This is a genomic window from Lutibaculum baratangense AMV1 (genome assembly GCF_000496075.1).
Taxonomy (GTDB): Bacteria; Pseudomonadota; Alphaproteobacteria; order Rhizobiales; family Tepidamorphaceae; genus Lutibaculum; species Lutibaculum baratangense.
In genome coordinates this window covers 1-115343 of sequence record NZ_AWXZ01000018.1, presented here as the reverse complement: position 1 = coordinate 115343, position 115343 = coordinate 1, and the positions used below count along the sequence as shown (strand labels likewise).

102 protein-coding genes and 2 pseudogenes (1 of these 104 running past the window's edge) are annotated in these 115343 nt (G+C 69.0%); 42 read left to right on the top strand and 62 right to left on the bottom strand.

Features of this window, described 5'->3' with window-relative positions; genetic code table 11:
- The 4 genes from N177_RS07605 to N177_RS07590 form a co-directional block, all read right to left on the bottom strand.
- Positions 1–936: the 5' portion of an SAM-dependent methyltransferase gene (locus N177_RS07605; protein WP_051402283.1), read on the bottom strand. It extends 294 nt beyond the left edge of the window; only the first 936 of its 1230 coding nucleotides appear in the window; it begins with the start codon at positions 934–936; its stop codon lies off the left edge, out of view.
- Between the two features lie 2 nt (positions 937–938).
- A complete protein-coding gene (locus tag N177_RS07600) occupies positions 939–1727 on the bottom strand; it encodes a DUF1365 domain-containing protein (RefSeq protein WP_023431706.1) in 789 nt (262 codons plus the stop codon).
- Entirely contained in the window at positions 1724–3040 is a 1317-nt protein-coding gene (locus N177_RS07595) for an NAD(P)/FAD-dependent oxidoreductase (protein ID WP_023431705.1), read from the bottom strand. Before N177_RS07595 ends, N177_RS07600 begins: the two co-directional genes overlap by 4 nt.
- A 98-nt stretch (positions 3041–3138) precedes the next feature.
- Positions 3139–4296 carry a glycosyltransferase family protein gene (locus tag N177_RS07590; RefSeq protein ID WP_023431704.1) on the bottom strand — a complete coding sequence of 386 codons (1158 nt, stop codon included), beginning with the start codon at positions 4294–4296 and terminating at the stop codon, positions 3139–3141.
- Positions 4297–4543: 247 nt separating this feature from the next.
- Between N177_RS07590 and N177_RS07585 the strand changes: the two genes are divergently transcribed.
- Positions 4544–4888: a c-type cytochrome gene (locus tag N177_RS07585; protein WP_023431703.1), complete on the top strand. Its 345-nt coding sequence runs from the start codon at positions 4544–4546 to the stop codon at positions 4886–4888.
- On the top strand, positions 4888–5361 hold the full coding sequence (locus tag N177_RS07580) for an MmcB family DNA repair protein (RefSeq protein ID WP_023431702.1): 474 nt from the start codon (positions 4888–4890) through the stop codon (positions 5359–5361). Before N177_RS07585 ends, N177_RS07580 begins: the two co-directional genes overlap by 1 nt.
- Positions 5362–5363: 2 nt before the next feature.
- Here the strand turns inward: N177_RS07580 and N177_RS07575 are convergent, their stop codons facing one another.
- The gene (locus tag N177_RS07575) at positions 5364–5924 is read right to left on the bottom strand and encodes an ActR/PrrA/RegA family redox response regulator transcription factor (protein WP_051402290.1); all 561 of its coding nucleotides are present in this window, start codon (positions 5922–5924) and stop codon (positions 5364–5366) included.
- 22 nt (positions 5925–5946) lie between these two features.
- A complete protein-coding gene (locus N177_RS07570; protein ID WP_023431700.1) occupies positions 5947–7305 on the bottom strand; it encodes an ActS/PrrB/RegB family redox-sensitive histidine kinase in 1359 nt (452 codons plus the stop codon).
- Positions 7306–7476: 171 nt separating this feature from the next.
- Between N177_RS07570 and N177_RS21630 the strand changes: the two genes are divergently transcribed.
- Positions 7477–7638 (top strand): hypothetical protein, encoded by a 162-nt coding sequence (locus tag N177_RS21630; protein WP_023431699.1) that lies wholly within the window; start codon positions 7477–7479, stop codon positions 7636–7638.
- Positions 7639–7752: 114 nt separating this feature from the next.
- Complete coding sequence (gene phaZ / locus N177_RS07565; RefSeq protein ID WP_023431698.1) at positions 7753–9333, top strand: polyhydroxyalkanoate depolymerase; 1581 nt, start codon at positions 7753–7755, stop codon at positions 9331–9333.
- Positions 9334–9363: 30 nt separating this feature from the next.
- Here the strand turns inward: phaZ and N177_RS07560 are convergent, their stop codons facing one another.
- Positions 9364–10197 carry a hypothetical protein gene (locus tag N177_RS07560; protein ID WP_023431697.1) on the bottom strand — a complete coding sequence of 278 codons (834 nt, stop codon included), beginning with the start codon at positions 10195–10197 and terminating at the stop codon, positions 9364–9366.
- A gap of 265 nt (positions 10198–10462) precedes the next feature.
- On the opposite strand from N177_RS07560, the gene N177_RS07555 reads away from it, so the two are divergent.
- From N177_RS07555 to N177_RS07530, 6 genes are all read left to right on the top strand, one after another.
- Entirely contained in the window at positions 10463–10846 is a 384-nt protein-coding gene (locus N177_RS07555) for a DUF2852 domain-containing protein (protein WP_051402288.1), read from the top strand.
- A 90-nt stretch (positions 10847–10936) separates the two neighbouring features.
- Positions 10937–11722 carry a M48 family metallopeptidase gene (locus N177_RS07550; protein WP_023431695.1) on the top strand — a complete coding sequence of 262 codons (786 nt, stop codon included), beginning with the start codon at positions 10937–10939 and terminating at the stop codon, positions 11720–11722.
- Positions 11715–11936, top strand: coding sequence for a SlyX family protein (locus N177_RS07545; protein ID WP_023431694.1), 222 nt, complete (start codon positions 11715–11717; stop codon positions 11934–11936). Before N177_RS07550 ends, N177_RS07545 begins: the two co-directional genes overlap by 8 nt.
- 154 nt (positions 11937–12090) lie before the next feature.
- Positions 12091–14730, top strand: a complete 2640-nt coding sequence (locus N177_RS20975; RefSeq protein ID WP_244444247.1) for a DNA translocase FtsK — start codon at positions 12091–12093, stop codon at positions 14728–14730.
- 127 nt (positions 14731–14857) lie between these two features.
- Entirely contained in the window at positions 14858–15955 is a 1098-nt protein-coding gene (nspC, locus tag N177_RS07535; RefSeq protein WP_023431691.1) for a carboxynorspermidine decarboxylase, read from the top strand.
- Positions 15956–15999: 44 nt separating this feature from the next.
- Complete coding sequence (locus tag N177_RS07530; protein ID WP_023431690.1) at positions 16000–17253, top strand: saccharopine dehydrogenase family protein; 1254 nt, start codon at positions 16000–16002, stop codon at positions 17251–17253.
- A 126-nt stretch (positions 17254–17379) separates the two neighbouring features.
- Here N177_RS07530 and N177_RS20540 read toward each other — a convergent pair whose 3' ends face one another.
- The 3 genes from N177_RS20540 to N177_RS07505 form a co-directional block, all read right to left on the bottom strand.
- The gene (locus tag N177_RS20540; protein ID WP_023431689.1) at positions 17380–19074 is read right to left on the bottom strand and encodes a DUF6600 domain-containing protein; all 1695 of its coding nucleotides are present in this window, start codon (positions 19072–19074) and stop codon (positions 17380–17382) included.
- 409 nt (positions 19075–19483) lie between these two features.
- Positions 19484–20311 (bottom strand): polysaccharide deacetylase family protein, encoded by an 828-nt coding sequence (locus N177_RS07510; RefSeq protein ID WP_023431688.1) that lies wholly within the window; start codon positions 20309–20311, stop codon positions 19484–19486.
- Between the two features lie 104 nt (positions 20312–20415).
- On the bottom strand, positions 20416–22512 hold the full coding sequence (locus N177_RS07505) for a transglycosylase domain-containing protein (RefSeq protein WP_023431687.1): 2097 nt from the start codon (positions 22510–22512) through the stop codon (positions 20416–20418).
- 436 nt (positions 22513–22948) lie between these two features.
- Between N177_RS07505 and N177_RS07500 the strand changes: the two genes are divergently transcribed.
- Together N177_RS07500 and N177_RS07495 are read left to right on the top strand one after the other, a co-directional pair.
- Complete coding sequence (locus tag N177_RS07500; RefSeq protein WP_023431685.1) at positions 22949–23770, top strand: MBL fold metallo-hydrolase; 822 nt, start codon at positions 22949–22951, stop codon at positions 23768–23770.
- A 34-nt stretch (positions 23771–23804) separates the two neighbouring features.
- Positions 23805–24689, top strand: coding sequence for an NAD(P)/FAD-dependent oxidoreductase (locus tag N177_RS07495; protein ID WP_023431684.1), 885 nt, complete (start codon positions 23805–23807; stop codon positions 24687–24689).
- Here N177_RS07495 and N177_RS21625 read toward each other — a convergent pair.
- Complete coding sequence (locus N177_RS21625) at positions 24686–25063, bottom strand: GtrA family protein (RefSeq protein WP_023431683.1); 378 nt, start codon at positions 25061–25063, stop codon at positions 24686–24688. The genes N177_RS07495 and N177_RS21625 overlap by 4 nt on opposite strands.
- A 190-nt stretch (positions 25064–25253) precedes the next feature.
- Here N177_RS21625 and N177_RS07485 point away from each other — a divergent pair, with 190 nt between their 5' ends.
- A complete protein-coding gene (locus tag N177_RS07485; RefSeq protein WP_040485349.1) occupies positions 25254–26159 on the top strand; it encodes a DMT family transporter in 906 nt (301 codons plus the stop codon).
- Positions 26160–26259: 100 nt separating this feature from the next.
- Positions 26260–26616 carry a septal ring lytic transglycosylase RlpA family protein gene (locus tag N177_RS07480; RefSeq protein ID WP_023431681.1) on the top strand — a complete coding sequence of 119 codons (357 nt, stop codon included), beginning with the start codon at positions 26260–26262 and terminating at the stop codon, positions 26614–26616.
- Here the strand turns inward: N177_RS07480 and N177_RS07475 are convergent.
- The 12 genes from N177_RS07475 to N177_RS07420 form a co-directional block, all read right to left on the bottom strand.
- Positions 26613–27086 (bottom strand): SRPBCC family protein, encoded by a 474-nt coding sequence (locus N177_RS07475; RefSeq protein ID WP_023431680.1) that lies wholly within the window; start codon positions 27084–27086, stop codon positions 26613–26615. The two genes, N177_RS07480 and N177_RS07475, sit on opposite strands and share 4 nt — an antisense overlap.
- A 134-nt stretch (positions 27087–27220) precedes the next feature.
- Positions 27221–28078 carry an XdhC family protein gene (locus tag N177_RS07470; protein WP_023431679.1) on the bottom strand — a complete coding sequence of 286 codons (858 nt, stop codon included), beginning with the start codon at positions 28076–28078 and terminating at the stop codon, positions 27221–27223.
- Positions 28079–28086: 8 nt separating this feature from the next.
- Complete coding sequence (locus N177_RS07465) at positions 28087–29274, bottom strand: vWA domain-containing protein (protein ID WP_023431678.1); 1188 nt, start codon at positions 29272–29274, stop codon at positions 28087–28089.
- Positions 29271–30149 carry an AAA family ATPase gene (locus tag N177_RS07460; RefSeq protein WP_040485371.1) on the bottom strand — a complete coding sequence of 293 codons (879 nt, stop codon included), beginning with the start codon at positions 30147–30149 and terminating at the stop codon, positions 29271–29273. Before N177_RS07460 ends, N177_RS07465 begins: the two co-directional genes overlap by 4 nt.
- A 52-nt stretch (positions 30150–30201) precedes the next feature.
- Positions 30202–32625 carry an aerobic carbon-monoxide dehydrogenase large subunit gene (locus N177_RS07455; protein WP_023431676.1) on the bottom strand — a complete coding sequence of 808 codons (2424 nt, stop codon included), beginning with the start codon at positions 32623–32625 and terminating at the stop codon, positions 30202–30204.
- Positions 32622–33113 (bottom strand): (2Fe-2S)-binding protein, encoded by a 492-nt coding sequence (locus tag N177_RS07450; RefSeq protein WP_023431675.1) that lies wholly within the window; start codon positions 33111–33113, stop codon positions 32622–32624. Before N177_RS07450 ends, N177_RS07455 begins: the two co-directional genes overlap by 4 nt.
- Positions 33114–33189: 76 nt before the next feature.
- The gene (locus N177_RS07445) at positions 33190–34044 is read right to left on the bottom strand and encodes an FAD binding domain-containing protein (protein ID WP_023431674.1); all 855 of its coding nucleotides are present in this window, start codon (positions 34042–34044) and stop codon (positions 33190–33192) included.
- A 207-nt stretch (positions 34045–34251) separates the two neighbouring features.
- On the bottom strand, positions 34252–35508 hold the full coding sequence (locus N177_RS07440) for an MHYT domain-containing protein (RefSeq protein WP_023431673.1): 1257 nt from the start codon (positions 35506–35508) through the stop codon (positions 34252–34254).
- A gap of 178 nt (positions 35509–35686) precedes the next feature.
- Complete coding sequence (locus tag N177_RS07435) at positions 35687–37243, bottom strand: cytochrome P450 (RefSeq protein ID WP_023431672.1); 1557 nt, start codon at positions 37241–37243, stop codon at positions 35687–35689.
- On the bottom strand, positions 37240–38553 hold the full coding sequence (locus N177_RS07430; RefSeq protein WP_023431671.1) for a hypothetical protein: 1314 nt from the start codon (positions 38551–38553) through the stop codon (positions 37240–37242). Before N177_RS07430 ends, N177_RS07435 begins: the two co-directional genes overlap by 4 nt.
- Before the next feature lie 101 nt (positions 38554–38654).
- A complete protein-coding gene (locus N177_RS07425; protein ID WP_023431669.1) occupies positions 38655–39974 on the bottom strand; it encodes a TrkH family potassium uptake protein in 1320 nt (439 codons plus the stop codon).
- Positions 39975–39999: 25 nt separating this feature from the next.
- Positions 40000–40674: a potassium channel family protein gene (locus tag N177_RS07420; protein WP_023431668.1), complete on the bottom strand. Its 675-nt coding sequence runs from the start codon at positions 40672–40674 to the stop codon at positions 40000–40002.
- A gap of 152 nt (positions 40675–40826) precedes the next feature.
- On the opposite strand from N177_RS07420, the gene N177_RS07415 reads away from it, so the two are divergent.
- Positions 40827–43133, top strand: coding sequence for a xanthine dehydrogenase family protein molybdopterin-binding subunit (locus N177_RS07415; protein WP_023431666.1), 2307 nt, complete (start codon positions 40827–40829; stop codon positions 43131–43133).
- 15 nt (positions 43134–43148) lie between these two features.
- Here N177_RS07415 and N177_RS07410 read toward each other — a convergent pair whose 3' ends face one another.
- The 4 genes from N177_RS07410 to N177_RS21340 form a co-directional block, all read right to left on the bottom strand.
- A complete protein-coding gene (locus N177_RS07410) occupies positions 43149–43439 on the bottom strand; it encodes a CcdB family protein (protein WP_040485347.1) in 291 nt (96 codons plus the stop codon).
- Positions 43427–43681: a type II toxin-antitoxin system CcdA family antitoxin gene (locus N177_RS07405; protein WP_023431664.1), complete on the bottom strand. Its 255-nt coding sequence runs from the start codon at positions 43679–43681 to the stop codon at positions 43427–43429. The genes N177_RS07410 and N177_RS07405 overlap by 13 nt, the downstream gene beginning before the upstream one ends.
- Before the next feature lie 228 nt (positions 43682–43909).
- Positions 43910–44791 (bottom strand): DUF6414 family protein, encoded by an 882-nt coding sequence (locus N177_RS21345; protein WP_152527865.1) that lies wholly within the window; start codon positions 44789–44791, stop codon positions 43910–43912.
- A 139-nt stretch (positions 44792–44930) separates the two neighbouring features.
- The gene (locus N177_RS21340; protein ID WP_152527864.1) at positions 44931–45341 is read right to left on the bottom strand and encodes a hypothetical protein; all 411 of its coding nucleotides are present in this window, start codon (positions 45339–45341) and stop codon (positions 44931–44933) included.
- Between the two features lie 164 nt (positions 45342–45505).
- Between N177_RS21340 and N177_RS07395 the strand changes: the two genes are divergently transcribed.
- On the top strand, positions 45506–46816 hold the full coding sequence (locus tag N177_RS07395; protein ID WP_023431663.1) for an ABC transporter substrate-binding protein: 1311 nt from the start codon (positions 45506–45508) through the stop codon (positions 46814–46816).
- Here the strand turns inward: N177_RS07395 and N177_RS07390 are convergent.
- Together N177_RS07390 and N177_RS07385 are read right to left on the bottom strand one after the other, a co-directional pair.
- Positions 46792–47544 carry a FadR/GntR family transcriptional regulator gene (locus N177_RS07390; RefSeq protein WP_040485344.1) on the bottom strand — a complete coding sequence of 251 codons (753 nt, stop codon included), beginning with the start codon at positions 47542–47544 and terminating at the stop codon, positions 46792–46794. The two genes, N177_RS07395 and N177_RS07390, sit on opposite strands and share 25 nt — an antisense overlap.
- A gap of 136 nt (positions 47545–47680) precedes the next feature.
- Positions 47681–49045 carry an NAD(P)-binding domain-containing protein gene (locus tag N177_RS07385; RefSeq protein ID WP_040485367.1) on the bottom strand — a complete coding sequence of 455 codons (1365 nt, stop codon included), beginning with the start codon at positions 49043–49045 and terminating at the stop codon, positions 47681–47683.
- A gap of 299 nt (positions 49046–49344) precedes the next feature.
- Here N177_RS07385 and N177_RS07380 point away from each other — a divergent pair, with 299 nt between their 5' ends.
- From N177_RS07380 to N177_RS07355, 6 genes are all read left to right on the top strand, one after another.
- On the top strand, positions 49345–50649 hold the full coding sequence (locus N177_RS07380; protein ID WP_023431660.1) for an ABC transporter substrate-binding protein: 1305 nt from the start codon (positions 49345–49347) through the stop codon (positions 50647–50649).
- A 95-nt stretch (positions 50650–50744) separates the two neighbouring features.
- On the top strand, positions 50745–51614 hold the full coding sequence (locus N177_RS07375) for a branched-chain amino acid ABC transporter permease (protein WP_023431659.1): 870 nt from the start codon (positions 50745–50747) through the stop codon (positions 51612–51614).
- Positions 51607–52611 (top strand): branched-chain amino acid ABC transporter permease, encoded by a 1005-nt coding sequence (locus N177_RS07370; RefSeq protein ID WP_023431658.1) that lies wholly within the window; start codon positions 51607–51609, stop codon positions 52609–52611. The genes N177_RS07375 and N177_RS07370 overlap by 8 nt, the downstream gene beginning before the upstream one ends.
- Positions 52608–53378, top strand: a complete 771-nt coding sequence (locus N177_RS07365) for an ABC transporter ATP-binding protein (protein WP_023431657.1) — start codon at positions 52608–52610, stop codon at positions 53376–53378. Before N177_RS07370 ends, N177_RS07365 begins: the two co-directional genes overlap by 4 nt.
- Positions 53371–54075 carry an ABC transporter ATP-binding protein gene (locus N177_RS07360; protein WP_341872330.1) on the top strand — a complete coding sequence of 235 codons (705 nt, stop codon included), beginning with the start codon at positions 53371–53373 and terminating at the stop codon, positions 54073–54075. Before N177_RS07365 ends, N177_RS07360 begins: the two co-directional genes overlap by 8 nt.
- On the top strand, positions 54047–54661 hold the full coding sequence (locus tag N177_RS07355; RefSeq protein ID WP_023431655.1) for a hypothetical protein: 615 nt from the start codon (positions 54047–54049) through the stop codon (positions 54659–54661). The genes N177_RS07360 and N177_RS07355 overlap by 29 nt, the downstream gene beginning before the upstream one ends.
- On the opposite strand, the gene N177_RS07350 is transcribed toward N177_RS07355, so the two are convergent.
- Complete coding sequence (locus N177_RS07350) at positions 54646–57024, bottom strand: trimethylamine N-oxide demethylase (RefSeq protein ID WP_040485343.1); 2379 nt, start codon at positions 57022–57024, stop codon at positions 54646–54648. The two genes, N177_RS07355 and N177_RS07350, sit on opposite strands and share 16 nt — an antisense overlap.
- Before the next feature lie 110 nt (positions 57025–57134).
- Here N177_RS07350 and N177_RS07345 point away from each other — a divergent pair, with 110 nt between their 5' ends.
- The 5 genes from N177_RS07345 (at position 57135) to N177_RS07325 (ending at position 61821) form a co-directional block, all read left to right on the top strand.
- Positions 57135–58034, top strand: a complete 900-nt coding sequence (locus tag N177_RS07345; RefSeq protein WP_023431653.1) for a LysR substrate-binding domain-containing protein — start codon at positions 57135–57137, stop codon at positions 58032–58034.
- Positions 58035–58221: 187 nt separating this feature from the next.
- Entirely contained in the window at positions 58222–58824 is a 603-nt protein-coding gene (locus N177_RS07340; RefSeq protein WP_023431652.1) for a dimethylamine monooxygenase subunit DmmA family protein, read from the top strand.
- 56 nt (positions 58825–58880) lie between these two features.
- The gene (locus N177_RS07335; RefSeq protein WP_081718432.1) at positions 58881–59786 is read left to right on the top strand and encodes a PDR/VanB family oxidoreductase; all 906 of its coding nucleotides are present in this window, start codon (positions 58881–58883) and stop codon (positions 59784–59786) included.
- Between the two features lie 15 nt (positions 59787–59801).
- Positions 59802–60863, top strand: coding sequence for a heme-dependent oxidative N-demethylase family protein (locus N177_RS07330; protein ID WP_023431650.1), 1062 nt, complete (start codon positions 59802–59804; stop codon positions 60861–60863).
- Between the two features lie 82 nt (positions 60864–60945).
- Positions 60946–61821, top strand: coding sequence for a DMT family transporter (locus N177_RS07325; RefSeq protein WP_023431649.1), 876 nt, complete (start codon positions 60946–60948; stop codon positions 61819–61821).
- Here N177_RS07325 and N177_RS07320 read toward each other — a convergent pair.
- The 11 genes from N177_RS07320 to N177_RS07270 form a co-directional block, all read right to left on the bottom strand.
- Positions 61815–62300 carry a hypothetical protein gene (locus N177_RS07320; protein ID WP_023431648.1) on the bottom strand — a complete coding sequence of 162 codons (486 nt, stop codon included), beginning with the start codon at positions 62298–62300 and terminating at the stop codon, positions 61815–61817. The genes N177_RS07325 and N177_RS07320 overlap by 7 nt on opposite strands.
- A 78-nt stretch (positions 62301–62378) precedes the next feature.
- Positions 62379–62597: a hypothetical protein gene (locus tag N177_RS07315; protein WP_023431647.1), complete on the bottom strand. Its 219-nt coding sequence runs from the start codon at positions 62595–62597 to the stop codon at positions 62379–62381.
- A gap of 34 nt (positions 62598–62631) precedes the next feature.
- A complete protein-coding gene (locus tag N177_RS07310; RefSeq protein WP_023431646.1) occupies positions 62632–63987 on the bottom strand; it encodes an ammonium transporter in 1356 nt (451 codons plus the stop codon).
- Between the two features lie 423 nt (positions 63988–64410).
- Positions 64411–64596, bottom strand: a complete 186-nt coding sequence (locus N177_RS07305; RefSeq protein WP_023431645.1) for a hypothetical protein — start codon at positions 64594–64596, stop codon at positions 64411–64413.
- 30 nt (positions 64597–64626) lie between these two features.
- Positions 64627–65997: an ammonium transporter gene (locus tag N177_RS07300; RefSeq protein WP_023431644.1), complete on the bottom strand. Its 1371-nt coding sequence runs from the start codon at positions 65995–65997 to the stop codon at positions 64627–64629.
- Positions 65998–66540: 543 nt separating this feature from the next.
- A complete protein-coding gene (locus N177_RS07295) occupies positions 66541–67674 on the bottom strand; it encodes an aminomethyl transferase family protein (protein ID WP_040485341.1) in 1134 nt (377 codons plus the stop codon).
- 56 nt (positions 67675–67730) lie between these two features.
- A complete protein-coding gene (gene glnT, locus N177_RS07290) occupies positions 67731–69026 on the bottom strand; it encodes a type III glutamate--ammonia ligase (protein ID WP_023431641.1) in 1296 nt (431 codons plus the stop codon).
- 190 nt (positions 69027–69216) lie between these two features.
- Complete coding sequence (locus tag N177_RS07285) at positions 69217–70557, bottom strand: FMN-binding glutamate synthase family protein (protein ID WP_023431640.1); 1341 nt, start codon at positions 70555–70557, stop codon at positions 69217–69219.
- A gap of 12 nt (positions 70558–70569) precedes the next feature.
- The gene (locus N177_RS07280; RefSeq protein WP_040485340.1) at positions 70570–71259 is read right to left on the bottom strand and encodes a GltB/FmdC/FwdC-like GXGXG domain-containing protein; all 690 of its coding nucleotides are present in this window, start codon (positions 71257–71259) and stop codon (positions 70570–70572) included.
- Positions 71259–72152, bottom strand: coding sequence for a class II glutamine amidotransferase (locus N177_RS07275; RefSeq protein ID WP_023431638.1), 894 nt, complete (start codon positions 72150–72152; stop codon positions 71259–71261). The genes N177_RS07280 and N177_RS07275 overlap by 1 nt, the downstream gene beginning before the upstream one ends.
- 107 nt (positions 72153–72259) lie before the next feature.
- On the bottom strand, positions 72260–72913 hold the full coding sequence (locus N177_RS07270; RefSeq protein WP_040485339.1) for a helix-turn-helix domain-containing protein: 654 nt from the start codon (positions 72911–72913) through the stop codon (positions 72260–72262).
- A 348-nt stretch (positions 72914–73261) separates the two neighbouring features.
- On the opposite strand from N177_RS07270, the pseudogene N177_RS22365 reads away from it, so the two are divergent.
- A pseudogene (locus tag N177_RS22365) lies at positions 73262–73384 on the top strand (pilus assembly protein TadG-related protein); the annotation flags it as partial.
- A 544-nt stretch (positions 73385–73928) separates the two neighbouring features.
- Positions 73929–74552: a VWA domain-containing protein gene (locus tag N177_RS21620; protein WP_023431636.1), complete on the top strand. Its 624-nt coding sequence runs from the start codon at positions 73929–73931 to the stop codon at positions 74550–74552.
- Between the two features lie 160 nt (positions 74553–74712).
- On the opposite strand, the gene N177_RS22240 is transcribed toward N177_RS21620, so the two are convergent.
- The gene (locus N177_RS22240) at positions 74713–78210 is read right to left on the bottom strand and encodes an EAL domain-containing protein (protein ID WP_051402282.1); all 3498 of its coding nucleotides are present in this window, start codon (positions 78208–78210) and stop codon (positions 74713–74715) included.
- Positions 78211–78314: 104 nt separating this feature from the next.
- Between N177_RS22240 and N177_RS07255 the strand changes: the two genes are divergently transcribed.
- Positions 78315–78944, top strand: a complete 630-nt coding sequence (locus tag N177_RS07255) for a response regulator (protein ID WP_023431634.1) — start codon at positions 78315–78317, stop codon at positions 78942–78944.
- A gap of 12 nt (positions 78945–78956) precedes the next feature.
- On the opposite strand, the gene N177_RS07250 is transcribed toward N177_RS07255, so the two are convergent.
- Positions 78957–79367, bottom strand: a complete 411-nt coding sequence (locus tag N177_RS07250) for a hypothetical protein (RefSeq protein WP_023431633.1) — start codon at positions 79365–79367, stop codon at positions 78957–78959.
- A gap of 226 nt (positions 79368–79593) precedes the next feature.
- Between N177_RS07250 and N177_RS20535 the strand changes: the two are divergent.
- Positions 79594–82173: pseudogene (locus tag N177_RS20535) on the top strand (M10 family metallopeptidase C-terminal domain-containing protein); the annotation flags it as partial.
- A 182-nt stretch (positions 82174–82355) separates the two neighbouring features.
- Positions 82356–83318, top strand: coding sequence for a calcium-binding protein (locus N177_RS07240; RefSeq protein ID WP_051402281.1), 963 nt, complete (start codon positions 82356–82358; stop codon positions 83316–83318).
- A gap of 302 nt (positions 83319–83620) precedes the next feature.
- Here the strand turns inward: N177_RS07240 and N177_RS20960 are convergent, their stop codons facing one another.
- Positions 83621–84505, bottom strand: coding sequence for a sulfotransferase (locus N177_RS20960; RefSeq protein ID WP_081718424.1), 885 nt, complete (start codon positions 84503–84505; stop codon positions 83621–83623).
- A gap of 185 nt (positions 84506–84690) precedes the next feature.
- Here N177_RS20960 and N177_RS20530 point away from each other — a divergent pair, with 185 nt between their 5' ends.
- A complete protein-coding gene (locus N177_RS20530; protein WP_051402280.1) occupies positions 84691–87831 on the top strand; it encodes a rhamnosyltransferase WsaF family glycosyltransferase in 3141 nt (1046 codons plus the stop codon).
- 3 nt (positions 87832–87834) lie between these two features.
- Here the strand turns inward: N177_RS20530 and N177_RS07230 are convergent, their stop codons facing one another.
- The 4 genes from N177_RS07230 to N177_RS07215 form a co-directional block, all read right to left on the bottom strand.
- Positions 87835–88590, bottom strand: a complete 756-nt coding sequence (locus N177_RS07230) for a 3-oxoacyl-ACP reductase family protein (RefSeq protein ID WP_023431628.1) — start codon at positions 88588–88590, stop codon at positions 87835–87837.
- A 103-nt stretch (positions 88591–88693) separates the two neighbouring features.
- Positions 88694–90223 (bottom strand): tripartite tricarboxylate transporter permease, encoded by a 1530-nt coding sequence (locus tag N177_RS07225; RefSeq protein WP_023431627.1) that lies wholly within the window; start codon positions 90221–90223, stop codon positions 88694–88696.
- An 11-nt stretch (positions 90224–90234) separates the two neighbouring features.
- A complete protein-coding gene (locus N177_RS07220; RefSeq protein WP_023431626.1) occupies positions 90235–90774 on the bottom strand; it encodes a tripartite tricarboxylate transporter TctB family protein in 540 nt (179 codons plus the stop codon).
- Positions 90775–90811: 37 nt separating this feature from the next.
- A complete protein-coding gene (locus N177_RS07215; protein ID WP_023431625.1) occupies positions 90812–91807 on the bottom strand; it encodes a Bug family tripartite tricarboxylate transporter substrate binding protein in 996 nt (331 codons plus the stop codon).
- Positions 91808–92047: 240 nt separating this feature from the next.
- Here N177_RS07215 and N177_RS07210 point away from each other — a divergent pair, with 240 nt between their 5' ends.
- The 4 genes from N177_RS07210 (at position 92048) to N177_RS07195 (ending at position 97924) form a co-directional block, all read left to right on the top strand.
- Positions 92048–92896, top strand: a complete 849-nt coding sequence (locus N177_RS07210) for a nitroreductase family protein (RefSeq protein ID WP_023431624.1) — start codon at positions 92048–92050, stop codon at positions 92894–92896.
- Between the two features lie 187 nt (positions 92897–93083).
- Positions 93084–94193 (top strand): mandelate racemase/muconate lactonizing enzyme family protein, encoded by a 1110-nt coding sequence (locus N177_RS07205; RefSeq protein ID WP_023431623.1) that lies wholly within the window; start codon positions 93084–93086, stop codon positions 94191–94193.
- Positions 94183–95715 (top strand): acyl-CoA carboxylase subunit beta, encoded by a 1533-nt coding sequence (locus N177_RS07200; RefSeq protein ID WP_023431622.1) that lies wholly within the window; start codon positions 94183–94185, stop codon positions 95713–95715. The genes N177_RS07205 and N177_RS07200 overlap by 11 nt, the downstream gene beginning before the upstream one ends.
- A gap of 22 nt (positions 95716–95737) precedes the next feature.
- Positions 95738–97924 (top strand): acetate--CoA ligase family protein, encoded by a 2187-nt coding sequence (locus N177_RS07195; protein WP_023431621.1) that lies wholly within the window; start codon positions 95738–95740, stop codon positions 97922–97924.
- A gap of 10 nt (positions 97925–97934) precedes the next feature.
- On the opposite strand, the gene N177_RS07190 is transcribed toward N177_RS07195, so the two are convergent.
- The 4 genes from N177_RS07190 to N177_RS07175 form a co-directional block, all read right to left on the bottom strand.
- A complete protein-coding gene (locus N177_RS07190; protein ID WP_023431620.1) occupies positions 97935–98804 on the bottom strand; it encodes a TrmB family transcriptional regulator in 870 nt (289 codons plus the stop codon).
- 83 nt (positions 98805–98887) lie between these two features.
- Positions 98888–99448: a biotin transporter BioY gene (locus tag N177_RS07185; RefSeq protein WP_040485336.1), complete on the bottom strand. Its 561-nt coding sequence runs from the start codon at positions 99446–99448 to the stop codon at positions 98888–98890.
- 25 nt (positions 99449–99473) lie between these two features.
- Entirely contained in the window at positions 99474–100835 is a 1362-nt protein-coding gene (locus N177_RS07180; protein ID WP_023431618.1) for an acetyl-CoA carboxylase biotin carboxylase subunit, read from the bottom strand.
- An 11-nt stretch (positions 100836–100846) separates the two neighbouring features.
- Entirely contained in the window at positions 100847–101068 is a 222-nt protein-coding gene (locus N177_RS07175) for a biotin/lipoyl-binding carrier protein (protein WP_023431617.1), read from the bottom strand.
- A gap of 82 nt (positions 101069–101150) precedes the next feature.
- Between N177_RS07175 and N177_RS07170 the strand changes: the two genes are divergently transcribed.
- A complete protein-coding gene (locus N177_RS07170; protein ID WP_152527862.1) occupies positions 101151–102026 on the top strand; it encodes an alpha/beta fold hydrolase in 876 nt (291 codons plus the stop codon).
- Between the two features lie 26 nt (positions 102027–102052).
- On the opposite strand, the gene N177_RS07165 is transcribed toward N177_RS07170, so the two are convergent.
- The 3 genes from N177_RS07165 to N177_RS07155 all read right to left on the bottom strand — a co-directional run bounded on the left by N177_RS07165 (position 102053) and on the right by N177_RS07155 (position 105251).
- Positions 102053–102304, bottom strand: a complete 252-nt coding sequence (locus N177_RS07165; protein WP_152527861.1) for a hypothetical protein — start codon at positions 102302–102304, stop codon at positions 102053–102055.
- A gap of 113 nt (positions 102305–102417) precedes the next feature.
- On the bottom strand, positions 102418–103533 hold the full coding sequence (locus N177_RS07160; RefSeq protein ID WP_023431614.1) for a site-2 protease family protein: 1116 nt from the start codon (positions 103531–103533) through the stop codon (positions 102418–102420).
- A gap of 131 nt (positions 103534–103664) precedes the next feature.
- On the bottom strand, positions 103665–105251 hold the full coding sequence (locus tag N177_RS07155; RefSeq protein ID WP_023431613.1) for an alkaline phosphatase D family protein: 1587 nt from the start codon (positions 105249–105251) through the stop codon (positions 103665–103667).
- A 187-nt stretch (positions 105252–105438) separates the two neighbouring features.
- On the opposite strand from N177_RS07155, the gene N177_RS07150 reads away from it, so the two are divergent.
- From N177_RS07150 to N177_RS07140, 3 genes are all read left to right on the top strand, one after another.
- Positions 105439–105897 carry a MarR family winged helix-turn-helix transcriptional regulator gene (locus N177_RS07150; protein ID WP_023431612.1) on the top strand — a complete coding sequence of 153 codons (459 nt, stop codon included), beginning with the start codon at positions 105439–105441 and terminating at the stop codon, positions 105895–105897.
- Positions 105894–107210: a multidrug effflux MFS transporter gene (locus N177_RS07145; protein ID WP_023431611.1), complete on the top strand. Its 1317-nt coding sequence runs from the start codon at positions 105894–105896 to the stop codon at positions 107208–107210. The genes N177_RS07150 and N177_RS07145 overlap by 4 nt, the downstream gene beginning before the upstream one ends.
- Positions 107211–107311: 101 nt before the next feature.
- Positions 107312–108091, top strand: a complete 780-nt coding sequence (locus N177_RS07140; RefSeq protein WP_023431610.1) for a glucose 1-dehydrogenase — start codon at positions 107312–107314, stop codon at positions 108089–108091.
- A gap of 69 nt (positions 108092–108160) precedes the next feature.
- Here N177_RS07140 and N177_RS07135 read toward each other — a convergent pair whose 3' ends face one another.
- The 7 genes from N177_RS07135 to N177_RS07105 all read right to left on the bottom strand — a co-directional run bounded on the left by N177_RS07135 (position 108161) and on the right by N177_RS07105 (position 114672).
- A complete protein-coding gene (locus N177_RS07135) occupies positions 108161–108790 on the bottom strand; it encodes a hypothetical protein (protein WP_210163427.1) in 630 nt (209 codons plus the stop codon).
- Positions 108791–108910: 120 nt separating this feature from the next.
- Complete coding sequence (locus N177_RS07130; RefSeq protein WP_023431608.1) at positions 108911–110128, bottom strand: argininosuccinate synthase; 1218 nt, start codon at positions 110126–110128, stop codon at positions 108911–108913.
- A gap of 80 nt (positions 110129–110208) precedes the next feature.
- The gene (locus N177_RS07125) at positions 110209–110766 is read right to left on the bottom strand and encodes a DUF2585 domain-containing protein (protein WP_023431607.1); all 558 of its coding nucleotides are present in this window, start codon (positions 110764–110766) and stop codon (positions 110209–110211) included.
- 245 nt (positions 110767–111011) lie between these two features.
- Positions 111012–111311 carry a lipid-A-disaccharide synthase N-terminal domain-containing protein gene (locus N177_RS07120; protein WP_023431606.1) on the bottom strand — a complete coding sequence of 100 codons (300 nt, stop codon included), beginning with the start codon at positions 111309–111311 and terminating at the stop codon, positions 111012–111014.
- A 12-nt stretch (positions 111312–111323) separates the two neighbouring features.
- Positions 111324–112034, bottom strand: coding sequence for a glycosyltransferase family 2 protein (locus tag N177_RS07115; protein WP_023431605.1), 711 nt, complete (start codon positions 112032–112034; stop codon positions 111324–111326).
- Complete coding sequence (locus N177_RS20525; RefSeq protein WP_051402278.1) at positions 112034–112909, bottom strand: phosphatase PAP2 family protein; 876 nt, start codon at positions 112907–112909, stop codon at positions 112034–112036. Before N177_RS20525 ends, N177_RS07115 begins: the two co-directional genes overlap by 1 nt.
- Positions 112873–114672 (bottom strand): ArnT family glycosyltransferase, encoded by a 1800-nt coding sequence (locus N177_RS07105; protein ID WP_023431602.1) that lies wholly within the window; start codon positions 114670–114672, stop codon positions 112873–112875. The genes N177_RS20525 and N177_RS07105 overlap by 37 nt, the downstream gene beginning before the upstream one ends.
- A 254-nt stretch (positions 114673–114926) precedes the next feature.
- On the opposite strand from N177_RS07105, the gene N177_RS07100 reads away from it, so the two are divergent.
- Positions 114927–115289, top strand: a complete 363-nt coding sequence (locus N177_RS07100) for an EF-hand domain-containing protein (protein WP_023431601.1) — start codon at positions 114927–114929, stop codon at positions 115287–115289.
- Positions 115290–115343 lie beyond the last annotated feature (54 nt).

Here is a 115343-nt window from a genome sequence, read left to right as displayed (position 1 = left end):
GACGCCCTGGCGATAGCCCTCGAAGAACGGCTCGCCGATGGTGATCGCCTGGATGGCCACCGTCCCGCGGGTCTTCAGGCGATCGGACAGGGTGCGGAAATAGGTCGGCCAGTGCGCCTCGCCGACCGCCTCGATCATCTCGATCGACACGATCCTGTCGAACGTGCCGGCGGTGTCGCGGTAGTCGCGGAGCTCGAGCCGGGCTCGCCCGTCGAGGCCCGCTTTCGACAGCCGCGCCTGCGCGTAGGAGAGCTGCGCCGGCGACAGGGTGATTCCCCGGACATGCGTGTCGTGCTCGCCCGCCGCGGTCTCGGCGAACCCGCCCCAGCCGCAGCCGATCTCGAGCACCCGATCCCCTGCGCGAAGATCCGCCGCCTCGGCGATGCGGCGATACTTCTCCCGCTGCGCCGTCTCCAGATCGTTCGCGCCGTCCTCGAAATAGGCGCTCGAATAGGTCATGCCGGGGTCGAGCCACCGCGCGTAGAACTCGTTCGACAGGTCGTAGTGCGCCTCGATGTTGCGCCGTGCCTGGCGCTTCGAGTTGTCCCGCATCAGGTGGTAGAGGCGGTCGGGCAGGCGCACCCGGAAGATGCCGCGCCCCAGCGCCTCGAACCGCGCCTCGTTGCGCAGGAAGAAGCGCAGAAGGGTAGTGAGATCGTCGGCCTCGATGTCGCGGTCGATATAGGACTGGGCGAAGCCGATCTGTCCGCGCCGAACTCCGTTGAAGAGCGGCTTCAGCGACCGGAAGGCGACCGCGGCCTCGAGGTCCGGCTCGCCCTCGAAACGGAAGCGACGCCCGTCCGGCACCTCGATGTCGAGCCGGCCGCGCGGCGTGAAGTCGCCGAGGTAGCGGCCGGCCGCCGCGACGACCGCCGCCGTGGCGAGGCGCGACAGCGACCCCAGCGCCCGCGGCTCGCCGTTCCCGATCGCCCGCATCGTCACGCCTGCGGCTCCCCGATGGCGGCGGTTGCCTCCGGCGGTTCGCCGGCCCGCGGGCGCGGCGTCAGCCGAAGCCCCTTCCGCCACAGCTTCAGCGCCTCCCAATGGATCGCCGCCGTCGCCCTGTAGGTCGCGAGCGGGTCGCCGGCGAACGCCCTCACGATCTCGCGGTCGTTCAGGGGCCGCCGGTCGCCGGCGAGATAGGCCGACAGCACGCGGCTCCCGCCCTTCGAGAGCGAGACGGTCAGGCGCAGCTTGTCGCCGGGCGGCATCAGCGTGAAGTCGTAGCGTCCTTCGGCGTCGTTGAACGGCGAGACGTAGAGCGACTTCCCGCACGCCTGCTCGCGGCGAAAGCCGGCGCCCTGCCCGACCGGCAGCACGTAGTGGCGGCGCTCGCCGAACGTGTTCGAGACCTCGTAGATCATCAGCCGCAGGACGCCATCGTCGCCATAGCCGTAATAGGTCGTGAGCGGGTTGAAGACATAGCCGAAGGTTCGCGGCATCGAGAGCATCATCAGCCGCCTCACCGGAGCCTCGACCCGGACGCCCTCGACCAGCCGCCAGACGCGTGCCGCGAGGCTCCCCTCGCCCGCCGGCCCGTGGTCCCGGTCGCGCAGCACGAAGAGGCCGCGGCGCCGCCCGAAAAAGGCGAGTTCCCGCGCCGCCTCGTCCAGCCGGTCGATGTCGAGGTACATGTAGGTCGCCCGGTACCGCAGCTCGTGCCCGACCGGCACGAAGCGCCGATGCGTCACGGTCGACCGGTAGATGGCGGCGGCGCCATCGATCATTCGGCTGCCTCCGCAAGCCCCACCCCGTGGCGTGGTCCAGTGTGGATGCGGCCGGACTCGTTGTCGACCCGCCACGGCCGCCGGGCACCGCCGAGTTCCTCGGCGACGGCGAGGCCGCTCTGGATCCCGTCCTCGTGAAACCCGTCCCCGAAATAGCTGCCGCAGAACCAGGTGTGGTTGACCCCCTGCAAGTCCCAGAGCCCTCGGCGGGCCGCAACCGCCGCCGCGTCGAAGACCGGGTGGTGATAGTCGACGACGGCGTGTACCCGCTCCGGCTCGCGCACCGGGTTGAGCGTCACGAACAGGTTCTCGCGCGTCGGCAGGCGCTGCAGCCTGTTCATCCAGTACGTGACGCACGTCTCGGCGTGGTGGTGCTCCTGGTCCGTGACGTAGTTCCAGCTCGCCCAGACCCGGCGCCGCCGCGGCATGAAGCTCGCGTCGCCGTGCAGGTGGGCGCGGTTCAGCGAGTAGCCGAAGGAGCCCAGGAGTTCGCTCTCGAGCGGGCTCGGATCAGCCAGAAGACGAAGCGCCTGGTCGGCATGGCAGGCGAGCACGACCTGGTCGAAGGCGGAGACATGTCCGCTGGCGTCCGCGACATGCGCGAGGCCGCCGGCACGCCACACACGCACGACCGGCGTTCCCGCCCGGCGCTCGATCCGCACATCCTCGAGGACGCGCCGCACATATTCGCGCGAGCCCCCCGACACGGTCCGCCAGACCGGGCGGCCGACGAGCTTGAGGAGGCCGTGATTGTCGAAGAAGCGCAGGAAGGCCGCGGCCGGGTAGTCGAGCATGCGCGCGACCGGCGTCGACCAGATCGCCGCGCCCATCGGCAGCAGATGGCGGTCGACGAAGCGCTCCGAGAAGCCCCGGGCCGTCAGGTACTCGCCGAGCGTCTGCGCCTCGTCGGCCGGCTCGCGCTCCCGCCCCTCGCGGAAGAAGCGGAGGATGTCGAACAGGAGCGTCCAGTGCTCGGGACGCGTGAGGTTCCCCCACTGTCCGAAGAAGGCCCCGAGGCTTCCTGCATATTCGTAGGCGCCGCCGCCGAAGGAGACCGCGAAGCTCATCTCGCTCGGCTCCGTCTCGACGTCGAGGTGCCGGAACAGCGCCGAGAGGTTCGGATAGCTCGGCTCGTTGTAGACGATGAACCCGGTATCCACCGCCACGCCGCCATCGCGCGTCGCGACCTCGAGCGTGTTCGAATGGCCGCCGAAGCGCCCCTCCTGCTCGAAGAGCGTCACGCGGACGCTGCGGGACAGCAGCCAAGCGGCGGAGAGGCCCGAGATTCCGGAGCCGATCACGGCGACGCGCATGTGGGAGTTGGCCCTCCGGCCTCGGTTGGGGACATCCGTAGGTGGGTGTCTACGGCGGGCCGGACAGGCCGGATCACCTGAGGCGTCTGCCGCCTTGCTCAGGCGGCGCTCCAGCCCTCTCCCGGCGCGCGCGCCAGCAACTGCCTCACGCTTTCGCGCAGGCCGTCGAGCTTCACGCCCAGATCGTGCCTCTCGAGCGTGAGTGCCGTGTCGACGGCGGCGGCGAGCCGCGACGGCGACAGGTTGAACTCCTCCACCGCGATCGCCGCGCCGGCCCGCGCGAGCGCCGCGGCGCGCAGCGTCTGCTCCGTCTCGCCGCCCCGCGCGAAGGGCACGAGGACGCCGGGGCAACCGCTGGCAAGGAGGTCCGCGACGGTGTTGTAGCCGGCCTGGCTGACCGACAGCCGCGCCCGCTTCAGGAGGTTCGGAAAGTCCCGCCGCGCCCGCTCGACAACGACGCCCGGAGGTGCCTCGCTCGCCAGCCGGCTCAGCATGAGGTCGTCCATGTCGTTCCCGATCAGGAGCCGCCAGCGCAGGTCGCGCGCGCCGCTGAGCGGCCTCGCCTTGAGAGCCGTCGTCAACAGGAGGTCGCCCACGGCCCCGCTGCCGCACGAAACGAGGATCTCTCCCGCGCCGTCGGGTCCCGCCGTGCTCGGCGCATCCTCGCCGAGATGGACGTAGCCGGTGTAGAGGAGCCCGTCCTCGATCTCGCCGGCGGCGTCGAAGCTCGCCTTGAACGGCAGGAAGCGCGGGTCGCCGTTGACGAGGACGAGGTCGATCCCGTTGCGGATCCGCTCGATGATACCCGCTTCGACCGAGCCGTCACCTGCGAACGGCACGGCATCGGCGAGCGCGCAGACGACGAGCGGCGGCGCCTCGCGCTGCCGCGCCGCCGCAACCAGGTCGTTGAGCTCGAAGTCGAAGTGGCGCTGCCCGAACGGCCATCCCTCGATCACGAGCAGATCGGGCCGGATGTCTTCGAAGAGGTGCAGAAGGCGCGCCCTGCGGCGCGATCGCCAGCGGTCGTCGATCACCGTGCCGCGATCGTCGACGACCGCAGATGCGAGGGCGTTGCGTGCCCGCGCGAACGGAAGCTCGACCACCTCGTAGGTCCCGTCGCGGGCGAAGGGCGGAAGCCGGCTCCCCGTCGCCAGCACCGTCTCGACGCCGGCTTCGGACAGCGCCGCCGCAAGGCCCGCCATGCGCACCGCCTGGCCGCTGCCCAGGAGATGCTGAACGTAGATGAGAGCCTTCATCGGGCCGCCGCACTCCTCCAAGCATAGGCTGGGCGGCCGCGGCCCCTCGCACCCGGCGTGCCGTCCCCGAGAGGCCGGTTTGCCCGTCTGCGCCGCACCCAACCCCCTGACAGAACGAAAGGCGAACTGAAGCAGTTCCGCTCCGGCCGCCACCGTCCGGCCACCTCTCTTCCGAATAGTGGCTCGCGGTCGAAAAGCCGACTCTGTTAAGGTACTCAACCCATGATCAACGCAGGGAAAACACACGATGTGGCGGTTACGCACCATTCTCACCTGCACGTCGCTCGTGCTCCTTCTGCCGGGCACCGCCCCCGCGCAGGAGGCGCCGCGGCCGGGTGACATCGCGCGCGGCGAGGCGCTCGCCGAGGAGATGTGCTCGCGCTGCCACGCGATCGGGTTGGAGGGAGAGAGCCCGCTCGCCGACGCGCCCCCGTTCCGCGAGGTGGTCACGCGCTACCCCGTCGAGCACCTTCAGGAAGCGCTGGCCGAGGGCATCGTCGTGGCGCATGACGCCCCGATGCCCGAGTTCGAGCTTCCCCCGGAGGAGATCGACGATCTCCTCGCCTATCTGGGCCAGCTCGAGCGCCGGTGATGGGAGCGCTCGCGATACCGATCGATGGCCGGCAGTCGGAGACGGCCCTCCTGGTCCAGCGCGGCGTGGGCAGGCTCATGCGAAGCCTCGGACATGCGGTGTTGACGGAGATGCCGCTCGCCTCCGGGCGCCGCGCCGATCTCGTCGCGCTGGCCGCGGACGGCTCGATCTGGATCGTGGAGATCAAGTCCTGCGTCGCCGACTACCGCAGCGACCGCAAATGGCCCGCCTACCGCCGGCACTGCGACCGGCTGTTCTTCGCCTGCACGCACGAGGTGCCGCGGGAGATCTTCGCGGAAGACGCCGGGCTCATCGTGGCCGACGCCTTCGGGGCGGGCATCGTGCGCGAGGCGCCCGAGCACCGGATGGCGCCCGCGACGAGACGGGCGATGACGCTGCGCTTCGGAAGGCTCGCGGCCGCCCGGCTGCACGGGCTGCACGACCCCGGCTCGGGCTTCGGCGAGATCGAATGACCCTATTTCGGCGCGCGCTTCGCCAGGATCCGCTGCAGCGTCCGTCGGTGCATGTTGAGCCGCCGGGCCGTCTCCGAGACGTTGCGGTCGCAAAGCTCGTAGACCCGCTGGATGTGCTCCCAGCGCACCCGGTCGGCCGACATCGGGTTCTCCGGCGCCTCGGGCCGCCCGTCGGGACCGGCGAAGAGCGCGGCGCAGATCTCGTCGGCGTCGGCGGGCTTGGCGAGGTAATCGACCGCCCCGAGCTTCACCGCGCTGACGGCGGTGGTGATGTTGCCGTAGCCGGTGAGGATGATCGCCTTCGCCTCCGGGCGCTTCTCCTTCAGCTCGCGCAGCACGTCGAGCCCGCTGCCGTCCTCGAGCCGCATGTCGACCACGGCGAAGGCCGGCGGCGCCCGATCGACCGCGGCCGCGCCCTCGGCCACCGTCTCCGCTTCCGTCACATCGAAGCCGCGTTTCTCCAGGGCCCGGGCGAGGCGACTGCGGAACGGCCGGTCGTCGTCCAGGATCAGGATCGAGCGATCGTCGAGAGACCTGATCTTGTCCTCGAAAGTGTCGGTCATCACGTCCATGTCCGCTGTTACGTCACCCCTCCGACGTCGGATCTCGGTAGGGCCCGACGCGCATCGGCGCCCGCGCGTAGCCTTCCGTCTCATCTCCTTCGAACACGGGGCGCCGCCAAGTCAAGGAAATGCGTGCGCCCCCCTCCGGATCGTTCGCCACCGCCACCTGGGCACCGTTGCGTTGGAGCAGCGTCTTCGCGATGAACAGGCCGAGGCCGAGACCGCTTTCGAGCGCATCGCCGCGTCGCCGCCGCGTCGTCACGTAGGGCTCGCCCGCCTTGTCCAGCACCTCCGGCGCGAAGCCCGGACCGTCGTCGACGATCTCGATCGCCACCTCGACGCGCGTCCACCGGGCGACGAGCCTCACCTTCTGCCGCGCGAAGTCGGCGGCATTCTCGACGAGGTTGCCGAGGCCGTGCAGCATCGCGGGATTGCGCGGGCAGGTCGGCTCCGGCGCCTCGCCGTCGAGCTCGATCTCGATCGCGCGCATCGCGCGGTGGGGCGTGGCCACCTCGTCGAGAAGCTCGTGCAGGGTCAGCCGGGCGAGCGGTCCGGCGGGCGTCGAGCCGAGCGAGCCGAGTTCGCGCAGGATGCCCCGGCAGCGCTCGACCTGCTGCCGGAGGAGGCGGATGTCCTCGGCCTGCGGCCCGTCTTGCGGCAGATCCCGCTCGAGCTCGCGGGCGACGAGCGCGATCGTCGCCAGCGGCGTGCCGAGCTCGTGGGCCGCGGCGGCCGCAAGGCCGTCGAGCGCGGAGAGATGCTGCTCGCGCGCCAGGACGAGCTCGACCGCCGCCAGCGCGTCGACCGTCTGCCGGCTCTCGGCGGCGACACGGAAGACATAGGTGACCATGAAGGCGAGCCCGCAGGCGAGCGCCAGCCAGATGCCCGCGATGTAGAGCGGCGGCAGCGGCGGCGCGTCGCCCTGCGCCCATGGCAGGGGCAGATGGAAGATCGCGACGATCGACGCGATGGTCAGAGCGAGGACGCCGAGCAGCACGGTGTTCAGGAGCGGCAGCGCGCCGGCCGAGACGACGACGGGGACGAGGAAGAGGATCGCGAAGGGATTGACCAGCCCTCCGGTCAGCGACAGCAGGAAGCCGAGCTGGAGGAGGTCGTAGGCGAGCTGCGCCGTCGCCGAGTTGTCGGAGAGCTCGTGCCCCGAGGGATAGCGGATCCTGAGGAAGAGGTTGAGCCACGCCGAAAGCGCGATCGGCGCGAAACAGAGGCCGATCGGCAGGTTGTAGCCGAGCACCGAATAGACGAAGAGGACGGCGGCCGACTGGCCGAGCACGGCGATCCAGCGCAGCCGGACGAGCGTGCGCATGCGCAGCCGGGCGGCACCGAGCGCGAAATCCTCAGGAAGGCTTGTTTCCCACGACATGGCCGCCGGTTTGCGCCGACGCGAGACGCCCGTCAATCATGGTGAGGACTTGCCGCCCCGCCCGTTGCACCGAAACCTATCTTCGCTCAGCGCCGTTCTCTTTCATATCGAGAACGAAGCCGCTTGACGCGCCAGAGCCGCGCTCGAGCCGAAGACAGAAGGTGATGTGACATGATGGAAGGCCAGATTCTGTGGGCGGTTGTCGGGATTGGCGTCATTATTATGGGAATCGTGATCGCTTACGGCATGATGCGCAATCGCCGGCGCTCGCCGGAGCTTCACCAGAAGAGCGAAGAGGCCACCCGGCGCCTTTACCGGGAAGAAAGCCGCTGACGCTATTGTGAAGGCTGCCTTGTATTCTCGCAGGCGCATGCATAGCCTGTTGCATTGCGTCAATGGGCGCGAGACGGCGTCCCGCCGTCCGCGGCAACCGGAGGGCGGCCCTTGGTGGATATCACCTCACCCTATCACTGGTACGAGTTCACCCATGCGGCGCTGAGTCCGGCGCGTATATTCGCGGACGCGACGCGCCTGTTCTACAGGAACCCGCTCAACCCGCTGTCGCAGACGCCTCTGGGCAAGAACCTGACGGCCTCGCTCGAGGTCTTCGAGCGCGTGACTCGCCGCTACGGCAAGCCCGAGTTCGGACTCGATTCGACTTTCACGGGCGCCGCGCGGGTCAAGGTGCGCGAGGAGGTCGTCTGGGAGCGGCCGTTCTGCCGGCTCGTTCACTTCGAGAAGGCGCTCGGCGCCCGCGCCAAGCCGGGGCCGAAGGTGGTCGTGGTCGCCCCGATGTCCGGCCACTACGCGACGCTGCTGCGTGGCACCGTGGAAGCCTTCCTGCCGGATCACGACGTCTACATCACGGACTGGGCCGACGCCCGGATGGTGCCGCTCGCCGACGGCCGCTTCGACCTCGACGACTATATCGACTACCTCATCAACATATTCCACTTCCTGGGCGGCGACTGCCATGTCGTGGCGGTCTGCCAGCCGTCGGTGCCGGTGCTGGCGGCGGTCGCGGCGATGGAATCGCGTGAGGATCCGTACGTCCCGCGCACGATGACGCTGATGGGCGGACCGATCGACACGCGCGAGAACCCGACCGCCGTCAACGAGCTCGCCGCGAGCCACGACATCGACTGGTTCCGCCGCAACGTCATCATGCGGGTGCCGTTTCCGCACCCCGGCATGATGCGCGAGGTCTACCCGGGCTTCCTGCAGCTGTCGGGGTTCATGAGCATGAATCTCGACCGTCACGTCACCGCCCACCGGGATCTCTTCCGGCACCTCGTCGACGGCGACGGCGATTCCGCCGACAAGCACCGGGAGTTCTACGACGAGTACCTCGCCGTGATGGACCTGACGGCGGAGTTCTACCTCCAGACGGTCGAGACCGTGTTCATCGAGCACGCGCTTCCGAAGGGAGAGATGTACCACCGCGGCGACCGCATCGACTGCTCCAGGGTCAGGAACGTCGCCCTTCTCACCGTCGAAGGCGAGCGCGACGACATCTCCGGGCTCGGCCAGACGAAGGCCGCGCACAAGCTGTGCACGAACCTGCCGGACGAGATGAAGATGCACTACGTGCAGCCGCGCGTCGGTCATTACGGCGTCTTCAACGGCTCCCGGTTCAGGTCGGAGATCGTGCCGCGGATCGCAGACTTCATGCGCTCCCATCAGGCGATGGCGGAAGCGGCGCGACAGAAGCGGGCGGAGCCGCAGGCTCCGGCCCTCGCGGAAGACGTGACCGCCGCACCGCAAGGGACGCTCGGCTTCCACGTCAGTCGCGGCCTTCTGCTCGACGAGCCGCAGGGTGCAGCCGACGACCTGACCCGGATCAGGGGCATCGGCGAGCGCATATCCACCCGCCTCAACGACCACGGGATCTTTCACTTCTGGCAGATCGCCGAGCTCGACGACGCGACGACCCGAAGCATCGAGGCGGCTCTCGGCATGCCGGGCAAGATAGACCGCGACAAGTGGGTCGAGCAGGCGCAGGCATTGGCAGCCGAGAACGCGGGCTGACGCCCGCCTTCTTGGCTGCTCCCGGTTCGCTCAGGCGGCGAGGGCCGTTCCCTCCGGCGGCTCCGGCGACCTCCTCGCGAAGGCGAGCGCCTCCACGACCTCGGTCGCGCCCGCGAAGCTCGCCTCACCGAACAGGCGCTCGCTCATGGCGAGCGTCTCCTCGTCGAAGATCCGCCAGAAGTCTGGCGCGTCCGCATACCGGCGCCAACGCCCGGCCAACGCCATGTGCTCGGGCCGCCCGTCGAACGCCGTGCCGTCGAACGAGCTGCCGCCGGCGCAGTCCGGCACCTCGTTCGCGCCTTGGTCCGTGAACGCGATCCCGAGCGCGTGGGCCAGGTCGCGGCGATACGTGCGATCGACGGCCCAGCGATTGTAGAGCACGACGCGCAGGCCGGCCGGCCGCGCGCTCCCGCCCCCCAGCGCGGCGCGGGCGTGCTGCTTCCACATGCGCTGCGCGACGTGGCTCGACAGGTCGCAGCCCATGCGGATCCGGCTCGCGAACAGGTTGAACGGATCGCGCAACACCAGAAGGCGGACGCGACGGCGCGAGGGGCCGACCCAACGGTCGTGCTCCTGGTTCAGCTGCGTGCTGAAGGCGTGGCCGAACCAGCTGTCTTCGTAGGTGTGGATCAGCGCCGCCTTTCGCGTCAGGCGGCCCTGTCCCTCCGCCTCGAGGTCGATGCCGGGCTCCGCGCGCCAGGGCCTGCCGGACCCGAGCGGGCGGCAGGTGAGGAAGGGGTTCGTCTTCCCCTCAGCGCAGTTCAGGACGACTTTCGGGTTCTCGGACTGCTGATAGATCCAGTTCGAGATGGCGTGGTTTCCGCTTCGCGACATGCCCAGGATCTGAACCTCGAGCTCGTTCACCGCCTTTCTCCCATCGATTCGCGCATGAAATGCCTGTTCCGGCCGCGGTTGCGGGCGAAACCGTCAGCCCGGGACCATGGACCGGCCACCCTCCAGAAGACAACCGATCCCACACCAGCAGCGGCGAGTCCGGCGCCGCAGCGGCCGATCTTGAACGGCCTCGGGCGACCCCCCATCTCGGTTGGGGGACGCTGACCTTGGGAGACCTGCCTTGAAGCACAACTATCCGATCAAGCCGGCCTGGACGCCGCTCAGCATCGCGCTGATGGTGCTCGGCTTCGTCACCTTCTGGCCGCTCGGCATCGCCATGCTCGCCTGGATCTGCTGGGGCGAGCAGATGGTCGAGTGGTGGGAGAGAAACCGTTCCGGTTTCACGACCGCCCGCATGACCAGGCCCTTCACCGCCTCGGCCTCGACCGGCAACGAGGCCTTCGAGGACTATCGCCGCGGCGAACTGGAGCGGCTCGAGCGGGAGCGCCGTCGCCTCGAGGACGAGGCACACGAGTTCGAGGTCTACATGCGCGAGCTGCGCAAGGCGCGCGACCGCGAAGAGTTCGACCGGTTCATGCGCGAGCGCCGCGAGCGCTCCCGCGGGGCGCAGGGCGAGGTCTCGACGGCGGTCGAGAGCCGCGGAGCCCACGCCTACTGAGGCGGACGCGGAACGCTATCTGAGAATGGGCGCGGAAGGCCTCTTCCGCGCCCATTTCGTTGTGTCCGGGCCGGTCCCATAATGCGCCTCATGCTCGATTCGCTCCGCCGACCACGCTCGTCCCTTCGCTCCGCCTCCGAGGAGGAGACGGTCGAGCTCCAGATCGATGGGCGCATCGTGCGGCTGACGCTCCGCCGGTCTCGGCGCGCAAGGCGGATCAGCCTCTCCGTGCCCGCCGCGACGGGCGTGCCACTCCTGACGGTGCCGGCCGCGGCCAGCATCCGGCACGCGCTCGAGTTCGCGTCGCGCCAGGGCACCTTCCTCGACCGCGCCCTGGCCCGGGTCGGCGACCGCATCCCGATCGACGACGGCGCGACGATCCCGCTGCGCGGTGTGCCGCACAGGCTGCGGCACGCAGGCATCCGTGGGCATGTCAGGATCGTCGGCGGCGATGGCGAGCCGCAGGAAATCCTCGTTCCGGGCGACCCGCGGGCGCTGCCCAGGCGTGCGGCGGGCTGGCTCAAGTCCGAGGCGCGGGTAGACCTCGAGCGCGAGGTCTGCCGGCATTGCGAGACGCTAGGCGTTGCTGCCGGCCGCATCATCCTGCGCGACCCGCGCACGCGCTGGGGATCCTGCAGCTCTCGCGGCGAGCTCTCCTTCTCCTGGCGGCTCATCTTCGCGCCGCCGAGCGTGCTGCGCTACCTCGCGGCCCACGAGGTGGCCCATCTCCGCGAGATGAACCACGGTCCGGCATTCTGGCGGCTCGTGAAGCGGCTCGATCCCGAAACCGACGCTGCCGAAGCCTGGCTGAAGGTGAACGGGCACACGCTTCATCGCTACGTGGTCGCGGGATCGGGGGAGAGAAGTCATGGCTGAGCGGGACGAGCTCGAAGCGCGCTGCGACGCTCTCGAGGAGACCGTCGCGCATCATCAGCAGACGATCGAGGAGCTGAACGAGACGATCACTGCCCAATGGCGGGAGATCGACGCTCTCAAGCGGCATTTCGCCCGGCTGGGCGAGCGCCTGCAGGAGGTGGAGGAAGCGTCTGGCGCGGGCGCTGTCCCGAGCGAGAAGCCGCCCCACTACTGACTGCCTGCCACACCGCCCGATGCGGCCCGAAAGCCACGCCTGTGGACAAGCGTCCCGCACGCGCCGCCGCCAAACCGTTCATTAACGCTGATTTGGCTAACAAAGGGCGACCGAAATGCGCGCGGTTTTATCCGCCACAGCCCGCGGTGTGTGTATGCGTTATTCCAAATCCTCCTCCGGTTCTCGCAACTCCGGCAACGGCACCAGGAACGACGGCTCCGACCTCTCGTCCAGGCCGGCGCCCGGCGCCCACAAGGGCGCGAAGGGCAAGCCCGCCCAGGAACGGGCGACGGGAGGCAACGTCAAATTCGGCCGCACCCCCGATCGCGTCTTCGCCGAACGCCGTCACCTCATGGAGAGCGCGTGGCAGATGGGAGGCGCCGGGGTGGGAACCGGAGCGACACCCCCCGACCTCGCCGTTGAACTGACGGCTGCATCCCCCTCGGACGAGCCGCAATGGTTCTCTGCCTTCTCGCTGCCGACGAAGGCCCGCTTCACCCGCACGCCGGACGTGCTGCGCAACGGGCGCGGCGAGCGGGCCGACACGGCGCCCTCGAACGAGACGGAAGCCGTCGCGGAGCCTTTGCCTGCCAGCGAGTCCGCCACCTCCGGTGAGGCGGCGCCCGTCGCGGCCGCCGCCGTAGAGGCGGAGGCGCAGACGACGGAGGCCCCTGCGCCCGCTCCGTTCGCACATCTCGCCCGGCTCATCCGGATCGGCCTCGACGAGCCCCCCGCGCCGGTCCCCGAGCAGGACAACAGCTACGTCCTCGATCCCCGCCTCGCGCGGTTCCACGCGCCGGAGGAGCCGCAGGAGGCGGCGGCGCCCGCGCCGGTTGCGCAGCCCTCGCCGGAGCGGGCCGGGACACACGAGGAACGTCGCGAGCCGGGCCTCCTCGGGGCGTTGCCGTGGGGAGACATCCAGACCTCCTACAGCTGGTCGGGCATGATGATGGCCGCGGTGCCGCAGCCCCTCCCGGCGCCCGCCTCCGAAGCGGCAACTCCCGTGGGCGGAAGCGACGGCACGCCGGCGCCGGCCGAGCCCTCTCAGGGCGTGACCTCGTCGCAGTCCGAGGCAGAGGCCTCCCCGGCGGCGAACGAAGCGCCCGTGCGCTCGGAGCCCGAGGCGACGCCGGAGCCGCACGAGGTTGCGGCGCGCGAAGCCGCCCCGCCCGTCCCTGCCGAGCCGCCTGCGCAGGCCGCCACCGTCGCGCCCGAGCAGAGCCTCGTCGCCCGTTACGAGCCGGTCTGGGAGTACGAGTTCCCCTCCCTCGATCTCCTCTCGCTGCCGCCCGAGGCCGAGCCGCGCTTCGAGCACTCCGAGGACTATCTCGTGCAGATGTCCGACAAGCTGCAGCAGACGCTGAAGGATTTCGGCGTGCGCGGCGAGATCATCGACGCCAATCCCGGGCCTGTCGTCACGCTCTACGAGATGGAGCCGGCGCCGGGCCTCAAGCTCACCAAGGTCATCAACGTATCGAGCGACATCGCCCGCTCCATGTCCGCGGTGTCGGCGCGCGTCTCGGTGATCGAGGGCCGCAACATCATCGGCATCGAGCTGCCGAACCGCGAGCGCGAGACGGTGTGGCTGCGCGAGCTCTTGGCCGACGAGGGCTTCGCCACCTCGAAGACGAAGCTCGGCCTGTGCCTCGGCAAGACGATCGGCGGCCAGCCGCTGATCGCCGACCTCGCCCGCATGCCGCATCTCCTGATCGCCGGCACGACGGGGTCGGGCAAGTCGGTCGCCGTCAACGCGATGATCCTGTCGCTCCTCTACCGGCGCACGCCGGAGGAGTGCCGCCTCATCATGATCGACCCCAAGATGCTCGAGCTCTCCGTCTACGAGGGCATCCCGCATCTCCTCACCCCCGTCGTCACCGACCCGCACAAGGCTGTGACGGCTCTGAAATGGGCGGTGCGCGAGATGGAGGACCGCTACCGGAAGATGGCGCATCTGGGCGTGCGCAACCTCGACGGCTTCAACGCCCGCGTCGCGGAAGCGCGCGAGAAGGGCGAGGTCATCCGCCGCCAGGTCCAGACGGGCTTCAACAAGGAGACGGGCCAGCCCGAGCACGCCGAGATCGAGATGGATCTCGCCGCCCTGCCGCACATCGTCGTCATCGTCGACGAGATGGCCGACCTGATGATGGTCGCGGGCAAGGAGATCGAGGGGGCGATCCAGCGCCTCGCCCAGATGGCCCGCGCCGCCGGCATCCACCTCATCATGGCGACGCAGCGGCCCTCCGTCGACGTCATCACCGGCACGATCAAGGCAAACTTCCCGACCCGCATCTCCTTCCAGGTCACCTCGAAGATCGACAGCCGCACGATCCTCGGCGAGCAGGGCGCGGAGGAGCTGCTCGGCGCGGGCGACATGCTCTACATGGTCGGCGGCGGCCGCATCACCCGCGTCCATGGACCGTTCGTGTCGGACCAGGAGGTCGAGAAGGTCGTCGAGCACCTGAAGCGCCAGGGCCGGCCGACCTATCTCGAGGAGGTGACGGACGAGACGGCCGACGACGGTGACGACGACAGCGCGCCTGCCGGCCCGGGCGAGGACGCGGCCGTCTTCGACAGCGGCTCCTTCGGCGAGGAATCGGCCGATCTCTACGAGCAGGCGATCAGGGTCGTGCTGCGCGACCAGAAGGCGTCCACCTCCTACATCCAGCGCCGCCTGCAGATCGGCTACAACCGCGCCGCCTCACTGATGGAGCGCATGGAGGAGGAAGGCGTCGTCGGCCCCGCGAACCATGCCGGCAAGCGCCAGATCCTGATGGACGAGGGGAGCCGGAGCTAGCTCGCGGCCTCGAGGAAGCCCCGCGCGCGGGCGCGGCTCGGCCGCGTCCGCGGACGTCCCCCGGTTGCGCCGCCGGACCTGCGGGCCTATCAAGCAGTCTCCCGAGTTTTCCCGAGGCTGCCCGGCGATGCTGCGCACTCCCTACTACCTGATCGACAAGGCCGCCCTCGCCCGCAACATGGCGGTCATGGACCGCGTGCGCGAACTGTCCGGCGCGAAGACCCTGCTCGCGCTCAAGTGCTTCGCGACCTGGTGCGTCTTCGACCTCATGCACGAGCACATGGACGGCACGACCTCCTCCTCGCTCTTCGAGGTGCGGCTCGGCCGCGAGAGGTTCGGCGGCGAGACGCATGCCTACAGCGTCGCCTACTCCGACGCCGAGATCGACGAGGTGGTCTCCCACGCCGACAAGATCATCTTCAACTCGATCGGCCAGCTCGAGCGCTTCGAGCGGCAGGCCGCGGGCATCGTGCGCGGCCTGCGGCTCAATCCCGGCATCAGCTCGTCGGCCTTCGACCTCGCCGACCCCGCCCGCCCCTTCAGCCGGCTTGGCGAATGGGACGCAGGCCGGGTCGAGGCGGTGCTCGACCGCATCTCGGGCTTCATGATCCACAACAACTGCGAGAACGCCGACTTCCCGCTCTTCGACCGGATGCTCTCCGAGATCGAGCGGAAGTTCGGGGGTCTTCTCGAGCGGGTCGAGTGGGTGAGCCTCGGCGGCGGCATTCATTTCACCGGCGAAGGCTATCCCGTCGAGGCGTTCTGCGCCCGCCTGAAGGCGTTCTCGGAGCGCTACGGCGTGCAGGTCTACCTCGAGCCGGGCGAGGCCGCGATCACGAAGACGACGACGCTCGAGGTCACGGTCCTCGACACGCTGAACAACGGCAAGGAGCTCGCGATCGTCGACAGCTCGATCGAAGCCCACATGCTCGACCTGCTGATCTACCGCGAGAGCGCCAAGATTGCCCCCGACGAGGGCGAGCACGCCTACACGGTGTGCGGAAAGTCGTGCCTCGCAGGCGACATCTTCGGCGAGTTCCGGTTTCCGGAGAAGCTGAGGGTCGGCGACCGCATCTCGATCCAGGACGCCGGCGGTTACACCATGGTCAAGAAGAACTGGTTCAACGGCGTCCAGATGCCGGCGATCGCCGTGCGCGAGCCCGACGGCACGATCCGCGCCGTTCGCGAGTTCGGCTACGGGGACTTCGAGCACAACCTGTCCTGAACCACGAGTTCCATCAGTCAGATCGATCGAGGAGGGGAGCCCGGATGAAGAAGAACGTTCTCATCGTTGGCGCCGGCGGCGTCGCGCAGGTCGTGGCGCATAAATGCGCCCAGAACAACGACGTCCTGGGCGACATCCATATCGCCTCGCGCACGGTGGAGAAGTGCGAGGCGATCATCCGCTCCGTGCACGAGAAGGGCGCGATGAAGGTCGACGGCGTCATCGAGGCGCACGCGCTCGACGCAACGGACGTCGCCGCGACCACCGCGCTGATCGAGAGGACGAAGAGCCAGATCGTCATCAATGTCGGCTCGGCCTTCATCAACATGCCGGTGATGAGCGCCTGCATCGCCACGGGCGCGGCCTATATCGACACCGCGATCCACGAGGAGCCGGACAAGGTCTGCGAGACCCCGCCGTGGTACGGCAACTACGAGTGGAAGCGCCGCGAGGAGTGCGAGAAGGCGGGCGTCACCGCCGTCCTCGGCGCAGGCTTCGACCCCGGCGTCGTCAACGCCTACGCCGCGCTCGCGCGCGAGGAGTATCTCGACCGCATCGACGAGATCGACATCATCGACGTGAACGCGGGCAGCCACGGCTGCTACTTCGCGACGAATTTCGACCCCGAGATCAACTTCCGCGAGTTCACCGGCCAGGTCTGGTCGTGGCAGAACGGCGAATGGACCTCGAACACGATGTTCGAGCGGGGCAAGGAATGGGACCTGCCGGTCGTCGGGCGGCAGCAGACCTACCTCACCGGCCACGACGAGATCCACTCGCTGTCGCAGACGATGAACGTGCCGAACGTCGGGTTCTGGATGGGTTTCGGCGAGCGCTACATCACCGTCTTCACCGTCCTGAAGAATCTGGGGCTGCTGTCCGAGAAGCCCGTGACCACGGCCGAGGGGCAGGAGGTCGTGCCGCTGAAGGTGGTGAAGGCCGTCCTGCCCGATCCCGCCTCGCTCGCCCCCGATTATACCGGTAAGACCTGCATCGGCGATCTCGTGAAGGGCGAGAAGGACGGGCAGGCGCGCGAGGTCTTCATCTACAACATCGCCGATCACGCCGACGCCTACCGCGAGGTCGGCAGCCAAGGCATCTCCTACACGGCCGGCGTGCCGCCGGTCGCCGCCGCGATGCTGATCGCGAACGGCACGTGGGACGTCGGGCGCATGGTGAATGTCGAGGAGCTTCCCCCACGGCCCTTCCTGTCGCTCCTCGCCGATATCGGCCTGACGACCTGGGTTCGCGAGGGCGAAGAGGACCGGGAGATCTACGGCCGCACCGCGGGGGCCTGAGCCCGCCACGGCCGTTCTTGCCGCCCCGGCCGTCGCGACCGCCCGAGGGTGAACGACAAAGGCGGCGAGCCCCGAGGGGACCCGCCGCCCGCATCCGGTCGGGAATTCCGGCAGTGCGGCCCGGCGTTACTGCGCCGGCCTCTCCTCCTCGGGCGGACGCACCTCGCCGGCGCCTTCCGCCGGCGCCTCCGCCTCGGGTGCCCCTGCGGCAGGAGCCTCAGCCGCCGGAGCCTCGGGTGCCGGAGTGTCGGGTGCCTCGGCGGCGGGAGCCTCGGGTGCCTCCTCCGCCGGCTGGGCCTCGGGGGCAGCCGGCGTCTCGGCCGCCGGTTCCTCGGCGGGAGGCGCGCTCTCCGCGGCGGGAGCCGGCTCGGCCGGTGCCTCGGTCGCAGGCTCTGCCGCCTGTTCGGTCGCGGGCGCAGCCTCTCCGCCCGAAGCGGCAGGCTCTTCGGCCTCGTCGGCCTGTTCGGCCTCCGGCGCTTCGGCAGGGGTCTCCTCGGCCGCCGCCTCCTCCGGCTCAGCGGCCTCCTCGGCTTCCTGTCCCTCCGCCGGAGCCGCGTCGGCCTCAGAAGCTGCCGCCTCCTCTGCCTGCTCCCCGTCACTCGCCTCACCGGCCTGCTCGGCCGCCTCGTCCTGCGGCGCCGCCGCGTCTTCGGCGGCCGGAGCCTCGTCCGTCGCGCCCGCGTCCTCCTGCTCGGCCTCGTCGCCGTCAGCCGGCTCGGCCGGAGCAGCCTCGCCCTGCGCGGTGGGAGCCTCGGCGGGCTGGCCCTCGCCTGTCTCCGCGGCGGGCTCGCCGGCAGCTTCTTCCTGCGAGGGCACCGCTTCGGCGGCTGGGGCCTCGCCGGCCGCTTCGGCCTCCTCCGAGGGCCGGCCTTCGGCGTCGGCCGTGGCCTCGTCGTCGATCTCCGCAGCGCTCGGGGCATCCGCTTCGGCGGGCACCTCGCTCAGCGTCTCCTCGAGCCTCGGCGCGTCCGGCAGATCTTCGGCCGTCTCGACCGCGTCGGCGGGCGCCTGCTCGACCTCGACCTCCTCGATCTGGGTCTGGAAGACGGTGATCTGGTCGCCCTCGACGGTCACCTGGTCCGGGCTCTCGACGACCGTCAGCTCGACCGTCTCCATCGGCTCGGCCACGATCTCCGTGATCTGCGTGATTTCGATCGGCTGGTTGATCACGATGTCCTGCTCGACACGGATCTCGATCCGCTCGCTCGCGCGCGGCAGGATGACCGGGATCTCGCGGATCGGCACGACGTATCGCGGCAGCTCCCGCGCGGTGACGTAGCGCGTCTCGACGAACACCCAGCTCTCCGCCACCGGCGGCCTGTACTCGCGCGGGGTGCCCCAGGCGTATCCGCGGCCGGCGGGCGCGATCGGCGCCCACCCGATATGGTCGCCGCCGACCCGCCAGGTCACCCATGCCGGCGCCCAGACGTTGCCCGGAACCCAATACCAGCCGTAGTCGCGGGAGTAGCCCCAGCGGCCGTAGTGGTACGTCGCCCATGCGAAGGGCTCGTCGCTCACCCAGTACCAGCCATGGCGCTCGGTGTTCACCCAGTGACCGACCGTATAGGGGCGCCAGCCGCGACCCACGCCACTCGGCACGAAGACGTAGCCGTGGGCGTTGTGCCGGATCCAGCGGCCGTGAGGCGCCAGCCTGTCGTAGAAGATCTCGACACTGACGCCGCTCTGGGCTTGAGCCGTGGCGACAGGTCCGGCGTCCGTGCCACTGAGATTCGGAATGATGGGCGTGGCCGCCAGAAGCGCCGCGCCGGCCACCGTGGCCAGCAGACGCGGGCGCCGTTGCCGTTTCGCTTGCGTGTTCATCGCTTCGTCCTTTTCATCCGGGCCCCCGGCGCTCGTCTAACGCGCTCGGGAGGATCTGGTTGCGGCACCGGCCGTACGAATGCCGGGAGATGCCGTCGGCGGCGGTCGACAGGCTTCTCAAGGGAGCGCGAAGGACGGCGGAGCGCATCGCACCAGGAAGATCGCGCCTGCCGCCTTAACCGTTCGCCAACCCTTGGCCGTGCCCACCGGCACCGGTCGGATATCGGGGAAATACTTCGTAAATGCCGCGGAGCCGAGTCTCGCTCCGCCGGTCCGACATCGGGACGGCAAGCGGGTCGCGGCGGCCAGGCGCCCCCGGCACGTGCCGCGGCCCGCCCCTCCCGAGACGCCGCAGGCTCGTCCCGCGCGGGGGCGGTTGCGACTGCGTCCGCCGCCAGGGTTGGCGGGACTACCCGCCGTGGAAGCTCAACAGCAGCTCCGGTGCCCGCAGGCGCGGCACGAGGCGGACCACCTTGTAGTCCCGCTCCTTCAGCCCCTCGAGAAACTCGGGCAGCATCGCCGCCGTGCGGGCGTGGATGTCGTGGAACAGGATGATCCCGGAGCCGTGCTGCTCGACGCGCGCCAGCGCCCGGTCCCTCACCTGCTCCGGGGTCGAGACGAAGTAGTCCTTGGAATCGATGTCGGCGTCGATGACGACGATGCCCCGGTCCGCCAGCGCCCGGCGGAGCGCGGTCGTGTCCGCGAGATAGGGGAAACGAAAGAAGGGCGCGGCGGAACGCGGCGCCACCGCCGCCGCGACATGGCGTCGGCCTTCCTCGATCTCGGCCAGCGCGTCGTCGAAATCGAGCTGCGTCAGGTTGGCGTGCCGCTCGGTGTGCGTTCCCACCGTGTGGCCGCGCGCGGCCACCTCGCCGGCGGTCTGCGGATAGGCCCTCGCCATCTGGCCCACCATGAGGAAGGTCGCCTTCACGCCGTATTCGTCGAGCGTATCGAGGATGCGGTTCGTCTTGCCGGGCATCGGGCCGTCGTCGAAGGTGATCACCACCTCCTTCTCGCCGAGCACGATGTCCTCGATCCGCTCGACCTCGATCGTGCGGCCCGCCAGCGGGCCGCGCGGCACCACGTAACCCTCCTCGAAGGGGCCCGGGCGCCAGAGGTCGATCCCCGCAAACGCCGTCGGCGCGATGGGCCCTGCCACCAGCTGGGGCTGCTTGGCGCAGCCGGTTGCCAGCGCCGCCGCGAGGCAGGCGCAGAGGAAGGACGTGCGGAAACGCATGGGCTGGCCCCCGTGGAAGACCCGCCGAGGATAGAGCCGTTAAGGTTAATATTTTGCCGGCAGCCGCTCTCGCGGGTGCTCGTCCACCAGCGGCCGGTGGCGCCTCAGCCGCCGAAGATCCGGCCGAGGAAGCCGCGGTCGATGTTGAAGAAGCCCCCGTCCGACGGTGCCGGCTGGACGGGGGCGGCCGGGTCCTGCATCTGCGCGGTGGCCGGCTGCGGCTGCTCGTTCCCCTGCAGCCAGGGCAGCGAGTTGTCGACCATCACGTCCGGGCTGTCGCCGTGCGGCACGTACTCTTCCGGGAGGTCGGTGACGGGCACGCCCTCGTGCGCCTTGGCCATCACCTTCTGCCATACCTTGGCGGGCAGGGAGCCTCCGGTAACGCCCTTCGTGGGCTTGGAATCGTCGTTGCCCATCCAGACGCCGGCGACCATGTGGGCAGTGTAGCCGACGAACCAGGCATCGCGGGATTCCTGGCTGGTGCCCGTCTTGCCCGCGGCCGGCCAGTCGCCGAAGGCGGCGTTCCTGCCGGTGCCGGAGGACACGGTCTGGTTCATCATGTAGTTCATCTCGCCCACGACCTCCTTCGAGATCACCCGGCCGGGCCCGGAGCCCTGGCGCTCGTAGAGCACGTCGCCCTCGGTGGTGCGGATACGCGTGATCACGTGCGGGACGACGCCGATGCCGCCGTTCGAGAAGGGCGCATAGGCCGCGACGAGGTCGAGCGGCGAGACCTCGGAGGTGCCGAGCGCGATCGACAGGTTGGGGGCGAGCTTCTCGCGAATGCCCATGCGGCGGGCCGCGTCGATCACCCGCTCGGGGCCCACTTCGGAGGCGAGCTGGACGGCCACGGTGTTGATGGAATCCCGCAGGGCCTCCGTCAGCGTGACCGCGCCGCGATACTTGCCGGCATAGTTCGCCGGCGTCCAGTTGCCGTAGGAGATCGGCGCGTCGCGCCGCAGCGTCTCGGGCGTGAGGCCGAGCTCCATCGCCGCGACGTAGACGAAGGGCTTGAACGCCGAGCCCGGCTGGCGCTTCGCCTCGACGGCGCGGTTGAACTGGCTCTTCACGTAGTCGCGCCCGCCGACGAGCGCCTTGACGGAGCCCTCGGGCGTCATGACGACGACGGCGCCCTGGCTCACGCCCTTGGCGGCTCCTTCCTCGTCGAGCGTCGCCTTGAGCGCGCTCTCCGCCGACACCTGCATGTCGAGGTCGAGCGTCGTCTCGACGACGATGTCGCGGCCGATCTTGCCGACATAGGCGGGCACGAGGTTCATCACCCAGTCGGCGGCATAGCCCCGGCTGTCGCCCTTGCCGGTCGCCTTCACCTCGGCCGGGTGCGCGAGCGCGTCCACCGCCTCCGACTGGCTGATGAAGCCCTCTTCGACCATGGCGTTGAGGACGAGCTTGGAGCGCTCCGCGGCGGCCTCCGGATTGTTCGTGGGCGCGAGGCGCGACGGCGCCTTCAGGAGGCCGGCGATGGTCGCGGCCTCGGCGAGGCTCAGGTCGCGCGCGGACTTGTCGTAGTAGCGCTGCGCGGCCGCCTCGACACCCGTCGCCCCCGCGCCGAGATAGACGCGGTTGAGGTACATCTCGAGGATCTCGTCCTTCGAGTACTCCCGCTCGAGCCAGAGCGCGAGGAGCACCTCCTGGATCTTGCGCTCGATCGTCCGGTCGGGCTCGAGGAAGAGGTTCTTCGCGAGCTGCTGGGTGAGCGTCGAGCCGCCCTCGACGACGCCGCGCGCCTGCAGGTTCGCGAGCATCGCGCGGCCGAGGCCGATCACGTCGATGCCGAAATGCTCGTAGAAGCGGCGGTCCTCGATCGCCATCACCGCCTCGGGCACGTAGGAGGGCAGCTCGAAGAGCCGCACCGCCTCGCCACCCGTCTCGCCGCGATTGCCCACGAGCCGACCGTCGGCGGCGACCACCATCACGTTCGCGGGCCGCTCGGGAACCGCGAGCTCGTCCATCGACGGCATCTGGAGGGCGAAATAGCCGATGAGGCCGATCGCCGCGATGCCGCCCCAGAAGCAGAGGGTGACGCCCAGCCGGAAGAGATGGCCGACGAAGCTGCGGCGACGGCGCGGACGCTTCTGGCCGCGCTCGGGGCGCGGCGGCCGGCCGCGGCCGCTCTTGCCACGCTTCGGGGCCTGTCCCGCGATACGATCCTCGGGAGACAGGCGCAGATCGTTGTTGTTCATCCGGGTTCCGGCGGCTCGCGCTCGTCTCGCGCGCTTTCGTTGTTCGACCATAGACCGACTGCGCCTCCGGGACGACGCGATACCTCAAATCCCATCGACGGCGTTGGCGGTCCACGTCTCCCCATCCCGAGGGTGCCGTTCGGGATGGGCCGAAAATCAGGGCGCGAACCGCCGGTCCCCGTGAAAACGCAAGTTAAATGGGGCCCCTTAAGGGCAGGTTAAGGTTGAGAAAATGGCAGCTCGAGCTTGTCGATTGCGCCGTTGCTGCACGGCAACATCGCCGTGCCACCTGCGGGTGCCCCAATCCTCGCCCACGTCTTCGTGATGGGGGCCAAGCTGGAATACGGCCTCTCGGGCGTGGCACGCTTCCTTCCCGATGCTGGCTTCCTGACGCGCGGATCCGGATCGGCCGCGGCGACGAGAGGGGACGGAGCGCATGCGAAAGGCTGCCCTGCTGCTTGCCGGAATCCTGTCACTCGGGTTGGCCGTCGTCCCGCCCGCCGCCGCGCAGGAGGGCGCCCGGGAGCCGGAGAAGTGCCCGCGCCTGATCGCCGGGCCGCCGATCCCTTACCTCCAGACGGCGTCGATGCGCGTGGCACAGGCCGAGGACATGGTCGACATCACCTTCCTCGGTCACGCGAGCTTCTGGATCGAGAGCCCGGCCGGCGTCTCGATCGTCACCGACTACAGCGACTGGCAGCGCCCGCCCCGCACGCCCCGCATCGCGACGATGAACATCGCCCACTCCTCGCACCACACGACGAACCCCGACCCGGCGATCGAGTTTCTGCTGCCGGGCTGGGGCGACGGAGCGGAGCCGGCCCATTACGACCTGACCGTCGACGATGTCTGGCTGCGCAACGTCACGACGAACATCCGCGGCTGGAACACGACGGAGTACGACCGCAACTCGATGTTCGTCTTCGAGGTGGCCCGCCTCTGCATCGCGCATCTCGGCCACCTGCACCACGTTCCCACGAAAGAGCATCTGGACGCGCTCGGCCGCATTGACATCGTCCTCGCCCCCGTCGACGGCTCCTATACGCTCGACCAGGAGGGCATGTTCGAGACGCTGGCCCTCATCAACGCGCCCGTCGTCATCCCCATGCACTTCTTCGGCCCCTCCACGCTCCAGCGCTTCGTCTCGCGGGCCCGCGAGGAGGGCTACGAGGTCGACATGCGCTCTTCCGCGTCGATCGAGGTCTCCTTCGGCACGCTGCCGCGAAGCCGCACGCTGATCGTCCTGCCGGGGTCTTGACGTATCTGCGTCGTCAGGCGACGCAGGAGACCTCATGACATCGGACCAGGACGCAGACCCTTTCGATTGCGCGGTCGTGGGAGCGGGGCCGGCCGGCGCCTCCTGCGCCGTCTGGCTCGCCAGGCTCGGCCTCCGCCCCGTGCTGCTCGAGGCGGACGCGCGTCCGGGTGGCGCCACCGCGAAGAGCCCCTATCGCAACGACTGGCTCGCGACCTCGCCCGGCGCGACCGGCGAGGATCTCGCGCGGCAGATCGCGCGGAGCCTCGAGCTCTCCGGCGTCGACCTGCGCTGCGGCGCCCGCGTCGCCTCGGTCGGCCGGGAACGGGACGTCTTCCTTCTGAGCGTCGACGGTCAGGCTGTTCCCATCGCCGCCCGCACCGTCGTCCTGGCCGGCGGCTGCAGCCCCGTGGCGGACGGATTTCCGGACGACCCCCGCATCCTCGTCGGCCCGGGCGCCCAGATCTTCCACCACGAATTCGCCGGCCTCGACGTGGCGGTCCTCGGCGGCGGAGACAACGGCTTCGAGAACGCGGCCTTCGTCCTGGAGAAGGGAGCAAGGCGCGTCGACCTATACGCGCGCTCGGTGCGCGCACGGCCCGATTTCGTGGCGGCCGTTCCCGCCGGCAGCGTCACGGCCGGCCCGTACGAGGTGGGCGCGGACGGCCTCGCCGTGAACGGCCGCCGCTACGACCGCGTGCTCGTGATGTATGGCTTCAGGCCCGACCTCGGGATCCTCGCGACGCCGCCGGACACTGACGCGCGGGGCCATCCCGTGACCGCCCGCGACACCGCCGAGACGAGCGCTTCGGGCGTCTACGCCATAGGAGAGATCGCCGGCCGCGCGCACCCTTGCGTCGCCACGGCCCTCGGCGAGGGGGTCGTCGCGGCGAAGGCGATCGAGCGGAGGCTGCGGCCCTAGCGGAACGCGAAACGGCGATTGCCCAGGAAATTGACGGCGAGCGCGACGAGCGACCCTGCCATGAAGGCCCCGATCGTGCCGACGTCCGGCCACAGTGCGAGGGCCGCGGTGAAGACGAGGAGGTTCGTCACCGCGCCGATGCCGTTCGCGGTCATCGTGCGCAGATATTCGTGGAAGCGGCGGGGATCGTCCGACTTGAAGGTCATGCGACGGTTGAGGAACCAGGCGACCGACATCGCCGCCCAGATCGAGACGGTGCGGGCCGCGACGAGCGGCCAGCCGAGCTCGCGGAGCGCGAGGAGGACGACGACGTCGACGACGAAAGCGACGCCGCCGACGAGGCAAAAACGCATGAACTGCGGCCCGATCGACATTGTAGGTATGATTTCTTTCGCAATTGCGGGCGTGAAACTCATAGATGGCCACCTCCTGCCGGAGTTCAACGCCCTGCGGCATATGGGCCGCTCCTCCTCGCCGATTTGAAAGCGCTCTCCGCCGTGGTAACCACCGCCGACCCGTGGCAGCGGGTCGGAGCGTCCCTGGAGCGTCCTCGAAGTGGCAGTGATGAAATCGGCCGGCATGGCCGGCGACGCGCGAACCGAGCTCGGCATGACCGCCATGGTCGCGGCCATGCTCGTCGTGCCCGTCATCGACGCCATCGCGAAGCATCTCGGCACGAGCCTGTCGCCGACCCAGATCGCATGCCTGCGGTTCGTCTTCCAGACCGCGATCCTGCTGCCGCTCGCGCTGGGGACCGGCCGCCCGATCCGTTCCACTCACTGGCGGCTGCACGCGGCGCGCGGCGCCTTCCTCGCCGGCGCGATGATCTTCCTCATCTGGGCGTTCCAGCATCTCCCTCTGGCGAACGCCATCGCGATCTTCTTCGTCGAGCCGCTGATCCTGACGCTCCTGTCCTTCGTCGTGCTCGGGGAACGCTTCGGCCCCCGCCGGCTCGCCGCCGTCGTGGTCGGCCTCGTCGGCGCGCTGGTCGTCATCCGGCCGAACTGGGCGGAGTTCGGGGCGGCGTCGATCCTGCCGCTGGGGGCCGCCACCTGCTTCGCGTGCTATCTCGCCCTGACGAGGCGTTCGGCCGCCCACGAGGATCCGATCTGCCTGCAGCTCTGGGCCGGCATCTTCGCCACCGGCTTCCTCGCCGCGGCGCTCGTGGTCGGTGGAACCTTCGGGATCGGCGTCCTCGCCCCCGCCTGGCCCGGCGCGGCCGCCTGGGGGTGGCTCGCGGCCATGGGCCTCGTCTCGGCGGTGACCCACGTGCTGATCGGCTTCGCCTTCCAGCAGGCCCCCGCGAGCACGCTCGCGCCGTTCCAGTATCTCGAGATCATCAGCGCGACGGCGCTCGGATTCCTCGTCTTCGGCGACTTTCCGGACGCGCTGACCTGGTTCGGCACGGCGATCATCGTGGCTGCGGGCATCTACGTCTTCATGCGCGAGCGGCGCCTCGCGCGCGGCTGAGGCTCGAGCCCTTCACCCTTTCTTTACCAAGCCCGGCGCCTTCTCGAAGGGCGCCGGGGCGTCACGCGCGTCCGGCCGCTGCCCCGGGATCCCCTGTGCCATGCGAAGCCCTGCGCCACCTCTCGCCCTCCTCCTCGTCGGCCTCGCCCTCGCCGGCTGCGCGTCCTCGCGCAGCGGGCACGAATGCGGGCGCGCCTCCTGGTACGGCCTCGACGGCAACCGCACCGCGAACGGCGAGATCGCGAATTCGCGCGGCATGACGGCCGCCCACCCCTCTCTGCCCTTCGGCACGAAGATGCGCGTGAAGAACATGGACAACGGGCGCACCGTCACCGTGCGCATCAACGACCGCGGCCCCTTCGCGAAGGGGCGCGTCGTCGACGTCACCGAGGCCGCCGCGATGCGCCTCGGCTTCCGGGACGCCGGCGTCGCCCGCGTGTGCCTCGCCAGAAGCTAGGCCTGCTCCTGCGCCGCGTGCTCCGGCTGCGGCGCACCGACCTTCTCGGCGAAGTTCGAGAAGAACTGCGCGGCGAGCTTGTTCGCCGTGCCCTGGACGAGCCGGTTGCCGAGCTGAGCGAGCTTCCCGCCGATATCGGCCTTCGCCTCGTATCTCAGGATCGTTTCCTCGCCGTCCTCCTCGAGAACGACGTCGGCGCCGCCCTTGGCGAAGCCCGCCGCGCCGCCCGAGCCCTGCCCCTGGAGCGAGAAGTGCTCCGGCGGGTTCTCGGGGTTCAGCGTGACGTTGCCGGCGAACCTCGCCTTCACCGGACCGACCTTGAGGACGACCTTCGCCTCGAGCTCCGTGTCGGAGACCTTCGTCAGTTCCTCGCAGCCCGGAATGCACTCCTTCAGGACCTCGGGGTCGTTCAGTGCCGCGTAGACCCGCTCGCGAGGCGCCGCGATGCGGACTTCATCCTTCATTTCCATGGGACACTCTCTCCTCGTGGCTCAACAGCAGGGAAGCTTGACCCGAGCCACCATATCGGCCGCATCGGCCGACAGGAACGGCTCGCGCGAATTCCGTCGTAGGATCACAGATCGCAGCACTGCCCACCACCTCCTCACGGCAGCCTCCCAGCGGAGGCTTCACCGTCCGGCATGGCCGCGCTGCGCTGCCTCATGCGCCTGTGCGCGACGATCTCCGCCAGGATCGACAGCGCGATCTCGTCCGGCGTGATCGCCGCGATGTCGAGGCCGGCGGGGCATTTCACCGCGTCGAGCGCATCCGGCGGCAGCCCGTCGGAGACGAGCCTGTCCCGCAATGCGGCAAACTTCCGCCGGCTGCCGACGAAGCCGATATAGGAGGCGCCGGCCGAAACCGCCGCGCGCAGCGCCGCCTCGTCGCCCTTGCCCTGCGTCGCGACGACGGCGAAGCGATCCTTGCGACCGGTGGTGTCGAGCGTGAAGCCGTCGAGCAGGCGGTCGACGGGCGGCGCTTTCGCGGCCGGCAAGCCAGGCGCACACAGCGTCCGGCTGACGTCGAGCCGCCCCGACAGGTCGGCGAGCGCCAGGGCGACCGGGCTCTCGCCGCAGATCATGAGCTCCGGCCGCGGCGTCACCGGCTCGACGAAGACGTCCATCGAGCCCTTCGACGGGCAGCGGTTGCGCGCGAAACGCACGCCTTCGCGCTCCTCGCCGGCGCTGAGGCCTCCGGCCTCCAGAAGCTCCTCCGGCATCAGGCTGACGAAGCGTGGCCGCCCGTCGCCGATCGCCTCCAGTGCCGCCTTCGCGACGGCGCCGCGGGCGCAGCCGCCGCCGATCCAGCCTTCCGCGATCGTGCCGTCGTCGAGCACCACGGCCTTCGCGCCGGGTTTCGCGGCCGTGGCGGCGACGGTGCGGACGACGGTGGCGATCGCGAAGGCGCGGCCCTGCTCGCGGAGCTCGTCCACCACCTTGTCGAAGCGCGACTGTTGCGTCATGGCGGTCCTCACAGGCGGGCAAACTCGGCCTCGAGGCCGGCGAGCGCCGCGAGCGTGTTGGCGGGCGCGAAGAGGTCGAGGCTCGGCAGCGCCGCAGCCATTCCCCGCGCCACGGGCTCGTAGCCCTGCCAGCCGAGGAGCGGGTTCAGCCAGACGATGCGGCAGCCGCGCCGCTTGAGTCGCCTCAGCGCCTCCGAGATCACCTCGGGCGGGTCGGTGTCGTAGCCGTCCGACATGATCACCACCACGCTGCGGCCCGTCACGAAGCGGCGGCCATAGGTGCGGGCGAAGCGGTCGATGTCGGTGCCGATGCGCGAGCCGCCGCCGAACCCGTCCGCCAGAAGCGTCAGCCGGTTGAGCGCCCGAAGCGGGTCGTCGTCGCGCAGCGCGTCGGTGATGCGCACGAGCTTCGTGTGGAAGAGATAGGCGTCGGCCGTCTCGTCGCCGCGCACGAGCCCCGCGAGGAAGGCGAGGAAGACCGGCGCGTAGATCGTCATCGAGCCGGAGACGTCGCACAGCACCGTCAGCCGAACGGGCCTGTCCGGCCGCCGCCGGCGCGGCAGGTGGAGCGGCTCGCCGCCGCTCGAGAGGCTCTTGCGCACGACCCGGCGGAAGTCGATTGCCTCGCCCTGTCGCGCCGCCCGCCTGCGCCGGGAGCGGTGATCGCGGATCGCGTCGGCGAGCCGGCGCGCCACGATCTCGGCCCGCCGCACCTCCTGCGGATCGACGATCTCGCGCAGGTCCTTCTTCATGAGGTTCGTGACGCGCGTGGCGAGGAGCCTTCCAGTCCCTTCCGCCGCGCTCTCGCCGCTGTCGGGCGCATCGTCCGGCCTATCCGCCGTGCCCTCGCCCGAAGCCGCCTCCGTCTCGGCGCCCCAGGAGGCGCGCGCGCGCCGGTGTTCGTTCGGCGCCTTCTCCGGCATCACCTTCCGGCGCACCCGGCCCTCGTTGCGCCAGTAGCTGTCGAAGAGGTCGTCGAAGCGGGCGACGTCCTCGGCCGTGCCGGAGCAGACCGCCTTCAGCGCGAGCCGCGCCTCGTAGGCGTCGATCGCCCTGACCTGGCCGAGCGCCCTGAGCGCCGTTTCCGTCTCGTGGACGCCGACCCTCAAGCCATGTTCGCGCAGATGCGCCATGAAGCCCGCGACGCGCGCGGCGGGCCCGGGATCGCGTGCGGCGAAGCGGGTGATCCGGCTCATGCCGCGCGCCCCGCCAGCCGCTGGGCGACCTCGGTCGGCACCGCCCCCCGGTCGCGCTGCGTCTTCAGGAGCGTCGCGAGCGTCGCCTGCAGAACCTGCGGATCGGCCGTCAGGTCGTTCACGCCGAGTCCGGCGAGCGCCGCGGCGAAGTCGAGCATCTCCGCGATGCCGGGCGTCTTTTCCAGTTCCTCCTTCCGCAGGGCCTGCACGAAGGCGACGATCTGGCGCGCGAGCGCCGGCTCGACCTCCGGGCAGCGCACCTTGAGGATCTGAAGCTCGGTCTCGCGCCCGGGAAAGTCGACATGGGCGTAGATGCAGCGCCGGCGAAGCGCGTCCGACAGGTCGCGCGTGCCGTTCGCGGTCAGGATGACGTGCGGACGGCTCGTCGCGCGGATCGTGCCGAGCTCGGGGATCGTGATCTGGAAGTCCGACAGGACCTCGAGCAGGTAGGCCTCGAACTCCTCGTCGGCCCGGTCGATCTCGTCGATCAGCAGGACGGGCGGCGTCTGCTGCCGGATCGCCTGCAGCAGCGGCCGCTCGAGCAGGAACTCCTCGGAGAAGATGCGCTCCTCGACGCTGCGGCCGGTCTCGCCGCCCTCGGCGGCCGCACGGATCGCCAGCAGCTGGCGCTGGTAGTTCCACTCGTAGATCGCGTGGCTCGCATCGAGCCCCTCGTAGCACTGCAGCCGGATGAGCGGGGCGCCCTTCACGAGCGACAGCGTGCGCGCGACCTCGGTCTTGCCGACGCCGGCCGCCCCCTCGACGAGCAGCGGCCGCCCGAGCGTCAGCGCGATGTGCAGCGCCATGGCGAGCTCGTCGGAGGCGATGTAGCCCTCGCCCGCCAGAGCCTCGCGGAGATCCTGCCAGTCTTCCATCATGTGGGCCTCGCGGGGACGGTCGGGCCGCCCCCGGCTCTTGTTCTGCGCCTCAGCCGTGCAGGCCGAGATCGTGGGCGGTCTTCCAGATCCGCCACTGGTCGTGCGGCATGTGGACCTGCCTGAGACCGAAGGCGCGGAAGGCGTCGTGGACCGCGTTCGAGAAGGCCGGCACGCCGCCGACATTCGGGCTCTCGCCGACGCCCTTCGCACCGATCGGGTGGTGCGGGCTCGGCGTCTCCGTGAAGTCGGTCGTGTAGTTGGGCGTCTCCCACGCCGTCGGCAGGAAGAAGTCCATCAGCGTACCGGTCTTCACGTTGCCGATCTCGTCATAGGCGATCTCCTGGCCCATCGCGATCGCCAGCGCCTCGGTGAGGCCGCCATGCACCTGCCCCTCGATGATCATCGGGTTGATGCGGGTGCCGCAGTCGTCGAGCGCGTAGAACTGGCGGATCTCGTGGGTGCCGGTGTCGACGTCGATCTCCATGACGCAGACATAGGCGCCGAACGGGTAGGTCATGTTCGGCGGGTCGTAGTAGCTCACCGCCTCGAGCCCCGGCTCGACGCCCGGGATCGCCTGGTTGTAGGCGGCGTAGGCGATCTCCTTCATCGTCTTGAAGCGCTCCGGCGCCCCCTTCACGACGAACCGGTCGACGTCCCATTCGAGGTCGCCGTCATGCACCTCGAGGAGATAGGCCGCGATCATCTGCGCCTTGGCGCGGATCTTCCTCCCGGCCATCGCCGTCGCCGCACCCGCGACCGGCGTCGAGCGCGAGCCGTAGGTGCCGAGGCCGTAGGGCGCCGTGTCGGTGTCGCCTTCCTCGATGGTGATGGAGTCGGCCGATAGGCCGATCTCGCTCGCCAGGATCTGCGCGAAGGTCGTCGCGTGCCCCTGGCCCTGGCTGATCGTGCCGAGCCGCGCGATCGCCGATCCCGTCGGGTGGATGCGGATCTCGCAACTGTCGAACATGCCCATGCCGAGAATGTCGCAGTTCTTCACCGGGCCGGCGCCGACGATCTCGGTGAAATGCGTCAGGCCGATGCCGAGGAGCTTCCGCGTCTCGCCGCGCCTGAAGGCTTCCACGCGCTCGGCCTGCTCGCGCCGCAGGCCCTCGTAATCCACGGCCTTCAGCGCCTTCTCCCAGGCGGTGTGGTAGTCGCCGGAATCGTACTCCCAGCCGAGCGCGGAGTGGTAGGGGAACTGCTCCTTCCGGATGAAGTTCTTCGCCCGCAATTCGGCCGCGTCCATGCCGAGCTCGATCGCCAGCACCTCGATCATGCGCTCGATGAAATAGGCGGCCTCCGTGACCCGGAACGAGCAGCGATAGGCGACGCCGCCCGGCGCCTTGTTCGTGTAGACGCCGTCGACGCCGACATGGGCGACGGGGATGTCGTAGGAGCCCGTCATGATGTGGAAGAAGCCGGCGGGGAACTTCGTGGGGTCGGCGCAGGCGTCGAACGCGCCGTGGTCGGCGGTCACGTGGCAGGAGAGCCCGGTGATCCTCCCGTCTTTCGTGGCGGAGATCCGGCCCTTCATCCAGTAGTCGCGGGCGAAGGCCGTCGCCATCAGGTTCTCCATCCGGTCCTCGACCCACTTCACCGGGCGGCCGGTGACGATCGAGGCGACGATCGAGCAGACATAGCCGGGATAGACGCCGACCTTGTTGCCGAAGCCGCCGCCGATGTCGGGCGAGACGACGCGGATATTGTGCTCCTCGATGCCCGACAGGAGCGAGGCGACGGTGCGCACGACATGCGGCGCCTGGAACGTGCCGTAGACGGTCAGCTTGCCGTTGACCTTGTCCATCGAGGCGACGGAGCCGCAGGTCTCGAGCGGGCAGGGATGCGTGCGGTGGTAGTAGACCATCTCCTCGGCCACGACCTCCGCCGACGAGATCGCCTGCTCGGTCGCTTCTTTGTGGCCGGCCTCCCACAGGAAAATGTGGTTGTGGTGACGGCGCTTTCCGTGCACGCCCGAATCCTGCCCGTGCAGGTCCTCGCGCAGCTCGACCGCGTCGGGCTCCAGCGCCTTGAACGGGTCGGTGACGACGGGCAGCTCCTCGTACTCGACCTCGACGAGCTCGGCCGCGTCGGCCGCGATGTAGCGATCCTCGGCGAGGACGAACGCGACCTCCTGGCCCTGGAACAGCACCTTGCCGTCGGCGAGCACCATCTGCTTGTCGCCCGCGAGCGTCGGCATCCAGTGCAGGTTCAGGGGCTCGAGGTCCTTTGCCGTCAGCACCGCCACGACGCCCTTCAGCGCCAGCGCCGCGCTCGCGTCGATCGACTTGACGCGGGCATGGGCGTAGGGGCTGCGCACGAAGTCGCCGTGCAGCATGCCGGGCAGCTTGATGTCGTCGACATAGTTGCCCTTGCCGTGCGTGAAGCGCACGTCCTCGACGCGCTTCCGCGAGCAGCCGAGGCCTTTCAGCTTCTCGACCCGTTCCTCGCGGGTCGGAGGGGTCATGTCGTTCATTCCGCGGCCTCCTTCACCGTGTTCATCTCCTCGGCGGCCGCCAGGATCGCCTTCACGATGTTCTGGTAGCCGGTGCAGCGGCAGAGGTTTCCGGCCATGCCGAAGCGGACCTCCTCCTCCGTCGGGTCCGGGTTCTCCTGCAGGAGCCGGTGCGCCCGCGTGATCATGCCGGGCGTGCAGAAGCCGCATTGCAGGCCGTGATGCTCTCGGAAGGCCTGTTGCAGCACGTGCAGCCCGTCGGGCGAGCCGAGGCCCTCGATCGTCGTGATCTCGGCGCCGTCGGCCTGGGCGGCGAAGACCGTGCAGGCCTTCACGGAGCGGCCGTTCATCTCGACCGTGCACGCCCCGCAATGCGAGGTGTCGCAGCCGATATGGGGGCCGGTGAGGCCGAGCTTCTCGCGCAGGACGTGGATCAGGAGCTCGCGCGGCTCGGCGAGGAGCTCCCTCTCCTCGCCGTTCACCGTCAGCGTGATGTGCATCCTGGACATGGGGGCGGATTCCTCGATGGTGATGTCTTGGGGGATCTGCGGGCCGCGCCCCGGCTCGCGCCGGGACGGTCGGATCTCAGGCGCGCGACCAGGCGCGCTCGATCGCCCGGCGCAGGATCACGCCGGCGACGTGCCGCTTGAACTCGACCGGGCCGCGATTGTCCTCGGTCGGCTCGATCCGCGCGAGCATCGCCTCCACGGCGCGGCCCACCGCGTCCGGCTCGCAGGCCGTGCCGACGAGCGCCTCGCCCGCTTCCGCGGCCCAGACAGGCGTGTCGGCGAGGTTCGTCATGGCGATCGACGCGCCGCTGCAGACGCCGCCGTCCTTCTGCAGGATCACGGCGGCGGCGGCCGTCGCGTAGTCGCCGATCTTGCGCTTCTGCTTCTCGTAGGCCCAGCCGCCGCCCGTCGCCTCGAAGCCGATCGCGGTCAGGATCTCGTCGTCCTCGCGGGCGGTCATGTAGGCCGCCTCGTAGAACGCGCGCGCCTTCACCTCGCGGGTGCCGTCGGGGCCGGCGAGCGTGTAGGTCGCGTCGAGGCACTGCATGAGGCCCGGCATGTCGTTGCCGGGGTCGCCGTTCGCGACGTTGCCGCCCACCGTGCCCATGTAGCGCACCTGCGGGTCGGCGATCTGCAGCGCCGCCTCGCGGATGATCGGGGCCGCCTGGGCGAGGCCCTGATGCGCGATCAGCTCGTGCTGCGTCGTCATCGCGCCGATGCGGACGGTGCCGCCGTCGATGGCGATGCCCTTCAGGTCGGCGATCGCCTGCAGGTCGACCAGGTGCTCGACCGCCGCCATCCTGAGCTTCATCATCGGGATCAGGCTGTGGCCGCCGGCGAGGACGCGGGCGTCGTCGCCGAATTCCTTCAGGGTCGCCAGCGCGGCCTCGAGGTTCGTCGGCCGGTGGTATTCGAATGAAGCTGGGATCATCGGGAGCTCCTCCTCCTGGGGCGCCCGCGTCGGGCGCCTTGGTCACGGGACGTCTTGTCGCGTCCTTCGCTTCAGGGAGTGTGGCGATGTGTGCGCCGCGGCAATGAGCGGGGACAAACGAGCGGCGCGGAGCGTTTCACGAACTGCGAATGGGCTGCACGAACTGCGAAAGGGCAGGTCTGCCGGGCCTCTCGCCGGCGCGCGGCGTCAGAGGCCGAGCGCGTCGCGGACGGCGGTCAGCCTGGTGCGGCTGACGGGCACCATGCCGAGTGCCGCCGTTCTTTCGAAGAAGCAGATGCCGTTGTCCTTGCGCCGCTCGAAGCTCGTCACGTGCTGGACGTTGATCAGGTAGCTGCGGTGGGCCCGTACGAACTGGGGCTCGGGCAGGCGCTGCTCGGCATCCGAGATCGACCACGGGCAGAACAGCTTCTGGCCGCCGACATAGAGGATCGTGTAGTGCCCCTCCGCCCGCACCGCGGCCACCTGGGCGCGATCGACGAACATCGTCCGGCCGTCCTTCTCGTAAGGCACCTGCGCCGTCCCGTGCGCGCCTTGCGGCACGGCCGGGGGCGATGCCGCCGCGCCGGCCGTGGGGGCCTCCGCGTCCAGGGCGAGGCCCGCCGGCGCGAAAACGGTCGGCGCCGGCATCCCGGCCATGGTCGCGGCGGCCGGGAAGCCGAGCGCCGCTCCCGGCGACATGGCCGGCGCCCCGCCCTCGGGCTGGCGCCGCTCGAGCGGCACGCGCTGCCCCTCCTCGTCGGTCGGGAAGAAGGTGATGCCGGTCAGCAGGAAGGCGCCGCAGATCACGAAGGCCGCCACCGTGACGATCATCGCGAGCGTCGCGTTGCCGAGCAGCGGCCCCTCGGCACTTGCCGCCGCCGCCGCGACGAAGCCCGTGCCGCCCATGGCGACGAAATGGACGACGAAGACGGAGACGCCGAAGCAGGCGGTGCCGAGGAGGATGTTGCGGCGGCTCCGGTCGCCGTAGACGACCCAGAAGGAGAGGATGCCGAGGGCGACCGAGGCCGCCCACGCGACCGTCAGGCCGGGAGGCGAGTAGACGGCGCGGCAGAGCTGGATGCCCGACATGCCGATATAGTGCATCGCCGCGATGCCGAGCCCCACGAGCGCACCCGAGGCGGTGATCGTTACGGGCGTGCGGGGCCTGAAATGCATGACGAGCAGCGCCATGCCGACCATTAGGATCGCCACGAGCGCGGAGATGAGCGTGATCAGCGCGTCGTAGTAGAAGAGGACCGGGAGGGTCAGGCCCAGCATCGCGACGAAGTGCATCGACCAGATGCCGCCGCCTAGCGCCACGGCGGCCATCGCCACCATCAGCTTGCGCTGGGCGTGCGGCAGCGCCGAGAGGCCCCGCGTCAGCGACAGGCCGGTGAAGCTTGCCATGATGGAGACGGCGAGCGAGGCCATCACCAGCATCATGTCGTGGGACTGCTCGAGCACCCCGAAAACTCTCGATCTCAGGCAGACGGCTCTGGCCAGTCTCGCTGGCGTTAAGGTTGATGGCGTTGAACGCGAGGTGTCAACTCGACGCGGCCCCCGGCCGGGGGGGACCGGGCCGCAGCATCGCGCGGCGGACGGGCGAAATTGCGGCCCGACGCAACCGTCGGGCAGCCTCAGATCACGTGGCGCCGGACGCGAGAGGCTCCGAGTTCGCCTCGATCGGCGTGAGGTGGAGGCGGATCCCGTTCTCCGAGCGCACCGTCAGGCGGGACACCGGCTGTGGCACGTGCCCCACCACGGGACGGATCTCGAAGGCCCGCACGAGCTCCGCCAGGACGAGCGTCGCCTCCTGCATGGCGAAGGCCGCGCCGACGCAGACGCGGGCGCCCATCGAGAACGGCATGTAGGTGAGGCGCTGCGCCTCGCGCGTCTCCTCCGAGGCGAAGCGGTGGGGATCGAAGCCATTGGGGTCGCGCCAGAACTCCGTGTGGCGGTGCATCAGCCAGACCGGCACCGTGAGGGGCGAGCCGGCCGCGATCTCGACGCCGGCGAGCTGCTCGTCCCGCGTCGTGTCGCGCGAGAAATAGGCGACCGGCGGATAGAGCCTCAGCGCCTCTCGGAAGACGTTGCGGGTCAGCTCGAGCCGCTTCATGTCGCCGAAGCGCGGCTCCCCGTCTCCGAGCACCGTCCGCACCTCCTCGCGCATCGCCTGCTGGATGTCCGGCCGGTTCGCGATGCAGTAGAGCGCCCAGCCGAGCGCCGCCGCCGAGGTCTCGTGCCCCGCGAGGAACAGGACGGCGATCTCGTCGAGAAGCTCGTCCCCCTCGAAGCACGTCCCCGTCACGGGGTCGACGGCCGTCATGAGCGTCGAGAGAATGTCGCGCGACGACACCGGCTCGCCCGCCCGCACCGCGGTGAGGCGGCGCTCGAGCGGCCCGTTCAGGACGTCGCGTATCTCCCGCGCCATGCGCCACGAGCGCGGGTTCGTCCACATCAGCCAGAAGGGAATGCCGCCGAGCGCGAGCACGCCCTGCGCGAAGGCGAGCCGCTGGAACACCTCGAAGGCCGAGAAGATGCGGCCGGCCGCCTCGCCTCCCATCGGTTCGGAGTAGATCGTGCGGAAGATGACGTCGCCCGCGTAGTGCGTCATCTCGGCGTCGATCGAGACCGGCCCGCCGCCCGCGGCCTGGGCCTTGAGCCGCGCCAGGCAGGCGTCGGAGGCGTCGCGCATGAGCGGGAAGACGTCGCGCACGCCGGCATGGGTGAAGGCCTGGTCGACGATCCGGCGCTGCCGCTCCCATGCCGCCCCGTTCGAGACGAAGATGCTGTAGCCGGTCAGCTTGCCGAGCATCTTGTGCATGAGCTCGCCCTTCGGAAAGTCCTTGGGGCGGCGCACCAGGATCTCGCGGATGACGGCGGGGTCCCGCACCGTGAACATGAAGCGCTTCTTCAGCGACCGCACGGAGGGAATGCGGTGGCGGGAGACCCCGACGAAGCCGTAGCTCCCGTGCAGGAAGAGATCGAGACTCGAGCGCAGGCGCATGCGAAGGCGCTGGATCGTCGAGGGGTGCCGGTCGAGCGCCAGCGGAAGCGGTGGCCGGAACGCGGCGTGCTCGTGCCTCTCGCTTCCGCCGTCGCGGCCCGCGAAGGGGCAGGTTCCTGGCGACGCCGCGAATTCGGCGAGCTCCGCCCGCCCGTTCTCGTGGACGTCCGTCTGGGCCGGCGGGCGCATCATGCGGCCTCCCTCACGACCGCCCTAAGCGGCGCGGGCCGCGTGACGATCTCGAAATAGTCGAAGCGCGTGCCGCGTTCGGAGGGCTTCAGGTACTGGAAGTGAAACTCGAGCGGCCGGGCGCGGACATGCCTGAAGGTCTCGGGCCCGAGTATGTCGTGGAAGTCCGGCTCGCGCTGCACGACGCGCGCGTCCTCCGGCCGGACGTCCATGCCCTCGAGCATCGGGAGCCTGCACGCCGAGCCCGGGTCCGAGCCCGACGTCACGTCGAAGAAGGTGATCCGGTCGGTCGTCCCGAGGAGCACGAGATCCTCGCGGAACGCCCTGTCCTCCCCCAGCATGTTGTAGAAGGGGATCGTCTGGCCGAGCGTCAGGAGCGCGACCCGCGCTCCCCGGCGGCCGATCCCTTCCTCTTGCCGCAGGGCGCCCGCCACCATGCGCACGGCGTGGAGCGCCCCGAGGCTGTGGCCGACGACCAGGATCTCGTCGTCCTCGCCCGACCGCCAGGCCTCGACGAGGCGTCCCGCGAAGTGCTCCGCCCGGGCGACCGAGCGGTCGGTGCGGCCACTTGCGGTGCCGAGGAGGTAGTCGAGGCAGCGCGTGAGCCACCAGAGGTTCGTGCGGGTTTCCGCCACGCGCCAGAGAAGGAACACCCCGACGAGCACCGCGCCCGCTGCGGCCGCGCCCGCCAGGGCGGCCGTCGTGGCGCCGGCCCCGAGCGCGCCTGCGAGCGCCGATATGGCGGCGTAGGCGGCGAGCGTCAGCAGCACGGCGGCGAGGGCCGCGGCGGCGATGATCGCGGGCGGCGTGAGGATCGCGAGGAAGCCGGCGCGGGCGGGCCGGTAGTGGGTTCGCAGGATCCCCGCACGCCAGGTGAAGAGCAACACGCGGAACGCCTCGAGGATGAGGCGCAAGGGCGATCGCGCGGTCCACAGGTCCCGCACGATGTCGTCCCAGCGGAGCACCTCGTAGTCCGTCACGGTGCGCTGCCCGGTCGCCTCGTCGGTCGCCTCGACCGTCCAGGCGGATGCGTGCGGGCCGGCCTTGCGGCGCGGCGAGACGGACAGCGTGCGGCCGAAGCGACCGGCGGCAATCCCGGCCCCCTCGCGGAAGAAGCCGTGATAGACGCGGGGGCCTCGCGGGTCGAAGCCGTGCACGTACAGAACGCGGCGGCGATAGACGCCATGTCCACCGCCATCGGCCGTGCCCGCGTCCTCGACCTGCCCTTGCCTGCCGCGCGCGCGGCTCGGCACGGCGCCCCCCTCGGCTTCGCGCAACGGCGAGGTCGGGCCAGCCGCAAGACCCCAAGCCACCCGATCCACCTCCCCCGCTAAGTCGTTCTTCTTGTGGATGTTATTGTAGAAGCGTGTCGACCGACTCCACAAGGCCACCTGCGGCGGCAGAACTTGCCGATCTAGCCGATGAAGACTTTGCCGGGCGGGTAGCGCAACAGCGGCTGCGTGCGCCGCGCCAGCGCGAAGCCGAAGGCGAGTGGCCCGACGCGGCCGGCGAACATCAGGAACATGATCAGGAGCTGCCCGAAATCGTCCATGTTCGGCACCATGTCCCTGGACAGGCCGACCGTCGCCACGGCGGAGGCCGTGTCGAAGAGGATGTCGATGAGCTCACCCTCCTGCGTGAGGATGAGGAGGAAGGCCGCCAGCGAGAAGAGCGAGACGGTGACGACGCCGAGCGCGAGAACGTTCAGGATGTCGCGCTCGCCGAGTTCCCGGTTGAAGGCGTGCACCCGGTCCTGCCCGCGCACGAAGGCGATCGTCGCGAGGAGGAGCACGACGAAGGTCGTGACCTTCATGCCGCCGGCCGTCGACGTGCTGCCGCCGCCGATGATCATCAGGATGACGAACATGAAGGAGGTGGAATCCCGCAGGTTCTCGGTCGGCACCGTGTTGAAGCCGGCCGAGCGGGTCGTCAGCGCCTGGAACCAGCCGGCCATCAGCTTCTCGTCCGCGGGCAGCCCGCCCAGCGTGCCCGAGTTCGTCCATTCGAGCGCCAGCGTCGCCGGGACGGACACCGCGATCAGCCCCGCGGTCCCCGCGAGCATGAGCTTCGTGTGCAGGTTGAGACCCCGCCAGCGCCGCACGCGGTTGAGGTCGTAGAGCACGGTGTAGCCGAGCCCGCCGAAGACGAAGAGCGCCGGCACCACGAGGTTCACGAGCGGGTCCGCCGCATAGGCCGACAGGCTGCCGGGGAAGATCGCGAAGCCGGCATTGTTGACGGTGGAGACCGAGAAGAACACCGCCGCCCAGATGCCGTCGGCCCAGCCGAAGTCGGGCACGAAGCGGAAGGCCAGGAGGATGGCACCCGCGATCTCGGCCATCAGGACGAAGACGAAGATCGTCTTCACCAGCGCGAAGAGGTCGCCGACCGAGGTCTGGTTCAGGTCCTCACCGAGCGCGATGCGCTGGCGCAGCCCGACATGCATGCCGAACGCCGACAGGACGCGCACGGTGAAGGTCATGATGCCGAGGCCGCCGAGCTGGATCAGGACGAGGATCACGATCTGGCCGAACCTCGTGAACGTCTCGCCGGTATTGACCGTGGTGAGGCCGGTGATCGTGATCGCGGAGGTGGCCGTGAAGGCCGCGTCGAGCCACGAGATCGGCTCGCGCGTGGCGATCGGCAGCTTGAGGAGCAGCATGCCCATCACCGCCAGCGATGCGTAGAGCATCAACAGGACCGCGGGCGGTGTGAAGGGGGCGCGGAGGCGGGTCATGGCCAGTCTTGCGTGCCTGAGGTCCCTATCCCGCGTCCATCAGGTCCGTCGCGAAGCGCTGCAGCCCGTCCCGCCGCCCGAGCAGCAGCATGCGGTCGCCCGGCCGGAATGCGAGGTCCGCCTCACCGTTGCAGGGGACGAAGTCGCTGCCCCTGACCATGCCGAGGCAGCGTATGTCGTAGCCCTCGAGGTCGAGGTCTGTGACGCCCTGTCCCTGCAGCGCCTCGGGCACCGAGACGATCGCCACGAGCGAGCGGTTCCCGAGGCTCACATAGTCGACCATGTAGGGCGTGTGCAGCATGTGGGCGACATGCGTGCCGATCTCGCTCTCGGGGTGGATCACCCGCGTCGCGCCGATGCGGTGCAGGATGCGGTGGTGCATCTTGTTCATCGCCTTCACCCACACCTCGGGCACGCCGAGGATCTGCGCCGTCATCGTGCAGAGTATGTTCGCCTCGAGGTCCTCGCCGATCGCCACCAGCGCGACGTCGCAGTCGCCGAGGCCCGCTTCCTTCAGCGCCTGCTCGTCGCGCGCGTCGGCGATCACGGCCTGGTCGAGCCGGTCGGCGATCGGGTTCACCTTCCGCTCGTCGATGTCGATGCCCAGGACCTCGTTGCCGAGATCGGCGAGCTGCGTTGCGACCTGCCGGCCGAACGTGCCGAGCCCGATGACCGCGAAGGCCCGCTTCTTCCTGGACATGTCGTTGAACTTCAGCCCCTCGCCACTTCCCTTGCTGCATGAGTAGCACCTGTGGCCGGCGCTGACGACAGGGGTGCTCTGCCCTTGCTGCATTGCGGCAGGCCGCGGGCCCCGCTAGCCTGCCCGCCGTGCGAGGGACGAGGAGCAGCGGCATGAAGTTCGGCATCGGGCAATCGGTCACGCGTCTCGAGGACCCCGCCCTGATCACCGGGCGCGGCCGGTTCACCTCCGACCTCAGGCCCGACGGCACGGCGTGGATGGCCGTGGTGCGCAGCCCCTTCGGCCATGCCGACTTCGCCTTCGGCGATCTCGAGGCGGTGCGGGCGATGCCGGGCGTGATCGGCGTCCTCACGGCCGCCGACATTCCGGGTCTCGGGCCGATCCCCTGCATGGCCCGCATCACGGATTCCTCGGGCGAGCCGATCCACGTGCCGGAGCACCCCGTCCTGCCCGCCTCGCGCGTGCGCCATGTCGGCGAGGCGGTGGCGATCGTGGTCGCGCGCACGGCGGAGGCGGCGCGCGACGCAGCCGAAGCCGTCGAGATCGACTGGCGCGACCTGCCCGCCGTGGCGAGCATGTCCGAAGCCCTCGCGGACGGCGCTCCCGTCATCTGGCCGGCGCACGGCACGAACGAGGCCTATGACTGGCGCCACGGCGATCCGGACGCTGTCGCGCGCGCCTTCGCGGACGCGGCGCATGTCGTCTCGCTCGACCTCGTCAACAACCGCATCGTCACGAACTATCTCGAGACCCGCAGCGCGACCGGAAGCTACGACGCCGACAGCGGCCGCTACACGCTCGTCACCGGCACGCAAGGGGTGCACATCATCCTGCCGGTGATCGCCGACCAGATCTTCAACCTGCCGCGCGAGCGCTTCCACTTCATCACGCCCGACGTCGGCGGCGGCTTCGGCACGCGCTTCTTCCCCTACCGGGAGTACGTGCTCGTCATGGCGGCGGCGGAGCGCTTCGGCTGCCCCGTCACCTGGGTGGGCGACCGCACGGAGCATTTCCTCGCCGACTATCATGGCCGCGGCCACGAGAGCCGGGCGGAGCTCGCGCTCGACGCCGACGGCCGCTTCCTCGCGCTGAAGGTCGACACGAAGGCCGAGATGGGCGCCTATATCTCGCACTACGCGGCCTTCGTGCCGGTGAACGGCACGCACATGGTGCCGGGCGCCTACGCCATCCCGGCGGTCGATCTGCGCGTGCGCGGCGTCTTCACGAACACGGTCTGCATCGACGCCTATCGCGGCGCCGGACGGCCGGAGGCGGCCTATCTGATCGAGCGCCTGGTCGACAAGGCGGCGCGCGAGCTCGGCCTGTCGCAGGCGGAGATCAGGCGGCTGAACTTCGTGCCGCCGAACGCCATGCCCCACACGACGCAGACCGCCCGCACATACGACAGCGGCGAGTTCGACGGCCACATGACCCGCGCCATGGAGGCCGCCGACTGGGCGGGCTTCCCGGCGCGACGTGCCGAGAGCGAGGCTCGGGGGCGGCTGCGCGGCATCGGCATGGCGACCTATATCGAGGCCTGCGCCGGCGGCGGGCCGGAGACCGCGACGCTCTCGGTCGAGCCCGACGGAAGCGTGAAGCTCCTCATCGGCAGCCAGGCCTCGGGCCAGGGCCACAAGACGGCCTATGCGCAGATCGTCGCCGAGCGCCTCGGCATCGCGCCCGACCTGGTCGAGGTGATCCAGGGCGACAGCGACCTCGTGAAGACGGGCGCCGGCACCGGCGGCTCGCGCTCGATTCCCGTCGGCGGCGTCTCGGTGTCGACGGCGGGCTCGAGGCTCGCCGAGCGCGTCCGGCAGCTCGCCTCGGACATGCTCGAAGCCGCGCCCGACGACATCGCGCTTCAGGACGGCGAGATCCGCATCGCCGGCACCGATCGCGCGACCACCTTCCGCGCCGTCGCCGCGCGCGCGGCCGAGATGGGCCAGCCTCTCGCAGAGGCCGAATCCTGGGGCCCCGAGGCGCCGACCTACCCGAACGGCACGCATGTCGTGGAGGTCGAGATCGACCCCGACACCGGCGAGACGAAGATCGTCGGCTACACCGTTGTCGACGATTTCGGCGCCACGCTGAACCCGCTCCTCCTCGAGGGCCAGGTCCATGGCGGCATCGCGCAAGGGGTCGGCCAGGCGCTGATGGAACAGGTCGTCTACGAGGCCGGCACGGGCCAGCTCGTCACCGCGAGCTTCCAGGACTACCAGCTGCCGCGCGCGGAGGATTTCCCCGATATCGGCTTCGAGACGCGCAACGTGCCGTGCAAAACGAACCCGCTCGGCTTCAAGGGCGCCGGCGAAGCCGGCGCCATCGGCGCCTGCCCCGCGGTGGTGAACGCGGTGGTCGACGCGCTGCACGCTTATGCCGGCATCGCCGAGATCGACATGCCGATCACCCCGATGAAGCTATGGCGCGCGCTGCGGGAGGGGAAGCAGGCGGCGGAGTGAGGGCCGGAGGGCGCTTCAGACGCCGCCCATGAGAACGTCAACCGCTCGCACGATCTCGTCGCCATGTGCCGCTGCGCTGCCGATGCGCCGCAGTCGGGCGCGCCGCACGGCGGCGATCAACCGGGTCGCGAGCACGAGGTCGCGGTCGCCCAGCCGGATGACCGGGTTCAAATGCGGGACGGCGGGATAATCTGCCAGCAGCGGGATCACGACGACGGCGGGATCGGGCGGCAGCAGGTCGCTTTCCACGACGACCATCAGCACATCGCCATGCGCCGCGACGTCGAAGCGACTCAGTCCTTCCACGTCGCGCCGCCGGGCCCCGCCATGATGTCCGCCAGCGGATGCCCGTGGCGCTCGTGCCATTCGGCCTGCGCGGCGAAGGCCTCGGCATTCTCCTCGCGCCATCGGACCCGGCGGGCGTCGCGCACGGCCCGCCGAAGCGCGGCATCGGCCACCGCCGAGACGTTCACCCCGAGCGCCCGAGCGGCATCGAGCGCCTCGGCGTCGAGCGTGAGGGACGTCTTGCGTTTGGCGGCGGAGGGCATGCGCGGCATCCTCTGATGAGCATGGCCGAAATATACCGCTATGCGACAGGTATGGCCAATGCCGCCGGCACGGCGCTAATCGCCAATCGGCTAGCCCCGCCTTCCGCTCATCCCGGCGAAAGCCGAGATCTAGGGCCGGGCGGGCACCCTCTCGCCCGGTTTTGTCCATGGCCTTCAAGCATCCTTAGTGATTCTGACAGACGGCAAAGAGGATTGAAGTCCCGTCGGTCATAGCGCATCAGCTCCAACCGTAGTATAAATTGCAATAGGATCGAGAACGAGTTCGGACGAGAGGGGTCCCAAGTAGGTCTGCTCAACGGCCCTCATGTGCAGCGACAGCGTCCGCATTGCCATCTTCACGCTGTCCGTATCCTTTACGTCGGGGAGCTGATGGTCGGGTTCGGCAATGCCGCCGCGCTGCGTCACCGTTCCAACCAACGAAAATTCCTGCTGCGTGACGCGCGAGAACTTGTAAAGAATCATTTCAGCAGTCTCTCTAAGGAACTCTCGCTTCAGAGGACTAGTAAAAAGATTTTTTCCGATGACCACACTTGCCTCAACAACGTCATTTAGGCCGAATGAGATGAGCGTGCGTATAGCATTAAGCCATTTATCGTCCATGTGTAGACCCATCTCGGCTGCTATCTTCTTTATCTCCGTGTTATTTTTATTTTTTCCGCCGGCGACCGTCCCCGCGGAAATCTGACTTCGCACGAGAGCTTCCCCTATCTCGTTGAACTTCTCAAGAAGCCGCGTGGTCGCACCAACGTCATTAATTTGCAGGTTACCCGTAACCTTAAAGAACGCCTTTTGCGATGTCGCCGAGAAGCCTGGCAGCCGAGAATCCTCGATCAATTCTAAATCTGCGACTCTAGCCTCAAATATCGAGTAGGCATGATCCTCAAGAAACCGCATTTCTGACGAGGACTTCTCTTTTGCAAATATGTCGCCAAGCAAGCGACCGCTTGCGAGGGGCCCCTTTTGCTGCTCAAAAGTCTCGGAACTTTCCTTCTCACCGTGCAACACATAGTCGGGAACGCCCTCAAAAATTTGAGAAGAGAGAGATCGCAACTTTGGCGAGTCAAGATAAAGAAAGCTACGGATGCTCAACGCTTTCGCCTCATGTATTCTTCATAATATCGACGTCGAGTAACTACAGAAATCCACACTCCTGCAAGTGTACCTAATATCGCAACAATGGATGAGATGATCGGCAACCATTCGGCCAAAAACATTACTATAGAATCCGTCATGCTGCGAACTCAGATTGCTTTTTCGGAACCGCGCACGCAACGACAAAAAATCCAAGGATGAAAGATCCCGCGCTCAACAGAATTGTGGTCCGAAGCAGTGCTGCATGATTTATGTCCGCATTTGACGCGATCGTCGTGAAAAGCAGCAACGCATACAGAACGATGAATAGGACAGAGATCCCTATTAGAAGCGTCCGGTGTGCATCCGACATCCCAGAGCGACTAAGCTCGGCTATATTAGCGCTGTGAATGACAAGCCCAAACGCGACAAGATCAGATATTGCAATCGGCTCAACACCGGAGTTGAAGAGCGTCCAGACAAACGCCCGTGCTATCACCGGCAGCAACCCGAACAGGCAGGTGGTCACGAGCCAGCGGGCTAAGCGCTCTTTCACATCGCCATCCATCTGTCTACGTGTTCAATCATGGTCTGAGGATGATGTGCACGCAAGAACTGGAGGCACAACAGCATTTAACCCAATGAGTGGCCTTGCCACACCCCCACCCCTCCGCCACAACCTATCCCCCAAGCCGTCTCCCCCCGCCGCCCCGACCAGGACCCGCGCCCACCATGGTGAAATACCGCTTCGGCGCCGATCTCGCGCTGTCCGCGACGATGCCGCGGCTCGGGCTCCGTAGCCGCGAGACGCTGAAGGTCGGCGTGCTCGCGCCCTTCACGGGCGACGCGGCCTCGTGGGGCCTGCCGGGCTTGCATGCCTGCCTGATCTGGGCGGAATGGTGCAACAAGGCCGGCGGCGTCCGCATCGGCGGCCGCAGCCACGAGGTCGAGATCAAGGCCTTCGACGACCGCTACGACCCCTCGCGCGCGTTGCGCGGCATAAAGCATCTCGTGCAGGAGGAGGGCGTGCGCTTCGTCCTGATGCTCGGCGGCGACACGGTGCCGGCGATCGCGCGGTTCCTCACGGAGACGAAGACGCTCGCCGCCACGCTCCTGCCGTCCGACCTCTCGCCCGACATCCCCTATCTCATCGCGCCGTGCGAGGTGCACCCGATCTATCTCGTCACCGGCGTCGACTGGATCGCCCGCAACCGGCCGGAGATGAAGCGCGCGGCGATCTGCGCGCAGAAGGATGCGCTGGGCCTGCCCTCGGTCGCGACCTACCGCGCGGCCTTCGAGGTCGCGGGCATCGACGTCGTGAAGGAGATCCTGTTCCCCGGCAGCCTGCAGGACGTCGACTCCATGATCGACGTGCTCCTGGAGAACGAGCCCGACATTCTCTGCTGGGACACGGCCTACGAGCCCTTCGTCCACGCGCTGACGGAGGCTGCCCACCGTCGCGGCTTCAGGGGCCAGCTCCTGTCGTGCACCTGCGACGACTACCCCGCCCTCGTCGCCCGCACGGGCGCCGACTTCATGGAGGGCTTCCTCTTCCACTTCCCGGATTTCGACGACCCGGCCCTGCAGGATCCGGGCGTCGGCTTCGCGCGGCCGCGGGCCTTCTTCGACGAGTTCAACCTGCGCTATCCCGGCGAGTGGAGCGCGGTGCCGTGGGAGTATTTCTCGATCCTCGACATGTGGCGAAAGGCCGTCGAGCGGGCGCAGACGGTGGAGACGGCGACCGTGCTCGGCGCGCTGAAGACCGGCGGCATCGGTCGCAACGTGTTCGGCGAGGCGCGCTGGTGGGGCGACGAGCTCTTCGGCATCGACCACGCGCTCGTCGGCAACTGGCCGGTCGTGCGGATAGAGTGCGGCAAGGCGCGCATCGTCGAGTTCGGCTCGATCCTCGACTGGTGGGACCGGCACGGCGAGGCGCTGGTGCGGCACATGCGCATCTACGGCCAGATGTGGGACCAGCGCTACGACCGGCTGATGGCCGGCCAGGCGGCGCCAGTGCCTCAGAACCCGCCGACGAGCTCCTGATGGAAGTCGCCGAGCGAGAGCTTCACGTGCTCGACCGCAGCCTCCACGTCGCGGTTCTCGATCGCCTGGCAGATCGAGCGGGCGTGCAGCTGGTAGTCGCGGATGCGGCCCGGTGAGAGCTTCGCGCGGCGCCTGATCGACCATTCGGCCGTCCGGTTCACGTGCTGGATGAGCCGGCAGAAGGCGAGCAGCAGCGGATTGCGCGAGCCCTTCGCGAGATGCAGATAGAGCTCGTCGTCGAGCCGCGAGAACGCCTCCCCGTCCACCGACACGGTCTGCAGCCGCGCCTCGATCGCCTTCATCGCCTCGATGTCGCGGCCGGTCATGTTGAGGACGGCGAGCCGCGCGATCTCGGGCTCCACGATCGAGCGCACGACGGCGAGCTCGAGCGGGCTCGTGATCTGCGACAGTTCGGGCAGGTCGGCGAGCTCCGGCCCGGCGGCGGCGACGGCCTGCGGCGCGGGCTTGTAGCGCACGACGGAACCCGATCCCGCGCGCCGCGCGATCACGCCGTGGCGCTCGAGAAGCTGCAGCGCCTGGCGCACGGTGGCGCGGGAGACGTCGTGCTCGGCGGCGAGCGCGCGCTCGGCCGGCAGCTTCGTGCCCGGCACGTAGCTGCCGGCGATGATCTCCGCGAAGAGGAGGTCGGCGAGCCGCCGCGCGGCCGCCGTCATCGGCGCGCCCGCGTCCCCCTCGGACGTCCAGGGCGGAGCAACCTGCAAGTTCATCGCCTGACTACCTCGCGGGCCCGGCGGCCCGCCTCCATGAAGTGCCCGCTCTATCTAGTCGGATGACCCGGAATCGCAAGCGGCCGCGCCCCGAGGAGCGCGGCCGCCGCGACGGAACGGGATTGTCGTCCCGGGGTCAGGCGACCGCCGACCGCGCCGGCTCGGTCTGCAGATAGGCCTCGAGCGAATCGTCCATCGCCTCGACCCACGGCGTGTGATGGGCCGGCGACATCGTGCCGGTCATCAGCGAGGCGTAGGAATTGTTGCGGAAGCCCATGATGTCCTCGTGCTTGTGGTGCTCCCACTCCATGAAGGTGCGGTTCACCCCTTCCACGTCGAACTCCGGGTAGTCCGTCAGCCCGATCAGCTCCTTCACGTTGTCGCCCTGGAACCAGATCGCGTCCTCGTCGGTCTCGAGGCTCTCCTCGCGGGCCCGCCAGGCGGCGCTGTCGGCCTCCATCTCCTCGCGCGAGGGCAGCTCGATCCGGCCGAGCATCACGTCGCGGGCGAACCACGCCTGCGCGTCGAACATGTTGAACGTGTAGAACTGGTCCTGCATGCCGAGATAGAAGAGCTTCGGGTTCCTCTCCCACACCACGCCCTTGTAGAGGCCGAGCGGCCAGAGACGGTTCGCCGTGACGAGCCTGAGGTCGTCCGGCAGGAACGGGAAGTGGTGCTTGTAGCCCGTGCACAGGATGATCGCGTCGATCTCCTTCGTCGAGCCGTCGGCGAAGAAGGCGGTCTTGTTCTGCACCTTCTGGAGGAGCGGGCGCTCCTCGAAGTTCTCGGGCCAGTGGAAGCCCATCGGCCGCGAGCGATAGGTCGTCGTGACCGAGCGCGCGCCGTATTTCCAGCACTGCGAGCCGATGTCCTCGGCCGAGTAGGAGCGGCCGACGATCAGGATGTCCTTGTCCTTGAACTCCAGCGCGTCGCGGAAGTCGTGGGCGTGCAGGATGCGGCCGTTGAAATGCGAGAAGCCGGGGAAGGACGGCACGTTCGGCGTCGAGAAATGGCCCGAGGCGACGACGACGTAATCGAACTCCTCGTCCTGCATGTGGTCCTTCACGAGGTCGTGCGACCGCACCGTGAAGCGGCCCGTCTCCTCGGAGTAGCTGACGTCGCGCACCGGCGTGCGGAAGCGGATCCAGTCGCGCACGCCGGCCTTCTCGACGCGGCCCTTGATGTAGTCCCACAGCACCGCGCGCGGCGGGTAGGAGGCGATCGCCTTCCCGAAATGCTCCTCGAACGTGTAGTCGGCGAACTCCAGGCACTCCTTCGGTCCGTTCGACCAGAGATAGCGGTACATCGAGCCGTGCACCGGCTCGCCGTACTCGTCGAGGCCGGTGCGCCAGGTGTAGTTCCACAGGCCGCCCCAGTCGTCCTGCCTCTCGAAGCAGACGACTTCGGGAATGTCCGCACCCTTCGCCGCGGCCGACTGGAAGGCCCTCAGCTGCGCCAGGCCCGACGGTCCGGCCCCGATGACGGCCACTCGCTTCTTCATCATGAAATTCCCCATGCAGTTGGTCGCTGCTCCGACGGGAGAGGGCCGCTTTAGACCAATTCTCTCCACCTCGCACCAGAAGAAAGCGTAGCAACAGCCCGCCCTCTTCCCAAGAAGAAAATTTCGTTCTCTTGGCGATTTTGTGTCGAACATGCCGCAGGGGCTTGCTATCGTCCCTCGTCGGCACCACCCGCGGACCGGGCTCGCGGATTGGTTCTTCACCGGCTGGAATTGGTCCAGAAGACATAACAGGGGACGCCAATTCCGGCCGCCAGAGCGCTCTAGATGGAGGAGTCGTCGTGTTCAGGAACTTGCTCAACGGCAGAATCGACCGCCGCCGCTTTCTGCAGTCTTCGGCCACGCTGGCGGCAGGCGCGGCGGTGGGCTCGCACTTCTCGACGAAGGCCTCCGCACAGGGCGGGAAGGTCGTGAAGATCGGCTTCCTCGCGCCGCTCACCGGACCGGTCGCGGCATGGGGAAAGCCCGGCCTCGACGGCTGCTCGATCTGGGCGGAATGGGTCAATTCCGAGGGCGTCGAGATCGGCGGCGAGCGCTACACGATCGAGTTCGTGTCCTATGACGACGAGTACGACCCCACGAAGGCGCGCACCGGGGCGACGCAACTGATCCTCGAGGACGAGGTCAAGTTCATCATGATGCTCGGCGGCGACCCGTGGCCCGCCGTCCAGCCCGTGGCGGAGCGGACGGGCATGCTCGTATCGACCCTCCTGCCTTCCGACCTGTCGCCCGAGACGACGACCCTCATCGCGCCGGCAGAGGTCCACCCGATCTACAACGTGACCGGCGTCGAGTGGCTCGCGCAGAACAAGCCCGACCTCAAGACGGCCGTCATCTGCGCCCAGGACGACGCGCTCGGCCTCCCGTCGGTCGCAACCTATCTCGCGGCGTTCGAGGCGGCCGGGATCGAGGTGCTCGAGGCGCCGCAGCTCTTCGACCCCGCGACGACCGATTTCGCGCCCGTCGTCACGAAGCTCATCGCGAAGAACCCCCAGATCGTCTGCCTCGACACCTGCTACGCCGACTACGTGCACCCGATCTGCGAGCAGCTCTTCCAGCAGGGCTACAAGGGCCAGATCATCTCCTGCACGGCCGATTTCTACGACAAGATCATCGAGAAGACCTCCAAGGAGTTCATGGAGGGCTTCGTCTTCCAGTTCCCCGACTTCGACGACCCCGCCCTCAACGGCGAGAACATCAATTTCCGCCGGCCGAACGAGTTCTACGAAGAGTATTCGCGCCGCTTCCCCGGCGAGTGGGGTGCGGTGAGCTGGGAGTACGCATCCGTCATGGATCTCTGGCTCGACGCGGCGAAGAAGGCCGGCTCCGTCGAGCCGGAGGACGTGCTCGCCGCGATGAAGGAGGGCGGCGTCGGCAAGCACGCCTTCGGCGAGGCCGAATGGTGGGGCGAGGACCTCTTCGGCATCGACAACGCCCTCGTGGGCGAGTGGCCGGTCGTCGTCATCGAGGACGGCAAGGCCGTCATCAAGGGCTTCGGCAACATCCCCGCCTGGTACAACCAGCACCGCGACCTGCTGATCAAGAGCATGGAGGCCCTCGGGCAGATGTACTACCAGCGCGGCTGAGCCTCCTCTCCCGCGACCGCCAAACGAGCCGCCCGGCCGCCGTCGACGAATGGCGGGCCGGGCCACCAGGGCGAATGAAGAGGGCTCCTCTCCCGATGCTGGAACTTCTCGCGCAGACAGCGCTGAATGCGACATACGCCGCAAGCTACATCGCCCTCGTCGCGGTCGGGCTCGTCCTGATCTTCGGCGTCATGGGCGTCATCAACTTCGCCCATGGCGAGCTCTTCATGCTCGGCGCCTACGCGGTGGTGGCGCTGTATGCGGACCTGCAACTGAACTTCATGATGGCGGTGATGGTCGGTCTCGCCTTCGTGGGCTGCGTCGGCCTTCTCATGGAGCGCGCGCTGTTCCGGCCGTTGCGCGACAATCCGCTCGGCGGCCTCGTCGCCTCCATCGGCTTCCTCCTGATCCTGCAGGCGCTCGTCGTGATGGGGTTCGGCGTGCGCATGGAGCACATACCCCCGGTCACGCAGGAGGTGATCGCCTTCTCCGACCGGGTGCGCTTCCCCCTATCGCGGCTTTACGTGGTGGTCGCGGCGGTCGTCCTGCTGACGGCGCTCTGGCTGTTCCTGAAGCGAACGCGCTTCGGCTGGGCGCTGCGGGCGAGCGCCCAGGATCCGGAGGCGGCGGCCCTCCAGGGCATCTCGATCAACCAGACCGCGAGGATCGCGATGTTCATCGGCGCGGGGCTCGCGGGCGTCGCCGGCGCGCTGACGGCGCCGCTCGTCTCGGTGAACCCGCTGATGGGCCACTCGGTGATCGTCACCGCCTTCATCGTCATCATCGTCGGCGGCATCGGCTCGCTCGAGGGCGCGGTCGTCGCGGCGGTCGCCTACGCCTTCGTCCACACGATCGTGACGACCTTCTACGACGGCGTCATCGCCGACATCGTCGGCCTGTCGCTCATGCTGCTCGTGCTCATCGTGAAGCCGCACGGCCTGTTCGGGACCGCCGAACGTGCCTAGGGCAAGCGCATGGACCCTGGGCTGGCTTGCGCTGGCGGTCGCCCTCGTCCTTCTCCCGCAGGCGCTGAGCTTCTCGCAGCAGGAGATCCTCGTCTTCCTGACGATCAACGTCCTGCTCGTGTCGTCCTATAGGCTCCTGACGCTGACCGGCGAGTGGTCGCTCGGCCACGCGGTGATCATGGGGGTCGGCGCCTATGCCTCGGCCCTCGTCACGAAATGGACGGGCCTTTTCGTGCCCCTGTCGATGCTGGTCGGGGCGCTGACGGCGGCGGCCGTCGCCTGGGTCCTGAGCTTCCCCCTCTTCCGGATGAAGGGCTTCTACTTCCTCATCGGCTCCTTCGCGGCCGGCGAGATCATCCGGCTCCTGTGGAAGCGCTTCCAGGATCCGTTCGGCGGCGCGAAGGGCCTGAAGCGGATCGAGCCGATGCCGAACCTCGATCTCGGCTTTCACCACTTCGACTTCTTCCTGCCGACGAACTATTACTACTTCGCGCTCGTCGCCGTCGGGATCTGCCTCTGGCTGATGTGGCGGGTCGAGCGCTCGCCGATGGGCCTCGCCTTCCACGCCGTGCACTGGCAGGACAAGCTGGCGCAGGCCTCCGGGATCAACGTGCGCGGCTACCGCATGCTCGCCTTCGTCCTCGCCTCGGGCTTCGCCGGCCTCTCCGGCGCGCTGCTCGCCCACTATATCGGCACCATCAACCCGGGCAGTTTCGGGGTCGAGCAGATGGTCTTCATCCTCACCTGGGCGATCGTCGGCGGCACCTCGACCTTCTACGGCCCGATCCTCGGCGTCGTCGTGCTGACGATCCTCAACGAGATCGTGCTGCGGGGCATGGGCTTCGAGCAGGCCCGGCCGCTGATCTACGGCTTCATCCTCATCCTGTCGGTGCTGTTCCTTCCCAAGGGCCTCGAGAGCCTCGTGCAGGGGGCGATGGCGCGCTGGCGCGTCGCCGCTCCCCGCCCGGCGCCGGTCGAGCGGGAGAAGCAGGCATGAGCGCCCCCCTCATCTCGGTCGACGAGCTGACGATGCGCTTCGGCGGCCTGACGGCCGTCGACCATCTGAGCTTCGACGTCTCGGAAGGCACGATCCACGGCCTGATCGGCCCGAACGGCGCCGGCAAGACGACCACCTTCAACATGATCTCCGGCTTCTACCGCCCGACCGGCGGCCGGATCACCTTCGCGGGCGAGCCCATCTCCGGCCTGCCGATGCACGAGGTCGCACGGCGCGGCCTGGTGCGCACGTTCCAGCACTCGACGCTCTTCAACGAGCTCAGCGTCATCGACAACGTGCTCGTGGGGACGCACATGCTCTTTCCCCCGCGCCTCGTGGCGGCGATCCTCGGCCGCGACGGGGCGAGCCGGCGGGCCGCCCGGGAGCGGGCGGAGGAGGCGCTCTCCTTCTTCGGCCTCCACCACCTCGCCGACGAGCTTGCCGGCGAGCTGCCGCACGGCCACCAGCGGGCGCTCGGCATGGCGATCGCGACCGCGGCGCGGCCACGGGCCGTGCTCCTCGACGAGCCCTTCACCGGCATGAACGGCGAGGAGACCCGCCGCATGATGGAGCTGATGCGCAAGCTCAAGGCGTCGGGCGTCACGATCCTCATCGTCGAGCACGACATGCAGGCGATCATGGGCCTGTGCGACAGCATCACGGTGATGAGCTTCGGCCGCCTTCTGGCGGAGGGGACGCCGGCCGAGATCCGGCGGAACCCGAAGGTGATCGAGGCCTATCTCGGAGGCACGCCGCATGCTGCTTGAGGTGAAGGGCGCCTCCGTCGCCTACAACAAGGTCGTGGCGATGCGGCAGGTCTCGATGCAGGTGCCGGAGGGCGGCATCGTCACGATCATCGGCGCGAACGGCGCCGGCAAGACGAGCACGCTCCGCGCGATCTCCGGCCTCGTGCGCCTCTTCGCGGGCGAGATCCACTTCGGCGGGCGGCGCATCGACGGCCTGCCGCCCGAGAAGATCGTGGCGGCGGGCATCGCGCACGTGCCGGAGGGCCGCCGCGTCTTCCCGCAGATGACGGTCGAGGAGAACCTGCGCACCGGGGCCTTCCTGCGGCGCGACCGCCAGGAGATCGAGACGGACCTGGAGAAGGTCTTCGCACGGTTTCCCCGCCTGAAGGAGCGGCGCAGGCAGCTCGCCAGCACCATGTCGGGCGGCGAGCAGCAGATGCTGGCGATCGGCCGGGCGCTGATGGCGAAGCCGCGGCTCCTCCTGCTCGACGAGCCCTCGATGGGGCTCGCGCCGGTCATCGTCGAAGAGATCGCCCGCATCATCAAGGAGATCGCGGCCGGCGGCGTGCCGGTCATCCTGGTCGAGCAGAACGCCGAGCTCGCCTTGTCGCTCGCCGATTACGCCTATGTGCTGGAAACCGGAAACCTCGCCCTCGAGGGCCGGGCCAGCGAGTTGCACGAGAACGAACATGTCCGCCGCGCCTATCTCGGCATCTGACGCGGGAAGCGATCCCGAGCTGCGCGCGGCGCGGGCCGCCGGCTGGCGCGGCTGCGACCTCGCCTGGGAGCGGCTTCAGGAAGAGGCGGGCGCGGCCTGGCGGGAGGGGCGGCAGGACGCCGCCGTCCGGGCGTGGCGGCGCGCCTGGCGCATCGCCTTCTGGCGCCTCGCGCGCGACGACCCGCGCTTCGCCACGAGCCTCGCCAACGCCGCGCTGGCAGACCGGCTCGCCGGCCGGGAGGCGCGCGCCGCGCGCCGCTACGAGCGCGCCATGGCCCTATGGGAGAAGGTGCCGATATGGCTCGAGGGCGCGGAGATACGCCCCCGCGCCCGCAGCTCCATGTTCCACCTGCGGATGGAGGCGCGACACCGCGACACCTACAGGGCGAACGCGCTCGCCCGTCTCTCCCGCTTCGTCGAGGAGGCGCAGGAGGCGTCGCGCTGCGCCTGGGCGGGGGAGCCGTGCCCCCACCGGCTCATCACGCGCTGGCGGGGCGAGAAGCCCTCGGTGTTCGACGACACCCGCAAGCTCCTCGCCGCGGCGCTCCTCATCTGCGTGCCGGAAGGGCCTCACGCCGATGCGTAATTGCCCTTCACGCGCTCCTTCGTAGGATCGAAATGCGGGAACCGGACGACCTTCGCGGGGATGCGCTTCTGCTGGCCGTCGAGCTGACCGACCTCGAGCTCCGTGCCGATCGCGGCATGGGTGACGTCGAGCCTGGCGAGCGCGATGGCCTTGCCGAGGATGGGCGAGCGCACGGCCGAGGTGATCTCGCCGACCTGGGCGCGGCCGACCCGCACGCAGTCACCGTGCGACGGCACGAGGCCACCCTCGAGGTCGAGCCCGACGAGGGCGCGGACGGGGTGGGCCTTGCGCTCCTCGATCGCCGCGCGGCCGATGAAGTCGTCCTCCTTCGACTTGAGCGGCACGGTGAAGCCGATGCCCGCCTCGAACGGGTTCGTCTGGTCACAGAACTCGAGCCCCGCGAAGACGAGCCCCGCCTCGATGCGCAGGATGTTCAGCGCGTCGAGACCGAGCGGCTTCATGCCGTGCGGCTCCCCGGCCTTCCACACAGCGTCGAAGACGGCCTTCGCGTCGCGCGGGTGGCAGAAGATCTCGTAGCCGAGCTCGCCCGTGAAGCCGGTGCGGGACACGACGACGGAGATGCCGTCGAAGGCGCCGATGCGGGCGACCGTGAAGCGGAACCAGCCGAGCTCCTCGATCGAGGGTTGGGTCGGCGGCGTCCAGATGACCTCCTTCAGGATGTCGCGGCTCTTCGGCCCCTGGACGGCGATGTTGTGGAGCTGGTCGGTGGAGGACCGCACCCACGCCTCGAGCCCGAGCTTCTCCGCCTGTTCGCGCATCCAGATGCCGGAAAGGTCGCTGCCGCCGATCCAGCGGAAGTTGTTCTCGCCGAGCCGGAAGACGGTGCCGTCGTCGATCATGCCGCCATGCTCGTAGGTGACGGCGGTGTAGACGACCTGGCCGACGGAGAGCTTCTTCATGTCGCGCGTGACGCAGAGCTGCAGGAGCTTCTCGGCGTCCGGCCCCGTCACCTCGTACTTGCGCAAGGGGGAGAGGTCCATGACGGCCGCGGCGCGGCGGCAGGCCCAGTATTCCTCGATCGCGCCGAGCCCGGTGATCTGCCGGGGCAGCCAGTAGCCGTTATACTCGACGAAGTCGCGCGTGTGCCGGGCAAAGCTCCCCTGGAAGCCCGTCTCCTTCGTCATCTTGAGGTCGGCGTCGGCGGTCATGCGGAATCCCTTGGCTCTCTTGAAGCTCTCCTTCTCGTCGTAGACGCGGACCTGGATGTCGGTCGGGTTCCAGCCGTTCGCGGCGTCGATGTCGGAGGGGCAGGCGGTGGAGATGCAGACGAGATCGGTCAGCGCCCTGAGGAGCACGTAGTCGCCGGGCCGCGACCAGGGCTCGTCGGCGATCAGCGCGTTCTCGTGGTCGATGGCCGTGTTGTAGAAGAAGTTCGCCGCCGGCCAGCCGGCGCGCGGCGCGAGGCCGTAGGCCTCCATCTCCCTGTTGATGTTGTCCGTGCAGTTGACGTGGCCGGGATAGCCCATGTCCTCGTAGTAGCGGGCGTAGCAGGCGAGGCCGAACGTGTCGTGCCGGCCGACCGTGTCCTGCACCACCTCGACGAGGGGCTTCTGCTCCAGGGAGAAGTACTTCGAGTGCGTGCCGGGGCCGGGATAGGCGGCGCCCATCAGGCTGCGCGTCGTCGTCGGATCGATGTCGGAGATCCGGCCCTTCTCGAGCGCCCTCATGTCGAGCGCCTGGAAATCCGAGCACTCGCGGCCCTGCACGTCGAGGATCTGGATGAACTGCCCGGCCCTAACCTCGTAGGCCTTCGCGAAGCCCGGCAGGATGTTGAGGTCGGCGAGCGGATCGGCGAGCGGCGCGGTCGGCATCACCTTGCGCTTGCCGGCCGCGGGGTTCGCGCGACGCACGTAGAGGACAATCTCCGTCGGCGTCGCCTGCTCGTCGACGGCCATCGGGCCGCCAGGCGCCGCGACGATCAGGAGGCCGGCCGCGGAGGCGACGAAGCTCTCGCTGTCGCCCGGGCGCGAGGCGTCGCCGAAGACGCGGGCGCAGCGGGCGGTGCCCAAGTTCAGCCCCTCGCGCTCGAGCGTGCGCCTGAGGCTCGCGGCCGTTTCCTCGTCCGAGGAGAAGATCGCCTGCAGCCCGGTCGGCACACCGGCATCCGGCGCGCCGAACATGGCCGGCTCCGCCCGCCCGTCGGCCGTGAAGAGCACGATCTCGCAGACCTGCAGTCCCTCTCGGTCGACGACGGTGATCTCGTCGCCGGCCTCGATCCGCACCGTGCGCGAGCCGCCGCCCGGAACGGGATGGCGCTCCATGCCCGGCGGCAGGATCGGAATGCCCGGCGTCAGGATCGCGCCGAGGGCGGAGGGCCTTTCGAATTCGGGGCGCACATTCATCTCGCTCGTCCCTGTCGCATGCGCGGCGACCGCCGCTTTCCGAGGAGTGTGCGGCGCCCGAATCGGCGTTGTGAAGAAGAATTGTTTCGGCGTCAGGGCCAGGAAAGCTGATGGCAGACGACCGGCGCCACCTTCCCCCGCTCGACTACCTCGTGGCCTTCGAGGCGGCGGCGACCCGCGGCGGCTTCACGGCGGCGGCCGAGCACCTCAATCTCAGCCAGGCGGCAATCAGCCGAAAGGTCCGGCTTCTCGAGGATCATCTCGGGCGTCCGCTCTTCCTGCGCGGGCACCGCTTCGTCACGCTCACCCGCGAGGGTCGGACCCTGCTCGAGAGCGTCGCGCCCGCCCTCGACGCGATCGCCCAGGCGACCGGGCGGATCCGAGCCGCCGAGGACGGGCGAAGCGTGGCGATCGCCGCGACGAACTCGGTCGCCGCGTTGTGGCTCATGCCGCGCATCCAGGATTTCCGGCGGCTCCACCCCGAGATCGAGATCCGCCTCGTCTCCTCGGACGACGACGAGGAATGCCTGTCGCCCGACATCGACCTCTGCATACTCCGCGGCGAGGGCGCCTGGCCCGGCCACGAGGGCGCGATGCTGCTCGACGAGGAGATTTTCCCCGTCGCCTCCCCGGCCTATCTCGCCGGCGCCCCGGCCCTGGCGGCACCGTCGGATCTCCCGGCGCACACGCTGATCGAGGTCGCGAGCCACCACGACGAGTGGCTCCGGTGGCGCGGCTGGCTGGAGCGCAGCGGCGTCCCGGCGACACCGCCCGCGCGCACCCTCACCGTGAACACCTATCCGCTCGCCGTCCAGGCGGCGGCGGACGGGCTCGGCGTCGCGCTCGGCTGGCGTCACCTCGTCGACCGGGAGCTCGAGCGGGGCGTCCTCGTACGCCCGCTCCGGCACAGCGTCGCCACGACCTCCGGCTATTATCTGCTGGCGCGCGCCGGACGGCCACTCCCGGAGGCCGCCGCCACCTTGCGAAGCTGGCTCAGTGAATCGCGATGAGCACGCGGTTGCGACTGCGAGGAACATATTTATACTCGCAAGAAACAAGGGCGCCCGTCGACGGCGCGGCCCCCAGGGGGATCAACGGCGCCGGCCGACCGGCCCGCGCCACGGACGAATGGGGAAAATCGGCCCGGCGGCAGAGTTCGCGAGGGCCTTCGCATCGGATGAAGGAGGAGTTCTCCGAATGCTTGTAGAGGGGATCAAGTCCCGGCCTGTCTATGGGGTCCTGGCGCCGCAGCCGGGCCTTTCTCACATCATCGTCGCCGAAGGCGAAGGCGCCGAGGCGGTGCTGCGCATGGCCGAGGCCGCGCCGGCCGGTTTCTTCGCCAAGTCGCACCTGATCTTCGTGCCGAGGGGAGGCGACCGACCCGACCGCGCGGACGGCCTTCGCGCGCTCGGTGCCGCCGATTTCCAGTCGGTCGGCTCGCCGGCCGACGCGGCCGCGGCCGTGGCGACGCTCCTGCGCGACGCGAAGATGGGGACGCAGGTTTACGTCACCGGCACGGAGGGGCTGATCGGCCTCGTCGTGCAGGCGGCAGAGACGGCCGGCATCGACCATGCCTCGATCCACACCGAGCACCGCGGCTCGATGGCGCGGCGCGTGCAGTGCGTGCACTGCAAGGGCATCACGGAAAACGTCACCACCCAGCCCGTGAAGTGCTCGCATTGCGGGCTGACGCTCCTCGTGCGCGACCACTACTCGCGCCGGATCGGGGCGTTTCAGGGTGTCTGCATCGACGCTGAGGAACCGGGCACGGCGCCTCGGCCGGAGGAGCTGTTCAAGTGAATCGTGGCGAAGGCAAGCTGAGCGTGGTCGTCGACCGGGTCGACACGATCACGCCCATGATCAAGCGTTTCTCCTTCCGGGCGCGGGACGGCGGCGAACTGCCGCGCTTCTCCGGCGGCGCCCACGTGATCGTCGAGATGCCCGACGGCGAGATCCTGCGCCGCAACCCCTACTCGCTGATGAGCGATCCCGCCGATCCGAGCCGCTACGCGATCAGCGTCAGGCGGGACGAGGCCGGGCGCGGCGGCTCGCGCTTCATGCACGAGAAGGTGCGGGAGGGCATGGAGCTGACGATCTCGATGCCGGTGAACATGTTCCCCTCCGACCGGCGGGCGCGCAAGCACCTCCTGCTGGCGGGCGGCATCGGGATCACGCCCTTCGTTCCCCACATACTGGAGCTCGCCGCGGCCGGAGCCGCGTTCGAGCTGCACTACAACGTCCGGACGCGCGAGCAGGGCGCCTATGCAGAGGATCTCGCCCGGCGCTTCGGCGACCGCGTGCACGTCTACGAGACGGATCTCGGCGAAGGCTTCGACCTCGACGCGATCCTGTCCGACCAGCCGCTCGGCACGCATCTCTATGTCTGCGGCCCGAAGGGCATGATCACCGACGTCATCGGGCGCGCCTCCGAGTTCGGCTGGCCCGGACAGAACGTCCACTACGAGGAGTTTCTCGCGCCGCAGCCCGGCAAGCCCTACCAGGTCGAGCTGGCGCGCTCCGGCATCACGGTCGAGGTCGCCTCGCATCAGAGCCTGCTCGAAGCCATCGAGGCGGCCGGCGTCGACGCACCCTATCTCTGCCGCGGCGGCGCCTGCGGCCAGTGCGAGACGGCCGTCGTCTCCTGCGACGGCCAGATCCTGCACAACGACCACTACCTCACCGACGAGGAGAAGGCGTCGGGAGAGAAGATCATGGTGTGCGTCTCGCGCTTCGAGGGTCGCCGCCTCGTGATCGACCGCTAAGGAAGGACCCTGGCCATGACGATCGTCTTCAACGAAGAGACCTTCCGGGACGACTTCACGTTCCGCAACAGCCCCGTCGCGATCAAGCGCTTCCCGTTCCCGTTCCACGAGGACCGGTACATGTACTCGGTGAATATCGAGCCGCATGTGAAGACGGCGCCGGGATCGGTCTACGAGCACGCCTTCGACGTCGACGAGCACTACGTCGCGGAAATGCGCGACCGCGAGCTCGTGCTCGCGGAGGATCCGCTGCGCTGCCAGTCGCTGCCGCACATGGAGCTCGCCGGCTGGGACCTCCTCGAGCTCATCATGACCTCGAAGGCCGAGGACTATCCCGACCTCTTCGAGCTCTATCGCGACGGTGACAGCTGGCGGTGGATCAACCGTCCTCTCGGCATCGACGACAGCTTCACCTTCGGAGACGCCTCCACCCTGCCCTACGGGCCGATGGAGTACATCACGCGGCAGACGCAGGGCGACTTCGCGCTCCTCGACCAGCGCGACGGCAATCTCTGGATGGACGCCGGCATCGTGACGACCCAGGCCGACTGGTCGCTCGACTTCGACATCGGCATGAACTTCTTCGAGTGGCACGGGCCCGTGCCGCTCGCGCACGACATGCGGGTGTTCGAGCGGGCGCTGAAGTTCCTCCTGAACCTGCAGCACGGCAAGCCGGCGCGGCGCCTCAACTGGACGATGACGATCAACCCGCGGCTCGACACGAGCCCGGAGAACTACCACAAATGGGGGACGGACCGTGCGACGGTGACGCCCGAGAACGTGGGCAACCTCGTGCATCTTCGCGTCGAGCTCCAGACGTTCTGGCGCCTGCCGCGCTCGAACGCGATCGTCTTCCCGATCCGCTGCTACCTCATCAAGATGGACGAGCTCGTCACGGTGCCGAAATGGGCCAAGCGCCTGCACCGGGTGCTGAAGACACTGCCGCCCGAGCTCATCGACTACAAGGGGCTGAGCCGCTACCACGGCATGACCGTCGAGTGGCTCTCCCGATATGACGACGGCTCGCCAACCTCGCCGGGGTTCTTCCCCGACGACTGGCAGGACTTCCAGCGATAGGAACGGGCCGACTGATCGACATCACCCGGAGGGGGCCGGACGCCGCCCCCTTCCTTCACGCGGGGGCGGCAGCGCGCCGGGCATGAACTCGATCCTCTTCGGAACGGCCGCCGCCCTCTCCTGGGGCCTGCACGACCTCCTGATCCGCTTCATCGGCCGCGGCCTCGGCAGCGTCACGGCCCTCATGAGCGTGCTCGCCATCGGCGCGGTCGGCCTCGGCGCCGCCGTGCTCCTGCTCGGCATCCCGCTCAGCATCGAGCCCGGCCGGCTCTGGCTGCCGGCGCTCAGCGGCCTCGCCTATGCCGTCGCCTGCCTCGGCCTCTACCGGGCGATCGCCATAGGTCCCTTCGCGCTCGTCGCGCCGATCATCGCCTCCTATCCCGTGCTGTCCGTCGCATGGGCCATCGCCGCCGGCACGAAGCCGGCGATCCTCGACCTCGTCGCCACGGCGGCGATCGTGGGCGGCGTCGCCATCGTCGCCCGCTACGGCCGGAGCGAGGACACCGCCGCGGACGGGCCGCGCCCCGGCACCACCGGCCAGGCGATCGTCGCCGCGCTCTGCTCGAGCGCGGGCTTCGCCGTCGCCTTCGCCGCCGGCCAGGCCGCGACCGACAGCCAGCACGAGATCGCGGTGACCGCCATCGCGCGTGTCGTCGCGGTGCTCGCCGTGCTGCCGCTCTTCGCGGCCCAGCCGCGACACGAGCGCTATCCCACGGGCGGCCGGCGATACCTGCCCCTCATCGCGCTGATCGCGACGCTCGATGTCGCGGCCATCGCCTTCGTCGTGACGGCTGGCAGCCTGCCCTCTCCGGAGATGGCGGCTGTCGTCGCCTCGGGATTCGGCGTCGTCACGATCCTGCTCGCCAGGCTGTTCCTGAAGGAGCCGATCAATCTGGTGCAGGGCGTCGGGATCGCGATGGTCTTCGGCAGCGTCATGATGCTCGCGGCGCGCTACTGAGCCACCGGTCTCAGGGTCTGCCCGTCCGCCGCCTCGAACACGGCCGCCTCGCGGGCGAGCGCACCCTCCACGCCTTCGAAGCTCGCCCAGTCGCGGCGGAAGTCGCCGAGCGCCACCAGGCGGCCGCCCGCGAAGAAGCCGAAGAGCGTCAGCCCCCCCGCCCGAGCGAGCGAGGCGCGCTCGTCCTTCCCCCAGTGCCCGCCGAAGGGGCATGCCAAGGGCGCGATCTCGGTTTCCGCCACGCCTTCGGCGATCCGCACCTCGTCCCAGACGAACGGCGCGGCCGCCTCGAGCGGGCGCGTGTGGCCGTCGAGAGTCGAGCGGGCCCAGTCCCGCAGGGCCGCCGAGAGCTCTCCCCGCTCGCGGCAGACCTCGTACCGGCTCCAGCCGTACCAGATCGCCACCAGCGCCGTCACGACGAGACACGCCGCGATGACCGGCTTCTGCGGCACCGAGGCGAGGGCACTTCTGTAACTCATGGAAACGGCCTTCTCACGCGACGCGGCCGGCGGGCAGGGCCCGCCGGCCAGGTCGATTCTCGCACGCCCGTACCCGGGTCAGTAGGCGTTGATGGCCGCGCGCGTGGCCTCGCCCGAGGCGTCCGCGTCCATCTCGTGCTGCAGCTCCACCTTCTCGTTGCGCAGCTGCGCCCAGTGAAACCAGATCCAGAACGCGAGGCCCGCGATGTAGAGCGGCACCTCGGTTCCCTGGAAGGGGTAGATCGCGCCGATCTCGGCGAGGTCCACGGCCCAGCTCGTCAGTCCGTTGGTCGACATCGAAGTCCTCTCCTGTGAGACGTGAACAGACGGTTCAGCGCACCATCAAACCTTCGGCCTGCCGGACCTCCTCGACCGCGGCGAGGTAGGCCTGGTTGGCCTCGAAATCGAGCCCCTCGAGCTCGACCTTCCGCGGGATGCGCAGAATGCCGAACGAGTTGAGGACCGTGGAGATGATCCAGGCCGGCAGGAAGCCGAGAACGCCGAACATGATGACCGCGCCCAGGAAGTTGCCGACGGGGTTGATCACGGCGTAGCCGGCATAGGGCGAGGAGGGCTGGCCCCAGAGCATGAAGCCCGCGATGACGACGCCGAGGAACCCGGCATAGCCGTGCACCGCGACGGCACCGACCGCGTCGTCGATCTTGAAGGTGCGCTCGACGAAGTAGTGCAGCTTGTAGGCGGCGAACGCGCCGATCGCGCCGATGAACATCGCCTGGATCGGATGGTAGAGGTCGTTGCCCGCCGACGCCGCGATGATGCCGGCGAGCCCCGCCGAGTATGTCCAGAAGGCGTCGCCCTTCGAGACGACGTAGCCCATCAGCAGGCCGCCCGAGAGCGACATCAGGAAGTTGAAGGTGATCGCCGAGAGCGTCGTCGGCGCGAGATAGATGTTCGTCGCCGTCCAGGTCTCGCCGGTGATCACGCCGTCGATGCCCTCGGGCGAGATGATCGGGATGTTGCAGGCGGCATAGAAGCCCCAGAAGCCCGTGTAGATCAGGAACAGGCCGAGCGTCGCGAGCCAGGGGTTGTGCGGCGGGATGTCTCGCGCCGTCCCGTCCGGCCGGAACTTGCCGATCCGTGGCCCCAGCACCACGAGCACGCCGAGGGCGAAGCCGCCGGCGATCGCGTGGATGACGCCCGAGGCGTAGGCGTCGTGATAGCCGAGCACCTTCACCATCCAGCCGCCGTAGTGCCAGCCCCAGGCCGCGTCGATGATCCAGGTGCAGGAGCCGATCACCACCGCGAGGATCCAGAACGCGCCCGACCGTATCCGCTCGATCACGGAGCCCGATACGATCGAGGCCGCGGTCCAGGAGAACAGGAGGAAGGCGGCCCAGAACACGCCGTTGATGTGGTCCTGAAGGTTCGTGCCCATTGCCGGATCGAAGGCACGGGCGCCGCTCGCCGCCTCGAACTCGATCCCGCCCGTGATGAAGGGGCCGTTCGGGAAGGCGAAATAGATCCACCAGCCGAAGAAGAAGAAGGTGATGGTCACCAGCGGGATGCACATCGTGTTCTTCATCAGCGTGTGCAGGTGGTTGCGCCGGCGACTCGCTGCGACCTCGTAGAGGCAGAACCCGACGTGAATCAGGAACATGAAGACCACGGTCACCCAGTAGTAGAACTCGGTGAACAACGTGGTCAGGGCGTCGAGATTGTTTCCCAATGGATCCCCCTGGTGCATCGGCCCGGCCGCGGGAGGCTGCCTCCTCCATCATGGCCGGTGGTCTGATCTCGTCTTCGGGGGAGATGGGACGTCGACGGAACAACGGGCGGCCTCGAGCCTGTCCAGCTGCCGTCCCGCGGTCGGGTGATGCGGCCTTCAACCGCATGACCGAGGCGCCGTTCCCCCCTCGAACTTTTTTTCTTGTTAGGCATCATCCGACAGGCCCTTTTGATATTGCAAGCGCAACTTGATCAAGCGCTTAAGCTTTCGGCTGCCTAGTTCTTGGGCGGACAGCCTCGTGCGCCGCCGCGGGTCCTCCGGCCGCCGTAGCGTCACGCGCAACTCTGACGCGAGAGGCCGCCGCGCCTCGGCAGTCGCGGCGGCCCCGTCATGATCGGCGGCGGGCGACCCGCCGCTGGTGTCTCACCCGTGCGGGTGGGTCTTGTGCCACTTCGCGAAGTCACGGGCTTCGTGGCGCGTGCCGTACCAGATCGAGCCGGCCACGAGGACGACGGCGACGAGCAGCCAGAAACCCGTGCCGAGGCCGCTGCCGGCAAAGGTGAAATAGGCTTCGGCGCCGTCCCAGGAGGTGAGCGGGGAAGAGTTCATGATGGTCTCCTGCTTGCGTTGATGCTCGGCTCACTGGGCCGGGACGGGTTTCGCGGCCGCCATCCCGCCGTCCTCATCCGAAGCGGACGGAGCCATCCGGACGAGCCCCTCGGGATAGGCCTCGACCGGCACCTCGACCGCGTCGAGCCCCATGATCTCCACGTCCCTCGGCACGCGCAGGACGCCTGCGGCCTTCATCACCGCCGAGATCGCATAGCCGGGGATGAAGCCCAGCGCGCCGAGGACGACCAGGCCGACCACCTGCCCCGTCAGCGAGACAGCCGGCATCCCGTCCACATTGGGGTAGCCCGAGGCGAAGAGGCCCATGGCGAGCACGCCCCACGCGCCGCCGAAGCCGTGCACCGCCACCGCGCCGACCGCGTCGTCGATGCCCCGCTTCTCGAGGAAGAGCGCCACCATCGGCGCCATCACCCCGCCGGCCATGCCGATCGCGAAGGCCAGCGGCGGGTACCAGACGTCGAGGCCGGAGGCGGCCGAGATGATGCCCACGAGGCCGCAGGACATCATCCAGAACGGATCGCGCGTCTTCACCCAGCCGCCGATGATGCCGCCGGTGAAGCCCATCAGCGTGTTGAAGGCGAAGGCGGAGAGCGTCGCCGGCTGGCCGTAGATGTTCGTCCACTGCGCGCCGCCATTGTAGATGATGCAGCCGCCGAGGAACCCGAAGAAGCCGACGATGATCAGCATCAGCCCGACCACCGTCAGCGGCACGGAGTGGGCCTTCAGGGCGTTGATCGACCCGTCGGCGTTGTACTTGCCGTGGCGGGGGCCGAGATTGAGGAGGATGCCGAGCGTGAAGGCGCCGGCGATCAGGTGCACGCAGCCGGCCGCGCCGACATCGTGGAAGCCGAACTGGACGGTCAGCCAGCCGTCGGGATGCCAGCCCCAGGCGGCGCCGAGGATCCAGACGGCGGAGCCCAGCACGATCGCGAGAACGAGGAAGGCCGTGAGCCTGATCCGCTCGATCACCGCGCCCGACGCGATCGAGGCGGTCGTGGCGGCGAAGAGCGCGAAGGCCGCCCAGAAGATGCCCGTGGCGTTGTCGGTCAGGTTCGGCCCCATCGCCGCGGACCACGGCAGCGCGACCTCCGAGCCCTCCGCGATCGTGAAGCCCGACGGGAAGGCATTGTAGATCCACCAGCCGAAGAAGAAGAAGGTCGGCACCACGAAGGCGAAGGCGAGCAGGTTCTTCGTGCCGGCCGCCAGCACGTTCTTCGCGCGCGAGGCCCCCATCTCATAGGCGAGGAAGCCGGCGTGGATGGTGATCATCAGCGCCGTGCACCACCAGTAGAAGATCTCCATGTTGATGGTGTTCGACATTCCGGCACCCGCTTCGAGCGCGGCCACCTTCTCCCCCAGTTCCAAAAGCTGCTGTTCCATGCAGGTCTCCTTCGTTCCCCGTTCGGCCGCTGTCGCAGACGGGCAGCCGTTTCCTCTCAAGCTTCGTTGATGCCTGAGAAGAAACCACGAGGACTATGCGAGATGCATGCCAGCGCCGGCACCGGGCGAGACGCCGGGTGTGCCGGGTGGGGAAAGCTCAGGCAATTCAAGGGAGGAGGCCCGCTTTACCCCGTCACGGAGTCCGGCCGGCGGGGCCTTCGCGGCCGGTCCGGACGCGGACATCGTGCCGGTGGGCCCGCCGCTCATGATGCCGGACGCTTTATTTTGTGCAGACCTGCACAACAAGTGCTCGTTTCGCACGGTATAGGCGGCAGGACATCCCGCCTGCCGAAAGGATCGACAAGAACAGGAACGGCTTCCACCTGCGGTGCGCTCTCGAAGCTTCCGTAGAGGAATCTAGACCGACGCACGGAAGCGGCGGCGCCCATCCGGCGGCTCTCCAGTGGAGAGGCTCCGGAAAGACGCCGCCGCTCGGCAGGCATCGGTTCCGGCGGGCGGGCCCGCCGGGCGCTTCAGCGCGGATCAGCCCTTGGCCGTGCGCTTCTTCTTGTCGGGATCGTCGAAGGGCAGCGGGTGGGCGGCCGCCTTGATCGCGCCGCTCTTGTTGCGGACCTCGAGCGGCGTCCCCTCGGCGGCGCAGTCGACGTCGAGCCGGGCGATCGCCATCGCGCGCTTGGCGAGCGGCGAGTACATGCTGCAGGTCGACACGCCGACCTTCCTGCCGTCGCGCCAGATCTCCGCGCCCTCGTCGGCGGGCTCGTTGCCCTCGAGCAGGACGCCGTAGATCTTGAAGCGCTCCTTGCCCTTCAGGCGGTAGTGCTCCTCGGCGCCGCGGAAGCCCGTCTTGCCGGGGCTGACGGTGAAGTCGAGGCCGAGCTCCCACAGCGTGTCGCCGGGGCCCTCGTTCTCGAACGGGTACATCTGCGAGTTGTCGTAAGGGTAGAAGAGCAGGTAGCTCTCGACGCGCAGCATGTCGAGCGTCGTGAAACGGCAGGGGATGATGCCCATCGCCTTGCCCTCGTCGACGATCCGGTCCCAGATCGCCGGCGCGTCCTGGCCGCGGCAGAAGATCTCGTAGCCGCGCTCGCCGGTATAGCCCGTGCGCGAGATCATCGCCGGCAGGCCGAAGAGCCTCGTCTGCATGTGGTGGAAATAGGGAAGCTCGCGGATGCCGGCGACGTGCTTCTCGAGGTAGTCGACCGCCAGCGGGCCCTGGAGCGACAGGTCGTGGAGGTTGTCGTCGAAGCGGATCGACACGTCCTTGCCGACGGCCGCGCGCTGCAGCTCCTCGTGACCGGTGCCGGAGCCGTGGACGACGAGCCACGAGTTCGGGCCGGTGCGGTAGAGGATGCAGTCTTCCGTGAACTTGCCGGCATCGTTCAGCATGCAGGCATAGGCCGACTTGCCGGGGTAGATCTTCTCCACGTCGCGGGTCGTGGCGAGGTCCAGGATGTGGCTCGCATGCGGCCCGGTCACGTGGACCTTCTTCAGGCCCGACACGTCCATCAGACCCGCCTTCGTGCGGATCGCGACATACTCCTCGTCCTGGTCCTTGTCGTAGGTCCAGGCCGTGCCCATCCCGTTCCAGTCCCCGAGATCGGAGCCTAAGGCCCTGTGGCGGTCGGCGAGCGCCGAGAATCTCCAGCTTCTGGTCATGTGTCCGTCCCCAGTTCAGAAGTTCTTGTTGAAGTTCGCTGCGCGTCCGGCAGGCCTCAGCAGTCGAGCGTGTGATCGCGCTCCCACTGGGTCAGGTGTCCGCAATAGCTGTTCCATTCCTCCGTCTTCTTCGCGAGGAAGGAGGGGATGAAGCCGCCGAGCCTTTGCTTCAGCATCTCGTTCTTCTCGAGCGTCCGCAAGGCGTCGAGCAGGTTGAGCGGAAGCTTCTTGGCATCCGTCACGGTGTGCCCGTGCGTGTACATGTTGATGTCGAGGCGCTTGCCCGGGTTGCGCTTGTTCTCGACGCCGTCGAGACCCGCCGCGATCGTCGCCGCCTGGAGGATGTAGGGGTTGACGGAGCCGTCCGGCAGGCGGAGCTCGAAGCGGCCGCCGCCCGGCACGCGGATCATGTGCGTACGGTTGTCGCCGCTGTAGGTCACGGAGTTCGGTGCCCAGGTCGACCCCGACGTGGTGCGGGGCGCGTTGATGCGCTTGTAGGAGTTGACGGTCGGGTTGTAGAGCGCGCAGAGCGCCTCGGCCGAATGGATGATGCCGCCGATGAAGTTGTAGCCGAGCTCCGACATGCCGAGCTCGTCGGAATCGTCGGCGAACAGGTTGCGGTCGCCGTCCCATGCCGAGACGTGCGCGTGGCAGCCGCTGCCCGTGAGGTCGACGAAGGGCTTCGGCATGAACGTCGCCCGCAGCCCGTGCTTCTCCGCGATCGACCGGACCATGTACTTGAAGAAGGCGTGGCGGTCGGCTGTGACGAGCGCGTCGTCGAAGTCCCAGTTCATCTCGAACTGGCCGTTCGCGTCCTCGTGGTCCGTCTGATAGGGGCCCCAGCCGAGCTGGCTCATGACGTCCGAGACCTCGGCGACGACTTCGTACTGGCGCATCAGCGCCGACTGGTCGTAGCAGGGCTTGGCCTGCCGGTCGGCGGTGTCGCAGACGTCCTTGCCGTCCGGCGTGATCAGGAAGAACTCGCACTCGACGCCGCTCTTGACCTGCAGACCCTTCTCGGCCGCCTCCGCCTTCAGCCGCTTCAGGACGTTGCGCGGGCCCTGCTCGACGATCTTGCCGTCCATCCAGAGGTCGGATGCGAGCCAGCCGACCTCCGGCTTCCAGGGAAGCTGGATGAAGCTGTCGGGGTCGGGCAGCGCGATCAGGTCGGGATGGGCGGGCGTCATGTCCATGCCGCCGGCGAAGCCGGCGAAGCCCGCCCCGTTCTTCGCCATCCCGCCGATGGCGCGCGCGGGAACCAGCTTGGCCCGCTGGACGCCGAAGAGATCGGTATAGGAAATCAGGAAGTGCTTGATACCGCGATCTTTGGCTGTCTTCTCAAGATCGGTCATTCATGGTCCCCACTGGTGCCTCTGTCCGTTTCAGTCGTCGGGATCGGCCGGACGCGAAGGGACAGGTTTCTCCTGCTGCCCCTTCCGTCCGAGAGCGACACGTTCCCGACACAGGCGGCTTCGCCACTATGTCCGCAGATGACGGCGGGCGTCGAGCTGCGTGCAGAGAGGCGTTTCGCGCCGCCCGCTCTCAGTATCCTCCCTGTCCCGGGATCCAGTTCGTTCCCGCCAGCGGCACCTTCGCCATCGCCGCGGCCTCGACGGTCAGCGCCACGAGATCCTCGGGCTCGAGGTTGTGGACGTGGTTCTTGCCGCAGGCCCGGGCGATCGTCTGCGCCTCGAGCGTCAGGACCGCCAGGTAGTTGGCGAGCCGGCGCCCGGCCTTCACCGGATCGAGCCGTGCCTCGAGGTCGGGGCGCTGCGTGGTGATGCCGGCCGGATCGTTGCCCTCGTGCCAGTCGTCATAGGCGCCGGCCGTGGTGCCGAGCTTCTGGTACTCGGCCTCGAGCTTGGGATCGTTGTCGCCGAGCGCGATCAGCGCGGCCGTGCCGATCGAGACCGCGTCGGCGCCCAGAGCCAGGGCCTTCGCCACGTCCGCCCCGTTCCGAATGCCGCCCGAGACGATGAGCTGCACCTTGCGGTGCATGCCGAGGTCCTGCAGCGCCTGCACGGCCGGCCGGATCGCCGCCAGGATCGGGATGCCGACATGCTCGATGAAGACTTCCTGGGTGGCGGCGGTGCCCCCCTGCATGCCGTCGAGCACGACGACGTCGGCGCCCGACTTCACCGCGAGGGCGGTGTCGTAATAGGGCCGCGTCGCGCCGACCTTGACGTAGATCGGCTTCTCCCAGTCCGTCAGCTCCCGCAGCTCCTCGATCTTGATCTCGAGGTCGTCGGGGCCCGTCCAGTCGGGGTGCCGGCAGGCGGACCGCTGGTCGATCCCCTCGGGCAGCGTGCGCATCCGCGCGACGCGCGGCGAGATCTTCTGGCCGAGCAGCATGCCCCCGCCCCCGGGCTTCGCGCCCTGACCGACCACGACCTCGATCGCGTCCGCCTGCCGGAGGTCGTCGGGATTCATGCCGTAGCGCGACGGCAGGTACTGGTAGACGAGGGTCTTGGAGTGCCCCCGCTCCTCCTGCGTCATGCCGCCGTCGCCCGTCGTCGTCGAGGTGCCCATGGCGGAGGCGCCGCGTCCCAGCGCCTCCTTGGCGTGGCCCGACAGCGAGCCGAAGCTCATGCCGGCGATCGTGATCGGAATCTTGAGCTCGATCGGCTTCTTCGCGAACCGGCTGCCGAGCACGACGTCGGTGCCGCATTTCTCCCGGTAGCCCTCGAGCGGGTAGCGCGACATCGACGCTCCGAGGAAGAGCAGGTCGTCGAAATGCGGGACCTTCCGCTTCGCGCCGCCGCCGCGGATGTCGTAGATGCCGGTCGCCGCCGCCCGCTCGATCTCCGAGATCGAGTGCTGGTCGAACGTCGCGGAGTAGCGCGGCAGGGTTCGCGGGGAGTGCTGGTGGCTGTGGTCGTTCATTCCCGCGCCCCTTTAGTACGCGTCGACATTGTCGATGTTGAAGTGGTAGAGGCGCCGGGCGGAGCCGTAGAGGCGGAAGTCGTCCGGCGTCACCTCGCCGTCCATGCCGGCCTTGGCGAGAACGCCCTCGAGCGCCTCCCTGTCCTCCGGGCCCATCTCCTTCTCGATGCAGTCCGCGCCCAGGCCCGAGACCTTGCCGCGCACGAAGAGGCGCGCCTCGTAGATGGAATCGCCGAGCGCCTCGCCCGCGTCGCCGAACACCACGAGGTTGCCGGCCTGCGCCATGAAGGCCGACATCGGCCCGATCGAGCCCTTCACGACGATGTCGATGCCCTTCATCGAGATGCCGCAACGCGCCGACGCATTGCCCTCGATCACCAGGAGGCCGCCATGTCCCGTCGCGCCGGCAGACTGGCTCGCGTCGCCCTTCACGCGGACCTCGCCGGACATCATGTTCTCGGCCACGCCCACGCCCGCATTGCCGGAGACGATCACCGTCGCCTCCTTGTTCATGCCCGCGCAGTAGTAGCCGGCATGGCCGTCGATCTCGACGGTGATCGGCAGGTCGAGGCCGACCGCCAGCGCATGCTTGCCGCCCGGGTTGCGGACCTTCCAGTGGGTCTCGTTCGTCTCGCGCTGAAGCGCATGCAGCGCTTGGTTGAGCTCGCGCACCTCACTCCTTGCAAGGTCGAACTCGGGCATTACTGACGCTCCCATGCATAGACTGTGGCGGGCTTGGGCTCGAAGACGCGCGCCTTGTCGACGCCGGGCAGGCCGGCGAGCGCGCGATATTCCGATCCGAATGCGACGTAGTCGTCGGTCTCCGCCATCACGGCGGGCTTGCAGGAGATCGGGTCGCGCAGCACCGCGAAGCCGTTCTCCGTGCCGACGACGAAGGTGTAGAAGCCGTCGAGATCCTTCAGGCTCGCCTCGAGCGCTTCCTTCAGCGAGGCGCCCTGCTGCAGCCGCCAGGTCAGGTAGCCGGCGGCGACCTCGGTGTCGTTCTCGGTCGAGAACCGGATGCCCTCGCGCGACAGCATGCGCCTCAGGGCGTTGTGGTTCGACAGCGAGCCGTTGTGGACGAGGCATTCGTCGAGCGAGGTCGAGAAGGGATGGGCGCCGCGGGTCGTCACCGCCGACTCCGTCGCCATCCGGGTGTGGCCCACGCCGTGGGTGCCGTGCATGTCGGACAGGCCGAAACGCTCGGCGACCTTCTCCGGCAGCCCGACCTCCTTGTAGAGCTCCATGCGCGTGCCGACGCCGACGAGCGAAAGGCGCTCGTCGCCCTCGACCATTCGGCGAGCCTCGGCGAGCTTGCCCTCCGGCACGCTCACGACCGCATGCGTCTCGTGATACTGCGGGGCGAGCGGCTCCTCGAGATGGGCGCCGAGGTCGGCGAGGCCGGCCTCGAGATCCGCCGCGGCCGCGGCGCTCACGGTGAGCTTCACCTTGCCGGCCGTACCGCTGCCATAGACGGCGAAGCCCGCGCTGTCCGGGCCCCGCGCACTCATCGTCGCAAGCATACGCGACAGATGCGTGCCGAGCTCCGGCTCGAGTTCAGGACGCTTCAGGAAGAGCCCTACGATCCCGCACATGCCTTTTTCCTGTCAGTTAAGTTTCGTGACCAACAGGAATATGCGATCGGTGTGCGCCCGTCAATTTCGAGAAGCGGATTTTCCTGCCGGCGCACGGCGTCGCGCGGCTACACCTGGTCGCGCGTGTAGACGATGATGGAGAGGTAGGTGGAGGGCAGCTCGATCAGCCGCTCCGGCCCGTGCAGCGCGGCGGAATCGAAGAGGAGCGCGTCGCCGGGGCCGAGTTCGTAGATCTGCTCGCCGTGCCGGTAGGTGACGCGGCCCGTCAGCATGTAGATGAACTCCGTGCCGGCATGCTGGAAGTTCGTGTAGGGCATGGCGTCTTCGCGCAGCTCGATCAGGTAGGGCTCGACGACGACGTCGTCGCGAAGCCCATGCCCGAGCAGGCGGTAGATGTGGCCGGCCTTCGTGCCGCGCCGGTCGATGACCACGCCCTGATCGGCCCGCACGAAGGAGCAGTCGCGCTGCTCCTCGAATTCCGCGAACAGCGTCGACATCTGCACGCCCAGCGCCGAGGAGATCTGCTGCAGCGTCGACAGCGACGGCGAGATCTGGCCGTTCTCGATCTTCGACAGCATGCCGCTCGAGATCCCCGCCGAGGAGGAGAGGTCGGCGATCGACAGGTCCTTCTGCCGGCGAAGGCGCCGGACATGCGAGCCGAGCGCACGCTCGAGGGTGCGCTGGTCGGACCGCGGAGCCGTCGAGCCGGTGGCGAGATCGTCGGTGTCGTCGGCGGCTGGCTTGGCGCTGTTCTGTGCCATCGTGTCCTTTGTTCCCGGTTGAAGGCGGCGGCGGCCGGATCGGCGCCCCATCCCGAAAGATCCGCCGTCGCGGCCGGCGAGTCAAAGCACGAGCACGCCAGGCCTGCGGCAAGAGGGCCTCGCAGCCCCGCAAAGTCCTCGTCGCAGCCCGGGCAAGATTAGGCCCGCGCAGGTCACAGTGTCGCCCGGTGCGGCAACGGGGTGACCTGCGATTATGGAATTGGGGAGGATTTTAAACGAACGATAAGCGGAGCCTTGAACCGGACGGGCGCAAGCTGAACGGTGGAGTTGGGGAGTTCCGTCGTGTTGCGTCTGTGTTCGCATTTCTTCCGCTGTCGGTCGGGAGCGATGGCCGTCGTCTTCGGCATTATGAGCCCGGTGATCTTCGTCGGGGTGGCGGTCGCGGTCGAGATGGGCAATCTGACGCTGCATCGTTCGAAGCTGCAGTCCGCGACCGATGCCGCCGCGCTGGCGGGAGCGAGCGAGCTTCTGACCGCCGCCCCCGTCACGCAGATCCAGGCGGTGGCGCGCAGCATGGTCGAGGCGCGCTTCGGCGGCGGGCGGCAACTGAGCGTGGAGGTGGCCGTCGAGACGCGGCAGTCCGCGGTCACCGTGGTGGCCCGGCTTCACCTCGAATCGCTCGTGGGCCGGGTGCTCGGAGACGACCACTACCCCGTCACCACCCGTTCGACGGCCTCGGCCCTCGGCGAGAAGGTCTGCGTCATCGGCCTCGACGACCGGTCGACGGCGGTGATCGACCTCGACGACCGGGCCCGCCTGAGCGCGCGGGAGTGCTCCGTCTACTCGAACTCCACCGCGACACGGGGGATGCGGAGCGTGTCCGGTGCGCTGATTCGAGGCCGCCCGCAACTGTTCGGCCGGCGGGGCGGAAGGCACAGGCTTCTATCCGCCCGCGCTCACCGACTGTCCAAGTCTGACCGACCCGCTCACACAGCGGGCGGCACCCGTCGTCGGCCCGTGCCGGTCCGGCCCGTCGATCTACAACAACAGAACGGTGACGCTCTCCCCCGGCACCTATTGCGGCGGTCTCCACATCCACAGGGACGCCGTCGTCCACCTCATGCCGGGGGTGTACGTCATCAAGGACGGCCCGCTCATCGTCGGCCCCGGGGGGCCCGTCTGCAAGGGTGGCGAGAACGATGACGACGACGACGATGACGACGAGGGCGAGGGCTGCCACCGGCTCGAACACGGCGCGACGCTGAAGGGCGACAACGTCGCCTTCTACTTCACCGGCGACCTCGGCAAGAACCCGGTCTACGGCGACAGCATGATGCGGTTCGAACCGGCATCCGTCGTCGAGATCAGCGCGCCGAAGGACGGCCCGCTCGCGGGGATCCTCCTCTTCGAGGACCGCAACATGGCGCCGAATCTGCGCTACGAGGTGCTGAGCGTGAAGGCGCGGAAGCTCGTCGGCACGATCTATCTGCCGCGCGGCCGCTTCGTGGTGGACACGGACGAGGACGTCTCGCAGGATTCAGCCTATACCGCGATCGTCGCCAACCGGCTGATGCTCCGCGGCTCGCCGCGCCTCTTCCTCAACACGGACTACCACCGGACCGACGTGCCGGTGCCGGCCGGGGTCGGCCCGGTCGGAACGTCGCGCCTGACGAAGTAGCCGGCCCACGGGCCAGCCGCAGAGATCCTCCCGGTGACGCATCCGTGCCGCGGCATCCGAGGCCGGGTACATCGGACAAGCGAGGGGCCGCGTCGCACGGGATCAGAGGCCCGCGGCGGCCCGTGCCCCCGCCAGCGGCGGCGAGCGCCGTCTCCGGCCCTCACATCGCCTTCGCGAGCGCCTCCTCGCGCTCCGCCGCAAGCCGCGCCTCGATGTCCTCGGGGCTCATCGGCGTGCCGAGCAGGTAGCCCTGGAAGAGGTGCACGCCGGCAGCCGACAGGAAACGCAGCTGTCCCTCCGTCTCGATGCCCTCGGCGACGATCTTCTTGCCGAGGGAGCGGCCGATGCTGACGACGGCGTGGATGATCGTGGCGCAGTCGATCGCCGTCTCGGCGGAGGCGACGAAGCTCCTGTCGATCTTGATCTCGTCGAAGGGCAGGCGCCGCAGATAGGTGAGGCTCGAATAGCCGGTGCCGAAATCGTCGAGGGCGAAGCGGATGCCCTTCTCCTTCAGGCGCCCGATTGCGGCCAGCCCCGTCTCCTCGTCCTCGAGCAGCGCATACTCCGTCACCTCGAGCACGAGGCGGCGCGGGTCGCAGCCGGTCTCGGCGAGGATCGTCTCGACCCGCGCCGGGAAGTCCCGATCCTGCAGCTGCGCCGGCGAGATGTTGACGGCGAGATCGATGCCCCAGCCCTTCGCCCGCGCGCAGGCGTGCCGCAGCACGTAGTCGCCGATTCCGACGATGAGGCCGCTGCGCTCGGCCACCGGGATGAACTCTCCCGGCGAGACCGGCAAACCGTTCCGGTCCCAGCGCAGGAGCGTCTCCACCCCGGCGGTGAGACGCGTATGCCGGTCGACGAGCGGCTGGTAGACGAGCGTGAGCTCATCACTCGCCAGCGCGGATTCAAGTGCCGCCGCCAGCTCATCCTCCCCGGAGGCGGGTCCGCTAATGAGGGTGGCGGACGGGTCCGGCTCCTCGCTTCCGCCCGCGAGCCGCCGGCGGATGGCTTCGAGCGTGGCGTCGAGCGCCGCGTCGAGCCGGCCGCGCTCGGCCGTCCCGGGCTGCTCCCCACGCTCGCGGGCGGCCCGCTCGACCGCGCCCGCCAGCGCCGCGACCCTCGCCGCGCCGATATTGTAGCTCATCGACTTCAGCACGTGCGCGGCCTTGCCGGCGGCCTCCGCATCGCCGCTCCCCACGGCGGCGCGAAGTGCCTCGCGGCTGCCCGGGGCGTGCTCGAGATAGAGCCCGAAGACCCGTTCGACGAAGTCGGAGCGGCCGGCCGCCGCCATCTCGTCGAGCTGGGCCAGCATCTCCGGAGACAGAAGCGGCGGCTCTGCCTCGCCTGCCGGAGAGGGCGCGGCCACCGGGACGGCGGCGCTCGCCACCGGCGGCTCGACCGGATCGGCCCCCTCCACCGCTTCCGTCCGGCGGCCCGCGCAATGGGTCGCGAGGCAGCGTGCGATGTCGTCGATGGTAAAGGGCTTGTGGACGACGCCGTCCATCCCGGCACCGCGCCAGGCTTCGGCCTCCGAGCCGACGACATGGGCCGTCAGCGCCACGACGGGCACGTGGCTGCCGGCCGGCTCGGCAGACCTGATGCGCCTCGTGGCCTCGAAGCCGTCGAGCTCCGGCATGCTGCCGTCCATGAAGACGAGCGCGTAGGTCTTCGCCGCAACGGCCGACACCGCCTCGAGCCCGTCCGCCGCGAGGTCTGGAACGATGCCGAAGCGCGACAGCGTCTCGACCATGACCTCCCGGTTGACCGGGCTGTCGTCGGCGACGAGCACCGGCAGCCCGCGGTACTGGGGTAGTCGTTCCGTCTTGCGGGCCCGCGCCGCGGCGTCTCGGAGGCTCCTGCCGGCAGCGACCCGGCCCAGGGTTTCCCGAAGCTCCGCAGCGAGAAGGGGCTTGGTGAGGAGCGCCACAGCGCCCGCAGGCGCGACCTCCGCCCCGATCGGGCACAGGCGCAGGACGACGTCCGCTTCGGGCGCGGGCGCGTCTTCGCCCACCACGGCGAGCGCCACGCGGGCGCCGGCCCGCTCGTCCGCGCCCGCGACCTCGTAGCCGGCGGCGGCGAGGTAGCGCACGAGCGCGAGCGTCGTCGCCTCGCCGCCGACCGCCACGACCGCCCGCTTCGCTCCGGCCACGGCCGGCCAGGCGGCAGGTTCGCCCGCGAGCGGCACGGAGAAGGCGAAGGTCGAGCCCTTGCCGACCCGGCTCGTCACGCGGAATTCCCCGCCCATCGCCTCGACGAGCCGGCGGCAGATGGCGAGGCCGAGCCCGGTGCCGCCGAAGCGGCGGGTCGTCGACTGGTCGGCCTGCGCGAACGCCTCGAACAGCGTGCCGATCTTGTCCTCGGGAATACCGATGCCGGAATCGTGGACGGCGAACTCGGTGAAGCCCGGCCGCTCGGGATCGGGCCGCACCGTCAGGAGGACGTAGCCGGCCTCCGTGAACTTCAGCGCGTTGTTCACGAGGTTGCCGATGATCTGGTTCAGCCGCACGGGGTCGCCCGTGGCCGCCGCGGCGGTGTCCGGCGCGACATGGGCGGCGAGGTCGAGACCCTTCGAGCGCGCCCGCTCCGCGAACAGCGTCACCACCTCGTCGGCGAGGTCGGCCGGGTTCAGGGCCACGCTCTCGAGCTCGAGCTTGCCGGACTCGATCTTCGAGAAGTCGAGGATGTCGTTGATGATCGCCAGGAGCCCCTGCCCCGAGCGTGCGACGACGTCGGCATAGCGCTGCTGCCGCTCGGGCAGGCCGGAGGAGGCGAGCAGCTCCGCCATCACGAGCACCCCGTTCATCGGCGTGCGGATCTCGTGGCTCATCGTGGCGAGGAAGGCGGACTTGGCCGCGCTCGCCTCCTCGGCGGCGTCGCGCGCGAGCTTCAGGTCGCGTGTGCGCTCATCGACCTCGCGCTCGAGGTCCTGCCGGTGACGGGCGAGCTTCAGGTCGCGCTCGCCGATCTCGCCGAGCATCGTGTTGAAGCCGTCGACCAGGATGCCGACCTCGTCGTCGCTCTCGACCTCGAGCCGGGTGCGATAGTCGTGGCTCCGGCGGATGCGGCTCATCGTCTCCGTCAGTCGCGCCAGCGGGCCCGTCAGGCCCCTCTGCAGGCGGGCGGCGACGGCGAGGCCGACGACAAGCGCCGTGGCGCCGCCGAGAAGCGTCACGAGAAGCGTCTGGAGGATCGCGCGCCGGAGGCCCGACATGTCGGCGACGAGCGCGAGGGTGCCGACCTCCTCGCCGCCGCTGACGACAGGGACGCGCACACCGAGATCGCGGCTGAAGAGAAGGCGAAGCGGCGAGATGCCCTCTTCCTGCGCTTCGACGTCGGACTGCAGGCGCGTGGCGGCGCCCGTCGTCGCCAGCACGGGCCCCGCAGCCGAACGCAGCTCCGAGAACAGGATGCCGGGCACGTCGGCGATCCCGCGGATCGCGGCGAAGGCCGCCGTCCCGTCGCCGGTCCGTGTGGCCGGTGCCGCCGCGGCGGCGAAGGCGTGCGCCACCGCGAGCGTCGTCTCGCGCCGCGCCTCCGCATAGCGTACGGTTTCCTTCCAGACCCCCAGGAGCGTCGTCAGCACCACGGCGGCGCCGACGGCGGCGAAGACGAGAATTGCCAGCCTCGTCCTGATCGAGCGGCTTTTTCTGATATGCACGTGTGGTCCCCCTCGGGACGACCATGCCACCACAAAGGTGAGCGAGGCGTTGAACCGGCGCTTTTTCTCGGGCATTGCCACGGGGAGAAAGACAAGGTGAAACCATGGCCGAAGAGACCGCATGGTCTTACGTGCTCGACGAGCCCGTAAGACTTCTGGCCGCCGACGACGATCCGATCCTGCGCGAGTTCGCGAAGGTCCATCTCGCGACGCCGCAGGCGACGGTCGAGGCTGCGGCCGACGGGGACGAGGCTTGGCGGAAGCTGCAGGAGGAGGAATTCGACCTCGTCCTCCTCGACATCGACATGCCGGGCAGGGACGGCTTCGAGCTCCTGCGGCTGATCCGCTCCGATCCCCGGCTCTCGGGCCTGCCCTGCGTCATGCTGACCGGCCGCGAGGACATCGCCTCGATCGACCGCGCCTATGCGCTCGGCTCGAGCTCCTTCGCGACGAAGCCGGTCAACTGGCGGCAGCTGAGCTACCACCTGCTCCACGTCCTGCGCTCGGCCCGAGCCGAGCAGGAGCTGCGGGCGCGGCCCCAGGCACCGGCCGCGCGGGCGCAGGAGGCGGATGGGGAGCGCGTCAGGTTCTCGCTCGAGACGATCGAGCAGGCGGCAATGCTGCTTGCGGAGGAGGCGCGCGACGAGGCGACGGCGAGCCGCCTCCAGACCATCGTCACCGAGGCGCGCCGCGCGCTGCGGACGCTCCTCCCGCCGGAAACGCCGGAAGGCTGAGCAGGTGGCGCGTCAGCAGTCGAACCCGAACTCCCGCATCAGCTCCGCACGCGTGCGCACGGGCCGCTCCTCCGGAATGGCCATCGGCTCGCCGCCGGTGCGGCGGTAGAGGCCGGGCGAGACCTCCTCCCAGTAGGAGGCACCCATGGCGCTCGCCTGCCTGAGATAGGCGAGATAGTCGTCGAGGCAGCGGAAGCGCCGCTCGCCCGCGAAGGGCAGCCCGCCGACGCCCGCCCCCTCCGTCACGGCCGGACCGGGCGTCATGTCTCCCCCCATCGCCTCGGCGGAGGCCGCGCCGGCGCCGAGAGCGGCGATGGACGCGACGAGTGCCGCGGCGATCGCCGTGGACCGTTCCGGACCTCCCGACGTCCGATCCTCGGCGTTCCGCAGCCTTGCCGGGGCCGATCCGGACTGCCCACTCACCCGCCTCATCTCCCCGCACCTCCGCCGCGACCCGTTGAGAACCAGCAGAATTTGCCCAATCGCTCCTGCGAAATCTGCCGCCTCTCCCCGGAAGCCGGTAATTCCACCTGCTCTTCCGAAGAGATCACAATCCATTCAGTGACATGATGCGACTTTGCCGGTATCCGACTTCCTGCTAGCCTTACCCTAAAGGAAACCCGAAAACGGGCAGGGGTGGGGCAGTTCGATGGGGATCTGGCAGGGCGGTTTCGAAGAGTGGCTCGGTGACGGAGCAACCGGCGAGAGCGAGGGCGCTGACCTGGAGGACCTGAAGAACAGGTTCGCGGACGGCGGAAGCGATCTCGACAGGTGGGCCGGGCTCACCGCCTTGACGGGCGGCCTGCACAGCCGGTTCTGGCACCCGGACGAGCCCGCAGCCGCGGGCGACACGCTTCTGGAGGTGCTCGCGAAGTATCGCGACCTCCTCGCATCGCAGACGGCGAGCGCGGAAGAGGCATTCGACTGGGAGCGGCCGCAGCTCCTGGCGGACGACTTCCGCGACCTGCTGCAGTCGAGCACGGGCACCTTGGATGACGACGGCCTGCTCAGAGTGTGGACGGGCTTCCGGTCGCTGCTCGACGAGATCGAGGACCTGGTCGTCGGTGACCGCCCCGCGAACGATCCGCTGGCGCAGGGGTGGCAGACATTCACGAACCTGCTCGACGCCATCGAGGACCTGTTCGAGAGCGCGCGGTCGCCGGACGCGGCCGGATCCGCCGGACCGCTCACGGACACGGCGTCCACCTCCAGCGAAGCCGACGACGATGCCACCACCGGCATCTTCGATCCCGCGGCGGGGCTCCTGGCCATCAGCGACCCGAAGGCCGCCGAGCTCGGACCCTATGATGCGCCGATCGGCTCGCTCGACGCCGCCCCGATCTCCAAGTCCGGTCCCAACGAGGGCACCGGCATCACGAGCTCGCCAACGGTGGCGATCGGGCTCGACGGCTACACGAACGGAGACATCTCGTTCGCCGGGGAGCGGGACTCCTTCTCGATCACACTCGAGGCTGGGAAGACCTACTCGATCTACCTCTTCGGCAACAGCGCCGGCAACACGAACTCTCTGGCCGACACCGTCCTCAGGGTCTACGACGATGCCGCCCTGACGAACCAGATCGCCTTCAACGACGACGGGGCGAAGGGCTCGGGTCAAGGCTTCTACTACCTTAACTCCTATCTCGATTTCTCTCCCTCGACGACAGGGACCTACTATCTCGAGGCGGCCGACTTCGGCGACGATGGCACGGGCCAGTACTCGATCATCGTCGAGGACATGACGGTCAACCAGCCGACGGACGCCGTCGACTGGGGCGTGAACGTCTACGACCCGAACATCCGGGTCTATTTCGCGAATGCCGGCGAGACCTATGACGGCACGACGTCGCTCGGCTGGGATCCGTACATGATCGACGCCTCGATGCACGGGCTCGAGACGATGGCGTCCTACACGGCCGAACTGACGGTCACGCGCACACTCAATCCCGCCGACGCGAACCTCTTCCTCGTCACCTACAACGCGAGCGACGGGTCGTCAGGCAGCTTCGGCCCCTCGGGCACGCTCGGCGCGAATGTCGGCAAGTGGAACCTGCAGTCGAGCAGCTTCCTTGCGCCGGGGCTCTATACGAACAACTGGGATCCCGGAAACGGCGCCTATCACACGCTGATCCACGAGTTCGGCCACGCCCTCGGCCTCGCCCACGCGCACGACATCGGCGGCATCTCGCCGGTGATGAACGGCGTGACCTCGTCCACCGGCGACTATGGCGACTTCGACTTCAACCACGGCGCCTTCACCATCATGGGCTACAACTACCGGGGCGACACGAACGGGTCGGCGCCGGGCGGCACTGCGCCCAGCCTCCTTGACAGATACGGCTTCGCGCTCGGTCCCTCGACGCTCGACGTCGCGAATCTGCAGGCGCGCTACGGCGCAAGCACGACGATGAACAGCGGCGACTCGACCTTCACGATCGTCGACGCCAACGTCGACGGCACCGGCTTCCGCACGATCCACGACGTCGGCGGCAACGACACCTTCCAGTACACCGGCAACAAGAATGCGACGATCGACCTCCGGGCCGCGACCCTGCTCTACGAGGAAGGCGGCGCGGGCTACGTCTCCTTCGTGGAAGGCGTCTTCGGCGGCCTGACCATCGCCCACGGCACGGTGATCGAGAACGCGGTCGGCGGATCCGGCAACGACCGGATCACCGGCAACGCCGCGGACAATGTCCTGACCGGCAATGCCGGCAACGACACGATCGCTGGCGGAGCCGACAACGACACGCTGATCGGCGGCGCCGGCGCCGACGTGCTGGGCGGCGGCGCGGGCGTCGACACGGCGAACTACGCCTCCTCGGGGGCGGCCGTCCAGGTGTCGCTGCAGAACGGCACGGGCAGCGGCGGCGACGCCGAAGGCGACACCCTCTACTCCATCGAGAACCTTGTGGGCTCGTCGTTCGGAGACATTCTGGTCGGCCACGGCGGCGCGAACGCGCTCTATGGGCTTGCGGGCAACGACACGCTGATCGGCGGCGCCGGCGCGGACATACTGGCCGGCGGCGGGGGCGTCGACACGGCAAACTACGCTTCGTCGGGCGCAGCCGTTCAGGTCTCGCTGGAGGCCGGCACCGCCACCGGCGGCCACGCGGCCGGAGACGTGCTCTACTCCATCGAGAACCTCGTCGGATCGAATTTCGGCGACAGGCTGACCGGCGACGCGGGCGGCAACCTGCTCTTCGGCCTCGGCGGCAACGACACGCTGATCGGCGGGGCGGCGACGACACGCTCGTCGGCGGCGCCGGAGCCGATGTCCTCGGCGGCGGCGCGGGGATCGACACGGCGAACTACGCCACGTCCGGCGCGGCCATCCAGGTTTCGCTGCACACAGGCACGGGGACCGGCGGCCACGCCGCCGGCGATACGCTCTACTCCATCGAGAACCTCGTGGCCTCGGATTTCGGAGACCTCCTGGCCGGCAACGGCGCCGCGAACGCGCTCTACGGCCGCGGCGGCAACGACACCCTGATCGGCGGGGCCGGGGCCGACACGCTCCATGGCGGTGCGGGCAACGACACCGCGAACTACACCGCCTCGAACGCGGCGGTCGACGTCTCGCTCAACACAGGAACGGGAAGCGGCGGCCATGCGGCGGGCGACACGCTGCTGTCGATCGAGAATCTCGTCGGCTCGGCCTTCGGCGACAGGCTGACCGGCGATGCGGTCGGCAACCTGCTCTTCGGCCGCGGCGGCAACGACACTCTGATCGGCAGAGCCGGCGACGACACGCTGATCGGCGGCGCCGGCGCGGATGTCCTCGGCGGCGGCACCGGCATCGACACGGCGAACTACGCCTCGTCCTCGGCTGCCGTGGCGGTGGGCTTGTGGAACAACACCGCGTCCGGCGGCGATGCCGAGGGCGACACGCTCTATTCCATCGAGAACCTCGTCGGATCGAATTTCGGCGACACGCTTGCCGGCGACGCGGGCGCGAACACGCTCCATGGCCTCGGCGGCAACGACACGCTGAACGGCGGCGCGGGCAACGACACGCTGTATGGCGGAGACGGCGACGACCGGCTGATCGGCGGCTTGGGCAACGATGTCTTCGTCTTCGACACGGCCTTGAACGCCGCGACGAATGTCGACGAGATCACGGGCTTCGTCGTCGCCGACGACACGATCTGGCTCGACGACGCAGTGTTCGCGGCGCTGTCGGTCGGCGCCCTGTCGGCCTCGTCCTTCCGCATCGGCGCCGCGGCGGCGGATGCCGACGACCACGTCATCTACAACCAGGCGACGGGCGACCTCTTCTACGACGCCGACGGCGCGGGCGGCGCAGCGCAGATCCGCTTCGCCACCCTGAACACCGGCCTCACCATGACGGCCGCCGACTTCATGGTCGTGTGACGGCCACCCTGCGAACGGAGAGGGCCCGCGGGCACAGCCACCTGCCGGCCCCGCCCCCTGCCCCGGATTTCACTCCGGCTGACTTCCCGAGGCGACGCCCCGAGAGAGACAACCGCTGGCGCAGGCCTCTGTGCTAGTTTTCGGGGCGTTTCCCGCCCGGCATATAACCCCGCACGGATTGCCGCCGAGAACCGCCCGTGAGCGCGCCTGACACAAAGCTCATATGGAAGAGGCAGGCCTGCTGCATCTGCGCGCGCCTTCAACTCGACGGCGAGGCAGGCAAAGGCCCTCGTTCTCCGGCGTTACGTAGAGCCGCGCATCTCCCACTCCTCCGGAAGAGCCCCGAAACGGCCACGACAGAACTCATAGATCGGTAGCATCAATTCGTACAGGCGCGGCACCAGTGACTCGGGAATTTCCTCTGATTCCCCCTTATGTACATGTCGGGCCGACAGATCCTCTCGGAGCTGTTCTGAAAAATGGTTTATACCTAAAAAGCCTGTCAGGTTCGCGAAGGAACTGGGAGAAACACCGTTCCTAAAAAAATCTTCATAGAAAACATACATTACTCTTTCATTCTCAAGGCCAGCTTTATCAATATTTAATATAGTCCTTTTGTAGTTTGATCGCGCAGGTATCACTCCACGCGATTGGTCCAATCTGTTGTTCGCAATCTGATCAGCTCGCTTGCCCGACCTCTTGGCTTCCATTCTTATTTGTGACCAAAAACGGCCGATCGGATCGCGCATCATAAATATGATCTTGGCGCCCGGAAATATTCTTACGATATTCTGAAAGCCTCGTGGAGGAAGAAGAGCGTACTCCGGTGTAATGTCACCGCATACCCGCTTTCCCCGCGCGAAAGAGGTCACGTATCGTTTGTATGAAGCATCATCATGAATTCCAAAAAACTTGCTTAAAGCAATAGTCTCTTGCGGGACAGGAGAAAAACGGTCGCGATACGGCTGTCTAGACCCCAGAGAAATCTCTGCTTCAGTAATATATTTCATAATTTGTTGAGAAAAAGTCGAAAGGCGCAACTTAAAGTGACCTTCACCAATATATTTCTCGTCGAAATAGTGGAGCTCCTTGATCGGAGAGAGGCCGACATCCGGGTGAGCCGAAAGAGCCTCGTAGAGCCAAGTCGTGCCCGACTTCTGCGCTCCGATACAGGTAAAATACCTCACGGCACTTCCTTTAGATCACAACGGCCGATGCCGGCGCTCCGGCAACGGGGTCCCATACCCGGACGTGCGACAGCCGGTCAAGCAACTTGAAGCGGCATGGAGGAGGTTCGTTGACAGCGGGGAAGGCGGGTTCTATGGCCGAGGAGAACCCCGGGTCCACGGTCGGCCCTGATCGGAATCGTCCTATGACAGATGAGAGCACGCTCGCCGCCATGCGGCGGGTTTTCGATCCTTCCCATTATCGGCGGCAGCTGGGTGGCGCGGCCGTCCAAGGCGACCTCTTCGATCACTACCGGGCCATCGGCCGCAGGAAGGGCCTCTCGCCGTCGCCCTATCTCGACCTCGGCTGGTACAAGCTCACGAACCCGGAGCTCGCGGACACCGAGATCGACCCGCTCGAGCATTTCGTCACGACGGGAATTCCCTACCACAAGGATCCCCACCCCGCCTTCCGCGCGCACTGGTACTGGAACACCTATCTGAAGGACACTCAGGCCGAGGCGCGGCCGTTCGAGCATTACGTGAGCGAGGGCTGGCGGCTCGGCAACCGTCCCTGCCCGATGTTCTGGGCCGAGTGGTACGCGAAGACCTATCTCCGCGGCGTGGCTCCGACCGATCCGTTCCTCGACTATATCCTCGGCGGCTGGCGGGACCGGAACCCGAACCCGCTCTTCGACGTCCGGCACTACATCCATGCCAACGGCCTCTCGAGCGATCTCCAGCCGGACGCGCTGTCGCACTACATGCATGTCGGCTGGTCCAAGGGCTTCACGCCACATCCGCTGGTCGATCCCGTCTATTTCGCCGCGCGCACGCAGCGAACGCTCGCGGATCTGAAGCGGTCGCCGCTCGAGGAGATTCTGTCGGATCCGGAGGCGCCGAGCCCGCATCCGCTCTTCGACGTGGATTTCTACCGAGAGCAGCTCGCCCGCGATCGAGCGGCCTCGGAGCATGCGGAACTCCACCCGCTCGTCGAGTATGTCGAGCGGGGCCATGCGAGCCTTCTCGATCCGCACCCGTTCTTCTCCAAGCGCACCTACTACCGGCACAGCCCCGACGTCTTCGAGGCGGCACAGGACGCGCTGTTGCACTATTTGCACGGCGGCTGGAGCGAGGGGCGGGCGCAGCCCCACCCCCTCTTCCATGCGGCGCATTACGCGCGGGCGACGCCGGAGGCGGCACACACGAACCCCCTCTACCACTACCTGACCGTCGGGTCGCGCCTCGGCCTTCACTGCCGTGCGCTGGAGGAGCCCGACCAGCGCACGAAGCCGCTGCCGGAGGCGAGGCGCGTCTTCGACGTGCCGAGCGACGAGGTGGTCATCGAGCCGGACGATACGGACGCCCTCGAAAGGGCGAGAATCGGTGTCTTCGCCCACATCTTCTACACCGACCTCGCCGAAGAGATCGTCCCTGCTGCGAACAACGTGCCCGGCAACTGCACGCTCTTCATCAGCACCGACACGATGGGCAAGCTGCAGGAGATCCAGGCGACCTGCGAGGCGATCTCCCGCCATCCCTTCGAGATCCGGCTCCACCCCAATCGCGGCCGCGACATCGCGCCGATGGTGGTGGGCTTCCGCGACCGCCTGCGGGAGGTCGACTTCGGCGTTCACGTCCACACGAAGAAGTCGCGCCACTACGCCCAGGAGTTCGAGGCCTGGCGGCGGTACCTGATCGCCGGCAATCTCGGCAGCGAGGCCACCGTCCGCAACATTCTGGGCCTCCTGTCGCGCGAGAAGGCAGGTGCCTACGCGCCGGACCACTACGAGCCGATCCGCAAGCTCATCCAGTGGGGTGGCGACTTCAGGCTCCTGTCGGGCCTGATCGACCTCCTGGGCGAGGAGCTGACGCGCGAGCACGTGCTCGACTTTCCCTCGGGCTCGATGTTCTGGTTCCGCGGAGAAGCGCTCGCGCCGCTCCTCGACCTCAACCTCACGCTCGACCATTTCGATCCCGAAGCGGGCCAGGTGGACGGCACGCTCGCTCATGCGATCGAGCGCGGCTTCTTCTACTTCGTGGAGATCGCCGGCTTCGACTATTATGTCGGCCGCTCGGTGGAGCGGTCCCGGGCACGGGATCTGACGCCGCGGCCGAACCGCTTCTTCCCCTGCCGCCGCGACAAGGGGGAGCTGCGCCACTACTACCCGGAGACGACGCTCTTCCTCGCGCGCAAATCAGACGTGGAGAAGCCTCGCTTCAATCTGCTCATCCCGACGGTGGATACGAGCCAGGGCTATGCGGGTGTGGCCACCGCGCTCGACCTCTTCCATGCCGTCCGTGACGAGCTCGGTGACGCGTTCGACGGCCGCCTCATCGCCACGGACGCCTCGCCGGGCCCGCAGTACTTCCCGCCGCAGGGCCACGAGCTGGCCTCGCCGGTCGGCCTCGACGTCGCGGACATGGACACCGTCTTCGACGCCGCGCAGCGCCACCGCTACCCGTATTTCGTCCGCGACAACGACGTCTTCCTGGCCACCGCCTGGTGGACCGCACAGAACGCAGTCGATCTCCTGCGCCAGCAGGACGATCTGTTCGGCCAGCGTGATCGCTTCTTCGCCTACATGATCCAGGACTACGAGTGCGGCTTCTATGCCTGGTCGACGAAGTACGCCCTCGCGGATGCGACCTACCGCCACCCCGGGCGGACGATTCCGATCTTCAACACCCGGATCCTCTGCGACGACTTCGTGAGGATGGGCTACTACGAGGGCGGCCACGTCCTCCTGCCGGGGATAAACAAGATCTTCCAGGGCTTCCTGCGCCGCGAGACGCCGAAGGAGAAAATCGTCCTCCTTTACGCGCGCCCGCACGCGGAGCGGAACTGCCTGCCGTTCCTCGACATGCTCGTCGCCTCGGCCCTCCGGGCGGAGCCCGAGCTCTGGAGCGGCTGGCGGTTCATCGCGATCGGCGAGGACTTCCAGGCGGACGAGCTCCGCGCCTGCCGGCAGATCGAGGTCCAGGGGCGGCTGAGCCTCAGGGACTATGCGGATCTCGCCTCGCGCGCCGCACTCGGCGTTTCGCTGATGGTGTCGCCCCATCCGAGCTATCCGCCGCTGGAGATGGCGGAGGCGGGCGTGCTCGTGCTCGCGAACACCTACCGCTCCAAGGATCTCTCGGAAACCCACGACAACATCACGAGCTTTGCGAGCTTCGACGTGTCGGAGGTGGCGGCGACGCTGGGCGATCTCGCGCGCCGCTGGCAGGCCGACCCGGCCGCCGGGTGGCGCGGCCAGGCGAAGATCGACTGGTTCTACGGCGGCTCCTCGAACATGGCGGAGGTTGCCTCCGCGGTGGCGGCAGAGATCGTCCGGCGCCTGCGATAGCGCTCAGCCCATGAACCAGCCGCCGTTGAGGTGGAGCGTGTGGCCGGTGACGAAGCGGCCCGAGGGCCCGCAGAGATAGAGCGCGGCGGCCGCCACCTCGTCCGGAGTGCCCGGCCGGCCGAGCGGGACGGGCCGCTCCTGGAAATGCGGCGGCACGTGGTCGCGCTTCGTGTCGATATAGCCGGGCGAGATGCAGTTCGCGGTGACGCCCCGGCCGGCGAGCTCGGCCGCGAGGCCGCGCGTGAGGCCGACGACGCCGGACTTCGCCGCCACGACATGCGCCCGGCCGCCGATGCCGGAATGGGCGGCGACGCCGGCGATGTTGACGATCGCGCCCTGCCCGCCGGCCGAGAGATGCGGGATCGCCGCCTGGCAGCAGTAGAAGGTCGCGTCGAGGATGCTGCGCATCACGTCCGTCCAGTCCTGGGCCGAGATCTCCTCGATCGGCGCGTCGCGCCGCAGTGCGGCGTTGTTCACGAGGATGTCGAGCCTGCCGAACCGTTCGACCGCCGCCGCGACGAGAGCTCTCGCGGCCTCGGGGTCGCCGAGGTCGCCCAGATGGCTGGCCGCCCGGCCGCCGCGCCCCTCGATCTCGGCCACGACGGCCTCGACGTCGCCTCGCGAGGACCTGGCGTGGACGACCACCGCGGCCCCTTGCGCCGCGAGCTTAAGGGCGATCGCACGACCTATGTTGCGGGCGCTGCCCGTGACGATCGCCACGCTCCCCGCAAGCTCGCCTCCCTCCGCGCCGTTCGCCATCGCTCGCTCCTTCAGGGTTCCGCTCGTGTGGATGAGGTCCCGCGAGGGCCGCGAGCCGGGGGCGCTGCCGGTCCGGGCGTGCCAGCCCGTCCGGCAGCGTCCGTCATTCCTCTAGGCTCGATCTTCGCGGGAAGTAGGTTCGCATCGCCGACTGCAGCATTCCCGCGATCCGCCCGCCGATCACCGGTCCGAGCAGGGACAGCACGGTCAGGGCGAAGAACAGGTTGCAGATCGGGCTTTCGAAGAAGCGCAGCCAGTTGCTGTCGAAGATGATCATCGACTGCGACCACGACTTCTCGATCAGCCCGCCGAGCACGAGCCCCATCACGAAGGGCGCGGGCCCGAAGCCGTGGCGCAGCGCGAAGAAGCCGATCACGCCCGCCGTCAGCATCACCCACACGTCGAACATCGTCTGGCGGTAGGCGTAGGCGCCGATCATCGCGAAGACGAAGACGGCCGGCCAGAGGAAGGTGCGCGGGATCAGGCTGATCAGGGCGAAGACCTTCACGCCGGCGAGGCCGACGAAGAGGAACATGAAGTTCGCCAGGAACATCGCCGTGAAGATCGCGTACATGAACTCCGGCGTCTCCTCCATCAGGAAGGGACCCGGCCGGAAGCCGTGCATCATGAGGGCGGCGAGGATGATCGCGGTGGTGCCGCTGCCGGGGATGCCGAGCGCGAGCGTCGGCACCATGGCCCCGCCCGTGCCGGCATTGTTCGCGGCCTCGGCGCCGGCCACGCCCTCGATCGAGCCCTTGCCGAACTCCTCCTTGTTCTTCGACCAGCGCTTGGCCTCGTTGTAGCCCATGATGGCGGCGACCGTGGTGCCCTCGGCGGGCAGGATGCCGATCAGCGTGCCGATGACGCTCGAGCGCAGGATGGTGACGCGGCAGCGCCGGAAATCCTCCCGGCTCGGCAGCTTCAGCGCCGCCGAGCGCACGACCTTCTTCACCTCCTTGGTGAACTGCGACTGGTTCAGCATTTCGGAGATCGCGAAGATGCCGATCAGGACCGGCACGAAGTCGATCCCGTCATAGAGGGCCGGCATGCCGAAGGTGAAGCGCTCGATGCCGGTCACGAGGTGGATGCCGACGGTGGAGACGAGGACCCCGAAGGCCCCGGCGATCAGGTTGCGCAGCGCCGACTTGCCGCTGATCGCGGCGAGCATGGACAGGCCGAACAGGGTGAGCGCGAAATACTCCTGGGGCCGGAAGCTGAGCGCGATCGCCGCCAGCAGCGGCGCGGCGATGATGAAGATGACGAGGCTGAAGAGCCCGCCGCCGACGCTCGCGGCGGCCGCCATGCCGAGGGCCCGCCCCGCCTCGCCGCGCTGCGCGAGCGGGTAGCCGTCGAACGAGGTCGCGACGGCCGGCGGCGCGCCGGGCGTGTTGATCAGGATCGCGGTGATCGAGCCGCCGAAGGTCCCCGCGCAGTAGAGCGCGGCCATCATGCAGATGGCGAGCACGGGATCGAGCCCGATCGTGAAGGGCAGGAGCAGCGCCACCGCCATCGTCGAGCTGAGGCCCGGCAGGGCGCCGACCGTGATCCCGATCAGGACGGAGACGAAGATCAGGAGGAGGCTCGTCGGCGCCATGATGAGCGAGATGCCCGTCATGATTGAATCGAGGTCCACGGGGCTCTCTCCTATTCGAAGAACTGGCCGGGAATGCCGGCGACGAGATTGACTTCGAGCAGCACCGTGAAGACGAACCAGACCGCGATCGGGAGCCCGATCGCGAACAGGGCCATCGCGGCATAGCGGCGCTCGCCCCAGAGCCACGGGATGACGGCCGTCACGAGCACCATCGCCATGAGCGACCCGATCCACTGCGTCAGGAACACGACGGCGATGATCACGGCGCCGGTCAGGAAGACGATCGGGCGCGGCGCTTCCTCACGCCCCCGGTCGATGTCCTCGCCGCCGTCGGGCTTCATCCGGTGCTCGAAGGGCAGGAAGAGCGCCATGATGATGATCGCCCCCAGCATCAGCCGCGGAAAGACGGTCGGCGGCGCGTTCTGGGCGAGCGAGGCCGGGATCTCCGGGAACGTCGTCGTGTCCCACCAGAGGATGGCGCAGATCCCGAGCAGGACGAGCGCCAGCACGAGATCCGTGCGGTGGACCGAGAGGGGCGCCGGCCGTCGCTCGGCGCCCCCCTCCGTCTGCTGGTGATCAGCAGGGTTCATGATGCAAAGGTCCTCGGAGCGCCCGCTCGCGCAGGGCCTACTGGTTCGCCAGGCCGAGGCGGTCGATGACGGCCTTCTCCTCGGCATACATCTCCTTCAGCTGGGCGTCCCACTCCTCGCTGCCGGCGACGCTGTCGTCGGGATCGAGGCCGGAATCGGTCAGGTACTCCTTGAAGCGGTCGCTCTGCATCGCCTTCACCAGCGCGTCGGAGAGCTTCTGCACCCGCTCCGGCGGCGTGCCCGCCTTCACCATGTAGCCGCGGGTCGTGTAGACGGAGACGTCGTGGCCGTTCTCGGCGGCGGTCGGAACGTCCGGGAGATCCTCGACCTTCTCGTCGGCCAGCACCGCGATGGCGCGCAGCTCGCCGTTCTGGATCTGGCTCAGCGCCTCGCTCACATTCGCGAGCGTCGCGTCGATCGCGCCCGAGCGCAGGGCCGTGATCATCTCGCCGCCGCTGCCGAAGGGCACGACGCGGAACTCTACGCCGGCCGCGTCCGCCCACCGGGCGATGCCGATATGCTCCGTGCCGCCGACCTGCGCCACGCCCCAGTTGAGCGCCCTCTCCTTCGAAGCCTCGATCATCTGGTCGTAGCTCTCGATCTCGCTGTCGGCGCGCACCACGATCAGCGAGGGGTCCTGCATCGCGCGCGCCAGACCCGTGAAGTCGTCGATCGACGCGGGCGAGTTGCCGCGCGCGATCGAGTAGAGATGGGTCGGCGTGAAGGCCACCACCGTGTAGCCGTCCGCCTCCTTGCTCATCGCATATTCGTGCGCGGAGCGGGCGCCGCCACCCTGCTTGTAGACGATGACGAAGTCCTGCCCGAGTTCGGCCGTGGCGGCATCCATCCACATGCGCGCGGTGATGTCTGTGCCGCCGCCCGGTGCTGCGTGCGAGACGATCTCGATCTTCTTCGTCGGAAAATCGTCCTGGGCGAGGGCGCTGCCGGCCAGCCCGAAGGCCGCGAGAGCCACGCCCGTGGCCACCGCCCGCCTGAGGGAGATCCGTCCCTCGAACATCCTGGTCCCGTTCATTCTCTTCCTCCCGAGTGCCGTTTTCTTCGTTCGGCTCGTTTTGTTTGCCGATCCAGGCGCCGGAAGAGCGTCGACGCGCCCCCCGCCCATTCACGCCGGATTGTCGACAGTCTACACAATGACGCGTCGTGGGTGCCGCAGCAAGCCCCCTTGTCGATCGAGCGTAGGACGGAGTTGCTGCCTTCGCAACTACTCTTCTAAAGTCTGGGGAGGCGAAGGCGGAGCAGGGGGTGACGGATCGTGGTCACGACGCAGCCGACACTGGATGATCTGCTCGAGGAGCGGTTCGGACGGCCGGGAGCGGCGGGCCTCGCCGGGCTCGACGCGCTGGCGGGACCGCTCCGGCCGATGCTCGACCGCCGGTCATGCCGGTCCTACGCGAGCCGCCCCGTCGAGCCCGCGCTTCTCCACCTCGTCCTCGCCGCCGGCTTCTCGATGCCGACGAAGAGCGACCTGCAGCAGGCCGACGTGGTGCGGGTGGCCGACGCCGCGCTCCGCGAGCAGGTTCTCGAGGGCGTCGCAGGGGCCGAGTGGATGCTCGCGGCGCCCGAGTTCCTGGTCGTGTGCGCCGACGGAGCGCGGCTCGCGGGGATGTTCGAGCGCACCGGCAGGACCTTCCCGAACGACCATTTCGACGCGGCGTTCAATGCCGTCGTCGATGCGAGCCTCGTCCTCGGCGGCATGGTCGCTGCCGCGGCCCTCCTCGGCCTCGGCACCTGCCCGGTGAGCCAGATCCGCAACGATCCGGAACGCGTCGACCGCCTGCTCCGCCTGCCGCCCCGCGTGATCCCCGTCGCGGGCCTCTGCCTCGGCTGGCCGGCGGAGGCAGATACGGTCACCCCGCGCCTCGGCCTCGATGCGACCGTTCACGAGGATCACTTCGGCGAGGGGCCGAGTTTTGCCGAGACGCTGGCCGAATACGAGGCGCGGCGGCGCCTCCGCAAGCCCTACCGGCGCCAGCGCGCCGTCGACCGCTTCGGCGAGGCGGCGACCTATGGCTGGGAGGAGGACAAGACCCGCCAGTACACTGAGCCCCAGCGGCAGGGTTTCGGGACCTATGTCCGGCGCAAGGGCTTCAAGCTCGACTGAACGGCTAGGCGAACCTCCGTCCCCTCGTGTTGCATTGGCCGCATCAGCGTAGTAGCCATAGCAACAACTAATCTGGGAAGCCTACGTCGCGACGGGGAGAGACAGGTGGGGTGGCAGCACACAAGGGCGGGCCGGGGAAGGCCGTCGAGCGGCATCGGGCGACACCCCGCTGCGCACGGAGCGTGCCATGGCCGTTGAACGCGTCGTCCTCAGGCGCCTCAGGCTGCCGCTGATCCGGCCCTACCGGCTCTCCTACCGCACCTTCCAGGAGTTCGAGCCGTACCTCGTCGAGGTGACCGACAGCGAGGGGCGCTTCGGCTTCGCCGACGCCCATGTCTCGCCCGGTTCGAGCAGCGAGACCCGCGAGGGCGCCTGGGCCTTCGCGGTCGCACGGATCGAGGAGATGCTTGGCCGGCCGGTCGAGGAGGCGAAAGCGCTCGTGCTGTCCCGCTTCGAGGAGAGCAAGGTCGCCGCCACCGCGATCGTCTCCGCGCTCGAGGTTCTCGAGCACAATCCCCAGCTCGACATTCCCGAGGACGTCGAGCTGCCGCTCCTGACGCCCGTCAATTCCACGGACCTCGCCGAGATTCCGGCGGAGATCGAGACATGGCTCGGCGCGGGGTTCCGCACCTTCAAGGTCAAGGTCGGCAAGGATGTCGAGGCCGATCTCGCCCGCGTGGCGGCGATCCAGAGGGCTGTCGAGGGCCGAGCGACGCTCAGGCTCGATGCCAACCGCGCCTATGACCGCGAGCAGGGCATCGCATTCGCCTCGCGCCTCGATCCCGAGGGGATCGAGCTCTTCGAGCAGCCCTGCTCGTCCGAGGATTGGGTGGCGAACGCCGCGGTCGCCGAAGCCTCCGTCGTGCCGCTGATGCTCGACGAGCCGATCTGCACGCTGTCGGACATCGAGCGGGCGGGCACGATCCCGAACGTCCGCTTCTGCAAGCTGAAGCTGAAGCGCTTCGGCGGCCTGGACCGGCTGCGCGAGGGGCTCGACGCCGTGCGCGCGCACGGCATGGAGCCGGTGCTCGGCGACGGGCTCGGCAGCGACGTCCACAACTGGCTCGAGGCCTGCGTCGCCCGCACGACGATCCGCAATGCGGGCGAGTTCAACGGCTTCCTAAAGCCGCACGAGCGCCTGCTCCGCCCCACGATGAGCTTCGAGCGCGGCTCGATCCGCCTGCCGGCGGGCTATCGGCCGGAGCTCGACACCGAGGCGCTTCAGCGCCTGACGACCGAGGCGCTCGCCTTCGGCACGACGACGAGAGAGAGGGAGAGAACCCACCATGGCGCATGAGGCACTTCTCGCCGAGCTCGACCGCCGCCGCGAGGACGCCCGCCGCATGGGCGGCGGGAGCAAGCTCGACAAGCGCCGCGAGCGCGGCCAGCTCAACGCCGAGGAGCGGCTTTCGGCCCTCGTCGACGAGGGCAGCTTCCTCGAGGTCGGGCTCCTCGGCGCCTCGGTCTTCGACGACGACGCCCCGAACACGCCGCGCGACGGCAAGATCACCGGCTTCGGCAAGGTCGACGGCCGCGACGTCGGCGTCGTCGTCAACGACTTCACGACGAAGGGCGCCTCGACCAGCGCCACGAACTCCAAGAAGATGGGCTATGTCCGCAAGGTGTGCACCGAGAAGGGCATGCCGTTCCTCCATGTCGGGGAGTCGACCGGCGCCCGCCTGCCGGACGCGATGGGCTCGAAGGGCATGGGCGCCCTTCTCGGCAACGACACGACGCAGTTCCGCCGGATGCGCGACACGCCGTGGGCGGCGGCCGCCCTCGACACGGCCTTCGGCTCCTCGGCGTGGCTCTGCTGCTGCTCCGACTTCGCGGTGATGAAGAAGGGGTCGATCATGTCGGTGTCGAGCCCCCGGCTCGTGTCGATGGCGATCGGCGAGAAGGTCGACCTCGAGGAGCTCGGCGGATGGCGGCTGCATGCCGAGCAGACCGGCCTCATCGATCATTTCGTCGACACCGACGAGGAGGCGATGGCGGCGATCCGCCACTTCCTCTCCTACATGCCGAGCCACAACGGCGAGCTTCCGCCCGTGGCGGAGGTGAGCGAGGGCTCGGGCGAGAACCAGGAGGCGATCCTCGACATCGTCCCGGAGAAGCGCACGCAGGTCTACAGCATGAAGAAGGTCGTCGCGGTGATCTTCGACCGCGACTCCTTCTTCGAATTGAAGCCCCGCTTCGGCAAGTCGGCGATCGTCGGCCTCGCCCGGCTCGAGGGCCGGCCCGTCGGCGTCATCGGGAACAACCCGCAGGTCGGGGGCGGCGCGCTGTCGGCCGAAGCCTGCCGCAAGATCATCGACTTCACGGTGCTCTGCGACAGCTTCAACCTGCCGATCGTCCGCCTGATGGACACGCCAGGCTTCGTCGTCGGCACCGACGCGGAGCGGCGGGGCGCGCCGGGCCAGATCATGAACTTCATGAACGCGACCTGCCTGACGACCGTGCCGCAGGTCACCGTGATCTGCCGCAAGGCCTATGGCCGCGCCTATGTCGCGATGGGGGGCGGCGCCCACAACGATGCGATGGTCGCCTGGCCGATGGCCGAGGTGAGCTTCATGGACCCAGTCTTCGCCACGAGCATCGTCCATAACCTCACGGCCGGTCAGGAGGGGTTCGAGGACGCGCTCGCCCATATCCAGAAAGACCTCGAGATCTGGGACATGGCGCGCATCTTCTCCGCCCACGACGTGATCAAGCCGCAGGAAACCCGCGCCTATCTCGCCCGCATGCTCGACATCCAGCGGCGGCGGCGCTCGGGCGGCATCGGGCAGCACCTGATGCGCAGCTGGCCGACGAGCTACTGAGGGGGTGGCAGGAAAGATGGACATGACGCCTCCCGATCCCGCCGCGATCGTCTCCGAAGCCCTGTCGCAGGGCCGCACGTCGCTCGGCGAGGCCGAGGGCAAGGCCCTGCTCTCGGCCTTCGGCGTGCGCGTGCCGCGCTCCGCCGTGGCGCACGCCGCGGCCGACGCCGAAACCCTCGCCGCGTCGATGCAGGCGCCGCTCGTCGCCAAGGTCGTCTCCCCGGAGATCCTGCACAAGTCGGATGCCGGCGGCGTCGCGCTCCATCTCTCGACCCCGGGCGAGGTCCGGACGGCGGTCGAGCGCATGTCGGCCCTGCCTGAAATCGCCTCCGCCCGTGTCGAGGGCTGGCTCGTCGAGGAGATGATCCCGGCCGGCCGCGAGATGGTCATCGGCGGCGTCCGCGACCCGCAGTTCGGCCCGATGATCATGGTCGGGCTCGGCGGCATCTTCGTCGAGGTGATGAAGGACGTCTCCTTCCGCCTCTGTCCGATCACGCGGCACGACGCCGAGGCCATGCTCGCCGAGCTGAAGGGAGCCCCGCTCCTCGACGGCGTGCGCGGCCAGGCGCCGGCCGACAAGGCGGCCCTCGTCGACATCATGCTGAAGCTCGGCGGCGAGGACGGGCTCCTGATGCGCTTCGCCGGCGAGATCTCCGAGATGGACGTCAATCCCGTCATCGTCGGCGAAACGGGCGCGGTCGCGGCGGATGCCCGCTTCCTCCTCTCTAAGAGCGAGGCGACACCAGCCGCAGGCCGGGCCGGCGGGTCAGGCTTGAGCCTCGAGACCTTCCGCCCGCTCTTCGAGCCGCGCACCGTCGCCGTGCTCGGCGCCTCCACGAGGGACGTGGCGATCGCCAACACCTTCATCCGGCGCATGAAGGAGTTCGGTTATCAGGGCGAGATCTACCCGATCCACCCGCAGGCCGACGAGATCGAGGGCCTCAAGGCCTATCCGAGCCTCGCCGACACGCCGGAGCCCGTCGATTACGCCTATGTCGCGGTCGGCGCCCAGCGCATCCCGGACGCCCTCGGCCAGGCGAATGGCCGCTGCCGCATCGCCCAGGTCATCTCGTCGGGCTTCGGCGAGGTCCAGGAGGGCCGCGAGCTGCAGGAGGATCTCGTGCGCAAGGCGCGGCAGGCGGGCGTGCGGGTGCTCGGCCCGAACTGCCTCGGCACCTATTCGCCGCGCGGCGGGCTCACCTTCCCGTCGAACGCGCCGAAGGAGACGGGCACGATCGGCGTCGTCTCTCAGTCGGGCGGCCTGTCGACCGACATCATCAAGCGCGGCCAGTGGCGGGGCATCCGCTTCAGCGGCCTCGTGACGATCGGCAACAGCGCCGACGTCGAGCCGCACGAGCTTCTCGACTACTACCTCGAAGACCCGCAGACGAAGGCTGTCGGCCTTTACCTCGAGGACGTGAAGTCGGGCCGCGCCTTCTTCGACCTCCTGCGCTCGAGGAAGGCGACGAAACCGGTCGTGATCCTGAAGGGCGGGCTGTCGAATCTCGGCCGGGCCGCGGCGGCCTCCCACACCGGGGCGCTCGCCGGCGACGACCGCTCCTGGCGCGCGCTCGCGACCCAGACGCCGGTCGCGCTCGTCGAGACGGTCGACGAGTTCATCGACGCCCTGCTCGCCCTCCAGCACCTCAGCCTGAGGCCCGAGAAGCCGACGAAGTCCGTCACGCTCTTCGGCAATGGCGGCGGGTCGAGCGTGCTCGGCACCGACATCTTCGCCAAGTACGGCCTGGACGTCTCACCGCTCGACGGGGAGGCGCGCCGGCTGCTCGAGGCGATGGGCCTTCCGCCCGGCACGAGCGTCGCGAACCCGATCGACACGCCGGTGCGCACGCTGCAGGAGAAGGACGGCTGGGTCGCCGGCGAGATCCTCGACATCGTCTACGAGCACGCGCGGCCCGATGCGGTGGCGATGCACCTGAACCTCGCGGCCTTCGTCGGGCGCGGCACGGTCGATCCGGTCGGCAACCTCTTCGCGGTCGTCGAGGAGACGCAGCGGAAGTGGCCGGGCATCGCCCATTTCTGCCTGGCGCTACGCACGGACGGCTCGCCCGAGCTCGACGACAAGAGGCGGGAGTACCGCGAGAAGGCGCGGGCGGTCGGCGTGCCGGTCTATGACGAGATCCCCGCCATGGCCCGCGCGCTCGCGGCCGTCGGCCACCTCGAGCGGCGGCTGGCGCGGACCGGCCGCTGAGGATCCGTCGTCAGAGGCCCGTGCGGCGCTTGAAGGAGGCCGCCTGCTCGGGCGAGAAGCAGCCGAGGCGCAGGTCGCGCAGATGCGGCCCGAAGGCCGCGTTTATCTCCTCGCCGAACCGGGCGAAGATCTCGGCCATGTAGTAGTCGTGGCGGATGAGGGATTCCGCGACCGTCACGATCGGCCGGTTGCGCGAGTGCGCGGCGATGAACTCGTCCGTCATCGCCGCCGTCAGCATCTCCACGTGGTCGACGGCGAGCGTGAACAGGTTGTCGGCCGTGCCCATACGGACGCCGTTCGCCTCGTGGATGTAGATCCGGCAGCGGTCGGTGAAGCGGAACTCGTCGGCGTCGAAGCCGAAGAGCACCATCAGGATCTCGACGCCGCGCTCCGCCGCCGCCTTCAGCGCCTCCTTGTGGAGCCGCACCACGTCGTCGGACGCCTTGATCCAGATCGACTCGCGGCTCGACGCGATCAATGCCGCGATCCGGTCGTGGACGACGGGCTCCCCGCGCAGCGTCCAGACATACTGGTCGTCGGCCTTCGGCGCGAGGGATGTGAGCCGGTCGGCGAGGTCGGTGCAGAGCGACTTCGTCTGGCGCGCGATCGAGGCGAGGAACTCCTCGGGCTCGGCCGCGACGTAGCGCACCGGGTTCTCGCTCACCGGCAGGGCGGCGCCGCGCTTCGTGAGGGATTCGAGCGCCTGGTACGTGTTCGGCCGCGGCACGCTCGCCGCCTTCGCGATCTCGTAGGCCGTCGCCGGGCTCTGCCGCAGAAGCTGCACGTAGACTCGCGCCTCGTACTCGGTGAAGCCGAGCCGCTTCAGATCCTGCAGGAGGTCGCTCGAAGCGTCCTGCGTGACCGCCAGTTTCCCCGCCAATGCGCCTCTCTCGCGGCTCTTCCGCCGTCACGTCCCTGGTTGATCGGGGCGCCGGTCGATGCCGGCGCCCTCACGGCAACGCATCAGAAGCGCGACAGGAGCCGCCACGCAACCGGCAGGAGTGCCGCAGCCAGCGCCGCCTTCACGACGTCGCCGAGGAGGAAGGGCACGACGCCGAGGGTCACGGCCTTCTCGGGCCCGACCAGCACGGAGAGCCAGCCGGCCCCGCAGAGATAGATGACCGCCGAGCCGAGAAGCATCGCGAGGAAGACGGTGCCGGCGGGCCGGCTCCAGCCGCGCTCGGCGAGCCAACCGACGAGCGCGACCGCCGGCAGGTAGCCGAGGAGGTAGCCGGCCGTCGGTCCCGCGAGATAGGCGATGCCGCCGCCCGCGGCGAAGACCGGCAGTCCGACCGCGCCCTGTGCGAGATAGAGCGCGACCGTCGCGGTGCCGAGCCGGCTGCCATAGGCGAGCCCGATCAGGAGCACGGCGAAGGTCTGCATCGTCACCGGCACCGGCCACATCGGCACCTGGATCTTCGCGCAGAGCGCGATCAGCAGGCTGCCGGCCACAGCCAGGGCGGCCGACCGCGCGACCGTCGTCTCGCGGCCCAGCGCCGCGCGGGTGAGCACCAAGTTCGTCATGTCCCTCAACCTCTTCCTGTTTCCGCTACGCCACCAGCAACTCGCCGCGCCGCGTCTCGATGAAGCCCGTGTGGACGTCGCCGGCGGCGAAGGCCTCGTCCTCGAGGCAGGCGACGAGGAATGCCAGATTCGTCCGTATCCCCTCGACCCTCGTCGCGCGCAGCGCCTCGGCCGCCCGTGCCCGGGCCTCGTCCCGCGTCTCGCCCCAGGCGATCACCTTCGCGATCATCGGATCGTAATGCGGTGTCACCATATCGCCCTGTCGGTAGCCGCTGTCGACCCGCACGTGCTCCATGCCGTCGGGAAAGGCGAGCACGTCGAGCGGTCCCGGCGAGGGCATGAACATCTTCGCGGGGTTCTCGGCGTAGAGCCGGCACTCGACGGCGTGGCCGCGGCTCAGGATCCCGTCCTGGTCGAGCGTCGGCAGTGTGCCGCGCGCGAGCTCGATCTGCATCGCCACGAGGTCGCGCCCCGTCACCATCTCGGTCACGGGGTGCTCCACCTGGATGCGGGTGTTCATCTCGAGAAAGAAGAACTCGAACGTCTCCGCATCGACGATGAACTCGACGGTGCCCGCGCCGCGGTAGGAGGTGGCGCGGCAGAGCTTCAGCGCGGCCTCCGCCATGCGCGCCCGCACCTCGCCCGCCAGGCCCGGCGCCGGGCTCTCCTCGATCACCTTCTGGAAGCGGCGCTGCAGCGAGCAGTCGCGCTCGAAGAGGTGCACCGCCCCGCCGTCGCCGAAGCCGAAGACCTGCACCTCGACGTGACGCGCCTTCGGCACGAAGCGCTCGAGGAACACCGCGCCGTCGCCGAACGCCTTGCCGGCCATCGACTGCGTGCCCTCGACGACCTCCTCGAGCTTCGCCGGATCGTCGACGCGCCGCATGCCGATACCGCCGCCGCCGGCGGATGCCTTCACGAGCAGAGGAAAGCCGACCTCCTCGGCCGCCTCGGCAAGCCCCGAAAGCTCGCCCGGCTCGAAGCGCCGGCTGCCTGGAACAACGGGCGCGCCGGCCGCCTCGGCGATGTCGCGCGCCCGCTGCTTGTCGCCCATCTGGCGGATCGAACGTGGGGTGGGACCGATCCAGACGAGCCCCGCCGCTTCCGCTTCTTCGGCGAAGTCGGCGTTCTCCGACAGGAAGCCGTAGCCCGGATGGATCGCCTCGGCTCCCGTCTCGCGCGCGGCCTGAAGCACGCGATCGCGCACGAGATAGCTTTCGCGGGGCGAGGCCGGGCCGATCAGCCGCGCCTCGTTCGCCTCCGCGACATGGGCGGCGTCTGCATCGGCTTCCGAGTGCACGGCGACGGTGGCGATGCCCAGATCGCGGCAGGACCGGAAGATGCGCCGCGCGATCTCTCCCCGGTTGGCGACGAGGATCTTCTTCATCGGCGCCGCCGTCAGGCCTCGATCCGCGCGACGACCGAGCCTTCGGTCACCGTGTCGCCCTCGGACACAAGGATCTCGGCGACCTTGCCCGGCTCGGGCGCCGCGACGGGGATTTCCATCTTCATCGATTCCAGGATCATGATCGGCTCGTCCTCGTCGATCTCGTCGCCGACCTTCGTCACGATCTTCCAGACATTGCCGGTGATCTCCGTCTTCACGTCGACGATCGCCATCGCTCTCCGCAGCCTCCCTGCCTATTGTCCCGGTTGACCCGATCCTAGGCCAGGGGGTTAGTAGTTGCAATAGCAGCAACTCGTGGACGGACGAGTGGAGGAGCGGCGGGGCGTGGAGGCGGAGACAGGGGTGGAGGACGCGGCATCCGCCGCGATCGAGCGGATCGACGGGGCGTGCGAGCACGCCTGGACGCCCGACGGCGAGCACCGGATCCGGTGGCGGCTGATCGGCGAGGGGCGGCCGCTCGTGCTCCTGCACGGTGGCTACGGCTCGTGGATGCACTGGCTGAAGGCCATGGAGGCGCTGGCGGGCCACCGGCGCGTCGCCTGCCCGGACATGCCGGGCTTCGCCCAGTCCGGCGGCCGAAAGCCTCCCTACGATCCGCCGCGGATCGCCGTCGCCGTCGCGGAGGGCCTCGGGCACCTCTTCGGGACGGCCACACCCCTCGGCGTCGCCGGCTTCTCATTCGGCGGCACGGTGGCCGGCCATCTCGCGCGGGCCCTCGCCGGCCGCGCCCGGTCGCTCGCCCTGATCGGCAGCGGCGGCCTCGGAAGCGCCAGGCCGGAGATCGTCATGCGCAGCAGGGCGCGCGGCATGAGCGCAAGGGAGATCCTCGAGGTCCACCGGCACAACCTGGCGGCCCTCATGTTCAAGGACCCCGCGCGCATCGACGCGCTGGCGCTCGAGATCCAGCGCCGCAACACGGAGACGCGGCCGACGATCGTCACCAGGCGCTATTCGCGCACGCCGGTCCTGGCCGAAATTCTGCGCGAGGTGCCGTGCCCGGTCCACGCGATCTGGGGCGACGGCGACGCGACCGTCGGGCCGTTCATCGAGAGCCGGCTATCGGTCCTGCGGCAGGGCGCGCCCGACGCGCGGGCGACGATCGTGCCGGATTGCGGCCACTGGGCGATGTACGAGCAGCCGGAGGCCGTCGTGACCGCGCTGATGTCGTGACCGGAGCCGCGCGAGCGCTGCCCGACTCAGCCCCTCGCCTTGCCGGCGAAGTCGGTCGGGGCGAGGCCGGATCCGTTCTCTCCGGAGGAGCGGCCGAACAGGCCGGCAATGCCACGGCCGGCGAGGCGCACGAGGCGGCCGGTTACCTCGGCGGCGAGTGTGAGGGCCTCGGCCTGCGCGAAGGCCTGGCGGATCTCGAACTCGTGGATGCCTTGCGCGTCCTTCAGGACGCCCCGGCTGCGAAGATCGTCGTGGAGCGAACGGATACCGTTCGACATCAGGTTCACCTCATGCTGCATGCGCGATTATTGCGCTGCAATATAACGAGGCAGACCGGCGGAGCAACCGCGCCAGCGCAATGCGGGATCGCGGCTGCAGCATAACAGCCGACCTATTGCGGCAGGAGCGGTCCCCGCGGCGTGCGCGGCCGGCGGCCGAGGCCTGCGTTCTCGACCATCATCAGCTCGCCGATATTCTCTGAAGTCAGGTAGCCCACGAGGCGCCCTCCTGGGTCGAGGACGCCCACGGCGGGCGAGCTGCGCCCCTGCATCAGGGTCAGCGCCGCTTCGAGGCGCGAGCCGAGCGCCACGGTCGGCACCTCGTCCATCACCTCGAGGACCGACGTGCCGGGCCCCGACCCCGAGAGAGCCCGGATCATCGCGTTGCGGGTCAGGACGCCGCGCAGCCGTCCGCCGCCGTCGACGACCGGAAACTCGTGCTGCGTCGTGCGCAGGAGAAGCTCCGCGGCGTCCGAGACCGTCGACTGGGGCCCGAGCACCTCGAAGCGCGTGATCATCGCGTCGCCGACGCCGAGATGGCGGGAGACGTCCTGCAGGCCGACGGACTGCGCCTCCGCCGTCGCGGCGAGATAGACGAAGATCGCGATGAACAGGAGCATCGGATTGCCCATCAGCCCGAAGAAGCCGAAGACGAAGGCCAGCGCCTGGCCGATGCGCGCCGCGAGGTTCGTCGCCTCGGTGCGCGTGTACCTGAAGGCGAGCAGCGCCCGCAGCACCCGGCCGCCATCCATTGGGAAGGCCGGGATGAGGTTGAACAGGACGAGGAAGATGTTCACCGAGGCGAGCCTCACCATGAAGGAGAGGCCGGGATCCTCGAGCCGCTGCAGCGCCTCCACGTCAAAGCGCGCGTTCATGAAGGCGATCAGCACCACGGCGATGACGACGTTCACCGCGGGCCCCGCGAGCGCCACGACGATCTCGTGGCGCGGGTTCTCCGGCATGCGCTCGAGCCGGGCGAGCCCGCCGATCGGCAGGAGCGTGATGTCGGGCGTCCGGATGCCGTAGCGCCTAGCGGCGAGCGCATGGCCGAACTCGTGGGCGACGACGCAGGCGAAGATCGCGCAGATAAACAGGACGCCCTCGATCGCCGCCTGCGTGCCGCCCATCTGGTAATGGGCGATCCCGATCCAGGCGAGGAGCAGGAAGAAGGTGACGTGGATCCGGATCTCGCTGCCGAACAGCCGGCCGATCGGAAAAGACCATGACATTTGGGTTTCGCTCCTCGGGACGGCCGCCATCCAGGACAGGGACCGGCGGATCCATGCGTCGATGTGGCGGACGTCCCCGAGGAGATCAAGTCGGCGGCGGCCTTCCGGTCGCCGCCCGGGCCTGCGACCGGTCAGGCGAGCTCGGGCTCGATGTCCGTCGACCAGAGCGCAGTGTCGTCGGTGTCGCGCAGGGTCACCGTCATCACGCGGGTGTCGGCGGCGATGTCGACCTGGCCGAAGAACTGCAGGCCGGCCGAGGGCGGCAGGTTGACCTGGCCGTCCTCCGGCGCCTTCACGAAACGCAGCTCCGGCCCGAACGTGTCGTCGAGCTCGTTGGGGCCGAACGTGCCGGCGTGGATCGGGCCGGACACGAACTCCCAGAACGGCGCGAAGTCCTGGAACCTCGCCTTGTCGGGGTTGTAGTAGTGGGCGGCCGTGTAGTGCACGTCCGCGGTCAGCCACACGACGTTCTTCACGTTCGCGTGCTTGATGAAGGACAGAAGCCCCGCGATCTCGAGCTCGCGCCCGAGGGGCTCGCCATGGCCTTGAGCGATCGCCTCGGAGCCCGTCGAGCCGTCGGCGAGCTTGTCGTTGACGATGAGGCCGATCGGCATGTCGGCGGCGATCACCTTCCACGTCGCGCGCGACGCCGTCAGCTCGCGCTTCAGCCAGTCGAGCTGCTCCGTCCCGAGGAACACCGTCTCGGAGCCCTCCTCGCCCTGGTCGTTCGCGGTGTTCGGGCCGCGATAGGTCCTCATGTCGAGGAAGAACACGTCGAGCAGCGGGCCGTAGGGCACCTTGCGGTAGACGCGCTGCGGCTCGGCGAACGTCGTCGCGATCGGCATGTACTCGTGGAAGGCGCGCGCGGCACGGGCGGCGAGGAGCTCGATCGACTTCACCCCGTAGCGCTCGTCGGCCGCGAGCGCCTTCACCGACGACCAGTTGTTCGTCACCTCGTGGTCGTCCCACTGCGTGAGGACCGGCACCTCGGCGTACATCTCGCGGACGTTGCGGTCCATCAGGTTGTACTTGTACTGGCCGCGGAACTCCTCGAGCGTCTCGGCGACCTTCGCCTTCTCCTCGATCATCACGTTCTTCCAGACCGAGCCGTCCGGCAGCTCGACCTCCTCCTTCATCGGGCCGTCGGCATAGACGTTGTCGCCGGAGTGGATGAAGAAATCCGGGCGATGGCCGTGCATCGTCGCATAGCCCTTCATGCCGCCGCGGCTCTCGTCGATGCCCCAGCCCTGGCCCGCCGTGTCGCCCGACCACACGAAGCTGATGTCGCGCAGCGACGCCGGCGCCGTGCGCAGCCGGCCGACGAGCGGCTCGCCCTCGACGTTGATCTCGGCGAGGTCCATCGTCCGCGCGCGGTAGAAGATCTCCTGGTCGGCCGGCAGGCCCTCGGCGAGGATCTTCACCGTGAAGTCGCTCTCCGGCAGCGCGTCGAGCGCCGGGAGGCGGTTCACCTCCCTGAAGCTCTCCGTCGTCGACCACTCGAACACGACCTTCGCCGGCCGGTCCGCGCGCGTCCACAGCACCGCGCGGTCGGGGCCGACGTCCCCCGACTGGAGGCCGTGGGTGAGCACGGGGCGATCCGCCGCCCGCGAGATGCGGGGCGCGAACAGCCCACCAGGCATAAGCGCGAGGGCGCCGCCCGCGGCGGTGGCGCCGGCCAGGAAGCGGCGGCGGGACGGCGAGAGAACGGGGCGAGACATGGCTGACCTCCTCCGGTCGGTGACATGAAGGAGGATCCCTTAGCCGCACTTGATGACGCCGCCGTCGCAGCCGGATGAAGCTCGCGTGGCACTCCCGGCGCCACGCGCTCCAGCCATGCGCGGGACGCGCTTGCCCGGACGGCCGCCTGCACCAATTGATAAGGGATCCTTATTATAAGATTTCACCATGCAACACTGCTCCCAGCCACTGCCGCTCGGCTTCGCCCTCGTCGAGGTCACGCGGCTCCTGCGCTCCCACATCGACCGCGCCTTCGAGAGCGCGGGCCTCGGCCTCACCGTCGGCGAGGCGCGCACCCTCGCCTATGCCGACCAGTATCCGGGCCTCCGCCAGTCGGCTCTGGCCGAGCGGATCGGCGTCGAGCCGATGACGCTCGTCGCCTATCTCGACCGGCTCGAGGCGCACGGCCTCGTCCGGCGCGAGCCCGACCCGACCGACCGCCGCGCGAAGATCGTCGTCCTGACGGAGGCGGCGGGCCCCGCCGTGCGCCGCATCCACCGCCTGGCCACCGAGGCGCGGCGCGAGGCGACCCGGGGCTTGAGCGACGAGCAGATCGAGACGCTGCGCGAGATCCTGGGGCAGATGCGCGGCAACCTCGCCCGCCGCGGCGAGGAGGTGCCGGCATGACGCCCGTCATGAGCGAGTTCCGGATGGCCCTCATCGGCGCGCTGATGGTCGCGCTCGGGCCGCTGTCAATGGCGCTCTACACGCCGGCCCTGCCGACCCTGGTGCACGCCTACGGCGCGGAGCCGGGCGCCGTGAAGCTCACCCTCACCGTCTATTTCGCGGGCTTCGCGCTCGCCCAGCTCCTCTGCGGCCCGCTGTCGGACGCCTACGGGCGGCGCAGGGTCGCCCTCGCCTTCTTCGGCATCTACCTCGTGGGCAGCGCCATCGCGACGGTCTCGCCGTCGATCGAGTGGCTCCTCGTCGCGCGGACGGTCCAGGGGATCGGCGCGGCCGCGGGCATCGCGATCTCGCGCGCCATGGTGCGCGACCAGTTCGTCGGCCAGGCCTCGGCCCGCATCCTGAACCTCATCGGCATCATGCTCGGCATCGCCCCGGCGCTCGCGCCGACGATCGGCGGCACGATCCTGTCGCTCGCCGGATGGCACGCGATCTTCGTCGTCATGCTCGCCTATGGCGCGGTCGCCGTGGCCCTCGTCTCCTGGATGCCGGAGACGCTGAAGTCGCCGGATCCGGCGATGGCGCACCCCGTCCGGCTCGTGCGCAACTACGGCCGGCTCATGGCGAGCCCCGGCTTCATGCGGCCGGCCCTCGTCGTCGGCGCGACCCTCGGCGGGGTCTACACCCTGGCCTCCATCCTGCCCTTCGTCATGATCGACGAGATCGGTCTCGCCCCGGCCGTCTTCGGCATGACGATGATGCTGCAGACGGGCTTCTACATCGCCGGCGCCGTCGCCACGCAGCGCCTCCTGAAGCGGCACGACGCCGCCGCCCTCGTCCCCGTCGGCCTCGCCCTGGTGGCGGTGTCCGCCTGCCTGATGCTCGTCGTCCTGCGCCTCGTCGAGCCGGGCGTCGTCGCCGTCATGGGCCCGGTCGCCATCTGGGCCTTCGGGATCGGCATGATCATGCCGGGCGCCACGACGGCGGCGATGGCCGGCTTCCCGGCGATCGCCGGCGCGGCGTCCGCGCTCATGGGCTTCTTCCAGATCGGCGGCGGCCTTCTGGGCTCGATGGTCTCGAGCCTCTTCACCGATCCCGTCGCCGCGCTCACCACCATCCTGCCGGGCATGGCGCTTCTCGCCGTCGTCGCGCATCTGGGGCTCGCCGCCGCCAAGCGGCGCGAGGAGCGGCTCGACCCCACGGCCTACGAGCTGATGGGCGGCACCGACCCCGCCGGCTATGTCGGCCCGCCGGCCAAGCGCCTCGTCGGCGGCTTGCGCGAGGCACGGGACGAGATGCGCGACGCGGCAGAGTAGACCTCGCTGCCCCCCGCGTCCGTCGCTTTGACCCGGCGCAAGGCGAGGCGGGGCACCGTGCGGCATCCTCCGGCCTCGATCGACTGGCGAAGGAGAAAACGATGGGACGCGTGAAGGACAAGGTGGCGCTCGTGACGGGTGGCTCCGTCGGCCTCGGCGAGGCGACGGCGAGGCTCCTCGCCCGGGAGGGCGCCAAGGTCGTCGTCACCGACATCCAGGACGAGAAGGGCGAGACGGTCGCCAGGGATATCGCGGCGGCCGGCGGCGAGGCCCTCTATCTGCACCACGACGTGGCCGACGAGGCGGCGTGGGAGCAGGTGATCGCGGCGACCGTCGAGCGCTTCGGTCGCCTCGACGTCCTCGTGAACAACGCCGGCATCGGCACCGGCTGCCCGCCCGAGGAGCAGACCCTCGAGGATTGGCGGCGCCTGATGAGCATAAATCTCGACGGCGTCTTCCTCGGGACGAAGCACGCGATCCTCGCGATGAAGGCCCACAAGCCGATGACGCAAGGCTCGATCGTCAACCTCTCCTCGATCGAGGGTCTCGTCGGCGACCCCAATCTCGGAGCCTACAACGCATCGAAGGGCGGCGTCAGGATCTACACGAAGTCGGTCGCCCTCTACTGCGCGAAAGAGGGGCTCGGCATCCGCGCAAACTCGGTCCATCCGGGCTACATCTGGACCCCGATGGTCGAGAACTACCTGCGCGAGAACGACAATCTGGAGGAGGGCCGCGCCCAGCTCGACGCGCTGCACCCGATCGGCCATGTCGGCGAGCCCGACGACATCGCCTACGGCGTGCTCTACCTCGCCTCGGACGAATCGAAGTTCGTCACGGGCACGGAGCTCGTGATCGACGGTGGCTACACCGCACAGTAGCCGCCGCAGCGACCACACGAAAACGGCGCGGTCCCGGAGGCCGCGCCGTCGTCGTCACTTCGGCGGGGATTACCCCTCGCAGCGCACGAGGTCGATCGTGCCGCCGGCCGCGCGATCGAGCGTGATCTCGTCGGCGCTCGCGTCGCCCTGGGCGGATTCGACCGTCCAGTCCTGCGTGCCGGCATCCCCGCCGCACGCCACCTGAAGGTTCAGCGTGCCGTCGCCGACCTCCGTGGACTGGATCTCGCACATGCCCTCGGGAAGGGTGATGGCGTCCTGCGCAAAGGCGATCTCGGTCGTGCCGCACTGCTCCTCGGATTCGGCCCAGCGGCCCTCGAGCTCCGCGAGCGCGTCACTGCCCGCCCCGTCGCTCTGAGGCTCCATCGTCGCGACGTCGGTCTGGCCGCCGGTGGTGCCGCCGGCCGCCGTCTGCTCCTGCCCGGCCGCGGGCGCGGTGTTCTCGACCGCCACCGTCTCCTCCTCGACGGCGGGAGCCTCGGCCGTGGCGGTCTCCTCTGCCAGCTCCGGCTCGTCCGTCGCGGCCATCTCCTCGGTGGCGGGCGCGTCGGTCGTGCTCTCCTCGACCACGACCTGCTCGTTCTCGGTCGGGGCCTCGGCAGTCTGGTCGTCCTCGCCGCAGGCCGCGAGGCCCAACACGACGATCATGCTGCCCGCGAGCGCGGTGTTCCGGAAGTTCATCATCTCGTTCTCCACTCCCTGGTCGTTGTGGCCGTAAACGCCGATAGGTGCGGGAGGTTCGAAATGGCTGACGCCTTCCGCGTCAGACGCCGAGAGATGTCCGGTGCCGTACCGCCGAGGTCACCCCTTCAGGCGGTCGCGCATCGCGAGCGTCCTGAGACGCAGTGCGTTGAGGCGGATGAAGCCGGCCGCGTCGCGCTGGTCGTAGGCGCCGCGATCGTCCTCGAAGGTCACGAGCGCGTCGTTGTAGAGCGACTGCTCGCTGGCGCGGCCCGTGACGATGACGTTGCCCTTGTAGAGCTTGAGCCTGACCGTCCCCTCGACCTTCTCCTGGCTCTTGTCGACGAGGGCCTGGATCATCTCGCGCTCCGGCGCGAACCAGAAGCCGTTGTAGACGAGCTCGGCGTAGCGCGGCATCAGCTCGTCCTTGAGGTGGGCGGCGCCGCGGTCGAGCGTGATCGACTCGATCGCCCGGTGCGCCACCGACAGGATCGTGCCGCCCGGCGTCTCGTAGATGCCGCGCGACTTCATGCCGACGAAGCGGTTCTCGACGAGGTCGACGCGGCCGATGCCGTTGTCGCGGCCGAGCTCGTTCAGGACGCCCAGCAGCGAGGCCGGGCTCATCGCCCGCCCGTCGATCGACACCGGATCGCCCCTCTCGAAGCCGATCTCGATCGTCGTCGCCCGGTCGGGGGCCTCCTCGGGCGAGAGCGTGCGCTGGAACACGTAGTCCGGCGCCTCCTCGTTCGGGTCCTCGAGAACCTTGCCCTCGGAGGAGGAGTGCAGGAGGTTCGCGTCGACCGAGAAGGGCGCCTCCCCGCGCTTGTCCTTCGTCACCGTGATCTGGTGCTTCTCGGCGAAGTCGATGAGGTCCGTGCGGCTCTTGAAGTCCCACTCGCGCCACGGCGCGATCACCTTGATGTCGGGATCGAGCGCATAGGCGGCGAGTTCGAACCGCACCTGGTCGTTGCCCTTGCCGGTCGCGCCGTGGGCGATCGCGTCGGCGCCCGTCTCGTGGGCGATCTCGACGAGGCGCTTGGCGATCAGCGGCCGCGCGATCGAGGTGCCGAGGAGGTAGACGCCCTCGTACATCGCGTTCATGCGGAACATCGGGAAGACGAAGTCGCGCACGAACTCCTCGCGCAGATCCTCGATGTAGATCTGCTCGATCCCGAGATTCTCCGCCTTGCGCCGCGCCGGCTCGAGCTCCTCGCCCTGGCCGAGATCGGCGGTGAAGGTCACGACCTCCGCGCCGTACTCGGTCTGCAGCCATTTCAGGATGATCGAGGTGTCGAGGCCGCCGGAATAGGCGAGCACGACCTTCTTGACGTCCGACATGAGATCCTCGGGAAGGCTCTGGGGATGGGAATGCTGGCCGCGCTTATAGGACGCCCGGGCGAGGCGCGGCAAGCGAGCCGTCAGCCGCCCGCCTGCCACTCGCGCACCGCCTCGAGCGGCCACAGCAGCATCAGCACGTTCAGGGTCAGGTTGTCGCGGATCATGAACCCGACCCAGATCTCGAGCGCCACCGCGATCGCGACGGTCGCGGCGACCGGCAGCCTCCGGGCGAGGAAGAAGCCCGCCACCATGAACAGGATGTCCGACACCGAGTTCAGGATCGAGTCGCCGTGATAGTCGAGCGACACGGTCTGCTCGCGGTAGCGGTCGATGATGAAGTCCGTGTTCTCGACGATCTCCCAGGCGCTCTCGATCCCGATGGCGAGGAGAAGCCGCGTTCCGAGCGACAGCCGGCCACGGAGGAACCACAGGGCCCCGTAGAAGATGAAGCCGTGAATGACGTGCGAGAACGTGTACCAGTCGCTCAGATGCTGGGAGTTCCCGGGGCCGCCTGCGTCGCCGTACCAGAGGCGGATCTCGCCGCACTCGCAGATCGGCACCCGGCCCATCAGGTGGAGCACCAGAGCGGTCGCGGCGACGATGCCGGCGGCCGCGATGAGGGTGGTTCGCTGCGACATGAAACGCGCTTCCTGCAGACGTGGATGAACGGCAGATGAACGGGCGGCTCAAGGCGGGTTCAAGCGCCGCGTGGTGGATTGGCCGCCATGACAGGGAAGCCATCAGGCGAGATCGCCGCCCTGGAACAGCGTCGGCTCGACGCTCTTTCAGCCGAGATTCGGACCGCCGAAGCGGAGGCCGTCCGCGTGGCGGTCGCGCTCCACGTCGTCGCGGCGCTTGCCGGAGACACGCTCCCGTCCGCCCTTCACGAGCGGCCCGCGGGATCGAGGGAGCCGTCGGCGGCCCGCGTCTCCCGGAAGATGAAGTAGATGTTGCGGGCGTAGATCAGGAGGCCGGCGGCCTGACCGGCGATGAACACCGGGTCCTTGCGGTAGATCGCGTAGGCCAGGAGCGTGCCGCCGCCGAACACCGAGAAGAGCCAGAAGGCGGGCGGGATGATGCTCCGTCGCACCCGCTCGCTGGCGATCCACTGCACGAGGAAGCGGGCGGAGAAGAAGATCTGGCCGAGAAAGCCGATGCCCAGCCAGAGGGTCTCGGTGCTCATGACGAAAGTCCTTCACAAAGGCCGCAGCGGCCGTCGCCGGCGGCGGCGACGCGTGAGCCACGCCACGCCGAAGAGGTCGGGAATGCCGACCGCCAACCGGTCGAGTATGCCGTAATTCGACGTCCCCTTTAGCCGGGGCCGGTCGATCACGTCGACATGCGCCACCTTCCAGCCGTCGGCGAGAACGAGCGCCGGCAGGAAGCGGTGCAGGGAATCGAAATAGGGGAGCCCTTCGAGCGCCTCGCGCCGCCCCGCTTTCAGCCCACAGCCGGAGTCGCGCGTCCCGTCCTGCAGCATCCAGCCGCGCACGCCGTTCGCGATCCGCGAGCCCCAGCGCTTCGACCACGAGGCCTTGCGGCCGACGCGCTGCCCCGCCGCGAGCCCGACCTCGGGGTCCTCGAGCGCGGCGATCAGAGCAGGCACGAAGGCCGGGTCGTTCTGCCCGTCGCCGTCGAGCGTGACGATGATCTCGCCGCGGGCCGCCCTGATGCCGGTATAGACGGCGGCGCTCTGGCCGCAGGAGACCGGGTGACGGACCGGCCGCAGCCGACCGTCGGCCGCCGCGAGTTCGGACAGCACCTGCGGCGTGGCGTCGCTCGAGCCGTCGTCGACGACGATGACCTCGTGATCTTCGGCGGCGAGCGCCCGGTGGATCTCGGCGACGAGGTCGCCGAGCGCGCCTGCCTCGTTCCGGGCCGGCACCACGACGGAGATCTTCGGCATCAGTCCCTCGGCCTCGATTGAGGCATGGCAGCAGCAGCAGTGAGCAGGCTTTGCGCCGTATCACGAAGCGCCGGCCATGTCGCCGACTCGACGTGCGGGAGCCGCCGCCGCACGACTCGGCCGCCGGGGCACGGGCGGAACACGAGCTTGCGCCGCGCGCACCAGTTGCGGATCCACAGGACCCCCACCGCGCCGAGCAGCCATCCGCCCATCACGTCGCTCGGATAGTGGTCGAGCACCATGACGCGGCTCGTGCCGATGATGATCGGGAACGACAGGAAGAAGGCCCAGTAGCGCGGCCACAGCACCGTCAGCGCCACCGCGAGCGTGATGGCGTTCGTCGTGTGGCCGGAGGGAAAGCTCTGGAAGTCCGCTCCGAGGGCGAAGGTCGTGACGTCCAGTATGCCGTGGCTTCCCTCCACGCCCGGCCGCGCGCGCCCGACGACCAGCTTGAGGAGCGAGGTCGCGAGGCCCGGGATCGCGACCGCGGCGATGATGAAGGCGATTCTCGCCCCCCAATGGTGAAGCGCCGCCCGCACCTTGAGCGGCCACTCGAAGCCCGACGCGATCAGGATCGCGAGCAGTGTCAGGCCGAGCGGCCACAGGAACCAGTCCGCCTTGCCGTAGCGCGTCACCCAGTAGAAGAAGCCCCGCACGCTGTCGTCGTAGGACATCGCCCACGCCTGCGCATGCGGGTCGAGGACGAGGATCGTCACGAGCACGGCGACGAGGAAGGCGCCGGCGAGATCCGCGGGTCGCTGCCAGACCGGCGGCCGGACAGGGTGAAGCGGCTTCGGGCGGCGCTCGAAGGTGCGGCGGAGATGACCGCGCAACCGTTCTAGGGCGCCGGCGTCGCGATCTGGAAGGTCAGCCATCTGGAGTTGCCGATATTGATCCCCGAGAGTGTCTCCGCGATCACAGGTCTGAACCCCAGCGACTGCGCGCGCGAGACGAAGGCCGCACTCTGCCGGTCCGTCACGACGACGACGCGACAGCCGCCCTCGGAAAGAAAGTCCGCTGCCTGCTCGCCGCTGCCGAAGCGTATGTCGGTGCCCACGGCGAAGACGAGGCTCGCCTCGGTGAAGCCCGCCGAGAACACGTGCGGGTTCTCGCACGCGGCCGCCGCCTCGGCGGCCGCGGCCAGGCGGGGCGAGACCCACACGCTGTCGAGCCGTGGCGCCACCGTGCCGAACACCGTGGCGTAGACGATCACGGCCTGGGCGAGGAGCAGGGCCATCGTCGTGGGATAGTGCGCCTTCGCGGCCTCCCATGCGGCGGCGGCGCCGAGCCCTGTCGCCGCGGCGGCCATAAGCACGGCCTGCAGCGACCAGACCCCCTCGAGATAGGCGAGCAGCCCGAGCCCGGCGAGCGCCGTCAGGCCGCCGCCCACGCCCGACGCCATCATGAAGAGCCGGGCCCACGCCTGGTCCGAGATCTTCCCCGCGACGAGCGCGGAGGCCGCCAGAAGCGCGATCGCCGGGTAGACCGGCAGCGTGTAGTGCGGCAGCTTCGTCGCGACGACCTCGAAGACGATGAATGACGGCAGGATCCAGGCGAGCAGGAAGCTCGTCGCCGGCTCGCGCCGCGACCGCCAGATCGCCGGGATCGAGACGCCGAGCAGCGCTGCGCTCGGCCAGAACAGGACCCAGAACAGGAGAAAGTGGTAGCCGGGCGGCGCCCCGTGGGATTCCTGCCCCTCCGCGATCTTGCCCAGCATGTCGTTGCCGAGCGACTCCTGCAGGAAGCGCCCCTCGGAGACGACGTTGATGGCGACGAGCCAGGGCAGCACGATGACGGCGACGACGAGAAGGCCCGGCAGCGGCCGGAGGCGCTTCAGCCAGCCGGCCCGCCGGTCGAGCACGGCGAGGCCCCCCGCCGTCAGCCCGGCCACCATCGCCGTCACCGGCCCCTTCACCAAAATGCCGACGCCGATGGCGGCCCAGAAGACGAAGGGCCAGCGGCCGAAGGGCTCCCGCCCGTCCTCCGCCGTGCGCGGCGGCGCGAAAAAGACACGCGCCAGCGCGAGCTGCGCCCTGGAGGGCGGCTTCCCGTGCCCCGAACCGTGGATCGCGAAATAGACGCGCGCCAGCGCGAGCTGCGCCGCCATGACGGTCGCGAGCAGCACCGCGTCCGTCTTGGCGAGCCTCGCCTCCACGTTGAGGATGATGCAGGCCGCGAGGAAGAGGGCGCCGGCGAACGCCGCTTCCGCTCCCACCAGCGGGCGCCCGAGCCGGAAGGTGAGGAGGACGGCGAGGATCGCGCCCAGAAGCGACACCAGCCGGTACACCCAGACGGGCGCCTCCGCGCCGTATCCCGAGACGAGGGTGGACGCGGCCTGCAGCCAGTAGATGCCGACCGGCTTCTTGTACCGGTTCTCCTCGTGAAGCCGCAGGTCGATCGGGTCGCCGCTCTCGACCATCTGCTTCGTCGTCTGGACGAAGCGGGCCTCGTCCCGGTCGACGAGCGGAACGGTGAAGACGCCCGGCAGGTAGGCGAGGAGACAGAAGAGGACGAGGACGAGCGAGGCGAGCCGCGTCGAGGCGGAGACGCGGCCAAGCGCGCGAAGCACCCGCTGGTCGCCGCCGCCGGGCATCGCCGCGGCGGCCCCCTGTTCGTAGCGTGCCGCCTCTTCCGCCATGCCCTCGACATGCTCCCGCCGCCGGCGATGCCGTAGCGCTCGCCCGGATGTCGGCCTTATGCCGTGCCGGGTCCGGCGGCGCAATCCGGAGCCGGGCCCGACTCCAGGAGGGCCCCGCCATGCCCGGCGCTGGCGTAGCGGCCCGGCCGCATCCTCGCGCTTTCGTGAGACGGATCGATGTCGGGGATCGGGGAACGTCTCGCGGCCTCGGGCATTCTTAGCCCCAGACAGCAACGAACACAGGGAGCTGTACCATGAAGAACGATCTTCTCAAGCTGACTGGCGCGAGCTTCGTCGCCCTGGCCCTGGCCGCCGGCCCCGTCGCCGCCCAGACCTACCACGAGTGGGACGCGGACCAGGACGGCGTCGTCTCCCAGGAAGAGTACAATGCCGGTCTCGAGACCAGCGAATTCGGCGAGTGGGACAACGACATGACGTCCGACGACGTCTTCGCCGAGTACGATCAGGACGAAGACGGCTCGTGGAGCGCCCCTGAGTATGGCCGCTTCAACGAGGACTATCCGATGCCGGCGATCGTCGGTGGCGGCTCTGGCGGCGGCAGCATCCCGAGCGCCGAGGGCGGCACGGTCGACGACACGACGACCGAGCCCAACTGATCGGCTTCTATAGAGACGCGAGACGGCCGGCGGTTTCCGCCGGCCGTTCAGACT

Coding starts and splice junctions, on each gene's coding strand:
- N177_RS07600 (WP_023431706.1), bottom strand. CDS start 1,727: ATGATCGATGGCGCCGCCGCCATCTACCGGTCGACCGTGACGCATCGG.
- N177_RS07595 (WP_023431705.1), bottom strand. CDS start 3,040: ATGCGCGTCGCCGTGATCGGCTCCGGAATCTCGGGCCTCTCCGCCGCT.
- N177_RS07590 (WP_023431704.1), bottom strand. CDS start 4,296: ATGAAGGCTCTCATCTACGTTCAGCATCTCCTGGGCAGCGGCCAGGCG.
- N177_RS07585 (WP_023431703.1), top strand. CDS start 4,544: ATGTGGCGGTTACGCACCATTCTCACCTGCACGTCGCTCGTGCTCCTT.
- N177_RS07580 (WP_023431702.1), top strand. CDS start 4,888: ATGGGAGCGCTCGCGATACCGATCGATGGCCGGCAGTCGGAGACGGCC.
- N177_RS07575 (WP_051402290.1), bottom strand. CDS start 5,924: ATGACCGACACTTTCGAGGACAAGATCAGGTCTCTCGACGATCGCTCG.
- N177_RS07570 (WP_023431700.1), bottom strand. CDS start 7,305: ATGTCGTGGGAAACAAGCCTTCCTGAGGATTTCGCGCTCGGTGCCGCC.
- N177_RS21630 (WP_023431699.1), top strand. CDS start 7,477: ATGATGGAAGGCCAGATTCTGTGGGCGGTTGTCGGGATTGGCGTCATT.
- N177_RS07555 (WP_051402288.1), top strand. CDS start 10,463: ATGGTGCTCGGCTTCGTCACCTTCTGGCCGCTCGGCATCGCCATGCTC.
- N177_RS07550 (WP_023431695.1), top strand. CDS start 10,937: ATGCTCGATTCGCTCCGCCGACCACGCTCGTCCCTTCGCTCCGCCTCC.
- N177_RS07545 (WP_023431694.1), top strand. CDS start 11,715: ATGGCTGAGCGGGACGAGCTCGAAGCGCGCTGCGACGCTCTCGAGGAG.
- N177_RS20975 (WP_244444247.1), top strand. CDS start 12,091: ATGCGTTATTCCAAATCCTCCTCCGGTTCTCGCAACTCCGGCAACGGC.
- nspC (WP_023431691.1), top strand. CDS start 14,858: ATGCTGCGCACTCCCTACTACCTGATCGACAAGGCCGCCCTCGCCCGC.
- N177_RS07530 (WP_023431690.1), top strand. CDS start 16,000: ATGAAGAAGAACGTTCTCATCGTTGGCGCCGGCGGCGTCGCGCAGGTC.
- N177_RS20540 (WP_023431689.1), bottom strand. CDS start 19,074: ATGAACACGCAAGCGAAACGGCAACGGCGCCCGCGTCTGCTGGCCACG.
- N177_RS07510 (WP_023431688.1), bottom strand. CDS start 20,311: ATGCGTTTCCGCACGTCCTTCCTCTGCGCCTGCCTCGCGGCGGCGCTG.
- N177_RS07505 (WP_023431687.1), bottom strand. CDS start 22,512: ATGAACAACAACGATCTGCGCCTGTCTCCCGAGGATCGTATCGCGGGA.
- N177_RS07500 (WP_023431685.1), top strand. CDS start 22,949: ATGCGAAAGGCTGCCCTGCTGCTTGCCGGAATCCTGTCACTCGGGTTG.
- N177_RS07495 (WP_023431684.1), top strand. CDS start 23,805: ATGACATCGGACCAGGACGCAGACCCTTTCGATTGCGCGGTCGTGGGA.
- N177_RS21625 (WP_023431683.1), bottom strand. CDS start 25,063: ATGTCGATCGGGCCGCAGTTCATGCGTTTTTGCCTCGTCGGCGGCGTC.
- N177_RS07485 (WP_040485349.1), top strand. CDS start 25,254: ATGAAATCGGCCGGCATGGCCGGCGACGCGCGAACCGAGCTCGGCATG.
- N177_RS07480 (WP_023431681.1), top strand. CDS start 26,260: ATGCGAAGCCCTGCGCCACCTCTCGCCCTCCTCCTCGTCGGCCTCGCC.
- N177_RS07475 (WP_023431680.1), bottom strand. CDS start 27,086: ATGGAAATGAAGGATGAAGTCCGCATCGCGGCGCCTCGCGAGCGGGTC.
- N177_RS07470 (WP_023431679.1), bottom strand. CDS start 28,078: ATGACGCAACAGTCGCGCTTCGACAAGGTGGTGGACGAGCTCCGCGAG.
- N177_RS07465 (WP_023431678.1), bottom strand. CDS start 29,274: ATGAGCCGGATCACCCGCTTCGCCGCACGCGATCCCGGGCCCGCCGCG.
- N177_RS07460 (WP_040485371.1), bottom strand. CDS start 30,149: ATGGAAGACTGGCAGGATCTCCGCGAGGCTCTGGCGGGCGAGGGCTAC.
- N177_RS07455 (WP_023431676.1), bottom strand. CDS start 32,625: ATGAACGACATGACCCCTCCGACCCGCGAGGAACGGGTCGAGAAGCTG.
- N177_RS07450 (WP_023431675.1), bottom strand. CDS start 33,113: ATGTCCAGGATGCACATCACGCTGACGGTGAACGGCGAGGAGAGGGAG.
- N177_RS07445 (WP_023431674.1), bottom strand. CDS start 34,044: ATGATCCCAGCTTCATTCGAATACCACCGGCCGACGAACCTCGAGGCC.
- N177_RS07435 (WP_023431672.1), bottom strand. CDS start 37,243: ATGATGCGCCCGCCGGCCCAGACGGACGTCCACGAGAACGGGCGGGCG.
- N177_RS07425 (WP_023431669.1), bottom strand. CDS start 39,974: ATGACCCGCCTCCGCGCCCCCTTCACACCGCCCGCGGTCCTGTTGATG.
- N177_RS07420 (WP_023431668.1), bottom strand. CDS start 40,674: ATGTCCAGGAAGAAGCGGGCCTTCGCGGTCATCGGGCTCGGCACGTTC.
- N177_RS07415 (WP_023431666.1), top strand. CDS start 40,827: ATGAAGTTCGGCATCGGGCAATCGGTCACGCGTCTCGAGGACCCCGCC.
- N177_RS07405 (WP_023431664.1), bottom strand. CDS start 43,681: ATGCCCTCCGCCGCCAAACGCAAGACGTCCCTCACGCTCGACGCCGAG.
- N177_RS21340 (WP_152527864.1), bottom strand. CDS start 45,341: ATGGATGGCGATGTGAAAGAGCGCTTAGCCCGCTGGCTCGTGACCACC.
- N177_RS07395 (WP_023431663.1), top strand. CDS start 45,506: ATGGTGAAATACCGCTTCGGCGCCGATCTCGCGCTGTCCGCGACGATG.
- N177_RS07390 (WP_040485344.1), bottom strand. CDS start 47,544: ATGAACTTGCAGGTTGCTCCGCCCTGGACGTCCGAGGGGGACGCGGGC.
- N177_RS07385 (WP_040485367.1), bottom strand. CDS start 49,045: ATGAAGAAGCGAGTGGCCGTCATCGGGGCCGGACCGTCGGGCCTGGCG.
- N177_RS07375 (WP_023431659.1), top strand. CDS start 50,745: ATGCTGGAACTTCTCGCGCAGACAGCGCTGAATGCGACATACGCCGCA.
- N177_RS07365 (WP_023431657.1), top strand. CDS start 52,608: ATGAGCGCCCCCCTCATCTCGGTCGACGAGCTGACGATGCGCTTCGGC.
- N177_RS07355 (WP_023431655.1), top strand. CDS start 54,047: ATGTCCGCCGCGCCTATCTCGGCATCTGACGCGGGAAGCGATCCCGAG.
- N177_RS07350 (WP_040485343.1), bottom strand. CDS start 57,024: ATGAATGTGCGCCCCGAATTCGAAAGGCCCTCCGCCCTCGGCGCGATC.
- N177_RS07345 (WP_023431653.1), top strand. CDS start 57,135: ATGGCAGACGACCGGCGCCACCTTCCCCCGCTCGACTACCTCGTGGCC.
- N177_RS07340 (WP_023431652.1), top strand. CDS start 58,222: ATGCTTGTAGAGGGGATCAAGTCCCGGCCTGTCTATGGGGTCCTGGCG.
- N177_RS07335 (WP_081718432.1), top strand. CDS start 58,881: ATGATCAAGCGTTTCTCCTTCCGGGCGCGGGACGGCGGCGAACTGCCG.
- N177_RS07330 (WP_023431650.1), top strand. CDS start 59,802: ATGACGATCGTCTTCAACGAAGAGACCTTCCGGGACGACTTCACGTTC.
- N177_RS07325 (WP_023431649.1), top strand. CDS start 60,946: ATGAACTCGATCCTCTTCGGAACGGCCGCCGCCCTCTCCTGGGGCCTG.
- N177_RS07320 (WP_023431648.1), bottom strand. CDS start 62,300: ATGAGTTACAGAAGTGCCCTCGCCTCGGTGCCGCAGAAGCCGGTCATC.
- N177_RS07315 (WP_023431647.1), bottom strand. CDS start 62,597: ATGTCGACCAACGGACTGACGAGCTGGGCCGTGGACCTCGCCGAGATC.
- N177_RS07305 (WP_023431645.1), bottom strand. CDS start 64,596: ATGAACTCTTCCCCGCTCACCTCCTGGGACGGCGCCGAAGCCTATTTC.
- N177_RS07300 (WP_023431644.1), bottom strand. CDS start 65,997: ATGGAACAGCAGCTTTTGGAACTGGGGGAGAAGGTGGCCGCGCTCGAA.
- N177_RS07295 (WP_040485341.1), bottom strand. CDS start 67,674: ATGACCAGAAGCTGGAGATTCTCGGCGCTCGCCGACCGCCACAGGGCC.
- glnT (WP_023431641.1), bottom strand. CDS start 69,026: ATGACCGATCTTGAGAAGACAGCCAAAGATCGCGGTATCAAGCACTTC.
- N177_RS07285 (WP_023431640.1), bottom strand. CDS start 70,557: ATGAACGACCACAGCCACCAGCACTCCCCGCGAACCCTGCCGCGCTAC.
- N177_RS07280 (WP_040485340.1), bottom strand. CDS start 71,259: ATGCCCGAGTTCGACCTTGCAAGGAGTGAGGTGCGCGAGCTCAACCAA.
- N177_RS07275 (WP_023431638.1), bottom strand. CDS start 72,152: ATGTGCGGGATCGTAGGGCTCTTCCTGAAGCGTCCTGAACTCGAGCCG.
- N177_RS07270 (WP_040485339.1), bottom strand. CDS start 72,913: ATGGCACAGAACAGCGCCAAGCCAGCCGCCGACGACACCGACGATCTC.
- N177_RS07255 (WP_023431634.1), top strand. CDS start 78,315: ATGGCCGAAGAGACCGCATGGTCTTACGTGCTCGACGAGCCCGTAAGA.
- N177_RS20530 (WP_051402280.1), top strand. CDS start 84,691: ATGACAGATGAGAGCACGCTCGCCGCCATGCGGCGGGTTTTCGATCCT.
- N177_RS07230 (WP_023431628.1), bottom strand. CDS start 88,590: ATGGCGAACGGCGCGGAGGGAGGCGAGCTTGCGGGGAGCGTGGCGATC.
- N177_RS07220 (WP_023431626.1), bottom strand. CDS start 90,774: ATGAACCCTGCTGATCACCAGCAGACGGAGGGGGGCGCCGAGCGACGG.
- N177_RS07215 (WP_023431625.1), bottom strand. CDS start 91,807: ATGAACGGGACCAGGATGTTCGAGGGACGGATCTCCCTCAGGCGGGCG.
- N177_RS07205 (WP_023431623.1), top strand. CDS start 93,084: ATGGCCGTTGAACGCGTCGTCCTCAGGCGCCTCAGGCTGCCGCTGATC.
- N177_RS07200 (WP_023431622.1), top strand. CDS start 94,183: ATGGCGCATGAGGCACTTCTCGCCGAGCTCGACCGCCGCCGCGAGGAC.
- N177_RS07195 (WP_023431621.1), top strand. CDS start 95,738: ATGACGCCTCCCGATCCCGCCGCGATCGTCTCCGAAGCCCTGTCGCAG.
- N177_RS07185 (WP_040485336.1), bottom strand. CDS start 99,448: ATGACGAACTTGGTGCTCACCCGCGCGGCGCTGGGCCGCGAGACGACG.
- N177_RS07180 (WP_023431618.1), bottom strand. CDS start 100,835: ATGAAGAAGATCCTCGTCGCCAACCGGGGAGAGATCGCGCGGCGCATC.
- N177_RS07175 (WP_023431617.1), bottom strand. CDS start 101,068: ATGGCGATCGTCGACGTGAAGACGGAGATCACCGGCAATGTCTGGAAG.
- N177_RS07165 (WP_152527861.1), bottom strand. CDS start 102,304: ATGTCGAACGGTATCCGTTCGCTCCACGACGATCTTCGCAGCCGGGGC.
- N177_RS07160 (WP_023431614.1), bottom strand. CDS start 103,533: ATGTCATGGTCTTTTCCGATCGGCCGGCTGTTCGGCAGCGAGATCCGG.
- N177_RS07155 (WP_023431613.1), bottom strand. CDS start 105,251: ATGTCTCGCCCCGTTCTCTCGCCGTCCCGCCGCCGCTTCCTGGCCGGC.
- N177_RS07150 (WP_023431612.1), top strand. CDS start 105,439: ATGCAACACTGCTCCCAGCCACTGCCGCTCGGCTTCGCCCTCGTCGAG.
- N177_RS07145 (WP_023431611.1), top strand. CDS start 105,894: ATGACGCCCGTCATGAGCGAGTTCCGGATGGCCCTCATCGGCGCGCTG.
- N177_RS07140 (WP_023431610.1), top strand. CDS start 107,312: ATGGGACGCGTGAAGGACAAGGTGGCGCTCGTGACGGGTGGCTCCGTC.
- N177_RS07135 (WP_210163427.1), bottom strand. CDS start 108,790: ATGAACTTCCGGAACACCGCGCTCGCGGGCAGCATGATCGTCGTGTTG.
- N177_RS07130 (WP_023431608.1), bottom strand. CDS start 110,128: ATGTCGGACGTCAAGAAGGTCGTGCTCGCCTATTCCGGCGGCCTCGAC.
- N177_RS07125 (WP_023431607.1), bottom strand. CDS start 110,766: ATGTCGCAGCGAACCACCCTCATCGCGGCCGCCGGCATCGTCGCCGCG.
- N177_RS07120 (WP_023431606.1), bottom strand. CDS start 111,311: ATGAGCACCGAGACCCTCTGGCTGGGCATCGGCTTTCTCGGCCAGATC.
- N177_RS07115 (WP_023431605.1), bottom strand. CDS start 112,034: ATGCCGAAGATCTCCGTCGTGGTGCCGGCCCGGAACGAGGCAGGCGCG.
- N177_RS20525 (WP_051402278.1), bottom strand. CDS start 112,909: ATGGCTGACCTTCCAGATCGCGACGCCGGCGCCCTAGAACGGTTGCGC.
- N177_RS07105 (WP_023431602.1), bottom strand. CDS start 114,672: ATGGCGGAAGAGGCGGCACGCTACGAACAGGGGGCCGCCGCGGCGATG.
- N177_RS07100 (WP_023431601.1), top strand. CDS start 114,927: ATGAAGAACGATCTTCTCAAGCTGACTGGCGCGAGCTTCGTCGCCCTG.